The sequence below is a fragment of the Streptomyces sp. NPDC058685 genome (genome assembly GCF_042714725.1).
Taxonomy (GTDB): Bacteria; Actinomycetota; Actinomycetes; order Streptomycetales; family Streptomycetaceae; genus Streptomyces.
Map to the genome: position 1 here is coordinate 11,137 of NZ_JBHXSL010000014.1, position 110,897 is coordinate 122,033.

Here is a 110,897-nt window from a genome sequence, read left to right on the forward strand (position 1 = left end):
ATTGGTCCTTAAAGCGCTCCCCACAACACCCCAGAGCCCCCCCCAGGCGACGGAGCGGGCCAACCATGCGTAGGGGCGTTTTCTGGTCGGGGACCTGACCGCGCCCGTGGGGCGGACGTGCCGGATGCGGCGGAACGCAGTACTACAGGGCCACGCCCAGCAGGGCGTCGACCGTGCGGGAGACGAGCCCGGGCGCGCCCTCGTCGGTACCGCCCTCGGAGCGCTGACGCTCGGCCCAGCGGTCGACGGCCCTCAGCGCGGTGGGTGCGTCCAGGTCGTCGGCGAGCGCCTCGCGGATCTCCTCGACGAGCGCGTCCGCGGACGGCCCGTCGGGCCGGGAGACGGCGGCACGCCAGCGGTCGAGCCGCTCCACGGCGTCGCGCAGGACCTGGTCGGTCCACTCCCAGTCGGCGCGGTAGTGGTGGGCGAGCAGGGCGAGGCGTATGGCGGCCGGGTCGACCCCGTCGCGGCGCAGCTTGGAGACGAAGACCAGGTTGCCCTTGGACTTCGACATCTTCTCGCCGTCGAGCGCCACCATGCCCGCGTGCACATAGGCCTGGGCGAAGGGGTGTTCGCCGGTGAGGGCCTGGGCGTGGGAGGCGCCCATCTCGTGGTGCGGGAAGGCGAGATCGGAACCGCCGCCCTGCACGTCGAAGCCCATGCCGAGGTGGTCCAGGGCGATCGCGACGCACTCGATGTGCCAGCCGGGCCGGCCACGGCCGAGGCTGCCGCCGTCCCAACTCGGCTCGCCCTCACGGGCGGCCATCCACAGCATCGGGTCGAGGGGGTTCTTCTTGCCCGGGCGGTCCGGGTCGCCGCCGCGCTCCGCGGAGAGCCGCCGCATGGCTTCGGCGTCGAGGTGCGACACCTCCCCGAAGTGCGGGTCGGCCTCGACCGAGAAGTAGGTGTCGCCCTCGAGCTCGTAGGCGGCGCCGGCGTCACGCAGACGCTCGACGAGCGGGACGATGCCCGGTATCGCCTCGACGGCTCCGACGTAGTGGCGCGGCGGAAGCATCCGCAGGGCGGTCATGTCCTCACGGAACAGGGCGGTCTCGCGCTCGGCGAGCTCGGTCCAGTCCTGCCCGTCGCGGACGGCGCGCTCCAGGAGAGGGTCGTCCACGTCGGTGACGTTCTGGACGTAGTGAACCTGCCGCTTGGTGTCGAGCCACACGCGCTGAACGAGGTCGAACGCGTTGTAGGTCGCCGCGTGCCCCATGTGGGTCGCGTCGTACGGCGTGATGCCGCAGACGTAGATACGGGCGACGGGACCGGGGGTGAGAGTCACCAAACCGCTGGTCGTGGAGTCGTGGATCCGGAGGTCGCGGCCCTTGCCGGGCAGGGCGGGGACCTCAGAAGCGGGCCAGGCATGCATGTCATGAGCCTAACCGGACGGGAGTTCCACATACGAACCGGATCACGCAGGTCGGCCGGTTCCGACGCCCTTCGCGCCCGGCGGGCGACGGCCCCGGACGGCCGGCAGCGGTGGACGGCCTCAGACCGGCGGCCACGGGATGGCGGGCCACTCCCCCGACGGCACCGGGTGTCTGCCCGACGCGATCAGAGCCGCCACCCTCGCCCGTACGGAATCGACCTCCGCCGCCGTGATCAGTTGCGCCAGCCGGGTGACCAGCGGCTCCCCGTCGGCCAGCGCGGGCACCAGGGCGGTGAGGGCCTCCAGGGCCTCGGGCGCCAGCGGCTCGCCCGCCCAACCCCACAGCAGGGTGCGCAGCTTGTCGTCCACGTTGAACGTGACGCCGTGGTCGATCGCGTACAGCACGCCGTCGGCCGTGGGCAGCAGATGTCCGCCCTTGCGGTCGCCATTGTTGATCACCGCGTCCAGCACGGCGAGGCGGCGCAGCCGCTCGTCGTCGGCGTGGACCAGCAGCGCGGTCCGCCCCTCGCCGACGTCGGCGAAGCCGACGGCCTTCCACCCCTCGCCCGGCTCCTCCTCCTCGACGAGCGCGAGCAGTGCGGCGGAGGGGTCCGCCTCGATCCAGAGCTGGACCATGCCCTGTCCGTACGGGCCGTCCCGCAGGACGGTGGGCGGTACGAGGTTCCATCCCAGCGCCTGGGAGATCTCGTAGGCGGCCACCTCGCGCTGCGCCAGCGTGCCGTCGGGGAAGTCCCACAGCGGCCGCTCGCCGGCGACCGGCTTGTAGACGCAGGACGCCGTATCGCCCTCGTAGGAGACGGAGCAGAACAGCACCGCGTTGGACGCCTCGCGGACCCGGCCGCGCACGGTCAGCTCACCCTTGGTGAGCAGGTCGAGTGCGGTCACGCTCCGCGGCGGTATCCGTTCTGGCGCGGACATACGTGTCCTTCCGGGTCGAGCGGCAGACTGCACAGCGGGCACGGCGGCCGGCCGGCGTTCACCACGTCCAGCGCGCGCTTGGCGAAGGCCCTGGCCTGCGCCCCGGTCAGCCGGACGCGCAGCATCGGCGGACCGTTCTCCTCGTCCTGGAGCAGCCGCTCCTCGGCCTCCGCGAGGTCCTCCTCGGAGTCCGCGTCCAGTTCGACCAGCGCCTGGGCCTCGACGATCATGCGCTGTTCCTCGCCGTCCCAGGCGAGCGCCATCGTGCCGACCCGGAACTCCTCCTCGACAGGGGCGTCCAGCGGCGCGGTGTCCGAGACGGCCGCGGGCGCCATGGCCGGCACCGGGGCATTGCCCCCGGTACGGCGTACGACCTCGTCGAGCAGCTCATCGATCCGTTCTGCGAGCGCGGCGACCTGGGTCTTCTCCAGGGCCACGCTCGTGGTGCGCCCTGCGGCCGAGGCCTGCAGGAAGAACGTACGGCGTCCAGGCAGCCCGACCGTACCGGCCACGAACCGGTCCGGCGGGTCGTAGAGGAACACCTGACGGGACACGTTCTGTCTCCCTCGAGATTTCGGGAACGATCGGGGTGGGCGGACGGTGCGCGGGCACACGGGTTTTCAGCCCGTCCACCCTACTGCTCCGGGCGATCACGCCGCGCCCGCGTCGCCTCCTACAACCGCGGTCCCGTCTCCGGCGTTCCCGCGCGGTGCCAGCGAGCCGAAATCACCTGTGTCACCGAGACGCAGAAGAAACGGCCTTGTACGGGTGTAACGGATCGCTGTCACGGAACACGGTTCCACATGGATCCGCTGGAAAAGATCGAGATGCATGCCGAGCGCGTCCGCGACCAGCGCCTTGATGATGTCTCCGTGAGAGCACATCACATAGGTGGCGTCCTCGCCGTGCGCCTCGGCGACACGCGCGTTCCAGTCGCGCACGGCGTCGACGGCCCGCGCCTGCATGGCCCGCATCGACTCACCGCCCGGAAACGCCGCCGCCGAGGGGTGCTGCTGCACGACCTCCATCAGCGGCTCGTCGGCGAGCTCCTTGAGTTTGCGGCCCGACCAGTCGCCGTAGTGGCACTCGCCGATCCGCTCGTCGGTCTGGAGCTCGAGACCGGGGCGTGCGTCCAGCAGCGGCCGGAGCGTCTGCTCACAGCGTTCCAGGGGGCTGCTGACGGCCGCGGCGAGCGGTACGTCGGCGATGCGGGCGGGCAGCGCGGCCGCCTGCGCGGAGCCGCGTTCGTCGAGATGCACGCCGGGGGTCCAGCCGGCGAGCACCCCAGCGGTGTTGGCGGTGGAGCGGCCGTGGCGTACGAGGATCAGCGTGACCATGAGCGCCAGCCTAGGCGGACTGCGGCCAGAGGGTGCGCCGGGGCGGCTCGCACGGAAGAATACGCGCCGTGATCGTGGACTGTGCCATCTACCGGGAAGGGCGCCGCACCGAGGGCCCCAAGGACTTCTCCGACGCACTGGACGAGGCACGGGCCATCGGGGACGCCTTTGTGTGGATCGGCGTGCACGAGCCCACGGAGGAGGAGTTCGACCTCGTCAGCAGCGAGTTCGGGCTGCATCCGCTGGCGGTGGAGGACGCGCTGAAGGCCCATCAGCGGCCCAAGCTCGAGGTGTACGACGACTCGCTCTTCATGGTCCTCAAGCCGGTGGTCTACGAGCCGGAGAGCGACTCCGTCGACACCAGCGAGCTCATGATCTTCATCGGCGACTCGTTCGTGGTGACGGTCCGGCACGGCGAGGGCGCCCCGCTGCACGACGTGCGGGAGCGGCTGGAGGCCGATCCCGACGTGCTGAAGCACGGCCCCACCGCGGTGCTGTACGCGATCAGCGACGCCGTGGTCGACCACTACATCGATGTGGCCGCCGAGCTCCAGGTCGACCTGGAGGAGATGGAGACCGAGGTCTTCGCGCCGACCGGCAAACCGTCCGGCAGGGACGCGGGGTCCTCGGCCGTCTCTCCCCCGACCGCGGCCCGGATCTACACCTTCAAGCGGCAGGTGCTGGAGTTCCGGCGGGCGGCCGCACCCCTGTCGGCCCCGATGACTCGTCTGGCGAGCGCGGGGGTGCCCTTCGTGGAGAAGCGCTCGCAGCCCTTCTTCCGGGACGTCAGCGACCATCTGACGCGCGCCAACGAGCAGGTGGAGGGGCTCGACCGGCTGCTGTCGGACGTCCTGGCGGCCCATCTCGCGCAGACGAGCGTGCGGCAGAACGACGACATGCGGAAGATCTCGGCCTGGGCGGCGATGGCGGCGGTGCCCACCATGGTCGCGGGCATCTACGGCATGAACTTCGAGCACATGCCGGAGCTGGGCTGGACCTGGGGCTATCCAGCCGTCATCGCCCTGATGGCGGGCGCGGTCGTCGGGCTGTTCCGGCTGTTCAAGCGCCGCGGCTGGCTGTAGCGGCGCTCGACAGACGGGGCGGGTGCCCCTGGGGCGTTCGCTCCCGGCGGACCGGATGCTCTCGGTGGGCCGGGTGCCGTCAGTAGGCCGGCGCGACGGTGGGCGGTCCGTCGAGAGCGCCCCGTCGCGTCGGCATCGACAGGCTGACCATCTTGTGCCAGCCGCCGAGCCGCTCGTAGGCGTACATGCCGTGGATGCCCGCGGCGAGGGAGGCGGACTTGGCCCGCGGCCAGTGCAGCAGCCGCCCCATGTGTCCCATGACGGCGAGGCTGACGTCGCGGTACACCGCGATCTCGGCGAGGGCGCTCTCGCGCAGGACGCCGTGGATGGTACGGCCGTGGCCCCCGGCGGCGAGGCGGAGCAGTTCCTCATGGCAGTACGACAGGTGGTTGTCCTCGTCGTCGCAGATCATCCGGATCGCCTTGCCGAGCTCCGGATGGTCCCCGAAGTACTTGACCAGCATGTCCATCTGATCGGCCGCGCGCTGCTCGGTGACCCTGCTGTGCGAGAGGTAGACGACGATGTCCTCCTCCGTGAGGGCCTCGTCGCGGCGCAGCTTCTCGTGGGTGAGACCGATGCCCCGCTGTTCGAGCAGCATCGTGTAGTCGGTCTCGGGCGGGACGGGGACGGCTTCGAGCCCGCGCTTCTTCAGCAGGGCCTGGAAGATCCTGCCGTGCTTGTCCTCGTCGGCGCCGTGCCGGGTGATCTTCGGCGCGAGGGTGCGCATGCTGTCGGGTACGAGGGCGGCGATACGGGCGTTCTCCCAGCCTCCCTGGGCCTCGCCGCTGGCGGCGATGGAGCAGAAGAGCTGGAAGGAGTCGTCGTTGTCGATGATTTCCTGGAACAGGCTCCGAGCCGAGAGCATCACTGCCACCTCCTGAAGGTGTCCGCAAAGAACGAGTCAAATGCGGTACGGGAGGCGAGGCAACAGCTGGGTCGCGCAACTGCGCCGAACGGTGGACACGAGGGCCCGCAAGAAGAGGGAGTAACCACTGCGGCCTGTTGGGCGTTGTGTGTACGACGGCCGTGGCGGGGAAGACCCCCGAGCCCCCACCACGGCCGCAGAACTTCTCTCCCGGGCCTCTCGGCCGGTCCCTGGGCCCGGTCCCGGAAAGCGACTACGCGAGGCCCGCGCGCTCCAGCGCCTCGGTGCCCGCCCGGAGCGCGGTGATCCGCTCGTCGAGCGTGAAGCCGGCCGGGGCAAGGGTCAGGGTGGTGACGCCGGCCTCGTTGTACGCCTGCATCCGTTCGGCGATCCGCTCCACCGACCCGAGCAGCGTGGTGGAGTCGATCAGCTGGTGCGGCACGGCGGCGGCCGCGCCCTGCTTGTCGCCGGACAGGTACTTGTCCTGGATCTCCGCGGCTTCCTTCTCGTAACCCATGCGCTGCGCCAGCTGGTTGTAGAAGTTCTGCTTGCGGCTGCCCATGCCGCCGACGTACAGCGCGGTGTAGGGACGGAACATGTCGGCGAGGCCGTTGATGTCGTCGCCGATCGCCAGCGGGAGGGTCGGGCAGACGTCGAAGCCCTCCATGGTCTTGCCGGCCTTCTCACGTCCCGCACGCAGATGGCGGATCGCCGTCTCCTCGAGGTGGTCCGCGGAGGGGAAGATCAGCAGCGCGCCGTCCGCGATCTCACCTGTCTGCTCCAGGTTCTTGGGACCGATCGCGGCGATGTAGAGCGGGATGTGCTCGCGCTTGGGGTGGACCGTGAGCTTGATCGGCTTGCCGGGTCCGTCGGGCAGCGGCAGGGTCCAGTGCTCGCCCTCGAAGGACAGACGCTCGCGGGACATGGCCCGGCGGACGATCTCGACGTACTCCCGGGTGCGGGCCAGCGGCTTGTCGAACTTCACGCCGTACCAGCCCTCGGAGACCTGGGGGCCGGAGACGCCGAGTCCGAGCCGGAAGCGGCCGTCGGAGAGGGAGTCGAGGGTGGCCGCGGTCATGGCCGTCATGGCGGGCTGGCGGGCCGGGATCTGCATGATCGCGGAGCCGACGTCGATGCGCTCGGTCTGGGCGGCGACCCAGGTGAGGACCGTGGGCGCGTCGGAGCCGTACGCCTCGGCGGCCCAGCAGACGTCGTAGCCGAGCCTGTCGGCCTCCTTGGCGACGGCGAGGTTGTCGCCGTCCATCCCCGCGCCCCAGTAGCCGAGGTTGATGCCGAGCCGCATAACCGCTCCCTCTCTTACTGATCAGTAACGTCCCTGTTCCGGGGGACTCTAGCGCGGGTCCCCGCGATCCGTCAGGGGGAGGTTGTCCACAGGCTCTCTCAGGGTGGGCCCATGGCCAGTAATCTCAGCGCCCATGGAACAGAGGCATCTCGGCCGGACCGGCCTGCGTGTGTCCCGGATAGGGCTGGGCACCCTCACCTGGGGCCGGGACACCGACGAGCACGACGCCGCCGACCAGTTGAAGGCGTTCTGGGAGGCGGGCGGGACGCTGGTCGACACCGCCGATGTGTACGGCGGCGGGGATGCCGAATACCTGCTGGGGCAGTTGGTCGAGCGGCTCGTGCCCCGGCGCGATCTCGTGATCGCGACGAAGGCGGGGAGCGTCCCCGACCCGGACCGCCGCTTCGACGGCTCGCGCGGACATCTGCTCGCCGCTCTGGACGACTCGCTCCAGCGGCTCGGCACGGACTATGTCGACCTGTGGCAGGTCCACGCCTTCGACTCCCGGACACCGCTCGAAGAGACGCTTCAGGCGCTGGACATCGCGGTGAGCAGCGGCCGGGCACGGTATGCGGGCGTGTCGAACTTCTGCGGCTGGCAGCTGGCGAAGGCGGCGACCTGGCAGTTGGCGGCCCCGGGCGTGCGGACCCGCCTGGCGAGCACGCAGATGGAGTACTCACTGCTGCAACGAGGAGTCGAGCGGGAGGTGCTTCCGGCGGCGCTCGACCTGGGTGTGGGGCTGCTGCCGTCGTCGCCGCTCGGCCGAGGGGTGCTGACCGGGAAGTACCGGCATGCGACCCCGGCGGACTCCCGTGGCGCGTCGGAGCAGTTGGCGCCGTTCGTCGAGCCGTATCTCGACGAGGCGGCCGACAGCATCGTGGACGCGGTCGTGACAGCGGCCGACGGTCTGGCGGTGACGGCGCTCCAGGTGGCGCTCGCGTGGGTGAGGGACCGGCCGGGAGTGGTCGCCCCGATCATCGGCGCGCGCAACGCGCAGCAGCTCACGGCCGCATTGTCAGTGGAGACGCTTACGCTTCCTGACGAGATCTGCCAGGCGCTCGACGATGTGTCGGCGCCCGTGCACCGCTATCCCGACCAGGACTGGAGCACGCTGTGACCGCGCCTTCCGAGGGGCCGCAGCCCCCCACAGCCGCTGAGGAGCAGGCCGGACCCCCGGCCGAGGACCGCGCCGCCGAGACAGCCGCGGACGGCACCGCCGCGGACGGCGCGACCGCGGACGGTGGGGTGGAGTCCGGGAGCACGCCGGCTGACGGCGACGCCGAGGCCGGGAGCACGTCCGCGGACGGGCAGCCCGCATCGGATTCCGCCGAGACCGGCACAGCGGACGCCGAGGAGGCCGCCAAGCTGTCCGAGGCCGAGGCCGAGCTCGCCGCGCAGCGGGAGTTGCGGGCCCGCATCGAGCAGCGGAAGGCCGAGAAGGAGGGGCCCATCAAGAGCGGCACCAAGCTGAGCGGTCAGACGGCCGATCTGCTGGCGGCGGTCCGTGCCGTGGAGAGCGGCGAGAAGCCGAGCGGCGCGTTCTTCGACTCCCCTGGGCCCAGCGAGAGGTCCGCGTCCGCCACGGCTCCGCGGCGTCCGGCCCCCGGTCCGACCGAGCCCGTCCGGCCGCGGATCCCGGGACCGCAGACCGGCCGCCGGGCCGCCGCACCCGAGACGGTGGAGGCGGTCAGGGCCGTGCTCGTCGAGGGCGGTGCGCCCGAGACCCTCACGGCTCAGGTCGCGGAGTCGCTCGGGGAGCAGGCCGCCGCGATGCTGCGGGAGAACCCCTGGCAGTTGCTGTCGGTGTCCGGCGTACGGCCCGAGCAGGCCGACGGGTTCGCGCGGGCGCTGCTCGGCGACGGGTGCGGCCCGGGCGACGAGCGGCGCACGGCCGCCCTCGTCACCTGGCAGCTGGAGCGTGCCGCACTGCTGGGGCACACCGCACTGGAGTCCTCGGCGGTGCGCGGCGCCCTGGCCGAGCGGTCCGTGCCCGACCCCGACGAGGCCCTCCAGCAGGTCATCGCCGAGGGCGCGGTCCTGGTGTTCCAGGACGGCGTGCCGCAGGAGAGCACGGACGGCGACGCGGAGACCGAGTCCACGCCGGGTGAGGAGTCCGCGGAGCAGGCCGTGCCGGTACTGCTGGGCCTCGACCGGTACGCACTGGCGGAGGAGAGCCTCGCGGACAGCCTGGCCCGGTTGGCCAAGACCGGCGCCGACGCCCGGTGGGAGGCCGCCGAGCCGACGGATCTGGTCCGGGCCGTGGCGGCGAGCGGTCTGGTGACCCACACCGGCGGTGAGGCGTCCCGGGCCGAGCCGGCCAGGCTCGCCGAGGCCGCGACGGCGCTCGGGCTGCGGGCCGTGGTCGCGGTGCACAGCGAGGACGGCAGCCGACGGCTCGGCGGAGCGGTCACCGTCTCGGGGCTGCTCGCGGGTACGGAGGGCCCTGGCCGCGACCAGGACGGCGCGTTCGCCCTGGATCTGCTGGTCGTGCTGGACGCTCCGCAGCTGGACGTCGAGACCGCGGCGATGCTGGTCGAGTCGATGCCGGACGGCGGGCGGCTGCTCCTCAGCGGAGACCCCGCACTGCTCGCCTCGGCGGGCGCCGGGCGGGTGTTCGGTGATCTTCTGGCCGCTCGCGTCTGCCCGCAGATCGCCTCGCGGACGCCTGACCCCGGCCCGATCGGCGAGCTGGTCTCGGGCATCGGGATCGGCGAGCTGAGCCAGGTGGAGGCGCCCGGCAAGGAGGTCGTCATCGTGCCGGTGCGCGACGCCGGCGAGGCGGTCCACCGCACCGTGCAGCTCGTCGCCGACTCCGTGCCGCGCGCCATCGGGGTGCCGCCCTCCGACACCCAGGTGATCACGGTGGGCCACGGCGGCTCGGCGGGCACCCGGGCGCTCAACGCGGCGCTGAAGCAGCGGCTGAACCCGGGCCCGGGCCGGTTCGGCGGCTTCGACCCCGGCGACCGCGTCGCGTACGTCCCCTCCCCCGGCCGTACCCGCCCGGGCACGGTGGTCTCGGCGGACACCGAGGGCCTCCACCTCGACTGTGCGGGCACGCCGGTGGTCGTTCCGAAGGAGCAGGTCGAGTCGGCGGTGCGCCACGGCTGGGCGCTGACCGCGCACCAGGCGACCGGGATGCGCTGGCCCGCGGCCGTCGTGGTGCTGCCCGGGGATGCCGCCCAGGGCCTGAGCAGGCCATGGGTCTACACCGCCTTCAGCCGCGGCGAGCGCCATCTGTCCGTGGTGCACGGCGTGGACCAGGCGCTGCCGCGTGCGGTGGCGGAGATCCCGACGCAGGAGCGGACGACACGGCTGCGGCCGCTGCTGGAAGGGCTGCTCGCCCCCACTCCCTGAGCGCACGTGCCGAGGCCCCCTGCCGAGGACCTGTTCGTCCGCGGCAGGGGGCCTCGTCCGCGCCCGGGCCCGTGGCCTCAGCGCTCCACCTCGTCGAGATCCTCCAGCTCTTCGCCCAGATCGTCCTCGTCGAAGACCGAGCTGACGTCGAACCGGCACACGATCCGCTCGGGAAGCGCCTGCTCGAAGGGGGCGGTGAGCCATTCGCCGGGTTCGGGGACCTCGTCGGAGGCGGACACCCACAGCGTGGAGTCGCCCTCCTCCAGGCCGAACTCCTTGTGCCGGGAGGCGATTTCGTCCGGCTCGTACTCACCGAAGAGCACTCCGAGTGCCGCGTGCACGCTGGTGCCGACGACCGGCACGTTCGCCGGGCGGTCCTCGTCGGTGTCGACGTCGGCGATGCGCTGTGCCTGGGAGAGCAGCCGCTGCGGCTCCACCACCGCGTAGTCGCGGCGGATGAGCACGCTGAGGGCGTTCGGCTCCTCGGGACCGGCGTACGGCGGCAGGGACTCGTCAGCCGCCGGGATCTCGAAGGGGGTGACCTCGTCGTAGCGGTCGTAGAGGCGCTCGTCGTACGCCTCCGCTGCGGCGGCCAGCTCGTTGAACGCGGTGTAGACGGCAGGATCGTCCTCGCCCGTGCGGTTCTCGACCGCCGCGAGGTGACGGTCCAGTGCGGCCTTGACCGCCTCGGCGGCGGCTCGTACCTCGTCAGCGGTGGGCTGCGCAGCATCAGACATAGTGCAGACGCTATCCGTACCGGGGCTCTGCCCGCACAATAGATGCGATGCCGGAATACGAATTTGTCGACGTGTACGTGCCGCGCGGGGTCTCCCGCAAGGAGGCGACCCGTCTGCTCACCGACCATGCCGAGTACGGACACTGGGAGTTGGACCGACTGAGTCTGCACCGGGACGGCAGTCGCAGAGTGCGGCTGCGCCGGCGCATCATCCGTCAGGTGCGCGCCACCTGGTGACAGCACGGAGCGGGTCTCGTCATGACGAGACCCGCTCCGTTCTGCCGTTCCTGCCGTTCCTGCCGTGCTGTGACCGCGTTGCTGCGCCTACGCGGCGGAGCGGGCGCGGCGGTAGAGCACCGCTCCCGCCAGCAGCATGCCCGCGCCCGCCGGGATGAGCAGGTCCATGGCGTCGGTGCCGGTCTGCGCGAGCTCTTCCGCACCTGCCGGGGTGAGGGTCTGCGCGTCGGGACCGTTCCGCACGGTGGGCGCCGGCGCGTCGGGCTCGACCGGCGGCAGGGTGCGGGGCTGACCGGGCGGGTCGACGGTGCCCGGCTTCTCGGGCTTGTCGGGCCCGGGCTTCCCCGGAGTGCTGACCTCGCTGTCATTGGCGCAGTCGTTGCCCAGTGCCGGGTTCAGAAGCCCGCCGATGGTGACGGTGTTCCCGCAGGCGTTCACGGGAATGTGGACCGGGGCGGAGATGTGGTTGCCGGAGGCGACACCGGGAGAGTTGTCGGCTCCGCCGGTGCTGTGGGCACCACCCTTTCCGTGCCCCGATCCCTTGCCGTGCTTGGCCGGCCCGGACTTGTTGGCGCATTCGTTGCCGAACACCGGGTTCAGCAGACCGACGGCATTGACGGAATTGCCGCAGGCGTTCACGGGAACGTCGACCGGTACCTGGACCGCGTTTCCGGACCCGACGCCCGGAGAATTCGACGCGCCTCCGTGGGCCCCTGCGTCCGCGTTCGCGTAACCGCCGCCGAGGGCGAGCACTCCGCCCGCCGCCGCCATGGTGATCAGGCCTTTGCGCGTGACCTGGCGCATAGGTTGAATCCTGCCTTCTTCAGGAATCCCCCGAGCCCTGTGCCCGGGGGCGGAAATACCCGGGCGGTCCCGGAGCGCATGGCGCGCACTCCGGGACCGCCCAGGTTCGAACCTCGACCCCGAGGGGGCGGGTCACAACATCAAGCGTTGACGCAGGTGTTGCCAAAGGCAGGGTTCAGGAGCCCGATCACGGAGACCGTGTTGCCGCACACGTTCACCGGCACGTGGACGGGCACCTGGATGACGTTGCCGGACAGCACGCCGGGAGAGTGCACAGCGGCACCCTGCGCGCCCGAGTCGGCCATGGCCATACCCGCACCAGCGAGCACCAGACCACCAGTGGCAGCCGCAGCAGCGACGACCTTCTTGATCATTATTCCTCCTTGTTGGCAATGCGATCCCAGCCGCGGACCGCACCACCTGTAACGAGGAGAAACCGGCGGGGCTACGAGCCGGATGTTCCTTTCACTCTTTCCAGTCTCGTGCGTACGCACTGACGATTATTGGAGTTTCGTTTCAGCGGACCTCACCCGATCCGGTTCAGCACCGGTCGATGAAACGGTCAAGCACACGCACACCGAACTGCAGACCGTCCACCGGGACGCGCTCGTCCACCCCGTGGAACATGCCCGCGAAGTCCAGCTCCGGCGGCAGCTTGAGCGGGGCGAAGCCGAAGCAGCGGATGCCGAGGTCGTCGAAGGACTTGGCGTCCGTGCCGCCGGAGAGCATGTACGGAACGGCCCGCGCGATCGGATCCTCCGCCTTCAGCGCGACCTGCATCGCGTCCACGAGGTCGCCGTCGAAGCTGGTCTCCAGCGCCTTGTCCCCGTGCACGTCCTCGCGGCGGACGCGGGGGCCGAGCAGCCGGTCGAGATCGGCCAGGAACTCGTCCTCGTATCCCGGCAGGAAGCGCCCGTCGACATGGGCGGTCGCCTGCCCGGGGATGACGTTCACCTTGTAGCCGGCGCCGAGCATGGTGGGGGCCGCGGAGTTGCGCAGGGTCGCGCCGATCATCTTGGCGATACCGCCGAGCTTGGCGAGCGTCGCGTCCATGTCCTCCGGGTCCAGCGGGGTGCCCAGCGCGTCGGAGAGCTCGTCGAGGAAGCCCCGGACCGTCTTGGTCATCCGCACCGGCCAGGTGTGGCGGCCGAGGCGGCCGACGGCCTCGCACAGCTCGGTGATGGCGTTGTCCTTGTTGGTCATCGAGCCGTGGCCGGCGGTGCCGTCCACGGTCAGGCGCATCCAGTGCATGCCCTTCTGGGCCGTCTCGACGAGGTAGAGCCGCAGGTTCTCGTTGACGGTGAAGGAGAAGCCGCCGACCTCACCGATGGCCTCGGTGACGCCCTCGAAGAGTCCGGGGTGCTTGTCGACGAGGTGCCGCGCGCCCCAGGTGCCGCCCGCCTCCTCGTCGGCGAGGAACGCCAGCACGATGTCACGCGGGGGCTTGCGGCCGCTGCGCATCCGGTCCCGGATGACGGCGAGCGTCATCGCGTCCATGTCCTTCATGTCGACCGCGCCGCGGCCCCAGACGCAGCCGTCCGCGATCTCGCCCGAGAACGGATGGTGGGTCCAGTCGTCGGCGTTCGCCGGTACGACGTCGAGATGGCCGTGGATGAGCAGCGCGGGCCTCGACGGGTCCTCCCCCTCGATCCGGGCCACCGTGGAGGCGCGTCCTTGGTGGGACTCGAAGATCTGCGGTTCGACACCGACCTCGGCCAGCTTCTCCGCGACGTACTCCGCCGCGGCCCGCTCCCCCGGACCCGAGTGGTCCCCGTAGTTGCTGGTGTCGATCCGGATCAGCTCACGGCAGAGGTCGACGACCTCGTCCTCGCCCGAGACGGTACGGGCCGCATTCGACTCGCTCACGCTGATTCCTCCCACTGTCGCTGCTGGTGGTTCCCCCTCATCCTCCCGCGCGCGGCCCCGGACCCCAAGGGCGGCTGTCCGCCGTCACGCGGCTTTCGCACGGCCGGGCGGGTGATCGGGCACAGCTGAATGTTTGCTATGGTTTTCCACGTCGGAACGGCCCAGCGCCGGACGGCAGACACCTTGTCCGGGTGGCGGAATGGCAGACGCGCTAGCTTGAGGTGCTAGTGCCCTTTATCGGGCGTGGGGGTTCAAGTCCCCCCTCGGACACCAGCAAGGATCCCCGCGGTTCTCCGCGGGGATCTTTTCTTTGCCCCCCGGTCGCGGGACGCGGCGCCGCGCTTACAGTCACCGGGTGAGACGCAGACACAAGGCCCCGCCGTCGCCGCTGCCCCAGCGGAACGGGATCGACCCGGTGCGCCTGCGGCTGCCCGCCGACCCGGACGGCGTCTGGAAGACGGTCCGCGATCATGTCGTGGCGCGGTACGCGGGCGCCGTCGGGACCGGGAGGATCGACGCGCTGTTCCGGGAGGGCCGCATCGTCGGCACGGACGGGCCGGTCGCCGCCGACGAGCCGTACGCCCCGGGGCGGTATCTCTGGTTCCACCGGGACTTCGCGCCCGAGGAGCGCGTTCCGTTCGAGGTCGGGATCGTGCACCGCGACGAGCGTCTGGTCGTCGCCGACAAGCCGCACTTCCTCGCCACCACACCGCGCGGCCGGCACATCACCGAGACCGCTCTCGCCCGGCTGCGGAGTGATCTCGGGCTGCCGCAGCTCCAGCCCGCCCATCGGCTCGACCGGCTGACCGCGGGCCTCGCGCTGTTCGTCGTGCGGCCCGGGGACCGCGGGGCGTACCAGACGATGTTCCGCGACCGGCGGGTCCGTAAGGAGTACGAGGGCGTGGCGGCCCACGATCCGGCCGTCACGCTGCCGGTCACCGTGCGCAGCCGGATCGTGAAGGAGCACGGGGTGATGGCCGCCCGCGAGGTGGCGGGCGAGCCGAACAGCGAGAGCCGGATCGAGCTGCTGGAGCACCGCGAGGGGCTCGGCCGGTACCGGCTGCTGCCGGCCACCGGCCGCACCCATCAGCTACGGGTCCATATGAACCGGCTCGGGCTTCCGCTGCTGAACGATCCGCTCTTCCCGGTGGTCCGGGAGCCGGGGCCGGACGACTGGGACCGGCCCCTCCAGCTCCTCGCCCGGGTGCTGGAGTTCACCGACCCCGTCACCGGGGAGCCGCTCCGCTTCGAGAGCGGGCTGCGGCTGACTCAGTGGCCCCGCTGAATCCACTCCTCCAGATGCGGCGACTCCTCGCCGACGGTCGTCGGGTCGCCGTGGCCGGTGCGGACCACGGTGTCCGGCGGCAGGGTCAGCAGCCGCTGCCTGATCGACTCGATGATCGTCGGGAAGTGCGAGAAGGACCGGCCGGTGGCGCCGGGGCCGCCCTGGAAGAGGGTGTCCCCGGTGAAGACCGTGGACAGCTCGGGGGCGTGGAGACAGACCGCGCCGGGGGCGTGGCCCGGGGTGTGCAGCACGGTCAGTTCGACTCCCGCGACGGTGAGCGTCTGGCCGTCGGACAGTTCGCCGTCGGGGGCGCGGTCGGGATGCGTCTGCTTCCACAGCGGGAGGTCGTCGGGGTGCAGCAGGATCGGCGCGCCCGTGGCCGCGGCGAGTGCGGGCGCGGCGTCGATGTGGTCGTTGTGGGCGTGCGTGCAGACGACGGCGACGAGCGTGCGTCCGCCGAGGGCCGCCTCGATCGCCGCGGCGTCGTGCGCGGCGTCGATGACGACGGCCTCGGAGTCGTCGCCCACGATCCACACGTTGTTGTCGACGTCCCAGGTGCCGCCGTCGAGGGAGAAGGTGCCGGAGGTGACGAGGTGGTCGATCCTCACGTTCGAAGAGGTCATCAGAGCCGCACCACCGAACGCAGCACGTCGCCCTCGTGCATCCGGGCGAAGGCCTTCTCGATGTCACCGAGCCCAATGGTCTCGGTGACGAACGCCCCGAGGTCGATGCGGCCCTGCTGGTGCAGATCGATCAGCATCGGGAAGTCCCGGGACGGCAGACAGTCGCCGTACCAGGAGGACTTGAGGGCGCCGCCGCGGCCGAAGACGTCGAGGAGCGGCAGTTCCAGCTTCATGTCCGGGGTGGGGACGCCGACGAGGACGACCGTGCCCGCCAGATCGCGGGCGTAGAACGCCTGCTGGTAGGTCTCCGGACGGCCGACCGCCTCGATGACGACATCGGCGCCGAAGCCGCCGGTGAGTTCGCGGATCGCCTCGACGGCGTCGGCGGAGCCGGAGTTGACCGTGTGCGTGGCGCCCATCCTCTTCGCCGTCTCGAGCTTGCGGTCGTCGATGTCGACGGCGATGATCCTCGCCGCGCCCGCGAGCCGTGCACCGACGATCGCCGCGTCACCCACACCGCCGCAGCCGATGACGGCGACGGTGTCACCGCGGCCCACGTTGCCGGTGTTGACGGCCGCGCCGATACCGGCCATCACGCCGCAGCCGAGGAGACCCGCGACGGACGCGGAGACCGCCGGGTCGACCTTGGTGCACTGCCCGGCGGCGACGAGGGTCTTCTCGGCGAACGCGCCGATGCCCAGGGCCGGGGAGAGTTCCGTGCCGTCCGTCAGGGTCATCTTCTGGCGGGCGTTGTGGGTGTCGAAGCAGTACCAGGGGCGGCCACGCCGACAGGCACGACAGCGGCCGCACACGGCACGCCAGTTGAGGATGACGAAGTCACCGGGCGACACCTCGGTGACGTCCGGGCCGACGGCCTCCACGACACCCGCGGCCTCGTGGCCGAGGAGGAAGGGGAAGTCGTCGTTGATCCCTCCCTGCTTGTAGTGCAGATCGGTGTGGCAGACCCCGCACGCCTGCACCTGCACCACGGCCTCGCCCGGACCGGGGTCCGGGACGACGATCGTCTCCACCCGCACCGGTTCGTTCTTTCCGGGTGCGATCACACCTTGCACCTGCTGCGACATCGAGAACCTGCCCTTCTTCGCACGTCGGTCGACCCCCACTATGGACCGTCACGGCGGCGCTCGGCGACGAGCAGGAGGGGCCCCGCGAAAATCTTCCGCGGGGCCCCTCGTGTGCGTGTTCGGCTCAGGCGTCCTGGCGCTCGGCCGCGAGGTCCCTGACCCGGCCGCGTACGACGTACCAGCCGCCGACCAGTGCCGCGGCGATCAGCGGCAGGAACATCACGGTCGTCCGGCCGACGCCGCCGCCCCACCACATCAGGACGGCCACACCGGCGAGGAAGAGCAGGGTGACGATCTGGGTGTAGGGGGCCCAGGGCAGCCGGTACGACGGCCGGGTCACCCGTCCGTCCTGCGAGCGGTGCCAGAACAGCAGCGAGCACAGCATGATCATGCCCCAGGTGCCCAGGATGCCGATCGAGGCGAAGTTCAGGACGATCTCGAAGGCCTGCCCGGGCATGAGGTAGTTGAGGCCGACGCCGAGCACGCCGAAGCCGGCGGTCAGCAGGATGCCGCCGTAGGGGACCTGGCCCTTGTTCATCCGGCCGGTGAAGCGGGGCGCGGAGCCCGAGAGCGCCATGGAGCGCAGGATGCGGCCGGTGGAGTACAGGCCGGAGTTGAGGCTGGAGAGGGCGGCGGTGAGGACGACGAGGTTCATCACACCGGCCGCGCCCGGGACGCCGAGCTTGTCCATGACGGTGACGAAGGGGCTCTCGTCGCCGGAGTACGCGGTGTACGGCAGGAGCAGCGCGAGGAGCACGACGGAGCCGACGTAGAACAGGCCCACGCGCCACATGATCGAGTTGATCGCCTTGGGCATGATCTTCTCGGGGTTCTCGGTCTCGCCGGCGGCGACGCCGCAGAGCTCGACGGAGGCGTAGGCGAAGACCACGCCCTGGATGACCAGCAGCATCGGCAGCATGCCCACGGGGAAGACGCCGCCGCCGTCGGAGATGGTGGAGAAGCCGGGGGTGTGGCCGTCGACCGGGTGCTGGGTGACCACGAGGTAGATGCCCACCAGCATGAAGGCGACGAGCGCGGCGACCTTGATGATCGCGAACCAGAACTCCATCTCGCCGAAGTACTTCACCGAGATGAGGTTCGCGGTGAGGACGACGGCGAGGGCTATCAGCGCGAGCACCCACTGCGGGACGTCGCTGAACATGGCCCAGAAGTGGGCGTAGGTCGCGGCCGCGGTGATGTCGGCGATGGCGGTGGTGGACCAGTTGAGGAAGTACAGCCAGCCGGCCGCGAAGGCGCCCTTCTCGCCCATGAACTCACGGGCGTAGGAGACGAAGGCGCCGGACGAGGGGCGGTAGAGCACGAGTTCGCCGAGTGCGCGGACGACGAAGAAGGCGAAGACGCCGCAGACCGCGTAGGCGATGGCCAGGGAGGGGCCCGCTCCGGCCATTCTGCCGCCCGCTCCGAGGAACAGACCGGTGCCTATCGCTCCGCCGATGGCGATCATGTTGATGTGGCGGGACTTCAGGTCCTTGCTGTAGCCGGCGTCGCCGGCGTCCACGTGGGGGGTGCTCGTCGCCGGTACCCCGGCGGCGGGCTTTTCGGCCGCGGTGATGCGGTCACTCATGGAGGGGATTCGCCTTCGTGAGGGGGAAGGTGTGCGGTCCCGGCCGGAGCCGGTGGGGGGTCGTCACCTGGGCGTGGGCCCGACGGCACATCATCAGGGCAACCCTGGGATTTTGGCAGTGGCCTATCTCACGAAGCGATATATCTGAGGTGTTTCTGAGGTTGCAGCACGGTAAACCAAGGTCATCGTCACCCGATGTATGACCTGGGATCACAGAGGGGCCTCAGGGCGCGAGCACGTCCAGCTCGGCCAGGGCGCCCACGGCGATCTCCCGGGTGATCTCCTCGGCGCGCGCCGCGTCGCCTTCGCGAACGGCCTCGGCGACCTGTACATGCAGGGTCACGGCCGCCGGATCCGGGTCGTCGAACATGACGTGGTGATGCGTGCGCCCCGCGAGCACCTCGGCGACGACGTCACCGAGGCGCGCGAACATCTCGTTGCCGGACGCCTCGAGGACGATCCGGTGGAAGGCGATGTCGTGCCGCAGATAGCCCTCGAGCTGATGACCCCGGGAGGTGGCGACCATGCCGAGCGCGCATTCGGTGAGCGCGGCGCACTGCGCGGGCGTGGCATGGCGGGCGGCAAGACCCGCGGCGACCGGCTCGACGGCGGAGCGGAGCACGGTCAGTGAGCGGAGTTGGCGCGGCCGGTCGGCGCCGGCCAGCCGCCAGCGGATGACCTGCGGGTCGTAGACGTTCCACTCCTCGGTGGGGCGGACGGTCACACCGACCCGGCGCCGGGACTCCACCAGGTGCATGGATTCGAGGACGCGGACCACCTCGCGGACCACCGTGCGGGAGACGTCGAAGCGCTGAGCGACCTCGTCGGTGCGCAAAACGCCGCCCTGCGGGTACTCCCCTGCTGTGATCGCGAGGCCGAGGGTGTCCAGAACATGTGTGTGGAGGCCCCGGCCCGCTGTGGTCATGGGTTCAGCCTACGGGGCAGGGATCGGGAAGAAAAAGTATGACGTTTATGTCTCACACCCTTGAATACGTCATACCTAATGGGTTTCAGTAGCGCGACGGACCGATGTCGACGAAGACAGCGAGGCAGGCAATGAGCACCCCCCACGTCGTGGTGATCATGGGAGTGACCGGGACCGGCAAGACCACCATCGGTCCGCTGGTCGCCGAGGCGCTGGGCGTTCCGTACGCCGAGGGCGACGACTTCCATCCCCCGGCCAACATCGCCAAGATGTCGGCCGCTACACCGCTGGACGACGACGACCGGTGGCCCTGGCTCGATGCCATCGGGCAGTGGGCGCTCGGCCGAGCGGGCAAGGGCGGAGTGGTGTCCAGCTCCGCGCTCAAGCGCGCCTATCGCGACCGTCTGCGCGCGGTCGCGCCGGACGTCGTCTTCCTGCATCTCACCGGCGACCGCGAGCTGATCGAACGGCGGATGACCGAGCGCAAGGGGCACTTCATGCCCACGAAGCTGCTCGATTCGCAGTTCGCCACGCTCCAGCCGCTGGAGGACGACGAGGCGGGCGTCGCCGTCGATGTGTCCGGCAGCCCCGGGGAGATCACCGCACGGGCGGTCGCCGCGCTGCACCGGCTCGACGTGTGAGCGCCTCCCCTCCTGTCTCCTCGACCCCGTCCCCCGACGTTCACTTCAGTAAGGACCCACCGTGACCAGTCTCAGTGTCGAGACGCTGGCAGCGGACGCCGTCGAACCGATCACCTCGGCAGGCAATGCCCAGCTCGGGATAGCCGTACTCGCGGGCATCGCCGTCATCGTCCTGCTCATCACCAAGTACAAACTGCACGCTTTCCTGGCCCTGACCATCGGATCGCTGGCGCTCGGATCGTTCGCCGGAGCACCGCTGGAAAAGACGATCCTGTCGTTCACCGCGGGCCTCGGCACCACGGTCGCCGGGGTCGGCGTGCTCATCGCGCTCGGCGCGATCCTCGGCAAGCTGCTCGCCGACTCGGGCGGTGCGGACCAGATCGTCGACACGATCCTCGCCAAGGCCAAGGGACGCGCGATGCCCTGGGCCATGGTGCTGATCGCCTCGGTGATCGGACTGCCGCTGTTCTTCGAGGTCGGCATCGTGCTGCTGATCCCGGTCGTTCTGCTCGTCGCCAAGCGCGGCAACTACTCCCTGATGCGGATCGGCATTCCCGCGCTCGCCGGTCTGTCGGTGATGCACGGACTGATTCCGCCGCACCCCGGCCCCCTGGTGGCCATCGACGCGATCGGCGCCAATCTGGGCGTCACCCTCGCGCTCGGCGTGCTCGTCGCCATCCCGACGGTGATCATCGCGGGTCCGGTCTTCTCGCGGTACGCGGCCCGTTGGGTCGACATCCCCGCGCCCGAGAAGATGATCCCGACCCGTCCCTCCGAGGACCTGGAGCGGCGTCCCGGCTTCACCGCGACGGTGGCGACCATGCTGCTACCCGTGGTCCTGATGCTCGTCAAGGCGCTGGTGGAGATCGTCGTCGACGATCCCGACAACGCTGTCCAGCGGGTCACCGACGTCATCGGCTCGCCGCTGATCGCCCTGCTCGCCGCGGTGATCGTCGGCATCTTCACGCTGGGCCGCGCGGCCGGCTTCACCAAGGAGCGGATCTCGACGACGGTCGAGAAGTCGCTCGCCCCCATCGCGGGCATCCTGCTGATCGTCGGCGCCGGTGGCGGTTTCAAGCAGACGCTGATCGACGTCGGAGTGGGCCAGATGATCCTGGACTACTCCAAGGACTGGGCGATCCCGACCCTGCTGCTCGCCTGGCTGATCGCGGTGGCGATCCGGCTGGCGACCGGCTCGGCCACGGTCGCGACGATCTCCGCCGCCGGACTGGTGGCACCGCTCGCCGCCGACATGTCGACGACCGAGTCGGCCCTGCTGGTCCTGGCGATCGGCGCCGGCTCGCTCTTCTTCAGCCATGTCAACGATGCCGGATTCTGGCTGGTGAAGGAGTACTTCGGGATGACCGTGGGACAGACCATCAAGACCTGGTCGGTGATGGAGACCATCATCTCGGTGGTCGGCATCGGCTTCGTCCTGCTGCTGTCACTGATTCTCTAGCGGGGATTCGGCAGCGAGGCGCCCGAGGAACCGGCGGTCAGTCGTCGTCCGGATCCCACAGCGGGTGTTCCCGGCGGGCCCACGGGCGTTCGACCGACCCGGTGCGCATGCCACGGCGTGCCTCCGGGTCGGCGAACGCCATCCCGATGTGCCCGATCAGCACGAACCCGATGGCGAGCGCCAGCCAGTCGTGCACAAAGGTGGCGCTCGTACGCCACACAAGCGGGGTGAGATGCGTGAACCACATCATCAGGCCGGTCCCGGCCATGATCAGCACCGCGCCCGCGATCCAGGCGGCGTAGATCTTCTGCCCGGCGTTGAACTTGGCCGCCGGCCGCGACTCGGGACGCGCGTCGCGGCGGCGCACCGCCCGCAGCCACGTGCGGTCGTGCGGCCCGAAGCGGTTGAGCCGGCCGAGGTCCTTGCGGAGCGCCTTCGAGGCGAGGCCCAGCAGGAGCGGCACCGGGATGAGGATGCCCGACCACTCGTGGACCGTCACCACCAAATGGCGGCGGCCGACGAGTTCGGCCAGCTGCGGTACGTAGAGACACGCCGCCGTCGCCACACACAGCAGCATCAGTGCGGCGGTGGTGCGGTGCACCCAGCGCTCGGCGCGGCTGAACCGCCGTACGACCACGGGCCGTTCAGACGGTGGGTGTGTCGGTGCGGCCGTTGGACCGGCCGACCCAGGCGTCGACGTCATAGCCCCGCTCCTCCCAGTAGCCGGGCCGGACGTCGGAGGTGACCGAGATCCCGGAAAGCCATTTCGCCGACTTGTAGAAGTACATCGGCGCCACATAGAGCCGGACCGGGCCGCCATGGGAGTGGCTGACCGGCTTGTCCTGCATCCGCAGAGCGACGAGGACATCGTCCCGGCGGGCCTGCGGAAGCGTGAGGCTCTCGCTGTACGTGCCGTCGAAGCAGGTGAAGCGGATCGCCTTGCCCTCCGGCCGTACGCCCGCCGCGTCCAGCAGCAGGGAGAGCTTGACACCGGAGAAGGCGGTGTCGGGCACCCGCCACCCGGTGACGCACTGGACGTCACGCACCACACGGGTCTGCGGCAGACCGCGCAGTGCGTCGAGGGTGTACGTCGCCGGACGGTCGACCAGCCCGTCGACCGTCAGCCGGTAGTTCCGCTCGTCCTTGTGCGGTACGGAGGAGGCGACCGAGTAGTAGCGGAAGCCCCCGCCGTTGGGGAGCAGGCCCGTGAGCCCGGTGGGGTCGTTGTCGGAGGCCGCGCCCAGGAAGGATTCGAGCCCGCGCTGGAGATACGGCGCGGTGGCGACCCCGACGGCACCGAGCCCGAGCATGCCGAGCACCAGACGGCGCCCGACGGGGCTGCCCTCGGTGTCGGAGTGGTTTTCGGTCACCCTTCGATTCGAGCACTTGGGGAGCGCGGAAGCCAGGGAAACCGAGATCCGTCAGGGTTTCGTCATACGCGGGTGACCGGCGGAGGGCACAGGCCCGCCCTCGACGAGGAAGCCGTGTTCGGTCGTACGCGGCGGTTCAGCCGACCGCCTTCGCCGCCGCGCGCCCGGCCGCACGGCCCGAGAAGATGCAGCCGCCGAGGAAGGTGCCCTCCAGGGAGCGGTAGCCGTGCACACCGCCGCCGCCGAAGCCTGCCGCCTCGCCCGCCGCGTACAGCCCGGCCAGCGGTTCGCCGCCGGGGGCCAGGACCCGCGAGGACAGATCCGTCTCCAGGCCGCCGAGCGACTTGCGGGTGAGGATGTTCAGCCGGACGGCGATCAACGGGCCGGCCTTCGGGTCGAGGATGCGGTGCGGGGTCGCGGTACGGATGAGCTTGTCTCCGAGGTACTTGCGGGCGCCGCGGATCGCCGTGACCTGGAGGTCCTTGGTGAAGGGGTTCCTGATCTCGCGGTCTCTCGCGGTGATCTCGCGGCGCAGCTCGGCCTCGTCGATCAGCGGCTCCTTGGTGAGGGCGTTCATGCCGCGGACGAGGGAGGCGAGGTCGTTCTCGACGACGAAGTCGACGCCGTTGTCCATGAACGCCTTCACCGGGCCCGGGACGTCGGCGCGGGCACGGCCGATCACGTCACGGACCGACTTCCCGGTCAGATCGGGGTTCTGCTCGGACCCCGAGAGCGCGAACTCCTTGCCGATGATCTTCTGGTCGAGCACGAACCAGGTGTAGTCGTACCCCGAGTGCATGATGTGTTCGAGCGTGCCGAGGGTGTCGAAGCCGGGGAAGAGCGGGACGGGCAGCCGCTTGCCTCGCGCGTCGAGCCAGAGGGACGAGGGACCCGGCAGGATGCGGATGCCGTGCCTGGCCCAGATGGGGTTCCAGTTCTCGATGCCTTCGGTGTAGTGCCACATGCGGTCGCGGTTGATGTGGCTCGCGCCCGCGCGCTCCGCGATGCCGAGCATCAGCCCGTCGACGTGCGCGGGCACACCGGAGAGCATCTTCTCGGGCGGGGTGCCGAGACGGTCCGGCCACTGGGCGCGCACGAGGTCGTGGTTGCCGCCGATGCCGCCCGAGGTGACGATCACCGCCTGCGCGCGGAACTCGAAGGCGCCGGCGACCTCGCGGCTGCTCGCGGTGCCGCGTTCGGCACCGGACGGCTCCAGCACCTCGCCGCTCACCGTGTCGAGGGTGCCGTCACTGCCGGTCAGGCCGGTGACACGGTGGCGGAACCGCAGCTGCACGAGGCCGCGCGCGACGCCTTCCCTGACCCGCCGTTCGAAGGGGGCGACGACGCCCGGGCCGGTCCCCCAGGTGATGTGGAAACGGGGCACCGAGTTGCCGTGCCCGGTGGCGTCGTAGCCGCCGCGTTCCGCCCAGCCGACCACCGGGAAGAAGCGCATGCCCTGCGCGTGCAGCCAGGACCGCTTCTCGCCGGCCGCGAAGTCGACGTACGCCTCGGCCCACCGGCGCGGCCACCGGTCGTCGTCGTCGCGGTCGAAGCCGGCGGTGCCCAGCCAGTCCTGGAGGGCCAGTTCCCGGCTGTCCCTGATCCGCATCCGGCGCTGCTCGGGCGAGTCGACGAAGAACAGTCCGCCGAAGGACCAGTGCGCCTGACCGCCGATGGACTGCTCCGGCTCCTGGTCGAGAAGGATCACCTTGCGTCCGGCGTCGACGAGTTCGGCGGTGGCCACCAGACCGGCGAGCCCCGCCCCGATCACGATCACATCAGCGTCGTACGCCATGGGTTCCATCCTTGTCCGGCCGGGTCGGGGCGAGTTCGGTGGTCCGATCTTCGGTACGGGTCAGTAACTAGTCAACAGCTGGGGCGTTCCGGCCTCGGTGGTTGGATGGCCGGATGAGTTCCGCGGACGAAATCCTGGACATCGTCGACGCCTCGGACCGGGTGGTCGGGCAGGCCCGGCGGGGCGACGTCTATGCGCGAGGCCTGCGCCACCGCTGTGTGTTCATCCAGGCGAGAGACGCACAGGGCCGGGTCTTCGTGCACCGAAGGACGCCGACGAAGCTGGTCTTCCCCTCGATGTACGACATGTTCGTGGGCGGTGTGGTCGGCGCCGGCGAGGAGTACGACGACGCTGCGCTGCGGGAGGCGGAGGAGGAACTGGGCGTCTCCGGCCTCCCCCGCCCGACACCGCTGTTCCGCTTCCTGTACGAGGACGGGCCCCGTACCTGGTGGTCGGCGGTGTACGAGGTGCGCTGCGAACTGCCGGTGGATCCCCAGCAGGAGGAGGTCGCGTGGCACGCCTTCCTGCCGGAGGCGGAGCTGGAGCGGCGGCTGGACGAGTGGCCGTGGGTGCCGGACGGTCTGGCGGCGTACGAGCGACTGCGGGCGCACCGCGGGGCGTGACGGCGCCGGTCGCGGTGACCACGCCCGACGCGGCCCGGCCGCGGGCAGCCGGGACCGCGGGCTGCGCGAACCCGTGGGTAAGGTGCCGGGCGTGGACGATTTCGTGCGGAGTGTGCGGCTGTGGTTTGCGCCTCAGCGGGCGCGTGAGGAGGGCGAGACCCCGGACTACCGGTTCTCGCTCGCCAATGAGCGGACCTTCCTCGCCTGGCTGCGTACGGCTCTCGCGCTCATCGGCGGCGGATTCGCGGTCGATCAGTTCCTGCCCGATCTGCGGTGGGGCGTACGGGCGGGCATGGCGATCGGGCTGCTGGTCGCCGGGGTGCTGTGCGCGCTGCGCGCCGTCAACCACTGGGTCCGCTGCGAACGCGCCATGCGGCGGGGTGAGGACCTGCCCGTGTCCCGCTTCCCGGCTCTGCTGAGTCTGGTGATCGCGGTCGTCGCCGTTGCCATGATCGTCGTGGTGCTTCTCGGCTGGGAGGGCGGCAGTTGACCGCCGTGCCCGAGCGCGATCCGGGGTTGCAGCCCGAGCGGACGCGGCTGGCGTGGCGCCGGACCACGCTGTCGTTCACCGTGGCGGCGGTCCTCGCGGCACGGCAGGCGGCCGGTGGCGATCCGGGCCCGGCAGGTCTGATCGCGGTGGCGCTCAGTGTGCTGGTGTGGCTGGTGTTTCTGCGGCTGGCCCATGTACGGCTGCGCGTACTGGGGGCCGCGCACCGGCCGGCGGTGCTGTCGCCGCGCGGGGCGCTGGGCGCCGTGGCGTGCACGGTCGCCCTGGCCGCGTTCGCTGTCGCCGTCGTGATCTGAGCGGGGTCTCGCGTCGAGTCCGGCCGGTGGCGTGCGCGGGCCGCGGGCCGCCGGCGCGCGATGCTCCCAGCCGGGCCGCGCGTGGTCCGGCCGTGGTGTGCGCCGGCCGCCACGCAATGAGTAGCCGCCTGTCAGCGCGCGGTGCTCCGAACCGGGCCGCGCGTCGAGTCCTGCCCCGCCTCCGCGACCGTGCTCCGAGCGTCAGGCGTCCCGGTCGACGGTCACCACGATCTTGCCGCGGGTGTGGCCCTCCGCGCTGAGGATGTGGGCCTGCGCCGTCTGTTCCAGGGGGAAGGTCCGGTCCACATGGACGCTCACCACCCCCTGTTGGGCGAGTTCTCCGAGCGCCGCCAGGTCCGCCGCGTCCGGCCGCACCCAGCAGTAGCGGCCGCCGAGTGCGAGGACCTCGGCGTCGGCGATGGAGGCGAGACGTCCTTCGGGGGCGAGGACCTGGACCGAGGACGTGAGCGCTTCCCCGCCGATGGTGTCGAAGACGGCCTCGACGCCGTCCGGCGCGAGCGCCCGCACCCGCCCGGCCAGGCCCTCGCCGTACGTCACCGGTTCCGCGCCGAGGTCCCTGAGGTGGTCGTGGTTGCGCTCGCTCGCCGTGCCGATGACACGCGCGCCCGCGTGCTTCGCGAGTTGGACCGCCATGGAGCCCACCCCGCCCGCCGCCGCGTGGATCAGGACGGTGTCCGAGCTGCCGATCTTCAGCGCTTTGTGGAGCACCTGGTAGGCCGTGAGACCGGCGAGCGGCAGCCCTGCGGCCTCCTCGAAGGTCAGCCGCAGCGGCTTGCGGGCCAGGGTGCGGACGGGAGCGGCGACGTACTCGGCGAAGGTGCCGCGGGAGAGGAAGTCCTCGCGTACGTACCCCATGACCTCGTCGCCGACGGCGAACTCGGTGACGGCGAAGCCGGGTTGGACCACCACCCCCGAGACGTCCCAGCCGGGGACCACCGGGAAGACGGTGTCGAGGAGGCCGTCGAGATGTCCCTCGCGGGCATGCCGGTCGACGGGGTTGACCGCGGCGGCGCGCACCTTCACGAGGACCGAGTCCGGTCCCACCTTCGGCTCGGGGCGCTCCGTGTACTCCAGGACATCGGGGCCGCCGAAGCTGCTGTAACTGATCGCCTTCATGATCCGACCCTCGGCGCTCCCCGGCACCGGCGCAAGCGTGGGCCCGGCGTGGCGCAGCGCGTCCACCCCGCCCGGGCAGGGCTTCGACGACTAGCCTGGGTATGACAGAACGCCATGAAATCCACCAAAAAGGATGGGTCATGACCGTCCACACGGAACACTCCGCACACGAGCACATGCACGGCCCGGCCTGCGGCCACACCGAGGTGCCGCACGGCGATCACGTCGACTACGCCCACGACGGCCACCTCCACCGCGAGCACTCCGGCCACTGGGACGAGTGCGAGCCGGGCGAGCACACCGCGCACAGCGGTCACGCACACGACCACGGTCCCGCCTGCGGACATCCGGCAGTCGAGCACGGCGACCATGTCGACTACGTCCACGACGGACACCGGCACGCGGCACACGACGGGCACTGGGACGACCACTAGGGTCTGCCGTTCGCACGACTTCAGGAACCACCACAGCAGGACGCAATCCCCGGGGCCCGGCCGGCACACCCGCCGGGCCCCGGGGATTTCGCACGCCCAAGGGCCCCCGGGCCCCGCGATTCCTCGGGTCGCGGCCGTCGCCACGCTCCCCCAGGGGTGTGATCTCGGCCCCTGTACGCCCTCGCACTGGACGACATACCGACTGGTCGGTCATCATAAGAGCGAGCCGTTTCCACGCCCGTTCCGCGCCCCCGGAGGTGCCCCCGATGAGCTCAGTCCCCCCAGGTCTCGATCCCGAGAAGTTGCGCGGTCGTCTGGACCGTGAGCGGCCGGGCCTGGTGAACGGACCGCTCAGCGCACGGCTGATCCAGGGCGGCCGCTCCAACCTCACGTACTCCGTCACCGACGGCACCGGCCAGTGGGTGGTGCGCCGGCCTCCGCTCGGGCACGTGCTGGCCACGGCGCACGACATGAAGCGCGAGCACCGGGTGATCAGCGCTCTGCACCCGACCGCGGTGCCGGTGCCCGAGCCGGTGCTGCTGTGCGAGGACGACTCGGTGCTCGGGGCGCCGTTCTACGTCATGGAGTTCGTGGAGGGCACGCCGTATCGCACCGCGGAGCAGCTCGCCCCCATCGGGCCGGAGCGCACCCGGAACGCGGTGCTCGGACTGCTCGACACCCTCGTCGAACTGCACGCCGTGGACCCGGAGTCGGTGGGCCTCGGCGACTTCGGCCGGCCCGAAGGCTTCCTCGACCGGCAGCTGCGGCGCTGGGGCAAGCAGCTCGACGCCTCGCGCAACCGTGACCTCGCCGGGATCGACGAGCTGCACGCCTCCCTCGGCCGCTCCCTGCCGAACTCCCCCACCCCCACCGTGATCCACGGCGACTACCGCCTCGACAACGTCCTCGTCGGCGCGGACGACAGGATCAAGGCAGTGCTCGACTGGGAGATGTCCACCCTCGGCGACCCGCTGACCGACCTCGGACTGCTGGCCATGTACAGCGCCGAGCTCGAGGTGCCGAACGCCCCCATCAGCACCACCGCGGCCGCGGCCGGCCACCCGTCGACGTCCGAGCTGATCGAGCGGTACGCCACCCGGTCCGGGCGCGACACCTCCGCCATCTCCTGGTACACGGCGTTCGCCTGGTTCAAGCTCGCCGTGATCCTCGAGGGCATCCACTACCGCTACACCCTCGGGCAGACCGTCGGCGACGGCTTCGACCGGATCGGCGATCTCGTTCCCGTCTTCATCGAGCACGGCCTCACCACCCTCCAGGAAGGCTGAGTACATCCATGGATTTCGCATTCGACGCGCGCACCGAGGAGTTGCGGGCCCAGTTGCTCGCCTTCATGGACGAGCACGTGTACCCGGCCGAGGCGGTCGCGCACGAGCAGCGCGCCCAGCTGGCGTCGCCGTGGGACACCCCGGCGATCGTGGAGGAGCTGAAAGCCGAGGCCCGCAGGCAGGGGCTGTGGAATCTGTTCCTGCCGGACGCCGAGCACGGCGCCGGGCTGACGAACCTCCAGTACGCTCCGCTCGCCGAGATCACCGGCCGCAGTCCGCATCTGGGTCCGACGGCGCTGAACTGTGCCGCGCCCGACACCGGGAACATGGAAGTGCTCGCGCAGTTCGGCAACGAGCAGCAGAAGAAGCAGTGGCTCGACCCGCTGCTCGCCGGTGAGATCCGCTCGGCGTTCGCGATGACGGAGCCCGAGGTCGCCTCGTCGGACGCGACGAACATCCAGACGCGGATAGACCGGGACGGCGACGACTACGTCGTCAACGGCCGCAAGTGGTACATCTCCGGGGCGATGAACCCCGACTGCAAGATCTTCATCGTGATGGGCAAGACCGACCCGGACGGCGACGACATCCGGCGCCAGCAGTCGATGATCCTCGTGCCGCGTGACACCCCGGGCCTGGAGATCCGCCGGGCCATGCAGGTGTACGGCTACGAGGACCACTCGCACGGCGGCCATGCCGAGGTCGTCTTCGACGACGTCCGCGTCCCCGCCACGAACCTCATCGGCGAGGAGGGCGGCGGCTTCGCGATCGCCCAGGCGCGGCTCGGCCCGGGCCGTATCCACCACTGCATGCGGCTCATCGGCATGGCCGAGCGGGCGATCGAGCTGATGTGCCGGCGTGCGGTGTCCCGGACGGCCTTCGGCAAGGCGATCGCGCAGCAGGGCGTGGTGCAGAACTGGATCGCCGACGCGCGGGTGACGGTCGAGCAGCTGAGGCTGCTCGTCCTGAAGACCGCGTGGCTGATGGACACGGTCGGCAACCGCGGAGCGCACACCGAGATCCAGGCGATCAAGATCGCGACGCCCCGGGCGGTGGTGGACATCCTCGACAAGGCGGTGCAGGTGCACGGCGCGGGCGGCGTGAGCCAGGACTTCCCGCTGGCCGAACTGTGGGCGGGCGCACGGACGCTGAAGCTCGCGGACGGTCCGGACGAGGTGCACCAGCGGTCGCTGGCACGGCGGGAGCTGAAGAAGTACCTGTAGGCGGCTCGCGGGTTCCGGGGCTTCGGCCCCGGGACCCGCGTTCGCCGTCGCCGGTCGCTCCGGTCCGGGTACGACGCCGTGCTGACGCAGGGGCGGCGCGGCGGACTGCCCGCAGGGACTGCTACGGGCGCAGGCGCGGCGCGGCGGACTGCCCGCAGGGACTGCTACGGGCGCAGGGCCCGCAGCAGCAGGTCCGCGAGGTGGTCCGCCAGTTCGTGCGGGGTCAGGGGGCCGTCGGGGCGGTACCACGTCGACAGATGGTGGACCGAGCCGAAGTGGTAGTCCACGACCAGGTCCGCCGGGGTCGCCGAGGAGAAGACACCGCTCTGCTGCCCCTCCTCCACCAGCGCCCGGAACCGCTCGTGGTAGCGGCGGCGCTCCGCGCGCACCTGCTTGTGCTTCTCCGGGCTCAGATGGTGCATCGAGCGGAAGAAGATGTCCGCGTCGTCGAGGTTGTCGATGGTCGTGACCACCACGTCCGCCGCCGCGCCCCGCAGCCGCTTCTCCACCGGCTCGTCCGCGTCCGCGTAGGCGTCGAGGCGCTCCTGCTGGATGCGCAGCATGCGGGCGTAGATCTCCTGGAGGAGGTCCTCCTTGGAGCCGAAGTAGTGGTACAGCGCGCCCTTGGTGACACCGGCCGCCTCGACGATCTCCTGCACCGAGGTGCGGTCGTACCCCCGCTCGGCGAAGAGACGGGTGGCGGCAGCCAGAAGCCGCTGCGGTACGGGGGTGTCGTCCCCGTCCGTCGTCCTGGCCATGTGGTGCCACCCGCCTCTCGATCAAGTACCAAGCAGTAACTTACCCGGGGAAACGCAGCTCCCGCCGGAGGATCTTCCCACTTGTCGTCTTCGGGAGCTCCGGCAGGATCTCCACTTCGCGTGGATATTTGTACGCGGCGAGCCGCTCGGCGCAGTAGGCGGATATCTCCGCCCCCTCCACGGTGACCCCCGGACGCAGGCTGACGTAGGCCTTCACCGTTTCTCCCCGGTACTCGTCGGGGATGCCGACGACCGCGGCCTCGCGCACCGCCGGGTGGGTGTACAGCACGTCCTCGACCTCGCGCGGCCAGACCTTGAATCCGGACGCGTTGATCATGTCCTTCTTGCGGTCGACGACATACAGCCAGCCGTCCTCGTCCATGAAGCCGATGTCCCCGGTGCGCAGTTCGCCGCCGGGGAACGCCTCGGCGGTCGCCTCGGACAGCCGCCAGTAGCCCGGGACCACCTGGGGGCCGCTGACCGCGATCTCGCCCTGCTCGCCGAAGGGCACCTCCTCACCCGTGTCGTCGAGGATGCGGACGACGGTGTCCGGCCCCGGCACACCGACGGACAGGGTGCCGGACGCCGGGTCGACGGGGGCCTCCAGCTCCGGCGGCACCGAGGCGCAGGGCGCGGTGCACTCGGTGAGGCCGTAGCCGTTGCGGATGTAGGGGCCGAAGCCGGCGCGGAACTTCTCCACCAGCGCGGGCGGCACCGGCGCGCCGCCGGACGAGATCACCTGGAAGGACGCGAAGTGCTCGCGGGTCGCCGAAGGGTGTGCGCCGAGCGCCATGAAGGCCGTGGAGGGTCCGACCGTGTACGCGGGCCGGTGCTCGGCGAAGGCGTCGAGCACGACACCGGCCTCGAAGCGGTAGGCGAGGACCAGAGTGCCCGCGTTGGCGATGCAGGCGGCCAGTTCGCAGACCATGCCGGTGATGTGGAACAGCGGCGCGAGGGCGAAGTAGCACGAGCCCTCGGGCACGGGGTGGCCGGTGCGCTGGCGCTCGGCGTTGTAGGTGATGCCCCGGTGCAGGTTCATGGCGCCCTTGGGGGTGCCGCTGGTGCCGGAGGTGTAGCTGATCAACGCGGTGTCGCCGGCCGTGAGTTCACGGTCCGCGGGCGCCGCGAGGCCCTGCCGGGCCACGTCCAGGAGGTCGTCGGTGTCCGACGGCCGCTCCAGCCGCGCGAAGCCGAGCACCCGCTCGTCGTCGCGGGTCTGGAGATCCAGTTCCGAGGTGGTGAGCACAACGTCCACGGACGCGGCGGCGGCGCTCTCGCGCAGATACGACTCCCAGCCGCGGTCCGCGCAGATCAGGGCGCCGACCTCGGCGTCCTTCAGGACGTGACCGACCTCGGCCGCCTTGTACATCGGGTTGAGCGGGACGACCGTGGCGCCCGCCTTCCAGGCGCCGAGGAGTCCGATCACGAACTGCGGGCTGTTCTGGAGCATGATCGCCACACGGTCGCCCCGGCGGACTCCGCGCGCGGCGAGATGACCGGCCACCGAGTCCGAGAGCTCGTCGGTCTCGCGGTAACTGATCCGCCCGTCGAAGTAGGCGAGGGCGGTGTGTCCGGGGGCCCGCTCGACGGCGGCGCGGAAGGAGTGCACCACGGTCGCCGGCGGGGTGACGGTCGCGCGCTGGGCCTCGGTGAGCCTGCCCAGCCAGGGCTTGGCGGCGTAGAGAGAGGTCACCGGCCCGCCTCTTCCCACTTCCGCTGGATGTGGTTCATCCCGCCGAGCCAGCGCTCGGGCGTCGCGGCGCGTGCCTGGTAGAACTCCGCGACCTCCGGGTGCGGCAGGATCAGGAAACGGTCGTCCTCGATGCCGTCGAAGAGCGCGTCGGCGACGTCCTCGGGTTCGATGGCGCTGGGGGCCAGCACCAGTTCGCCCGCCGATCCGGCCGCCGTGAGCATGTCCGTCCGTACGCCCTGCGGGCAGATGGCGTGCACCTTCAGTCCGCGGTGGCGGTAGGTGAGCGAAAGCCACTCGGCGAAGGCGTACGCCCCGTGCTTGGAGACGCTGTAGGGGGCCGCGCCCACCATGGTGAGCAGCCCCGCCGCGGAGACGGTGGAGACGAAGCGGCCGGTGCCGCGCTCCAGCCAGTCGGGCAGCAGGGTGCGGACCGCGCGGACGTGCGCCATGACGTTCACGTCCCACGCGGCGGCCCAGACCGCCTCGTCGGCGAACGCGTCACCGGGCGAGGCGAGTCCGGCGTTGGCGCAGTAGACGTCCACCGTGCCGTCGAGCGCGTCGCGGGCCGCTTCCACGATCGTGGAGGCGTCGCCCGGCACGGCGGTGGCACCGATCTCCTCGGCGACGGCCTTGGCCTTGACCGCGTCGAGGTCGTTGACGACGACGCGAGCGCCCTCGGCCGCGAACCTGCGGGCCAGCGCGGCACCGATACCGCCGCCCGCGCCCGTGACCACCACTCCTGCGCCCTGCACCGAACTCATCGAAATCCGCCTCTCCACGCTCCGGTCCGTCACGGCAGACTAACCGGTCGGTATGTCACACGAAAGAGGCAGGGCGCAGGGGAAGGAAGCACGAAGCGCGTGTGCGCGGGTCGTTCCACGCGCCCCCGGCGCGCGCTAGCGTGCGTGGCCATGACAGACAGCGATCACGGAGGTGGCCCGATGAGCCTGTCCAGACGGGGACTGCTGGCCGCGACAGGAGCGGCCGGCGCGCTGGCCGCGACCGGGCCGGCGGCGAGTGCGTCTCCCGCCGCCGCCCGCTCGACCCGGCGCCGGGTCCGCACCGGCTTCGACCGGCTCGCCGCCGACGGTTACGCGATGCTCTCCGGGCAGCGGGTCGGCGTGGTCACCAATCCGACCGGCATCACCCCGGACGTACGGCACATCGTCGATGTGATGCACGCGGACGACCGGGTGGACCTGACCGCCGTCTTCGGCCCCGAGCACGGCTTCCGCGGCACGGCCCAGGCGGGCGGCTCCGAGGGGCGCTACGACGACCCGGCGACCGGGCTGCCCGTCTACGACACCTACCTCAAGAGCGGGCAGCCGCTGGCCGACATCTTCACCACCTCGGGCGTGGAGACGATCGTCTTCGACATCCAGGACGCGGGAGCGCGCTTCTACACCTACATCTGGACGCTGTTCGACTGCATGCAGTCGGCCGCGCTCGCCGGCAAGCGCTTCGTCGTCCTGGACCGGCCCAACCCGGTGACGGGACGGGCCGCGCTCGGTCCCGTACTGGACAAGGCGTTCGCGACCTTCGTCGGCCGCGAGCCGATCTCCCAGGCGCACGGCATGACGGTGGCCGAGCTCGCGCTGCTGTTCAACGGCGAGTTCCTCCAGACGCCGGTTGATCTGCGGATCGTCCGGATGTCCGGCTGGGACCGCGCCGACTTCTTCGACGAGACGGGGCTGCCGTGGGTGCCGCCGAGCCCCAACATGCCCACTCCCGAGACCGCGCTGGTCTACTCGGGCACCTGCCTCTTCGAGGGCACGAACCTGTCGGAGGGGCGCGGCACGACCCGTCCGTTCGAGCTGCTGGGCGCCGAGGGGATCGGCCGCGGCTGGGCCGAGGCGGCGAACGGCCTGAACCTGCCCGGTGTGCGGTTCCGTGAGGCGTACTTCGCGCCGACGTTCTCCAAGTTCCAGGGGAAGACGATCGGCGGGGTCCAACTGCACGTCCACGACCGGGAGTCGTTCGACCCGGTGCGCACCGGCATCGGTCTGCTGGTGACGGCGAAGCGGAGCTGGAGCGGCTTCGCCTGGCGTCCCGACAACTGGATCGACAAGCTCACGGGCTCGACCAAGGTCCGCACACTGATCGACGCGGGGGCCGGGACGGACGAGGTGGTGGGCGCCTGGCGCGGTGAGCTGGCGGCGTTCCGGGCGATTCGCAAGAGGTATCTGCGGTACTGAGCGGGGCAGTCGGGACGCGGCCCTGCCACGACGGCAGCCGGGACGCGCGACCCGGACGACGAGAACCCGACACGGAACCGCACGCGCGGTGGAGGGCCGGTCCGCCCGCACGGGGGCCGGCCCCACCATCGACACGGGTGCCCGCAGGTTGGTCCGGGCGCGCGGTGCGCCGACAGGCTTGATCCATGAACACCACCACTCGACACCGGTTACAGCAGGTGCTGGTGCTCGTGCTCGCTCTCGGCGCGCTCGTCGTCGGCGGCCCCGCACGCGCACAGCCCTCCCCCTCTCCCGCCTCCTCCCGCGCCGCCCACGACCCCGTGCCCGCGCTGGCCCGGGCGGCCCATCCGCTGTCCGATCTGCGGCCGCTGGAGCGCATGATCGGCACAGCGAAGATCGTGGGGATCGGCGAGGCCACCCACAACTCCGCGGAGTTCTTCACGACCAAGCACCGCGTCTTCCGGAACCTCGTGGAGCGCAGGGGCTTCACGACCTTCGCCCTGGAGGCTCCCTGGAGCACGGGGCTGCGGCTCAACGCGTATGTACTGCACGGCAGGGGCGACCCGCGGCGCATCATGCGGGAGGAGTTCCAGAACTCCTACGCCCTGTGGAACACCCGCGAGTACCTGGACCTGATCCGGTGGATGCGCCAGTACAACGTGCGGCATCCCCAGCGGCCCGTGCAGTTCATGGGCGACGACACCGCCTACTCGGGGCCGGAACTCTTCGACACCGTCACGGGCTGGGTCGCGAAGCGGTACCCGGCGCTGCTGCCGGAGATCAGCCGCCTGTACCGGGCATCGCGGCCGACCGCCTCGGTGGACGAGACGATGACGGCGTATCTGCACCGGCCCATCGCCGAGCGGCGGGCGATGGCCGCGGACGTGGGGCGGGCGCTGGCCCTCCTGGAACGGCAGAAGCCGGGGCCGGACCGTGAGGAGCACGCCTGGATGCTTCAGCACGCCCGCGCGATCGCGCGGACCGGGACCCAGTACACGTTCGACTTCTTCGACGAGAAGGAGATCGCGGACGCCATGCTCTACCGCGACCGGACCATGGCCGAGAACACTGTGTGGTGGCAGCGGCGGACCGGACACCGGATGGTGCTCTCCGCGCACAACGGCCACGTCGGCTACGAGACGAGCAACCCGGCGCAGTATCCGAAGCTTCAGGGCGCGTTCCTGCGGGACATGGTGGGGGCGGACTACGTCAGCGCCGGATTCACCTTCGGACAGGGATCGTTCAACGCGCTGGACGTCACGGATCCCGCCGAGCCGATGCGGACGTTCTCGGTGGGACCGCCGGCTCAGGGCAGCAACGAGGCCGTCCTGGAACGGGTGTCGGGCAGGGACTACTACCTCGACCAGCGCAGCGCACCGGCCGCGGCGCGGAACTGGCTGGGTGTCGCCCGCCCGACCCGGAACATCGGCAACGCCTGGCCGGCGGATCCGGAGCAGGTGCGGCTCGTCAGCTCGTACGATGTGCTGATCCATCTCCACCGGGTGACCGCGGCCGGCCTGCTCTGACGGGCACGGCAGCGGAAGACTCCAGGCGATCGACCGCTTTCAGGTGCGGTCGGCCGCGTCCCGGGTATGGCCGGCCCTCCCCGTGCGCAGGATGCTTCTGGCAGAAGCGGATTTAACGGGGAGGGGCAGTCATGCCGGACATGAGCGTGGGGCCGTATCAGGACATCACCTTCGACCGGGACGGCGATGTCGACGCCGCACAGCGCGACCGGCTGAGAGCCATGAACGTCACCGATCTGGTGATGTTCGCGCACGGCTGGAACAACACACCGTCCGTGGCGCGCCGGCTCTGTTCGGCCTTCTTCGCGCCCTTTCCGGGACTGGCGGCTCCTTCCGCACGGCTGGGGTACGCGGGGGTCGTCTGGCCCTCGATGAGGTTCACCGACGAGCCGGTGCCGGACTTCGGCCCGTCGGCCGTCGCGGGAACGGTGGACAGCGCCCCCGGACCGGTGGAGGCCGTCCCGGGATGGGCCGGCCCGGGTGCGGTGGCGCTCGACGCGGCGACGCAGCAGGCCCTGACGGGTCTCTTCCCCGGCCACGAGGCGACAGTGGCACGGCTGGCACAACTGCTCGACGAGCAGCCGGAGTCGGAGGCCGCGTTCGCCGAGTTCGGCAGGCTGGCACGGCAGTTGGCCGAGGTGCCCGCGGGCGGACTGGAGGCCGGCTTCACGGAGGACCTGCCGAAGGACGAGCGGGGGCCCGCCGCCGTGCTGTACGAGGACACGCTGTCGCTGTGCCGGCAGTTCACCCTGGCACTGGAGGAGACGGAGCTGGTGGCGGACAAGGAGGCCGCCGACGCCACCTTCGCCCTCGGAGGCGGGCTGACGAAGGTGTGGAAGGGCGCGAAGGAACTGTTGCGCCAGACCACGTACTACGCCATGAAACGGCGCGCGGGGACCGTGGGCGAACTGGGCCTCGGGCCTCTGCTCGGACAGCTCGCCCGCACCTCCCCCGATGTGCGCGTCCATCTCGTCGGTCACAGCCAGGGCGCCCGGCTGGTCGCGTTCGCGCTGCGCGGTCTGCCCGACGGCGCCGACAACGTGAAGTCGGTGACGCTTCTCCAAGGCGCCTTCTCCCACTACGCGTTCGCCCCGAGCCTTCCGCACGCGCCGCAGAACGCGGGTGCGCTGCGCACCATGGAGCAGCGCGTCGACGGTCCGGTGGTGGCATGCCACTCCCGGCACGACAGCGCCCTGGGGGTGATCTATCCGCTGGCCTCGCGTCTCGCCGGGGACGACGCGACCGCGGCCGGTCTGGACAAGCGCTGGTGGGCGCTCGGGCACGACGGCATACAGGGCGTGCGGTCCTCGGCCCGGCTCACCCTGGACGAGGCGCTGGCACGGGGCGTGCCCGCCTCCGGCTGCGTGAGTGTGGACACGGCGGCCGTCGTGCGCCGCGGCGGACCGCCGTCGGGCGCACACAGCGACATCTGTCATCCGGAACTGGCACGGGTGGTCCTGGCGGCGGGCCGTCTCGAACGCTGAGACGAGGGACGCCGTGTTCTCGAACACACAAGGGGGAGAAAACAAGCCGGGATTCCGATCGCCCCGACCCGCGCCGATCGCCTCGATCCCGGCTTCGACAGCGGCAACGAAGGGGCCGGGCGGAGGCCGGAGCCGCTCGGGGACCCTGGCCGGAACCGTCGGGAAAGACCCACTGATGGACGACATTCGATTTTCGATGGAGCCGGATCGGGCACTCGTACGTCCATTCCTCAACGCCGATGTACCAGCGACGGAGGTGGCAGTGCGATGGCCGGTTTCCGGAGTCTTGCGAGACAGGTGCGCGACACGCGGTGTGATCTGGCGCTACGGCGCTACTCACTGCGGAAGTGCCTTGAACGTTTTGCCCCTTATGGGCACCGGGCGACCTGGGATCACCTGTGCGCACGGCACAGTATCGAGCCCGAGGACCGGGCGCCCGATCCGGCGCGGCTGGTGGCCGCGCTCGACGAACTGGAACAGGCGCGGGCCGTCTGGCTCGCGTACGAGGAAGGTTTCGCGGACCGCAGGAAGCGTGAGAAGCACGACGGGCTGCGACGGCCGGCCGCCATCGACGACTGGCACCGGCGGACCTGGGGCGGGAACGGGGTGGCGCGCTGCGACCGGCCGGGAGCCCATCCCTCGGCGCCCCTGGACGAGGTGCTCCGCCGGCTGATCTCGGCGCTGGAGGACGGCCCCCGTTCCGCCTGCCCGGTGTGCGAGGAAACCCATATCGTCTGGCGGCAGGATCTGGCGAACGAGCCGTGGTTCGGGCCGGTGTGTGCGGGCTGCGGCATCGTGGTGCCGCAGCCCGTTCTGACGTCCGAGGCCGTCGCGGCGGCCAAGCGGGCGGGACGGCAGGAACTGGCATCCGTGGCCTGACGGGCGTGGGGGCGGGCTTCGGCGTCGTACCGCCCCCGCCTGTCGTTGTCAGTGGTGCCCAAGCCTGTCGTTGTCAGTGGTGCCCGGCACCATGGACCGCATGATCCAGGTCTGTCTGAACGGGAACCGGTCGGCAGCCGACGGCACCGCCGTGCCGTTGACCCCGGCCGCCCTGGCCGAGTCCGCGGCCCTTGCCGTCGCCGCGGGCGCGGCCGATGTGCATGTGCACCCGAAGACGCCCTGCGGCGCGGACACCCTGTCGCCCCGGGGGGTGGCCGAGGTGCTCACCGCGATCCGGTCCGTGGTCGGTGTGCCGGTCGGGGTGACGACGGGCGCCTGGGCGGAGCCGGACCCGGAGCGCCGGGTGCGGCGGATCCGTGACTGGACCGTGCTGCCCGACCATGCCTCGGTGAACTGGCACGAGGAAGGCGCCGAGGAGGTCGCGGCCGCGTTGATGGAGCGCGGCGTGGGCGTGGAGGCGGGCATCTGGTCCGGTACGCGCGGAGCGTCGCGCTTCCGCTCGTCCGCTCTGGCCCCGCGGGTGCTGCGCGTCCTCGCGGAGGTGACGGACACGGACGCGTCGACGGCGTCCGCGACGGCCGGCGCCCTCCTGGACGAACTGGACGGCGCCCACGGCCTGCCGGTGCTGCTGCACGGCGAGGACGGCGGCGCCTGGCCGGTGCTGCGGCTGGCGGGCCGGCTGGGCCTGGACACCCGCGTGGGCCTGGAGGACGTCCTGGTGCTCCCCGACGGCAGCGCGGCCGCCACCAACGCCCAACTGGTCACCTGCGCACGGGCCTTCGGCCCGGACGCCGCCTGCCGGCCGCGGTGAACCGGCGACCGTAGCAGACACAAAATCGCTGGCCCCACCGCAATTGCTCCCCGGAGAGTGGAGGCGATGAAACACGACCGAGGAGCCTGACATGTCGACGCTGCGCGTCACCGCCGAACTGCTGACGATCCATGAGCATCCCAACGCCGACGCCCTCGAACTGGCCCAGGTGGGCCTGTACCGTGCCGTCGTCGCCAAGGGCGCGTACCGCAGTGGTGACATCGCCGTCTACATCCCGGAACAGGCCGTGCTTCCCGCTCCCCTGATCGAGGAGCTGGGGCTGACCGGCAGGCTCGCCGGAAAGGCGTCCGACCGCGTCAAGGCGGTGCGTCTGCGCGGTGAGCTGTCGCAGGGCATCGTGTGTCTGCCGCGGGCGCTCGCCGATGTCGATCTGCGCCGGGCCGCCGCGGAGGAGACCGATTTCGCCGAGCGGCTCTCGATCACCAAGTGGTCGCCGCCGATACCGCCGACCATGGACGGCGAGGTGGAACGGGCTCCCGATCTGCTGCCCTGGGTCGACATCGAGAACATCCAGCGGTATCCGGAGATCTTCGAGCCCGGCGAGCCGGTCGTCCTGACCGAGAAGCTGCACGGCACGGCCTGTCTGGTCACCTACGCGGCCACGGACGGCAGGGTCCAGGTCTCCTCCAAGGGCTTCGGGTCCAAGGGCCTCGCGCTGAAGGAGGATCCGCGCAATCTGTACTGGCGCGCGGTGATCGGCCATGACGTTCCCGCGGTCGCCGCACGCATCGCCGAGAAGCTGGGCGCGACCCGCGTCGGCATCTTCGGCGAGGTGTACGGCGCGGGGGTGCAGGACCTCGCCTACGGCGCCGACGGCCGTTCGGAGGCGCTCGGTTACGCGGTCTTCGACCTGTCGGCGGAGATCGACGGCCAGGTCCGCTGGCTGGACCCGGCCGCACTGCTCGACGGTGAACTGCCCCTGGTGCCACGGCTGTACGAGGGTCCGTACGACGTCGAGACGGTCCTGCGGCTGGCGAGCGGCCGGGAAACCGTCTCCGGCCGCGAACTGCACCTGCGGGAGGGCGTGGTCATCCGTCCGGCGACCGAACGCCACAGCCCCGTGGTGGGCGGCCGGGCGATCGCCAAGGCGGTGAGCCCGGCGTATCTGACCCGCAAGGGCGGCACGGAGTACGAGTAGCAGGTACCGGCCGCTCTTGGGGGGGTGGCGGAGTGGGGGCGGGCCCGACACGGGGGTGCGGGCCCGCCCTCATCCGTTGTCCGGCCGGGAACGGCGCCAGGTCAGGGCACGGGCAGGCCGGGAACGCGGCCGGGTCAGCCGCCGTCCTTCGCGCGGCTGCGCTCGGGGAGCAGCCGTGAACCCGTCAGCCGCTCGCCGAAGATGTCGTCCGGGTTGGACAGGACGCAGTTCTCCAGCGAGAGACAGCCGCAGCCGATGCAGTCGGTGAGATGGTCGCGCAGCCGTCCCAACTGCTGGATGCGTTCGTCCAGTTCGCTGCGCCAGGCCCGGGAGAGCCGTGCCCAGTCCTCACGGTCGGGGGTGCGCTCCTCGGGCAGTTCGGCGAGGGCGTCCCTGATCGTGGCGAGCGGGATGCCGACGCGCTGCGCCGCCCGCACGAACGCGACCCTGCGCAACGCGTCCCTGCTGTAGCGGCGCTGGTTGCCGGTGGTCCTACGGCTGCTGATGAGGCCCTTGGACTCGTAGAAGTGCAGGGCGGACACGGCAGCGCCGCTGCGCGCGGACAACTGGCCGACCGTGAGCTCATGAATCTTCTCGGGAATCTGTGGCACTCCCCGAAGGCTACTCGTCGATCGTTGACAGGAGCGCGCCCGCCCGACCATGCTGAGCAAGCGCTTAGACAATCGTTTCCGTGCGTGAGAGGCAGGGACCAGGGACATGGCCGAGCCGAGGATCTTCACCTCCCCCGACGAGCTGCGCGCCGGCGTCGGCGAGCAGCTGGGGCACAGCGACTGGCTGGAGGTCGACCAGAAGCGGATCGATCTCTTCGCCGACGCGACCGGTGACCACCAGTGGATCCATGTGGACCCCGAGCGCGCGGCGGGCGGCCCCTTCGGCACGACGATCGCGCACGGCTACCTCACCCTGTCGCTGCTGCCGGCGCTTGTACCGCAGGTGCTGCGCGTCGAGGGCATGAAGATGGGCATCAACTACGGGACCAACAAGGTCCGCTTCCCCGCTCCCGTGCCGGTGGGCTCGCGTCTGCGCGCGACGGCGGTGCTGCAGAGCGTCGAGGAGGCGGGTGGCGGCGTCCAGGTGACGGCCCTGGTGACGGTCGAGCGGGAGGACGGCGACAAGCCGGTGTGCGTGGCCGAGTCGGTGTCCCGCTACTTCTTCTGAGTCTTCGGATTCCTCAAGGTCACAGCATCCCGCGCGTCGCGCGGTTCGAGGCCCCGTGGCGCTCCGGCCCCACGGGGCTTCCGGGCGCCGGGGCCTCCGGGCCTACTTGCGCGCGGAGACCATGCGCAGGACGAGGTCGGCGTAGAGCGAGCCGACCTCCTCGGGCGTCCGGGTCCCCCCGGTGTTGAACCACCGTGCGACATCGATGCACAGGGAGAGGACCGCGAGGGTGGTGCCGGGCACGTCCGGGACGTCGAACTCCCCCGTCGCCACCCCGTCGCGCAGGATCTCGCGCACGACCGCGTCGCTGCGGCGGCGCAGCTCCACGATCTCGGTGCGGTGCTCCTCGGAGAGGGCGTCGAGCTCGTACTGCACCACCCGGGCGGTGTTGTGGCGGCCGGCGTGCCAGCGCACGAAGGAGCTCACGGCCTCGGCGAGCCGTTCACCGGGGGTGGTGCCGCGCGCGGACGCCGCGGACAGCACCTCCAGCGCCCGGTCGTGGCCGATTCGGCTGATCCGGTGAAGGAGTTCTTCCTTGGTCTTGTAGTGGATGTAGAGCGCGGCGGGGCTCATGCCCGCGCGGCCCGCGATGTCGCGCGTCGTCGTCGCGTGATAGCCACGCTCGGCGAAAGCCTCGACGGCGGCGACCAGCAACTTCCTCGCCGCTTCGGGCGCGACCTCGCCCCACGGCATGTCCTCGCCGGTCGTGTCCTCCGCCGTACTCATTCACTCGCCCCTTCCGCTCAGCAGCGGGAACACCATACCCCGAGGGTGAGCAAGCGCTTAGGGTCTGCCGTTCGGATCTTGCCACGCCGGCCCGGCCGACGGACGCCAGATCTTCGCCGGCCCTGGTGCTTCACAGCTTCTGGAACGGGTCGTGCTCGGCGAGCAGCTTCTCCAGCCGGGCCTGGTCCACACGACTGACGATCTGCCCGGCCTCCTGGCGGTCCCTGACGACCTTGGCCAGCGTGAAGGCGGAGGTCGTCAGGTAGAGGACGGCGATGGCGAGGAACGCCCGCACCCAGCGGTCGGCGTCCATGGTCCAGATGCCGATCGCGACGGCGCCGAGCGCGATGGCGAAGGAGGCGACGGCCTGCCCGTAGTACGCGGCGGTGTTCTGCTGCTTGACCTGTGTCTCACTCATGGGCCACAGCATCGCGGCCGGCGACCGGGCCCACATGGGCGCTGCTACTCAGCCGCGTACTCATCCCGCCCCCGGCCCGGGGCGGGTCAGAACGCGGAGACTCCGGTCAGCGCCCGGCCGATGATCAGCTTCTGGATCTGGCTGGTGCCCTCGTAGAGCGTCATCACTCGGGCGTCGCGGACCAGCTTTCCGACGGGGTACTCGTCGATGTAGCCGTAACCGCCGTACACCTGGAGGGCGTTGTTGGCCGCGCGGACGGCCGCCTCGGAGGCGAAGAGCTTGGCCTGGGACGCGGCGGTGGCGAAGTCCCGGCCTCGGTCGACGAGGTCGGCGACGCGCCAGGTCAGCATCCGGGCCGCCGACACGTCGACGGCGATGTCGCTGATCAGCTCCTGGACCAACTGGTACGAGGCGATGGGCCTGCCGAACTGCTCCCGCTCGCCCGCGTAGCCGACGGCCGCGTCCAGTGCGGCCTGGCCGATGCCGACGCAGCCGGCCGCGACCGACATCCGGCCCTTGGCGAGGGCGGACATGGCGATCGAGAATCCCTTGCCCTCGGGGCCGAGCAGCGCGTCCGCCGGTACCCGGACAGCGTCGAGGACGAGCTCGGCGGTGGCCTGTCCGCGGAGTCCCAGCTTGCCGTGGACGGTGTGCCGGGTCAGGCCGGGACTGTCCGTCGGCACGAGGAAGGCGGAGACACCGCGATGCCCGGGGGCGTCGTTGGTCCGGGCGAAGAGCAGCACCACATCGGCCCAGGTGCCGTTGGTGATGAACATCTTGGAGCCGCTGATGACCCAGTCGTCGCCGTCGCGCGCCGCGCGGGTGGTGAGGTTTCCGGCGTCGGAGCCGGTGCCGGGTTCGGTGAGGCCGAAGCAGCCGAGCATGTCGCCGCTGGTCAGCCCGGGCAGCCAGCGGCGCTTCTGCTCCTCGTCACCCCAGGACGCGATGGTCTTGGCCACCAGCCCCAGGGAGACGGAGACGATGCCGCGCACCGAGGAGTCCCCGCGGCCGAGCTCCTCCGTGACCAGGCAGTACGCGAAGTGGTCGCCGCCCGAGCCGCCGTACTCCTCGTCGACGGTCAGCCCGAGGAAGCCCAGTGAGCCGAGCTTCTTCACGATCGACCGGTCGACGCTCTCGGCCCGGTCCCACTCGGCCGCGTAGGGGGTGACATCGCGGGCCACGAAGTCCTCGGCCAGCTGCCGTACCGCCGCCTGCTCCTCGCTCAGCTCCAGGTCCATGCGCCACACCCCACTTTTAACTATCACTGCTAGTTTCTTGTCGGCAGGCCCTACTATGTGCCGCATGGCCCGACCGCGCAAGCCCCTCCTCAGCAGAGAACGCATCGTCGAGACGGCGAGCGCGCTCGTGGACGCGGAGGGCCTGGAGGCGGTCTCCACCCGGCGCCTCGCCGCCGAACTCGGTGTCAGCGGCCCGTCCCTCTACAACCACTTCCGCAACAAGGACGAGATCCTCGACGCCGTCGCCGACGCGGTCAGCGCCCAGGTCGATCTGTCGATGTTCGACGAGGGCGACGGCCGCGACTGGAGCACGGCGCTGCACGACTGGGCCGTCTCCTACCGCGCCGCCCTCACCGAGCACCCGAACATCGTCCCGGTGCTCGCCCGGGGGCCCGGGCGCCGTCCGGCCGGTCTGCGGGTGGCGGACGCCGTGTTCGGCGCGATGGTCCGCTCGGGCTGGCCACCCGCCCAGGCGACCTACATCGGGGCGCTGATGCGGTACTTCATCACCGGCTCCGCCCTCGGCTCGTTCGCCCGCGGCTTCGTGGACGACGAGACGGCGTACGACCCGGCCGACTATCCGCATCTGGGCCAGGCCCACCTGCTGGCCGACCGGCAGCAGAAGGTGGACGAGGGCGCGTTCGAGACGGGGCTGCGGGCGCTCGTCGACGGCCTGGCGGTGCAGTACGCGGCCATGGTGCGGGCCTGACCGGAGACCGGAACCGGCGGGTCGAGCAGGTCCACGAGGGACATACAACCCCGGCGCCCAGAACCCTTCGGCCGTCACCGAACCGTCGTCGGCGCATCCTGGGGACATGACCTCCTCCCGCGAACTCGCCGCCCTCGCCGCGCTGCTGGCCGACGAGACCCGCGCCTCCTTCCTCCTCGCCCTGCTCGACGGGCGCGCCCGGACCGCCGGCGAACTCGCCCGCCACGCGCGCGTCGCACCGTCGACCACCAGCGAGCATCTCGGCAAACTCGTCGCGGGCGGGCTGCTGGCCGAGGAACGTCAGGGGCGGCACCGGTACGTCCGGCTCGCCGACGACCGGGTGGCGCACCTGGTCGAGGAGCTCGCCGGGTACACCGATCCGGGCAGCGGGCCGGCGCCGCGGACCCTGCGTGCCGCCGGCGCCGCGAGCGCGATGGCCCGCGGGCGCACCTGCTACGACCATCTCGCCGGGCGGCTGGGCATCGCGGTCACCGAGGCCATGACCGCGCGCGGCCTGCTGCGTCAGGACACCGGCTTCGCGCTCACCCCCCAGGGGGTCGGCTGGTTCGGCACGTTGGGCCTCGAACCGCAGACGCGGGGCAGACGGCCGCTCGTACGCTCGTGCCTGGACTGGACCGAGCGGAAGCCGCATCTCGCGGGCGCCGCCGGGGCCGCGCTGTGCCGGCACGTGCTGGATTCCGGCTGGTGCGTACGCATCGGGTCGGAGCGCGCGGTGAAGGTGACCGCGGACGGCGAGCGTGCGTTCGCCGAGCTGCTCGGCATCGAGCCGGAGATATTGCGGTGAACGCCGAAGCGTCGGAGTCGTACGGTCGGACCATGAGCCCCCAGGACACCTCCCCGACCTCCTCTCACCGCGCGCACTGGCCCGCCCTCGCCGCTGCGGGTGTCACCGTCGTGCTGTGGGCCTCCGCGTTCGTGTCGATCCGCAGCGCCGGTGAGGCGTACTCCCCCGGCGCACTGGCGCTCGGACGGCTCCTCGCCGGTTCGCTCGCCCTCGTCTGTGTGCTGCTCGTACGGCGGGAGGGACTGCCGCCGCGGGCCGCCTGGCCGGGTATCGCCGTGTCCGGGCTGCTCTGGTTCGGCGTCTACATGGTGGTGCTCAACTGGGGTGAGCAGGAGGTCGACGCGGGCACGGCGGCGATGGTGGTGAACATCGGGCCCGTGCTCATCGCGCTCCTCGGCGCCAGGCTGCTGGGCGAGGCACTGCCGCCGCGGCTGCTCGCGGGGATGGCCGTCTCCTTCGCGGGAGCGGTGACGGTGGGGCTGTCGATGTCCGGCGAGGGCAGCGCCTCCACGCTGGGCGTCCTGCTGTGTCTGCTGGCGGCGGTCGGCTACGCGGGCGGGGTCGTCGCCCAGAAGCCGGCGCTGGCGCATGCGAGCGCCCTTCAGGTGACGACCTTCGGCTGCCTGGTCGGGGCGGTGGCGTGTCTGCCGTTCATCGGGCAGCTGGTCGACCAGGCGGCCCACGCGCCGGCCTCGGCCACGCTGAACATGGTCTACCTGGGCGTCTTCCCGACGGCCCTGGCCTTCACGACCTGGGCGTACGCCCTGGCCCGGACGACCGCGGGACGCATGGGCGCGACGACCTACGCCGTACCGGCCCTGGTGGTGCTGATGTCGTGGCTGGCGCTGGACGAGATCCCGGGGTGGCTGACGATGGCGGGCGGTGCGCTGTGCCTGGCGGGCGTCGCGGTCTCGCGCTCCCGGGCTCGCGTGGTGACGGCCGCTCCCTCCGGAGAAGTGGTGTGCGGCCGCCCGGACGCGATCGGAACGAAGGGCCCTACTCGCGAGCAGCCGCCCTCGAAGCCAGGATCCTGATGGAGACGAGGGCGATGACGGCGAGTCCGATGATGTAGGCGGACACCGCCATGGACGTCCCCGTCGCCTCCAGCAGCAGCACCATCATGAACGGCGCGAGCCCGCCGCCGAACACCGCCGCGATCTGGTAGCCGAGCGAGGCGCCGGTGTAGCGCATCTCGGCGGTGAACAGCTCGGCGAACAGGGCCGCCTGCGGCCCGTACATGATGCTGAGGAAGCAGCTGGTGACGAAGGTGCCCACGGCGAGCCAGAGCAGTGACTCCGTGTCGATCAGCAGGAACATCGGGACCGCCCAGACCAGCAGGCCGACCGCCCCGGCGGCGTAGATCCGCAGTCGCCCGATGCGGTCGGACAGGGCGGCCGCCGCGGGGATCAGCACCAGTTGGGTGAGGCTCACGCAGAGGGAGACCGCCAGCACGGCGCTGCGCTTCATGTCGAGCTCGCGGGTCGCGTAGTCGAGGACACCGGTGATGATGATGTAGAAGGTCGCGGTGTTCACGGCGAACGAGCCGCCGGCCAGGAACACCGTGCCGAGGTGCTCGCGCAGAATGGTGCGCAGCGGTGAACGGGTCTCGCCCTTCTCCTTCTCGGCGAGTGCCCTTTCCGCCTCGCGGAACTCGGGCGTCTCCTCGACCTGCGTGTGGATGTACCAGGCGAGGCCGAGGACGAGGAAGCCGACGAAGAAGGGGACGCGCCACCCCCAGGCGGCGAAGGTGGAGTCACTGGTGACGGCGCCGGCGACGAGGAACACGGTGTTGGCGCTCACCACGCCGATGGGGACACCGAGTTGGACGAGGCTGCCGTAGAGCCCGCGCTTGCCCTCGGGGGCGTACTCGGTGGCCATCAGCATCGCGCCGCCCCACTGGGCGCCGACGGCGATGCCCTGGACGATCCGCAGCAGGACGAGGAGTACGGGGGCGGCGATGCCGATCGTCTCGTACGTCGGCAGCAGACCGATGCCCGCGGTGGCGGTGCCCATCAGCGTCAGGGCCAGGACGAGCATCGGCTTGCGGCCGCGCCTGTCGCCGAGCTGGCCCGCGATGATGCCGCCGACCGGCCGGGCGAGGAAGCCGACCGCGAAGGTGGCGAACGCGGCGAGCACGCCCGCCGACGAGCTTCCGGAGGGGAAGTACAGATCGCCGAGCACGAGGGCGGCGGCGATGCCGAAGACGAAGTAGTCGTACCACTCGACGGCCGAGGCGAGGGCGGCCGCGGTCGCGACACGGCGGCGGTTGGGGGCCGCCGGGGTGTCCGCCGGTGCGGTTCCGGACCGGGGGGAAGGGGGTGCGGTGTCCATGTGTGCTCACTCCGTGGTGCGGGGACGGGGAGTGCGGGGAACGTACCGACCGGTGGGTATGGCGTCAACGGGGTGCGCGGCAGTTGTTTTTCGGCCACGCGGGGAGCCGGGACAGGCCGGAGCGCCCGGCGGGCACAGAACCGCCGAGCTGCGCTTTTCCCGCCCCGGTCACGAAGACAGGACGGGCGTCCTCACTGCTGACCGAACAGAATCAGCGCCCGGCCTCCGCGCCCCGTCCGCATGTTGTCGAACGCCGACGCGATGTCCTCGAGACCGATGCGGTCCGTCACCAGACCCGCGAGGTCGAGGCGGCCCGCCCGCGCGTGCCCGGCCAGAACGGGCAGGTCCCGCGCGGGATCGCTGTTGCCGTAGACGCACCCCGACAGGGTCCGTCCCCAGTGGAAGATCTCCAGGGCGTTGAAGGTGACCTGCTGGTCCTTGCCGCCGATGCCGACGACGGTGGTGCGGCCGCCGCGCCGGGTGGACTCCCAGGCCGTACGGATGGTCGTGGCCCGGCCGACGCACTCGATCGCGACATCCGCGCCCTGACCGCCCGTGAGTCTGCGGATCTCCTTCGCGGTGGTGTCGGACGCGAGGACGAACTCCGTCGCACCGGCGTCCCGGGCCAGTTGCTCCTTCTCGGGCGAGACGTCGACGGCGACGATGGTGGAGGCCCCGGCGATCCGCGCCGACTGGAGCGTGGCGAGCCCCACCCCGCCCGCGCCGAAGACGGCCACCGACTCGCCCTCGCGCACCCGCGCGGAGTGGTGCACGGCGCCCCAGCCCGTGAGGACCGCGCAGCCCAGCAGGGCGGCCTCGGTCAGCGGGATGCCCTCCGGGGCGGGGATGACACAGCCGGCGGCGACCACCGTCTCCTCGGCGAAGGCGGCGACGTTGAGGCCCGGGTGCAGCTCCCGGCCGTCGGCCGTGCGGGCGTGGATGTCCGCCGCTCCGGCGAGCGCGTTGGCGCACAGCCACACCTCACCGATGCCGCAGTGGTGACAGGTGCCGCAGGAGGGCGCCCAGTTGAGGACGACGCCGTCCCCGGGCGCGACATGGGTGACGCCCTCGCCGACCGAGACGACCGTCCCGGCGCCTTCGTGGCCGAGGACGGCCGGCACCGGCACGCGCATCGTGCCGTCGGACAGGGACAGATCGGAGTGGCAGACCCCGGCGGCGGTGAGGCGGACCCTGACCCGGCCGGGGCCGGGCTCGGGCAGTTCGATGTCGGTGATCTCCAGAGGAGAGCCGACGGCAGGCAGTACGGCGGCGCGGACCACGGTGGGAATCTCCGTCTCAGAACTGGAGGGACTTGGTCTGGAGGTACTCCGACAGACCGTGCGGACCGAGCTCGCGCCCGACGCCCGACTGCTTGTACCCGCCGAAGGGCGCGAGGGGATTGAAGCGTCCGCCGTTGATGTCCACCTGGCCGGTGTCCATCCGGCGGGCGAAGGCGACGGCCGTGGCGTCGTCCGCGGCCCATACCGCTCCCCCGAGGCCGTAGACGGTGCCGTTGGCGATCCGCAGGGCGTCGTCCTCGTCCTCGTACCTGAGCAGCGCGACGACCGGGCCGAAGATCTCCTCCTGCGCGATCGTCATCTCCGGGGCGACGTCGGCGAAGACGGTGGGGCTGACGTAGTAGCCGGTCTCCTCCGGGGCGTCGGGACCGCCGGCGACCAGCCGGGCTCCCTCGGCGACACCCTTCTCGATGTAACCACGCACGCGCTGCTGCTGCTTGGCGCTGACGAGGGGGCCGACGCGCTCCCCGGGGACGTACTTGGCGACCGCGGTGGCCGCGAGGGCGACGGCCTCGTCGTACTGGTCGGTGTGGACCAGCATCCGGGTCCAGGCGCTGCACGTCTGGCCGGAGTTGGACATGACGTTGGCGATGCCGACGTTGACGGCCTTCGCGAGGTCGGCGCCCGGCAGGATCACATTGGCTGACTTGCCGCCGAGCTCCAGGGCGACGCGCTTGACGGCCGCCCCGGCGGTCGCGCCGATCTGCCGGCCGACCGCGGTGGAGCCGGTGAAGGAGACGAGGTCGACGCCCTCGTGGGCGGCGAGGGCCTGTCCGGCCACCGGGCCGAGGCCGGTCACCAGGTTGAAGACCCCGGCGGGCAGCCCTGCCTCGTGCACGGCGTCGGCGAAGAGCTGGGCGGTCAGCGGGGTGTCCTCGGCGGGCTTGAGAACGACGGTGCAGCCCGCGGCGAGGGCCGGGGCGACCTTGGCGACGATCTGGTGCAGCGGATAGTTCCAGGGCGTGATGGCACCGACCACACCCACGGGCTCCAGGAGGACGGTGGAGGTGCCGATCTTCTCCTCGAAGGCGTACGAGGCGGCCAGTTCGGCGTACGAACCGGCGACCATCACCGGCAGGCCGGCATGGACGGCCTGCGAGAGCGCGAGCGGTGAGCCGAGCTCGGCCGTCACGGTCTCCGCGATCTCTCCCTGGCGGGCCACCAGGGCGTCGCGCAGAGCGCCGATCGCGGCCGCGCGCTCTGCGGGCGGTGTCGCGGCCCAGCCGGGGAACGCCTCACGGGCGGCCCGTACGGCGGCGTCCACGTCCTCGGGGCCACCGGCCGGGACGTGGGCGATGACCTGCTCGTCCGCCGGGTTCACCACCGGGATGGTGTCCTGTCCGGCGGCGGGCCGCCACCGGCCGCCGATGTACATCCCGTCGTGGGCCTTCATCGCACTCCTCCAGAACCTGCCGGCAGTCGTGCGACCCAAACTAGCGGTGTTAGTTTTTTGACGCCAGGGGCGACCGTGCCGATCGGGCCGCGGCCACCCGGCCGGACCGCGCACCGGCGCCGCGTACCGCGTCAGGCGTCCAGGCCGAGCAGGTCCGGCGGGGCGGGGCAGATCCGCTGACCCTGGTGGTCGAAGACGTACAGATGCGCGAGGTCCACCAGAAGCGGCACCTGGGCGCCGGTCCGCAGCCGCACATCGGGCCCTGTCCGGACGACGAGGTCGCTCGGCGCGGTGGCCGGGCGCTCCGTCGCGAACGGCACCGGCTCCGGGTCGTCGAGCGCGACGACGGGGCCGGTGACCTGCGCGACCGCACGCTCCCTGATCCGGGTGAGCACGCCCGGACCGCCGCTCCTGCGCCGGCGCGCCGGCGGCCGCGGCCGGGGCGACTCCAGGTCGGCGACCACGGCGGGCCGCGACCCCGTGTTGAAGTGCACCAGCGCCTCGTGCCCCTGGTACTCCATGTGCTCGACGATGCCGGTCAGGGCGACCTCGCCGGGGCGGGCCTGGCTGGGCGGCGCGATACGGGTGGACTCGGAGCGCAGTCCGACGATGATGTCGCGGCCCTGCTGGATCCGGAGCAACTGGTGGTCCACGCTGAGCGGTTCGGGCAGCGGGAGCCGCTGCTTGCCGAGGTTGATCGACATCCGTCCGGCGAGGGGCGCGTAGACGACGGCCTGGAGGAGGTTGATACGGGGCGTGCCGATGAACGCCGCGACGAAGACATTGGCGGGCATGGCATAGGTCTCGCGCGGGGTGCTCACCTGCTGGAGCACACCGCCGCGCATCACGGCGACCCGGTCGCCCAGCGACATCGCCTCGGCCTGGTCGTGTGTGACATAGACCGTGGTGACCCCCAACTCCCGGGTGAGCTGGGCTATTTCGGCCCGCAGATGATTGCGCAGCTTCGCATCGAGGTTGGACAGCGGCTCATCCATCAGGAAGACGGACGGTCTGCGCGAGATGGCCCGGCCCATGGCGACCCGCTGCCGTTCACCGCCGGAGAGCTGACTCGGATAGCGGTCCAGGACGTCCTCGATGCCGAGCATCCGGGCGGTGGCCTCGACCCGCGGCGCACGGTCCATACGCGGGTTCTCCAGCCGCAGCGGGAAGCCGATGTTCTCGCGGTTGGTCATGCTCGGATAGAGGGCGAAGTTCTGGAAGACCATCGCCATCGCCCGGTCACGGGGCGGCACATGGTTGGACAGCTCGCCGTCGAGCAGCAGTTCGCCCTCGGTGATCTCCTCCAGACCCGCGATCATGCGGAGCACGGTCGACTTGCCGCAGCCCGACGGACCGAGCAGGACCACGAACTCGCCGGGCTCGATGTCCAGGCTGAAACGGTCGACGGCTCGTGAGCCCCGTCCGTACCGCTTGCTGACACTGTGCAGGGAAATGGCGCGCGTCATGGGGTTCCGCCCAGGGATGGAGGAGGCGACAGCGACGCCTGAAACTAGCCGACTACTCCCGGTCAGGGAATGATTCCGGCGAATGTTGGGGCTGGGGTCTTCGTACGGCGCCGGGGTGGCTGCGGCTCCCTCCTCCGCTCGGCCGAACGCCCGTACCGCCGGGGGGAGTCGACGTCCGCATCCCCAACCCCGCCGCGACCAGCAGCAGAAGGCCCAGCATCGCGAACGGCGCGGCGGGTCCCGCGACACCGGCGATCACTCCGGCGGAGGCCGGGGCCGCGACCTGGCCCAGGCGGTTTCCGGTCAGCCGCAGGGCGAGCGCGGTTGACCGCGCACCGGCCGGGGCAGCCTGAACGACCGTCGTCATGGACAGCGGCTGTCCCACGCCCAGGCAGAAGCCGAGGGCGGCCAGCATCACCGCGAGCCCCCAGACGGGGACCGGCAGGGCGATGCCGCCGCACAGCAGCGCGCCGAGCAGACAGGTCACCGCCATCAGCGCCGTGCGGCCCAGCAGCCGGATCATGGGGGTCATCACCAGCCGGCAGGCGATGGTCGCGGCGGCGCGCAGGCTCAGCAACAGGCCGACGGTCGCGGGTGCGATGCCGCGATGCTCGCCGATCACCGGGAGATACGCGGTGAGGATGTCGGTGGCGGAGAGCACCGCGAGACTGATGAAGATCCCGGCGGGCACACCGCGGGCGCCGAGTATCCGGCGGACGGGCACCTTCCGGGGACGCTCCCGAGCCGGGGCGCCGCTCGTGCGGTGCTCGATGCGCCACAGCGAGGTGAGGGACACGGCGCCGACGGCCGCCGAGACGACCAGGGCGAGCGCACTCGTACGGCCCATGGCGCCGTCCTCGCCGGAGACGAGGAACCCGGCCGCCACGGGCCCCACCAGCTGTCCGAACGAGGCGCCGATGGTGAAGTGACCGAAGTTGCGGTCCTGTTCGTCCGGTGCGGACTGGCGGGCGACGATCGACTGCGCGCCGATGACGAAGCAGAGATGACCGAGGCCCATCACCCCGCTCCATGCCGCCATTGCCGTGAGCGAGCCCGCCGTACCGCTGAAGGCACACCCGCCGGAGATCAGGACGACACCGACGGGCAGCAGGGGTGCACACCGCCCGTGGTCCGTCCTGCGCCCCAGCGGTACGGCGGCGAACAGGGGAAGAAGCGCGTACACGCCGGCGATCACACCGACCGCGCGCTCGTCCGCACCGAGCGACAGTGCCCGGTAGGAGACGGCGGGCCGCGCCATCGACACCGCCGCCTGCGCGAAGCCGAAGGCGATGACGAGACGCAGCAGCCAACTCCGGGATCCGGTCACTGTCAGATGATCCCGAACAGGATTCCGGCGCCGAGCACCACCAGGCAGGTGAGCGCCGCCCACTTGACCGTGAACTTGGTGTGGTCGCCGAACTCGACCTTGGCCATGCCGACGAGGACGTAGACGGCGGGGACGAGCGGGCTCGACATGTGCAGCGGCTGGCCGACGAGGGAGGCGCGGGCGATCTCCAGCGAGGAGACGCCGTGGGCGGAGCCCGCTTCGGCGAGGACCGGCAGGACGCCGAAGTAGAAGCCGTCGTTCGACATGAAGTAGGTGAGCGGCAGGCTCAGGACTCCGGTGACGAGGCCCATGTGCGGGCCCATGCCCTCGGGGATGGCGCCGACGAGCCAGTCCGCCATGTGCTCGACCATGCCGGTCCCGGTGAGGACGCCAGTGAAGACGGCGGCGGCGAAGACCATGCCGGAGACGTTGAGGACGTTGTCGGCGTGGGCGGCTATCCGGGCCTTCTGCTCGCTCATCTTCGGGAAGTTGACCGTCAGCGCGAGCGCCGCGCCGATGAGGAACAGCACCGGGATGGGCAGCAGCTCCATGATCATCGCGGCGAGAAGGGCCACGGTGAGACCGGCGTTGAACCAGTAGAGCCCGGGGCGCAGGGTCTCCCGGTGGGGGTCGAGGCCCTGGAAGGTCTCGTCATCGGTGTCCCCGTCGTCCCTGCCCACCTCTTCGACCGTTGCGTCGTGGGCGGCCTTGCCCGTGCCCTGCTCCCCGTCGCCGGCGCCGAAGCCTGCGGCCGTACCGGCGCCCCCGCCGCGCGACGTACGGGTCACGTCAGCGCCACCCGCGCCGACCAGGACCGTGTCGGTCTCCGTCACCAGCACCTCGTCCAGGGAGAGGTAGCCGAGTCGGGTGCGCTCACGGCGGCCGAGGACGTAGGCGAGGACGAAGACGAAGAGGAGTCCGACGGCGAGCGCCGGGATCATCGGGACGAAGATGTCGGCCGCGTCGAGCTTCAGGGCGGACGCCGCACGGGCGGTGGGGCCGCCCCAGGGAAGGGTGTTCATCACGCCGTTCGCGGTGGCGGCGACACCCGTCAGCACGACCAGGCTCATCTTGAGGCGCTTGTAGAGCGGGTACATCGCCGAGACCGTGATCATGAAGGTGGTGGAGCCGTCGCCGTCCAGCGAGACGATCGCGGCCAGCACGGCCGTGCCGACCACGATCCGCATCGGGTCCGCCTTGCAGAACCGCAGGATGGCGCGGACGATCGGGTCGAAGAGCCCGACGTCGATCATCACGCCGAAGTAGACGATCGCGAACATCAGCATCGCCGCGGTCGGCGCGAGCTGGCCGACGCCCTCGAGGACGTAGTCCCCGAGGTGCGCGCCCTTCCCGACGATCACGCAGAAGAGCGCGGGGATGAGGACCAGAGCCGCGATCGGCGACATCTTCTTCATCATGATCAGGACCAGGAAGGTCGCGATCATGGCGAAGCCGAGGATTGTCAGCATGGGGGACACCTAACGTTCATCCTTGAACTCCCACCGGTGCGGCGGTCCGGACGACGTTAGGTGGCGTCAAATGCCGTTAACAAGATGTTGACGCGTGAGCAATACGAGCAAAACCCCAGGTCATCGAGTTGCGGATAGTTCCACCGGGAATCCGTTGAGCACGGCGGTGCCGGACAGCGGGTCCAGCCGCGAGCCGTCGAGCAGCTGGTTCACATTGACGCCGGGGCGGGACGCGGCCACCGACATCCGCACGCCCGGGCGGCTGTGCCCCCAGCCGTGCGGCAGGCTCACCACGCCGGTACGCACCGTGTCGGTGATCTCCACGGGCGCCTCGATCTGACCGCCGTCCGCGGCGATGCGCACCTGCTCGCCGTCCTGGAGTCCGAGCCGGTCCGCGTCCTCGGGGTGGATCTGGAGGGTGCAGCGGTTGGAGCCGCCGTTGAGCGCGGGCACGTTGTGCAACCAGCTGTTGTTGGAGCGCAGATGACGGCGGCCGACCAGCACCAGAGCCTCGGGCCGCTCGTCCAGGGCCCTGCGCAGCCTCGGCAGATCGGCCGCGATCGGCCCGGGCAGCAGCTCGATCCGGCCGCTGCGGGTCCTGAGCACCTCGGGGACGCGCGGTTGGAGGGGGCCGAGGTCGACGCCGTGCGGGTTCTCCAGGAGCTTGTCGAGGGTGAGGTCGTACGGGCCGGTGCGCAGCATCATGTCGAGGCGGCGCTCGGGTCCCGTACGGCCGGACAGCTGAGCGGTCAGTTCCTTGACGTCCTGGCCGTGGACGGGTGAGTGCGCCTCGGCGACGGCCTTGGTGAGGGCCTTCTCGATGACCATGTCGTCGACGGCCTCCGGCGGCGCGCCGTGCATGCCGCCGACCGCCAGGACCAGACGGGCGTGGATCTCGCACTCGTCCATGCGGCCGTCCTCCAGAGGCACGGCGGCCGGGGTGTAGCGGGCCTGGTTGTGCACCGCGAAAGCGTTGAAGGCGAAGTCGAAGTGGGAGCTCTGGGAAGGCGGGGGCGGGGGCAGCACCACGTCGGCGTGCCGGGAGGTCTCGTTGAGATACGGGTCGACGCTGACCATGAAGTCGAGTTGTTCCAGGGCGCGGTCGAGGCGGTCGCCGTCCGGCGCGGAGAGCACGGGATTGGCGGCGATGGAGATCAGCGCGCGGATCCGGCCCTCGCCGGGGGTGTCGATCTCCTCGGCGAGCACGGCCATGGGCAGTTCGCTCTTGGCCTCGGGCTGCTCACTGACCCGGCTGGTCCAGCGGCCGAGCGCGAAGCCCTTTCCGGGGCCTGCGGGGCGGGGCGCGGGCGCCGTGGCCGAGAGGGGGAAGAGCGCGCCGCCGGGACGGTCGAGATTGCCGGTGAGCACATTGAGCACGTCCACCAGCCAGTTGGCGAGGGTGCCGTACTCCACGGTGCAGCTGCCGATGCGGCCGTAGACGGCGGCGGTGGGGGCTGCCGCCAGTTCGCGGGCGATCGTGCGGATCTCGCCGGCGTCCATGTCGCACGCGTCGGCGACGGCCTCGGGGGTGAACTCGGCGACGGCCGCCTCGACTTCGCGCAGCTGCTCGACATGGCCTTCGAGCCGGCCGAGGTCGGTCAGCCGCTCCTCGAAGAGGACGTGGGTGAGCGCGGCGAGCAGCAGGGCGTCGGTGCCGGGGCGGATGGGCACATGACGGTCGGCGAGCTGCGCGGTGCGCGTACGGCGGGGGTCGACGACGGTCAGCGTGCCGCCGCGCCTGCGCAGCGCCTTGAGCTTGCCGGGGAAGTCGGCGGCGGTGCAGAGGCTGCCGTTGGACTCCAGCGGGTTGGCGCCGAGCAGCAGCAGATGGTCGGTGCGGTCCAGGTCGGGGACGGGGATGGCGACGGCATCCCCGAACAGCAGTCCGCTGGAGACGTGCTTGGGCATCTGGTCCAGGGTGCTGGCGGTGAAGAGGTTGCGGCTGCGCAGTACGGAGAGCAGCACCGGCGGGTAGAGCGCGCCGGCCATGGTGTGGACGTTCGGATTGCCGAGGACCACGCCGACGGCGTTCGCCCCGTGCTCCTCGATCAGCGGCCTGATCCGGGCGGCGATCGCGTCGAAAGCCTCGGCCCAGGTGGCGGCGCGCAGTTCGCCGTCCTTGCGCACGAGCGGTGTGCGGAGCCGGTCGGGGTCGGCGTCGAGTTCTCCGAAGGAGGCGCCCTTGGGGCAGATGAACCCGCGACTGAAGACGTCGTCGCGGTCGCCGCGCGCGGAGACGACACGGGTGCCCTCGATGGTGAGGGTGAGACCGCAGGTCGCTTCGCAGAGCGGACAGATCCGCAGGGCGGTGCGTGTCTCTCCGGCCGGTTCGGCTCCGTCGCCGCCCGTCGGTGCGGTACGGGCGGCAGCTGTGCGGGACATGGGCCCTCCCCGGGGCGGCGTCGGTGTCGCTCGGTTCAGGCCGAGCATACCGACCGGTATGCATGGGCGGGAGTCCCTGCGGGGGTCCGATTGCCGGGCAGGCGGTTACCGGGCCGGTCCGTGGCCGGGCCGGTCCGTGGCCGGGCCCTGGTTGCCGTGCGAGGGCTGGTCGCCGGGCGGGAGTGCGGCTGCCGGGCAGGCGTGGGGGCGGGGGCGCCTGGTCGCCGGGAGGCGGCCGGGGCCCTGCCGGGGTCGGGGTACCGCAGTGCCGGGGCCCGGTGCCGGGCACGGGTCCGTGCGGGTCGGCTGCCGAGAGACGGCCAGGACCCGGTGGCCGCGCCGCAGTCCCTGCGGGGGTCCGGTTGCCGGGCGGGGCCCGCGGCCGGGCCCTGTTGCCAGGCGAGGGTCCGGTTACCGGGAGGCGGTTACCGGGCGGGGCCCTGTTGCCGGGCACGCGTCCGGGCGGGGGCGCCTGGTCGCCGGGAGGCGGCCGGGGCCCTGCCGGGGTCGGGGTGCCGCAGTGCCGGGGCCCGGTGCCGGGCACGGGTCCGTGCGGGTCGGCTGCCGAGAGACGACCAGGACCCTTTGGCCGCGCCGCAGTCCCTGCGGGGGTCCGGTTGCCGGGCGGGATTTCTTCACGCGCCGCCCGCTGCCAACAGGTGGCCCAAGCCTTTGTCGGTGCCCTGTTGCCGGGCGGCAGTTCCGTGCGCGGCCCGGTTGCCCAGAGGCGGCCGGCGGCCCGTGCGGGGACCCTCCTGCCGGGGCCAGGCCCGGATCAGGTCACCGGAAGATTTCGGGCCACCCCCGGCCGCCTCAGTCCAGCACCCGCGCCAGATACGACCGCAGCAGCTCCCGCGTCTCCCCCACGATCGCCTCGTCGCCCGACGGGTCCACCCGGAACGCCAGTTGGAGCAGGGCGTCCGCGGCCTCCACCGCGACCAGCGCCGCTCGTCGCAGCACATCGTCCGGCTCGCGGCCCACCTGCGCCGCCAGCAGCCCGACCAGGCGATCGGACACCTGATGGTTCGCGCCGGTCGCCCGGGAGCCCACCGGGATCTGGTTGCCGAAGTCGATCAGCGAGAAGCCGGGGACCGTGCGTTTCATGGTCACGTACTCGCCGAGCACCACATCGAGCAGTCCCCGCCAGTCGCCCCCGGCCAGCCCGTCGAGCCGGCCCGCGATGCGGTCGGTGTAGCCGTCCAGATTGCGCTCGGCCAACGCGTACACGAGGGCACGCTTGTTGCCGAAGAACCGGTACACCGAACCGATCGGCACCCCGGCCCGCACGGCCACCGCACGCGTGGACAGTTCCTCGTATCCGGTCTCGTCGAGCAGTGCGGCGCAGGCGTCCAGAATCCGGGCGAGCCGCTCGGCACTCCGCCGCTGCACGGGCTCACGTCGTAGATGGGCGTGGGACACGCGCTCCATCATGCCGTCCGGATGCCGTTGACGGGGGCGCTCCGCAATCCTACGGTAGTCCATAGGATTCCAGGATTCCTTCAGCACCGGGAGCGGGCGATGAGCGGCATCGAGCAGGCGCGGAAGACGGCCGAGTCCCTGGGGTACTCCCCCGGGTTCGGCAATGAGCACAGCTCGGAGGCCGTGCCGGGCGCACTTCCGCTCGGGCGCAACTCACCGCAGCGGGCACCGCTCGGGCTGTACGCGGAGCAGCTGAGCGGTTCGGCGTTCACCGAGCCGCGTGTCCACAACCGCCGCTCGTGGCTCTACCGCATCCGTCCGTCGGCGGCCCACCCGCCGTTCGTCCGCGTCGGCAACGGCGGACTGCGCAGCGCGCCGTTCACCGAGACCGTCCCCGACCCCAACCGGCTGCGCTGGAACCCGCTGCCGGAGCCGGCGCCGGGGACCGACTGGCTGACTGGTCTGTGGACGCTCGGCGGGAACGGCGACACGACCCAGCGGACCGGCATGGCCGTGCACCTCTACCACGCCAACGCGTCCATGACGGACCGGGTGTTCAGCGACGCCGACGGCGAACTGCTGATCGTCCCCGAGCGCGGTGGCCTGCTGCTGGTCACGGAGTTCGGCATGCTCGCGGCCCGCCCCGGCGAGGTGGCCCTGATCCCGCGCGGCATCCGTTTCCGCGTGGAACTGCTCGACGACAGCGCCCGCGGTTATGTGTGCGAGAACTACGGTCAGCCCTTCCAGCTCCCGGACCTCGGCCCGATCGGCGCCAACGGCCTCGCGAACGCCCGTGACTTCATGGCCCCGGTGGCGTCCTTCGAGGACGTGGAGCGCCCGGTCGAGGTGGTCAACAAGTTCTGCGGCAACCTCTGGGCGGCGACGTACGACCACTCCCCGCTCGACGTGGTCGCCTGGCACGGCAACCACCTGCCGTACGTCTACGACCTGCGGCGGTTCAACGTCATCGGCACCATCAGCTACGACCACCCGGACCCGTCCATCTTCACCGTGCTGACCTCGCCGTCCGACACCCCGGGCCTGGCGGGCGTCGACTTCGTGGTCTTCGCGCCGCGCTGGCTGGTCGGCGAGGACACGTTCCGTCCGCCGTACTTCCACCGCAACGTGATGAGCGAGTACATGGGCCTGATCGAGGGCGCGTACGACGCGAAGGCGGAGGGCTTCGTGCCCGGCGGCGGCTCGCTGCACAACATGATGTCGGCACACGGGCCGGACCGGGACACGTTCGACCGGGCGAGCGCGGCCGAGCTCAAGCCGCAGAAGATCGACGACGGGCTGGCGTTCATGTTCGAGACGCGCTGGCCGGTGACCGCGACGGAGCAGGCGGCGGGCGCGGACCATCTGCAGAAGGGCTACGACAACGTGTGGCAGGGTCTTGAGCGCCACTTCAGGTCGTAGTACGGAGATGCCGTGACCTCCTTCGCCCCCGACTCGCTGGTCCTGAACCGCAAGCTGCCGCTGTGGTACCAGGTCTCGCAGTCGCTGCGCGCCTCGATACTCGGCCGGGCGCCCGAGGCGTCGCTGCGGCTGCCCACCGAGGAGCAGCTCGCCGCGCACTACGGCGTGAGCGTGCTGACCATGCGGCAGGCTCTCAAGGAGCTGGAGGCGGAGGGGCTGATCAGCCGGCACCGCCGGCGCGGCACCTTCATCGAACCGGGGGCCCGCCGGGGGGCGCCGCGCCGGCTGCTGGGCTCGATCGACGCGATCGTGGCCCAGCAGTCGGGCGAGCGGACGACGATCCTCGGGCACGGACCCGGTCCGGTGCCCGCCGAACTGGCCGAGTACTTCCCCGACATCGCCGAGGTCGTGACGTACCGCAGGCTGCGCTGCGACGGGGAGAGCGGCGAGCCGACCAACTGGGCGGAGAACGCGGTCCGTCCGGACATCGCGGCCGGGCTGGATCTCGCGGATCTGGAGCGCTGGCCGATGACCAAGGTGCTGCGGGACGCGGTGGGTGTGCGGATCAGCCGGATCACGGACACCGTGGAGGCCCGGCTCGCGGACCCGCGTACGGCGGAGCTGCTGGACGTGCCGCTGCTGAGTCCGATCCTGCACTACACGGGTGTGACGTACGACGGCGACGGCCGGGTGGTGGACGTCGCACGCATCCACTACCGGGGCGACCGGTTCTCCTTCTCGGTCACCGTCGATGCGGACTGACGTCGGCGCGCTGAGCGTGGATGACTACCATTCCGGCGGTACGCGCCCGTGGCGAGGGGGAGGATGTCCGCATGCCGATGCTCGATGCGCTCATGCCGTGGGGCGTGCGGCCCCTGCGGCCGGGACGCTCCTGGGTGATCGCGCCGGACGCCGGATCGCTGACCGCCCGCTGGGACGCGGTGGTGCGGGCGGAGGGGCCGGCGCAGGACGCGCTGTTCGGGTGCACCCGCGCCCGCACCCCCCGGACCGCGGTGGGCCAGCTGCCCGGGCAGGCCGCGGGGACGGGCCGCTTCGTCCGTGAGAACGGCCGCTGTCCCGAGCCGGTGCGGATCGCGCACGGCGCCTTCGACGAACAGTGGCTGATCCCCGACCACCGTCTCCTCGACGTCGCCCGCCCCGAGCTGTGGCGGGTCGCGGACGACCGGCAGATCTTCGCCGTCGAACAGGGCTGGACCGGGGACGCCTCGGGCCCGGCCGTCCTGATGTCCGCGCCGCTTCCCGACGGCTACTCCCCCGCCGGACGGCCCGGCCGCATCCGGCCGCTGTACCGCCGCCCCGGCGGCGACGAGCCCAATCTCGCGCCCGGTCTGCTGCCCCTTCTGGAACGCCACTACGGGCGGACGGTCGCCCCCGAGGACGTGCTCGCCTGGATCGCCGCGGCGGCCGAGCCGTCACCCGCCGGCTGCCTCGTCCCTCTGCCCGCCGATCCCGAGGTCTGGCTCGCGGGCGTGGAGCTGGGGCGGACCCTGCTCGACGTCCAGCTCCGCGGCGCGCGCGGTGGTGCGAGGCCCCGGCTGCCCGGCGGGCGGCGCCCCTATGTGCGCGCAGCCGTGCCCGCCCGCCCCGACGCGATCGCGTACGACGCCGAGGAGGAGGTGCTGAGCGTCGGCGAGGGACGTATCTCCCCGGTGCCGTCCGCCGCCTGGCACGTCGAGGTGGCCGGCACCCGGGTGCTGGAAGCCTGGTTCGCGCGCCGGACCACCCAGCCCGAGCCCGGCACCCTGGAGGCGTTCCGGCCCGGGGTCTGGCCGCAGGAGTGGACCTCGGAGCTGCTGGAGCTGATCACCGTCCTCGCCCTTTTCGGTGAACTGACCGACCGGAGGGCCGAGTTGAAGACGGGCACCGAGATCGCCGACTTCGGGGGCGTGCTGCCGCCGCCGGACACGACCCGTCGGCCCGCGTCCGTACTCGACCACCACGAGGAAGGCCCGGAGGGCCAGTTCGCCCTGCTCTGACCGCGGCCACCGGTGCGCTCCACACCGGCCGGGCAGTCGCGCACCCGCCCGCCGAGATGACAGATGCCCTGCGTACGCGATAGGTACGGCTGTCATGAGCACTCAGCCACTGCCGCTCGACGGGGTCACCGTCGTCGCCGTCGAGCAGGCCGTATCGGCCCCGTTCGCCACCCGCCAGCTCGCCGACCTCGGCGCCCGTGTGATCAAGATCGAGCGTCCGGACGGCGGCGACTTCGCCCGCGAGTACGACACGGCCGCCCACGGACTCGCCTCCCACTTCGTGTGGTGCAACTACGGCAAGGAGTCCATCGCCGTCGACCTCAAGGACCCGCGCGGGCGGGAGATCGCGCGGCGGCTCGTCGCGGACGCCGACGTGTTCGTGCAGAACCTCGCCCAGGGCGCGGCCGCCCGGCTCGGCCTGGACGCGGCCACCCTGTGCGCAGCCCACCCCCGGCTGGTCGCCGTGGACATCTCGGGCTACGGCGCGGAGGGCCCGTACGCCCACAAACGGGCCTACGACATGCTCGTGCAGTGCGAGGCCGGCCTGGTCTCCGTCACCGGGACCGCCGAACGGCCGGTGAAGGCCGGCATTCCGGCGGCCGACATCGCCGCCGCCATGTACGCCTTCTCCGGGGTGCTGGCCGCGCTGCTGCGCCGGGGCGTCTCGGGCCGCGGCGGACCGGTGGAGATCTCGATGCTGGAGTCCCTCGCCGAGTGGATGGGACATCCGCTGCACTACGGGATGCACGGCGGTCAGCCACCGGCGCGCACCGGCCTCGCGCATGCCGTCATCGCACCGTACGACGCCTACACCACCGCGGACGGCGGGCAGGTGCTGCTGTCGGTGCAGAACGACCGGGAATGGCGGCGGCTGGCCGAACAGGTGCTGGAACTGCCCGACCTCGGCACCGATCCGCATTTCGCCACCAACACGGCCCGTACGGCGAATCGCGTGCGGACGGACGCGGCGGTGGGCCTGGCACTCGGGAAACTGGGCACCCAGGAGGCCGTCGACCGGCTGGAGGCCGCGGGCATCGCCTGCGCGCGGCTCAACGATGTGACGGATGTGGCCGGACATCCGCAGCTCGCGGCGCGTGACCGGTGGCGGGAGGTCGGTTCACCGGTCGGTCCGCTGAAGGCACTGCTGCCGCCGATCACCCTGCCGGGCGGACCGGAGGTACCGATGGGTGCGGTCCCCGCGCTCGGCGAGCACACCGACGCGCTGCTGAGGTCCCTGGGAATGACGGACGAGGGGACAGCAGCGCTGCGCCGGGACGGTGTGGTCGCCTGAGCGCGCGGTCGCGGGGTCGCGATGCGAAGGCGGCCGGATCAGCTCCGGCTGCCGAACAGCGAGCGGCGCAGCCTGCGCAGGGGCGCGAAGAGCGAGACGCGCGCGCTCTTGCTCCTGCGGCTGTGCGCCACATCACGCGTGGTGAGCTCGCGCATCAGCGACGTCGCCTCGACCGTCTCGCGCTGCGGGACGGCAGGGCCGCCCAGCACCGAAAGGTGCCGGTCAAGACGCGAACTGGTCGCGCTGCTCCCACATGTGATGGCAGGCACTCGTGCCCTGCTCCGCACTGCTATCTGATCCATGTCACTCCCCACCCGTACGACGCACCCGGCCCGGGCAGGTTAACCCTATCGCCCCGGCATCACACTCGTGTATCCCGGGCGCAGGATTCACCACACCTGTACGCGAGTTGACGACCACTCACCGAATCCATGAGTTTCCAGGGCGAGTTGGACACTTTCGAATCTCCACCAATCCATCCGTCGCGCGGCCCCGAATGGCACGCGCAAGGCAACCGAACCTCGTTGCTCAGAACGGACGGACGCGATGACCGCAATCAACAGGAGCGGGTGGGGGCCCGGAACTTTCCGGGGGCGCAGGAGTCTCGCCGCGCTCACCTGTGGTGCTCTGGCTGCCGGGGCGCTCGCCGCCGGCGGCGTGGCCGCACTGACGCCGGAGGCGGCCAGCGCCTCCAGTCACCGGGAGGCCCCGCTGATCTCGGGCCAGCCCCAGTTCGACAACACCGACGTGTACGCCTTCGTCAGCCCGGACAAGCCGGACACGACGACGCTGGTGGCCAACTGGCTGCCGTTCGAGGACCCGGCGGGAGGCCCGAACTTCTACAAGTTCGCCACCGACGCCCAGTACGACATCCACATCGACAGCAACGGCGACGCGCAGGGCGATCTGCTCTACCGCTGGACGTTCAAGGAACACCTCAAGAACGACAAGACGTTCCTCTACAACACGGGTCCCGTCACCAGCCTCGACGACCCCGACCTCAACTTCACGCAGACGTACGACATCGACCTGCTGCGCCTGAAGGACCAGAAGGTCGCCTCCACCCACAAGATCGCGGACGACGTCCCGGTGGCGCCGTCCAACGTGGGCAAGGCGTCCATGCCGGACTACAGCGTGCTGCGCAAGCAGGCGGTGCACCAGCTGCCGAGCGGTCTCACCACCTTCGCCGGCCAGGCCGACGACCCGTTCTTCCTGGACCTGCGGGTCTTCGACCTGCTGTACGGCGGAGACCTCTCCGAGGTCGGCAACGACACGCTCAAGGGCTACAACGTCAACACCCTCGCGCTCCAGGTGCCGACGCACTACATACAGCAGTCGGCCGAACAGCCGGTCGTCGGCATCTGGTCGACGACGCAGCGCAAGAGCGCGAGCGGCCACTGGACCCAGGTCTCACGACTCGGCATGCCGCTGGTCAACGAGGTCGTCCTGCCCCTGAAGGACAAGGACAAGTTCAACGCGTCCTCGCCCTGGAACGACGCCGACTTCCTGCCGTCGGTGACCAACCCGGAGCTGCCCAAGCTGATCGAGGGCATCTACAAGATCAAGGCTCCGGCCGAGCCGCGCAACGACCTCGTGTCGGTCTTCCTGACCGGTGTGAAGGACCTCAACCAGCCGCCCGGGGTGAAGCCCGCGGAGGCCCTGCGGCTGAACACGTCCATCAAGCCCACGGCCGAGCCGAAGAGGCTGGGTGTGCTCGACGGTGACAACGCCGGCTTCCCCAACGGCCGCAGGCTGACCGACGACGTCCTGGACATCGCGCTCCAGGTCGTCGAGGGCGAACTCGTCGGCTCGAAGAACGACCTGGGCGACGCGGTCGACGCCAACGACCTGAAGTTCGAGGCGAGTTTCCCCTACGTCGCGCTGCCGACAGCGGGCTCGCGCGGCCCCACGGCCGAGGGCGCCACGGCGCGCAACGCGCTGAACGGCGGAGCGGGCCTGTCGTCCTCCTCCGACGACAACAGGACCCTGCTGATCGCCTCCGCGGGCGGCGCCGTTGCGGGTGTACTGCTGATCGCCACGGCCCTGACCTGGTGGCGCAGGCGCAGGCGGACGACGAGCTACATCTAGGCGCGCCGCGCCCTTCCGGACGGGGGCCGGGCACGCCGTGCCCGCCCCCGTCCGCTCCACCGATCAGATCAGGGCCCCGTTCACCGGGCCCGGCCCCGAGAGGACCGAAGATGTCTCAGCAGACCAGCGAAGCCCCCCAGGCACCCCGGGGCGGCCTCCGGCGGCGGTTGGCCGTCGGGCTGGGAGCCGTCGGGGTGGCGCTGGCGATCAGCGCGGGCGCCGTCGTGCTGGGCGGCGACGGGCAGGAGCCGGCGGCACCCCTCGGCGGCGCCGCCGTCGCCGGGGCGGACGTACGGGCCCTCGAAACGCATCTGAAGAGCCGGCCCAAGGACGACCGGGGGTGGGCGACACTCGGTTCGGCCCGTGTCGAGGAGGCACGGACCTCCGGCGACCCGGCCGGTTACCCGCGTGCCGCCGACGCCTTCGAACGGTCGCTGAAGCTGCGGCGCGAGGGCAATGACGCGGCCCTCGCCGGACGGGCCGCACTGGCGGCAGCCCGGCACGACTTCACCGGCGCACTGCGGGACGCCGGGCAGGCGCTGGCGGTCAATCCGTACAGCGAACAGGCGCTGGCGGTGCGCATCGACGCGCTCGTCGAACTCGGTCGCTACGACCAGGCGTTGAAGGCCGCCGAGGAGGCGGACCTCAAGCGTCCCGGCATACCCGCCTTCACACGTCTCGCCTACGTCCTCGAACTGCGCGGCGACACCAAGGGCGCGAGCCGCGTCCTCACCCTGGCCATGACGTCCGCCACTGCCCCCGGCGACATCGCCTACGTCGCCACCGCGCTCGGCCAGCTCGCCTGGTCCCAGGGGCAGTACGACACCGCGCTGAAGCACTGCGCCACCGCGCTGCGCGCCCAGCCGAGGAACATCGCGGCCCTGGAGTGCCGGGCCCGGACGCACGCGGCGCAGGGGAAGACGGCCGAGGCGATCCGCGAGTACGAGGCGATCGTCGCCCGCTACCCGCTCCCCGGCCAACTCGTCGCGCTCGGCGAGCTGTACGAGGCAGCGGGGAAGGACGCCGAGGCCCGCCGGCAGTACGCGCTGATCGGCACCTGGACGTCGCTCGCCCGCGCGGGCGGGGTGAATCCGGATCTGGACACGGCGCTCGCCGCCGCCGACCACGGTGACAAGGCGGTCGCCCTCAAGTCCGCGCAGGCCGAATGGCAGCGGCGCAGGACCGTGCACACGGCCGACGCACTCGGCTGGGCGCTGTACCGCAACGGCCGTGCGAAGGACGCGCTGCCCTACGCCCGGAAGGCCACGGCGACCGGCTACCGCAACGCCGCGTTCCTGTACCACCTGGGGATGGTCGAGCAGGCGGCCGGCGCGAAGGCGCCCGCCCGCCGCTCCCTCACCCGGGCTCTCTCGCTCAACCCCGGTTTCTCGCCGCTCGCTCCGGCCGAGATCCGGCGCACCCTGAAGAACAGCGCCAAGGAGACGTCATGAGCACGGTGAGCAGCGCACGGACCCTGAGGAAGCGCATCGCCCTCGTCGGCACGCTGGTCGCCGGACTGTTCCTCGTCTTCGCGGGGACGGCGGCCGCCCACCCGCTCGGCAACTTCACCGTCAACCACTACGACGGACTGGTGGTCGCCCGGGGCGAGTTGCGGGTCGACCACGTCGAGGACCTGGCGGAGATCCCGACCGCCCAGATCGATCCGGCCGTGCGGACACCGGAGAAGCTCCCCGCCTGGGCGGCTGCGCGCTGTGCGACCGCGGCGCGTGAGGCGCGCGCGGAGGTGAACGGCCGCGTGGTGGCGCTCAGCGCCGGCGCGAGCCGTGCCGACATACGCCCCGGGCAGGCCGGTCTGGCGACGCTGCGGCTGGAGTGCGAACTGACGGCCGCCCTGCCGGACGGCGAAGCGGCCGTCACCTTCCGGGCTCCGGGCGGCGACGGGGGGCCGGGCTGGCGGGAGGTCACGGCGCGCGGCGACCGGATGACCCTCGCGGAGTCCGACGTGCCGCGGGAGTCGCTGTCCCGACGGTTGTCCGAGTACCCCGAGGACCGGCTGGCCTCTCCCCCGGACCGTACGAAGGCCGCGCTCGAGGTCGTGCCCGGTGGCCCCGCCCTGGCCGCCGACGGTGACGATCAGGGCGCGGGCCCCGCCTCCGTACTGCCGCGTGGCGCGGACCGGTGGACGCAGGCCCTGACCGGGCTGGTCGAGCGGCGCGATCTGACCCTGCCGTTCGCCGCCCTCGCTCTGGCGACGGCGATCGCGCTGGGCGCCATGCACGCGCTTGCTCCCGGCCACGGCAAGACCCTGATGGCCGCCGCGGCGGCGGCCGGCGGACGCAACTCGGTACGTGAGGTGCTCACGCTCGGCATCTCGGTGACGGTCACCCACACGCTCGGGGTGTTCGCGCTGGGGGCGCTGGTGGCGGCCGGTTCGGCGGCCGCGCCGTCGGTCGTCGCCTGGCTGGGTGTGGCGAGCGGCGCGCTGGTGGCGCTGGCCGGTGCCGCGCTCGTCCTGCGGGCATGGCGCCGGCGGGGCCGGCCGCACCACCACCATCACCACGGCCACAGCCACGGACATGTGCACGGGCACGACCACGACCACGACCACGACGGTCCGGATGCGCACGGGCAGGACCACCACGGCCACGCGCACCACAGCCACTCCCATGACCACCACGGCCACACCCACGGACTGCCGGACGAGAAGCGCCGCGGGCTGCGCGGCACCCTGCTCCTCGGGTTCGCCGGGGGTATGGTCCCGAGCCCCTCCGCCGTCGTCGTCCTCGTCGGCGCGGCCGCCCTCGGCCATGCCTGGTTCGGCTTCCTGCTCGTCCTCGCCTACGGCGCGGGGCTCGCCCTGACACTGGCCGCCGCAGGATTCCTCGTCGTGCGCGTCGGCGCGGGAGCGGCGAAGCGCCTGGCGGAACGCCGGCGCCGTGGTGGCAGGCTTCTCGCCCTGGCCCATCGGGCCGCTCCCCTCGGTACCGCCTTCGTGGTGTTCGTCCTGGGATGCGGATTGGTGTTCAGGGGGGCCGCAGCGGCCTGGAGTTGAGCTAGCTTTGAGTGGTTTCCACCGAGATGCCGTGCTGCAACGGATGGGGGCTCGCGTGCCCGAGAACCAACTGATCGCCGGGCGTTACCGACTGCTGAGCCCTCTGGGCGAAGGCGGTATGGGTGTGGTGTGGCGCGCCCGCGACGAGGTGCTGGCCCGCGAGGTCGCGGTCAAGGAGGTACGCGCGCCGGCCGGTCTCGGGACCGCGGACGAACGCCGGCTCTACCAGCGCCTGGAGCGGGAGGCGTGGGCTGCGGGCCGGATCTCGCACCGCAATGTCGTCACCGTCTACGACGTGGCCACCGAGGACGGCCGCCCGTGGATCGTGATGGAACTGGTCCGCGGGCTCGCCCTGTCCGACGTCCTGGAGGCGGAGGGCCCGCTCACCCCGCAGCGTGCGGCCCACGTCGGCGCCGAGGTGCTCGCCGCGCTGCGCGCCGCGCACGAGGCGGGCGTGCTGCATCGCGATGTGAAGCCGGGAAACGTCCTCGTCGCCAATGACGGACGGGTGGTGCTCACAGACTTCGGCATCGCCACGGTCGAGGGCACCTCCAACCTCACGATGACGGGCGAGCTCATCGGCTCGCCCGAATTCCTCGCGCCCGAGCGGGCACTCGGCCGCAACCCGGGCCCCGAGTCCGACCTCTGGTCCCTCGGCGTCCTGCTGTACGCGGCGGTGGAGGGCATCACCCCGTTCCGCCAGAACACTCCGCTGAGCACGCTGCGGGCCGTGGTGGACGAGGAGTTGCCGCCTCCGCGCCGGGCCGGTGAGCTGACGCCGGTGATCGCCGGGCTGCTGCGCAAGGACCCGGCGGACCGGCTCCCGGCCGCCGAGGCCGAGCGGATGCTGCGGTTGGTGGGCGCGGGCGGGACGGCGCGTACGTCCGTACCGCCCGTGTCGGGTCCGTACAGCCCCACGATGACGTCCACGTCACCGGGCGCTCCCCCGCCCACCGGGCCGGGACGGCCCGTGCCGACGACGGCGGGCATGGCGACCACGGCGCCGACTCCCGCCCCGCGGCAGGGACATCCCCGTCGGGCGAAGGTGGTGCTGGCCGCGGGCATCGCGGTTCTGCTGCTCGCGGCCGGCGGCCTGGCCTGGGCTCTGGCCGGGAACGGCAAGGGCAACGGCACGAACGCGGGCGACGACGGGGGCGGCACCGGAACTCCCGGCGCCGCGACCGCGGGTACGGCGGGCACCGGCAGTTCGCCGGACGACACCGGCGGCGACACCGGCACGGAGACGGACGACGGCGGTGACGGCGGCGCGACCGGCGGCAACGGCGCGTCGACGCACGACCGTCCCCAGACCGTCTCGGTCCACATCAGCACCGTGCACGACAGCTATTCGGGCACCTGCCCGCCACCGGAGGCCGAGGCTCCGGCCTTCCGGGCGACCATCACGGTCGGCCGGGTGCCCGCCGCCGTCGAGTACCGCTGGGCCACCGAGAGCGGCAAGGGCTCCGACACGGGCTGGAAGACCCTGCGGTTCGGCTCGGGGGGCGGAAAGCAGCGGGAGGTCAACCACGTCGAACGGAACCACCGGAACTACGCGGAGGGCGACACGTACCACGACCGGATCCGGGTGGAGATCCGGAAACCGGTCGAGGCACGGTCCGGTTGGGTCGACTTCTCGGTCAGCTGCGACGAGGAGTCCCCGTCGGGCGGGGACTCCTCGCCGGACGGGGACTCCTACTCGCCCGGCACCGGAGGCGGCGCGGACGTGGCGGACCCGGCTGACCCGGTGGACAGCGTGGCTGCCGCGGTCGGACGGACCGGGCTCACACGCGAGAGGTGAAGCTGGGCAGATAGCCGCCGGACTGCCCGGCGGCGGTGGGGTGGTACGACTCGCCGATGTTGAGCCAGTTCACGCTGTGCAGCCACGCCGAGCCGGAGCAGATCTCGTGTCCGGTGAAGGCGGGGACGACGTCGGCGAAGTCGTAGCCGTGGTTCGCTGCGCGCTTCGCGATGGCGGCGTTGAGGTAGTCGGCGGCCGAGTTGATCGCGGACCGTTCGTTCTCGCTGAGTCCGGCGAGGCAGCTGCCGCCCAGCTTGTAGAAGCGCGGGTAGCCGAGGACGACGACCTGGGCCGAGGGGGCCCGGGAGCTGATGGCCGTGTACACGGAGTCGAGTTGTCCGGGCAGGGTCGTGTTGACGTACGAGCGGGCCTGGTTGATGCGGTTGATGCAGGTGGCCTCCGACTGGAGGACGCAGGTGGTCATCACGTCCGAGAAGCCGGCGTCGTTGCCGCCGATGGTGATGGAGACCAGGTCGGTGGCGGAGTTGAGGGGGGCGAGCTGGCCGGAGAGAACATCACCCGTACGAGCGCCCGAGCAAGCGGTGAACGCGAACGACGAGGGTGAATGGGCGGCGGCCCAGAGCCTGGGGTAGGCGCGGGTGCTGCGCTTGCAGTTGCCGCTGGCGCTGTCGTAGCTGCCGGCTCCGACTCCGGATGAGTAGGAGTCGCCCAGCGCCACGTAGTCAAGGGCGAGGGCTCGGTCGTCGGCCTGCGCCGGGCCCGCTCCGGTGAGAGCGAGAACGGCGCCGAGGAGGAGTGAGGATGAGAATGCCGCGATTCGGGACAGTTTCATGGAACCTCCCTTTAGCAGGATCTCTGCCTCAACTTTCGTAGCAGGGCCCATACTTCACCGGAAGTGTCCATGCCAAAGATTCATCTGGTCGGCTTGACGCCACCAGGCGTGCTGGCCAGCATGAGGGCCTCGCATCCGGCGCCTGGGGGGGTCCAGTCGGCCATGCAGACCATCAAGAACAAGCCACCACGGACCGGGTCGGATCTCCTGCCGGTCCTCGCCGGCGCGGCGTTCGCCGTGTCGGGTGTCGGCGTCGCGCTGGCGCTCGCGGACGTCCGGTCGCCGCTGCGCGCGCCGTTCGTGCTCTTCTTCCTCTTCGCGGGGCCCGCTTGCGGACTGTTCGCCGCACTGTCCGGGTTCGAGCCCGCCGTCCGCGCGGCCATTGCCGCCGCCGGAGCCGTGGGCATCGGCCTGCTCGCCGCCCTGCCTGCCTCGTCCCCGCACATCCTCGACGCCGGCGGAGGGGTCGTCGCCGTCGCGGCGATCACCGCCCTGCTCTTCCTGTGGGCGCCCGCGCGCCGAATGCGGAATCCGGGGCCCGGCAGACCGAGTGATCAATTCCTGAAAGCGATCAAGAAAATTCGATCAGGAAGCGCTGCGTTCTCCATCCGATTCAGTGCCAAAAAGTAAAAAAGCGAGACCGGGGTCCAGGTCTTGCCATACAGTCCTAATCATCAATACCGTCGTACATCCACCCGCAACGGTCCATCACGCAAGCGGCACTAGGGGAGGGCTCAAGCGTCGCGATGGTTTCGGAGCGGGAGGCGCGGTAGGGGGGTGCCGTGCTCGGTTTTCGTGCTCTTAACCGAGTCGTATGCCGCGCGGCCATGTTCTGCAACTCACCCAAAGGTACGGAGGTTTATTCGGCATTGGCGGGTGAGAAGTAAACCCCCCTTTCAAACCGGACACTCATCCGGATCGCCCGTGGGGCGGGCGGTCCACCGGTGGAGAGGGAAAACTGCATCATGAGCTCAGTCCTGCACCCGGCCGCTCCGGGGCAAGATCCGTCGGTGAACGAAGTGAGCCGCAGATCCGCCGTCTACCGGCCGATCTCGTCCCATCTCGCCATCACACCGCCGGTCAGCGTCGTGATTCCCGCAATGAATGAAGCGGAGAATCTGCCGTACGTCTTCAAGACACTTCCGCACTGGATTCACGAAGTCGTGCTGGTCGACGGCAATTCCAGTGACAACACCGTCGAGGTCGCCCGCGAACTGTGGCCGGACGTCAAGGTCGTGAAACAGGCCGGCAAGGGCAAAGGGGATGCCCTGATCAGCGGATTCGCCGCCTGCACCGGCGACATCATCGTCATGGTCGACGCGGACGGATCGGCCGACGGAAACGAGATCGTCTCCTATGTCTCGGCACTCGTCTCGGGAGCCGACTTCGCCAAGGGCTCGCGTTTCGCCAACGGCGGCGGCACCGACGACATGACCCCCATCCGCAAGCTCGGCAACCGCATCCTGTGCGCCGTCGTCAACGCCAAGTTCGGGGCGAGATACACCGACCTCTGCTACGGCTACAACGCCTTCTGGAAACACTGCCTCGGCGACATCGACCTCGACTGCACCGGGTTCGAGATCGAGACCCTGATGAACATCCGCGTCGTCAAGGCCGGTCTGCGGGTGCAGGAGGTTCCCAGCCACGAGTACCTGCGCATCCACGGCGTCAGCAATCTGCGCGCCGTCCGGGACGGCCTCCGTGTGCTCAAGGTGATCCTCAAGGAGAAAGGTGCGCGACGCGCGCAGCGCACCCGCCACACGGCCGCGCCCGACGTGACGGTCCCCCGGGGAGAGACGTCTTGAGCGACCGTCGGTTCTCGGTGGTGATCTGCGTCTACACCGAAGACCGCTGGGAGGACATCCTCGCGGCCGTCGACTCGGTACGGAAGCAGTCACTGCCGGCTCTCGAGACGCTGCTCGTGGTGGACCACAATCCCGTCCTGCTCGACCGGCTCTTTGAGGAGTACAAGGAGTCCGGCGCGCAGGGCGGGTCCGCCGCGGAAGGTGAGGAGGTGCGGGTGCTCGCCAACGCGGGCCCCCGCGGCCTCTCCGCGGGCCGCAACACCGGCATCGCCGTGGCCCGCGGTGAGTTCGTCGCCTTCCTCGACGACGACGCCGTGGCCGAGCGTGACTGGCTGCGGTACTTCGCCGAGGGGTACGACGACCCGCGGGTGATGGCGGTCGGCGGCCGGACCACGGCCGCCTGGGCGTCGGGACGCAGGCCGCGGTGGTTCCCGGAGGAGTTCGACTGGGTCGTCGGCTGCACCTACCGCGGGCTGCCGCCGGGCAAGGTGCGGGTACGCAACGTGCTGGGCGGCAACGCCTCGTTCCGGCGCAGCGCGTTCGACGCCTGCGGCGGCTTCGCCACCGGCATCGGCCGCGACGGCGACAAACGGCCGCTGGGCTGCGAGGAGACCGAACTGTGCATCCGGCTCGCCGCGGCGCTGCCGGAAGCGGTCCTCCTCATCGACGACCGCGCGGTGATCCACCACAAGGTCCCCGCCGTCCGCGAACGGTTCGCCTACTTCCGCACCCGCTCCTACGCCGAGGGGCTCTCCAAGGCGCTGGTGGCCCGGAGTGTGGGCGCGGGCAAGGGGCTCGAGTCCGAACGCCGCTACACCACACGGGTTCTGCCCGCCGGAGTGGTGCGTGGACTGCGGGACGCCGTGCTCGGCAGGCCGGGTGGCGCGGGGCGGGCCGGCGCGATCGTCGCCGGAGTCGCGGCGGCGGCCGGGGGCTATGCGGTGGGCAGCGCACGGGCCCGCCGCGGCGGAGCCACCTTCTCGTCGGGCCCGATCGCACCCGTGCCGAGCGGGCCGCGGCCGGTGCCGGACAGGTCGCCGGTGCAGGACAGGTCGCCGTCGGGGTCGGGGGCAGCGGGGTCAGCGGTGCCGGACACGTCACCCGTAGCGCCCGTGCCGTCCGAGTCACCCACGTCGTCCGTGGCCACGGTCTCCACCGTCTCCACGGGCTCCACGGGCTCCACGGGCTCCACGGCAGGAGGTCACAGCGATTGAACCGGCCCGTCCCCATCCTGATGTACCACGCCGTCGCGCACCGGCCGGCCGACAAGACGCTCGGTCTCTCGGTCACCCCCGACGCCTTCGCCGAGCAGCTCGACCTGCTCGACAAGCGCGGGTTCACCCCGGTGACGACGTCCGAGCTGGCCGGTGCCTGGCGGTCGGGCGGCAGCCGTCCGCTGCCGCACCGGCCGGTGCTGATCACCTTCGACGACGGTTACGAGGGCGTGCACCGGCACGCCCTTCCGGTCCTCGCCGCACACGGATTCACCTCGACGCTGTTCGTCTCGACCGGGTGGCTGCGCGGTGAGCACGACGAGGGCGGCGCACTCGACACCATGCTCGACTGGGACCAGGTGCGTGAACTGGCCGCGGCGGGCACGGAGATCGGTGGCCACACCCACACCCACCCCCAGATGGACCAGCTCGACGACGAGCGGCTGCGGTACGAGACCGTCCGCTGCCGCGACATCATCGCCGGTGAACTGGGCGAACCTCCCGTCTCCTTCGCCTACCCGTACGGCTACTCCAGCCGCCGGGTACGGCGGACGGTCCGGGAGGCGGGCTTCGCGCAGTCGCTCGCGGTGGGCAACGCCCTCGCCCGCCGCGCCCAGGGGCCGTACGCCCTGGAACGCGTGACCGTACGGCGCAGCACGGACATCGCGGAGTTCGAGCAGGTGATCGAAGGGCGGGCCGTCGTCAGGAACTTCGCCAGGGACCGTGCCCTCACCAAGGGGTACGCGATCGTGCGCAGGACACGCCGGGCCGTGACACTGCTCCGGGAGGCCCGCACCTGATGCCACCACCGGGCGCGGCCCCACCGGAACGCGCCACCGGTCAAAACACCGTGCGCGGACAGGTTCGGTGACGGATCATGGGCCCATGTCCGCACAGCCTCAAGACGCACTGCCGATCCGGCTCAACGTCGACGACAGCGATTCGCCGTCGGATGTCGTCGACGCGCTGTTCCTCGGCCGTTTCGCGACGGGCGAGCAGCCGCACTCCCACAGCTCCTCCATCGACCGCGTCAAGTCCGGGGCCACCCTGCTGCCACCGTCGGCCACCGTGCTGCGCTCCGCCCGCGACGACGACCGCAGTGCCGTGCTCGCCGAGGGCGAGGGCTGGACCCTGCTGGTGTCCCGCTGGAACCGCGGCGCCGATGTCACGGTGACGGCGGTCAGCGAGGAACTGGCGGAGAAGATCCTCAAGGCGACGACGGACGGCGCGGAGGACGAACCGGAACCGCAGCCGGAGAACGTGACCATGGGGTTCTGGTACGTCTCCCCGCGGCGCGGCCCGCACCGCACGACCCGCCAGATCGCGGCCGGCACCTGGGAAGAGGTGCGGTCCAACTACACGGCGCCGGTGGCCGACGCGATGGACCGGCTGATGAAGGTGACGCCCGACGACATCGCGGGCCGGCTGCTTCTGCTGCACGGCCCGCCGGGCACGGGCAAGACGTCCGCGCTGCGCACGCTGGCCCGGTCCTGGCGGGACTGGTGCCAGGTCGACTGCGTACTGGACCCGGAGCGGCTGTTCAACGACGTCGGCTATCTGATGGACATCGCGATCGGCGAGGACGACGGCACCGCCAAGGGACGCTGGCGGCTGCTGCTCCTGGAGGACTGCGACGAGCTGATCCGCGGCGAGGCCAAGCACACGGCGGGCCAGGCATTGTCCCGGCTGCTCAACCTCACGGACGGGCTGCTCGGACAGGGCCGGAACGTCCTGGTGGGCGTGACGACCAACGAGGACCTGGAGCGCCTGCACCCGGCGGTGGTCCGCCCGGGCCGCTGTCTGGCCCGTATCGAGGTGGGCTCGCTGACCCGCAGGGAGGCGGTGAACTGGCTGGGCACGGAAGAGGGTGTGAGCCGCGAGGGCGCCACCCTGGCGGAGCTGTACGCCCTGCGCCGCGGCCACAGCCCGGCGTCGGTCCCGACCCAGCAGGGCGTGGACGCGGGGCTGTACCTCTAGGGGCGGCGTCCCGGACCGGCCTCTCGGCCCCGCCTCCCGACCGACATCGCGGACCCGGCATCGCGAACACGGCGTCGCCGACCGGCCTCGCGGAGGCTTCCGGACCCGCCGCCGCGGACCTCAGGTGCCGTACGCCGCGCGCAGCGCGTCCGAGACGGCGGCCTCCGCCGCGGCCCGTGTGAGTCCGAGGCGCCGCGCCTCCGCCGCGTACTCCCCCGCCGCCACGGCGGCCCGCCGCTCGGCCGCGTCCCCCGCCGCCGCCACGAACGTCCCGTTCCGCCCGCGCGTCTCGATCACCCCGTCCCCCTCCAGCGCGCGGTACGCCTTGGCGACCGTGTTCGCCGCCAGCCCCAGCTCCTCCGCCAGCCCGCGCACGGTGGGCAGCTTGTACCCGACGGGCAGCCGCCCGGACCGGGCCCGGGCGGAGATCTGTGCGCGCAGTTGTTCGTACGGGGCGGTCGCGGAGTCCGCGTCGATGGCGATCTTCAAGGTCACCCTTCCGATTCTCCCCCACCGGCGGAAATTGGGAGGCGACACGTCCGGGCCCGCGCGTAGCGTCGGCGACCATGACTGTGATCGTCCGTGATTTCCGCCGCGAGGACGCCTCCGCGGTGTGCCGGGTGGCGCGTGCCGTGCTGCCGTACGAGGTGACGACACCCGAGGCCGTCCTGTTCGACGTGGAGAGGGCCAACCCCGCGAAGCACCACCGGCTGTTGGTCGCCGAGAGGGACGGCGAGATCGTCGGCACCGCTTCCGCGGGTGTGGCGTACGACGCGACGGAGCCGGGGGTGTCGTCCGTCGCACCGCTGGTCCTGCCCGCGCACCGCGGTCAGGGCGTCGGCGGACTGCTGCTGCGCACCGCCGAGGAGCATCTGACCGGCGTCGGCGCGGTCACCGCGTACGCCTGGGTGTCGGACGAGCCTGCCTCGCGCGCATTCGCCGAGCACCGCGGCTACCGGCCGTCCCGCTCGGCGCACTTTCAGCGGCTGGACCTGGCGAACGGCACACTGCCGCCCCCGCCCCCGCTGCCGGCGGGCGTCGAGCTGCGTACGGTCGAGGACTTCGCGGCCGACCCGCGGCCGATGTTCCGGGCCGACGCGGAGGCCACCTCCGACGAGCCGGGTGACGTCTCCGTCGACTTCGACGACTACGACGACTGGCTCAACCACACCTGGCACCATCCACTGCTCGACCGCGAACTCAGCACGGTCGTGATGGTGGACGGCGAGGTCGCCGCCTTCACCGCCGCCCAGTCGGACGGCGGTACGCGCTATCTGTCGGGCATGACCGGCACGCTGCGCGCCCACCGGGGGCGCGGTTTCGCCAAGCTCGCCAAGTCCGACTCGCTGCGCAGGGCCCGGGCCGCGGGCTACACGGAGGCGTTCACCAGCAACGACGCCGACAACGGACCGATGCTGGCGGTCAACACCTGGTTCGGCTACGAGATCTGTGCGACGGAGGTACGTCATGCCCGCACCCTCGGTTGAGGTACGGCTCGTCAAGGCGGGCGCGACCAAGATCCGCTACCCGGCCGACCTGATCGCCGACGACGGCACGCACCTCGTGGTCCGCGCGGCCTGGGCGTCCGGCGGAGTGCGTGACTTCGGCTTCGTCCGCTTCGAGCCGGGCGACGTGTTCACCGAGCACTACTGGCGCGACCGGTGGTACGCCGTGAAGGAGGTCCGCACCGGTGACGGCGTGCTCAAGGGCTGGTACTGCGATGTGACCAGGCCCGCGCGGCTGGTGGGCGGAGAGTTGAGCGTGGAGGACCTGGATCTCGACCTGTGGGTGTCGGCCGACGGGTCGGCCGTTCTCCGGCTGGACGAGGACGAGTTCGCGGAGAGCGGGCTCGCCGAGAGCGACCCGGAAGCAGCCGGGCAGGCGTTGAGCGCGCTCGACGAGCTCGAACTCCTCGCGCGACAGGGCGCCTTGGCCGAACTGTCGGCCGCGCACGACACGGCGTAACCCTGGTCGTCTGAAGACCGCCGGGCGCGAACATGTCCACGTATCGGGTCGCACATGTCCGCGTATCGGGTCCCGTGCGATGCGCCCCGCCCCCCGCCGTGTCGACGACGGGGGGCGGGGCGCATCCGTTGCGTCATTCCGCTGTGCGACCGCGGCCGGGGATCACCTTCTTGATCAGCGGCCATGCCAGCAGGATCACGATCACGGCGTACACCGTCACCGAGAACGGCGTGTCGACCAGGCCGGTGACGCTGCCGTCGCTGATCTGGAGCGCGCGTCGCAGCTGCTGTTCGGCGGCGGGGCCGAGGATCACACCGATCACCGCCGGGAGCACGGGGAGTCCGTAGCGCCGCATCCCGAAGCCGATCAGACCGATGATCAGCAGGATGACCAGGTCGAGCGCCTCGCCGCCGACCGCGTAGGCGCCGACGCCGGCGAAGAACAGGATGCCGGCGTACAGGTACGGGCGCGGGATGCGCAGCAGCTTCGCCCACAGGGGCGCCAGCGGCAGGTTCAGCGCGAGCAGCAGCACCATGCCGACGAAGAGCGAGGCGATCAGACCCCACACCAGGTCGGGCTCACGCTCGAAGAGCAGCGGGCCCGGCTGAATCCCGTACTGCTGGAACGCAGCCAGCATCACGGCCGCGACCGCGGTGGTCGGCAGGCCGAGCGTGAGCATCGAGACCAGGGTGCCGGCGGCCGACGCCGAGGCGGCCGACTCCGGCCCCGCGACCCCTTCGATGGCGCCCTTGCCGAACTCCTCCTTGTGCTTGGACAGCCGCTTCTCGGTGACGTACGACAGGAAGGTCGGGATCTCCGCTCCACCGGCCGGGATCGCACCGAACGGGAAGCCGATGACGGGTCCGCGCAGCCATGACTTCCAGGTGCGCCGGACGTCCGACCTGCCGAGCCAGGGCCGGCCGACCGGGATGGGTTCGCCGCTGCTGCGGCGCAGATGGGCGGCGACCCACAGGGCCTCACCGATGGCGAAGAGTCCGACGGCGACGATGACGACGTCGATGCCGTCGGCGAGTTGGAGCGATCCGAAGGTGAGCCGCTGCTGTCCCGTCATCTGGTCCAGGCCGACGAGTCCGATCGTGAGGCCGATGAGCAGCGAGGCCAGACCGCGGATGCGGGAGGAGCCGAGTACGGACGTGACCGCGATGAACGCCAGCACCATGATGGCGAAGTAGTCGGGTGCGCCGATGTCCACGGCGAGTTCGGCGACGGTCGGCGCGAGCACGACCAGCAGGATGGTGCCGATCATGCCGCCGGCGAAGTGACCGACGGCCGCGGCCGCCAGGGCCTGCGCGCCGCGGCCCGCCTTGGCCATCGGGTTGCCTTCGATGGCGGCGACGACGGCGGCGCTCTCGCCGGGGGTGTTCAGCAGGATCGAGGTGGTGGAGCCGCCGAACATCGCGCCGTAGTAGATGCCCGCGAACATGATGAACGCGCCGGTGGGCTCCAGCCCGTACGTCACGGGCAGCAGCAGGGCCACCGCCATGGCCGGTCCGATGCCGGGCAGCACCCCGATCGCGGTGCCGAGCAGCACGCCTATCGCGGCCCAGAGCAGATTGATCGGGGTCAACGCCGTACCGAAGCCGTCGAGGAGGGAGTTGAGGGAGTCCATCTACAGCACCTCCATCAGCGGACCGCCCGGCAGCGGGACACCGAGCATGTTGTTGAACACGAAGTACGTGAGGAGGGAGAGGACCGCGGCGATCAGTGGGTCGCGGTCGAGGTGCCTGCTGCCGAGGGCGAAGGCTGCGCCCCAGAACAGCAGTGCGCCGGCGACGGGGAAGCCGACCGGCCCGATGAGCACGGCGAAGGCGAGGAAGACACCGGCGAGGAGCAGTACCGTGCGCCAGTCGCTCGGTTCGCTCAGATCGATGTCCTCGCCGCCCTCCGCCTCCCCGCGTCCGCCGCGCAGGATGTCGACGGTGAGCAGTACGGCGACGAGGACCAGGCCGATGCCGACGACGAGCGGCACGGTCCTGGGTCCGACGGGCCCGCGCTGGGCGATGTCGACGTCCATGGTCAGCGCGTCGGTGAGGACGAGCACACCGATGGCCAACAGCAGGACCCCGACGCCCAGTTCGGAGTGATCCCGCAGCCAGGAGCGACGGGGCTCCGGTGCCTGTGTGGTGTCCGTGGTGGTCACAGTCCCAGCTCCTTCAGCACCGAGTCGACGCTCTTGTCCTGCGCGTCGAGGAAGTCGCCGAACCTGTCTCCGGCGAGGAACGCGTCGTCCCAGCCGTTCTTCTTCATCGACTCCTTCCACTCCTCGGAGTCGTGGAGTTCGCTGATCAGGGTGACGAGCTTGTCGCGTTCGGCGTCGGACAGGCCGGGCGGGGCGACGATGCCGCGCCAGTTGGTGAACTCCGTGTCCAGGCCGGCCTCGCGCAGCGTGGGCGCGTCCAGTCCGGGGACCCGCTTCGGGCCGGTGACGGCGAGCAGCCGCAGCTCACCGGCCTTGATCTGGTCGAGGTACTCCCCGACGCCCGAGACGCCGAAGGCGACCTTGTTCCCGAGGATCGAGGCGAGCAGTTCGCCGCCGCCGTCGAAGGGGACGTAGTTGACGGTCCTGGGCGCGATCCCGGCCGCCTGCGCCATCAGCATCGGCGCGAGATGGTCGGGCCCGCCGGGTGACGAGCCGCCGCCGACCGGCAGTTTGCCCGGGTTCTTCTTCCAGGCGGTGAGCAGGTCCTGGATCGTTTTGTACGGGGAGTCCTTGGAGACCACGACGATGTCCGGCTCCTCGGTGAGCCGGGCGATCGGGGTGGTGTCGGCCAGTGTCCTGGGCGACTTGTTGGTGTGGACGGCGCCGACGACGCCCAGGCCCATGGACATGGCGAGCCTGCCGTTGCCGCGCTCGCCGACGAGCCGGGTCAGCCCGACCGTGCCGCCGGCGCCGGGCAGGTTGAACACCTCGACGTTGTTGGTGAGCTCGGCGTCCTCTGCGTTCTTGGCCGCCGTACGGGCCGTGATGTCGTAGCCGCCGCCGGGTGTGTTCGGGACCATGAAGCGAAGGCCCGGGATGTGGGTGCCGGTGTCGGAACCCTTCCCGGCGGAGAGCAGCGGCGGCCCCACGAGCACCAGCAACGCTGCCCCGAGCAGGGCGAGGGGAGTGCGCAATTGCACGGGAGCCGCCTCTCGGTGGTGGGAGTGTGAAGTGGCCCACATGTTGCCTGCGCGTTGAGAAGCTGTCTCCCTTCCGCAATCAACGGACGTTGTGGTCCTTGTGGTCACGTCCTACCGTGACGGCGTGATGAACGTGCTGGTGGTGGACGACGACTTCATGGTCGCCAAGCTGCACAGCCGCTATGTGTCCGCGACGGAAGGTTTCACGGTCGTCGGTGTGGCCCACAGCGGCGCCGAAGCGCTGCGCGCGGCCGAGCGTCTGCGGCCCGAACTTGTGCTCCTCGACATCTATCTGCCCGACATGGACGGGATCAGCGTGCTGCGCGAGCTGCGGGCGGCCGAGGAGCAGGACGAGACGCGGGCGAGTGTGGACGCGCTGTTCATCACGGCCGCCCGGGACGCCGGCCTGGTACGGGCGGCGCTGCGCGCGGGGGCGCTGCACTATCTGATCAAGCCGTTCAACCAGGCGGCGCTTCAGGAGCAGCTGCGGCACGTGGCATCGCTGCGGTCCCGCTTCGACCGGCTGGGCGAGGCGCGCCAGGAGGACGTCGACCAGATCTTCGGCACCCGGCCGCCGGGTTCGCGCGAACTGCCCAAAGGACTGGCCCCGCACACGGCCGAACTGGTGGAGCGGATCCTGCGGGAGCACGCGGGCGATCTGTCGGCGTCCGAGTGCGCGGAGGCGGGCTCGCTGTCGCGGGTGAGCGCGCGCCGGTATCTGGAGTACTTCGCCGCCGTCGGCCGGGCGGAGGTCACGCTGCGCTACGGCGGCACGGGCCGGCCGGAGCGGCGCTACCGCTTGACGGGCGGCTGAGGCGGGAGCGACGGTGCGGCCTGACCGGCGGGAGCGACGGTGCGGCCTGACCGGCGGCTGAGGCGGGAGCGACGGTGCGGCCTGACCGGCGGCTGAGGCGGGAACGACGGTGCGGCCTGACCGACGGCTGAGGCGGGAACGACGGTGCGGCCTGACCGGCGGCTGAGGCGGGAGCGGCTCGGGCCGCGCTACCGCCTGACCCACGGCTGAGGCGGCACTGGCCTGGGCTCTTGCCCGCCCGGACGACGCGCGCCCGGGCAGGCGGTCCCGCCGCCGGGGACCCGAGGGTCCTCAGCCCGACCCGTCAGAGTGTGCCGAGGTCCGAACTGACCCAGCGCTGCGGCTGCATGTGGATGACCACCTGCTCGCCGTGGCTCTTCCAGGCCATGTCGACGTAGGCGTCGACCTTGTCGGCCGGCAGATAGCGTGCCGAGATCTCCTGAAGGAGCTCCCGGGTTGCGGGGATCGTCTCGGTGACGGGCCCTTCGACGGAGACGTACCGGATGGTGGGCTCCAAGCGGTCGATCATCAGGCAGAACCGCCCCGCCTGCGCGATGGCGCGCCCCTTCCGGGAGTCGCGCCCCGTCATGATCCAGATGTCACCACCGGGCGCGTACTGATACCAGATCGGCACGGTGAGGGGCGCCCGCCCCTTCTCCCCCTCGTCCACGGCCAGCGCCGCGACATGGGGCTCGGCGAGGAACTGCTCACGCTCTTCACGGCTCAAGGCCACGGACGGCTCCTTTGCTCGGCGTCTACTCCTGCGGCCCGAGCCTAAAACGCCGGGACGGCCGGAGGGGCGGCACGCGCGGGGGTGTCGTGCGCGGGGAGCGGGTTGTCCGGATCACCACGTCCGCGGCGGGGCGGGCGGCCGGAATCCTTCGCGGCGACGGGAGGGAGACGGTCGCGGAGTGGCTTCCTCAGCCCCTCCTTACCCCCTCCGTAAGCGGCCCAACTGTAGTTGCGGGTGTGCTCCGCAGGTCAACGGGGTGACGACCGAACGGAGAGTCTTCCGGGGAGCCAAACAGGGAGCCAACTGCGATGAACTTGTGGTGTGGGTGTCCGTTGAGCCGGTCGCGGCACTGGCCTGCCAAGCTCCCATTCGCCCGCTATTGAGAGCGGGGGATCATCGTCAGGCCCCTGCCATCCGGCCGTTCGACAGGCTGAGAAGAGGATGGCAGCCGGCGTTCGCGACCGCGTCAACACGAACTTCAGCCGCGGAAGAACCTTCCCTGCCTCGCCTTCCACACTCGCTGCCCGACCCAGGTCCTAACGCCCAACAGCCGTACCGACCGTCCATGTACTCAGCTCGTCATGCAACTGAGTCGCCCTCGCCGACGAAACACCCAAGGGTGAGGGACGTGGGAAGAAGCGGCCGTTCGTGAGAACACCTTCATCAACAGCGACAGCAGTCTGGCGAGATGCCGCGAGCAGCGCAGCGTCCGCTGGAGGGCTCCACGGCTTCTCTCACCTCCCCGACCCGGGACGGCCTCGAGCAGGGCCAGCGGGCCGCTGAACCATTGCGGGCAGGACAAGCCTGTCCGAGCAGCGACAATCTACGGTCCTCTTCTCGTGCACGAACCCAACCAGACAGGACACCGGACAACCCCGCTCCACTGACTTCGCTAGACGTACCCCCAGTAGCGGGGTAGTGCCCAACTTCTCAACCCGTTCGGTGCACAACACCAACAAGATCAAAAAGGCAGATGTCATCGTCAATCGATTCGGGGGAATCCCATAGCCAGGCGGCTAGGAAGGAGTAGCATCCGGGCTAAGTTCGGCGCAACCTTGACCGCGGCACGCTGCGGCGCGTTCGAGTATGGAGGGTCCATGCGAATCACCCGGATCTACGTGAGGTTCTACAAGTCGTTCAATTACGACTACGAACGAAAGTTTGCACCGAACTCAAACCCTGATCCGTGGGAGATGCTCGGGGACGCATGGTACCCGTATGTTCGTCTGGAACTAGAGGCGTCGATCACCACGATCGTGGGGGCAAACGAGTCCGGCAAGAGCCACCTCCTTGATTCCGTCGAGAAACTCATCACGGGGCGCAATATCGATCGCAGTGACTTCTGCAGATACTCGCAGTTCTTCTCCGTAGAGATTGGCCAGCGCAGATTCCCTGACTTTGGGGGTGAGTTTGAGGCAGTTACCGAGGACGATGTCGACCTAGCGAAGGAGCAACTCGGCATCGATCTCGAAATTGGCTCCAAGTTTCATCTATTTCGCGCCAATGATTCAGCCCCAGCAATCTACATGTCGGGCGTTGAAGTACCTGGGACCAAGCCCACGAAACATACAGATCTCAGCCAGGCCCTCTCGGGCGTATTTAGGCTCGACGCCAAAGTTCCGCTACCCGCCAGCATCCCGCTGTATGAGCTAACGTCAGAAGCTAGGAGACCTTCGGGATCTCGACGTACGCGCGGAGACGTTCTAAACCATCTCTACGGGCGCTCGTGGTCAAGCCCTGATGAGTTTACTCAATCAGCTGCAGACTTTTTCGGACTGGCCTTCCAGAAAATCCAGAACAGCACCCCACACGATCAGACCGAGAAGCAATATGCGCTGGGTCGGGATCTTCTGTTCAAGGTCGCACGGATTGATCCGACAGTCTTCGAAGACCTTTCCGACGCGATAGCCGATGAGCGGGAAGGGTATGTCAACGGAATCATCCAGAAGATTAATCAGGCGCTTGCCGCCCAGCTCAACTTTCCGCGCTGGTGGGCTCAAGACCGAGAATTCAAGCTCATGGTGTCACCGCGCGAATACGACCTCGTATTCACCATTCGCGACCGGACCGGAACGGACTACTCATTTGCAGAACGCAGTAACGGGCTGAGGTACTTCCTCAGTTACCATGTGCAACTGCTTGCCCACCAGCGGCCCTCGACCGTCCAACAAGAAATCTTGCTGATGGATGAGCCAGATGCCTACCTCTCCAGCCAGGGCCAACAGGATCTTCTGCGAATACTGGAGGAGTTCGCAGTCCCGGAAGATGGCTCTCGTCGTGATCAAGTAGCCTACGTGACACACTCGCCGTTTCTCATCAACCGCAATGCCGGCGAACGAATTAGAGTCTTGGACAAGGGACTAACGGACGAAGGCACGCGCGTGGTAAAGGACGTGGCTCGGAATCACTATGAGCCATTGCGCTCATCTCTCGGCGCATTCGTCGCCGAGACGTCCTTTATCAGCGGATCAAATCTGTTCGTTGAGGGTCTGGCTGACCAAGTTCTCATCGCCGGAGCGAGTTCTCATCTGCAAGCCAAGGGCGTGGCAAAGATTGACACGCTTGACCTAAACAATGTCACCATCGTTCCCGCTGGTTCTGCTTCGAGCATTCCATACCTGATATACCTTGCTCGTGGTCGCGACGTTGTTCGCCCCCCATGCGTGGCCCTCCTTGACGGCGACCAGGCAGGTCGCGACGCAGCGAAAGCCCTCGCTAGAGGAGGGGCACGGCAAAAGCAAGTCCTACCCGCGAACTTTATCGTTGAGATCGGCACTTGGGCGAAGGACCGTCATCTTTCCCTGAGCGACGGCGTGTCCGCGACAGAGATTGAGGACTTGCTAAGCCTGCCGCTTGCTGTCAAGGCTGCACAGAACTACGCAGTGAGGGTACTCCAAATCTCGCGCAAGGACGCTGCTTCCTTTACAGCGGAAGATGTGAGCGAAAAGCTCCCGGAACACGAGGGCTCCCTCTTCGATGCCCTGAAGAATGCGTTTACGCAACGCTTGGGTTCTGAATTTCATATCGAAAAGGTCGGATTCGCCAAGGAAGTCATCGCAGTTCTGGCGGATTCCCGATCCAACTCAGACAGCGCCCGCGTATGCACGGATTTCGAGGGCAACATTGCAGCCTTGCTGTCAGAAATCGCAAAATTGCTTCGCCAAGCCGCCCGAGATGAGCAGGACAGGCGCCTCAATAACCGGCTGGACCGGACTATTGCAGGCTTCCTTGCTGACCATTCCTCCCCGACAACTCGCGAGCGGGGAAGGCTACTCATTGAGGAAATCCAGGCCTCCGTGCATGATTCGGAGGAGGGGGACCGCATCAGGTTGCAAACAGAAAGAATTAGGCGCGACTTTGACCTCGACGAGAATCTCGGTGATCCCATCGAACGGTTCGATGATTTTCGCGAGAAGGTTGCGGCTCTCAGATACGAGGAACGTTTCGCTAAGCAGAATGCGCAGGTGGTTGAAGTGAATCCACCGATTGAGTCACGAAGTACGGCCGATCCCTTGTCCGGAAAGGGAAGTCAGGAAAGCCAAGGCGAAGATATCTCAACACCTCAAGCGAACGCCTAGACGTCCTGAGTCAGCAACGTAACATCGAACCCTTAGAACGGGGTGCCTGTCGATTCAGTCCACACCGAAGCCGCAGTCTGCCGTCGTGCCAGGCAATCGTTGAGGAGTTTCGTGCGGTGAGCCGCCGACGTGCAGTGGCCGGCGGCTCCCACTTTGCGGTTAGTTCTCGGTTGTATCGCTTTCCCCGAAGATCGCATCCATGGCCTCGGCGCCCTCCGTGATAACCGGGCGGATCTGTTTGCGGTAGACAGCCTCAGTCGTCTGGGTGCCGCTGTGCCCGACCACCCGGGCAATCACCTCCAGGGGGATGCCGTGGTCTGAGAGGAGTGAGACGAAGCTGTGCCGTAGCTCCCTAGGCGTCCACTCCTCCGGATGCGAAAACCCTGCTGCTTCCAGCAACGCTCTGAAGCTACGTCGCACAGTGAACGCGCTTCGCTCCTTGCCACTGTCCGTTCCGAACACGTAGCCGTCCTCATACCAGGTGAGTCCGAGCGTCTCTCGTCGCCGTTGCTGGGTTTCTCGGTGGGCTAGGAGCACAGCGACAAGCTGCCGTGGCACGGCCAGCGTTCGCCTACTCGCTCTCGTCTTGGTCTCGCCACGACGACGGACCGAGCGCCATACCTCAACGTGTGGAGCTGTACCGGCCGGCGGAGCAAGGTGAACCCGATCCCACGTGAGCGGGCGCACCTCTTCAGTCCGGATTCCGACCAACAGAGACACGACTACGTAGGCGTGTACCCAGGTGCCCTTCTGCGCGGAGAGCACAGCTTTTGCCTGCTCTAGCGTCAGTGACTTGCTTGGGCGGCCTGGGCGGCCCTCTGGCGCTTCCACCAGTTCCGCTACGTTCCGCAGCACCTTGTCCCTGCGCTGCGCGTGGGTGATGGACCGACGCAGGATGGACAGCACCATTTGCAGGGAGCTGGTTGCGAGAACTGTCGCCTTGTCTTCCAGCCAGTAGTCCAAGGCGTCTGCGGAGAGGTCCCTGAGCTTGGCCTTCCCCAGGTCGGGGATGACGTGGTTCTCGGCGAGGCTACGGTAGGTCGCAACGCTGCTGTCGTCCTTGCCCTTGAGTCCCTGAGCAAGCCAGTCGAGGACGGCGTTCTCGACGGTGTACGTAGCAGATGCCTTCAGTCCGGCCTCCAACTCCCTCTTCCTGTCGCGCAGCTTGCTGCGAACCTCTGTCTTCGTCTTCCCGGTTACCTTGGCCCGCTTGCGCTGACCGGTCGGTGTGTAGCCGACCGATACGGCACCGACGTAGCGGCCCTTCGTCTTGTCCCAGTAGATCGAGTCTTCGCCGTGGCCCGCTTTGCGGGGGTGCTTAGGGGGCTCCGTCATCCGTTCTTGTCTCTCCAAAAGGGCGGGGCCGCACCTTGTGGCGCGGCCCCGCTGTGACAGGCGGTGGGATCAGGCGGTGGCCTCTGCCTCGTGCTTGAGGAGTTCGACGTACCGCGCGATGTACTCAGGCGGCACGAGCCGCCGACGCCCGATGCGAACGGTCTGAAGACGTCCGAGACGGATCTCCTCGTAGACCATCGAGCGGCCAATCCTGAGAGCCTTGGCCGCCTCTTCGGGCCTGTAGAGGAGTTGTTCGGCAAGTGCAGTGGCGGTGCTCATGCGGCGGTGCCTCCTCGGCAGGGAGCAAGGGGCGGTGGCCCCCTTCCTGTCAGGTCCGCTACTTCCGCTACCTCCGCTACCTGCCTGGTCAGCGGCATGATCGAGGTAGCGGATAGGTGCTGCAGTAGCGGATAAATGCGCTACCGGCCCCGGTTGGTGTCCCTGGGCCGGTAGCGGATGGAGCGGTCGGGTAGCGGATAGATTCCGGCTATCCGCTACCTTCTTCAGGCCTCTGACCTGCGCGGTAGCGGAGGTAGCGGAAGTAGCGGACTCTCAGGGGTAGGGGGGCAGTACCGCGCCCACGCGTCGTTCAGATCGGACGCGTAGTAGCCCTTCATCACGCTGCCGCCGGTCTTGATGTTCCGGGCCGCGATGGGCTTGTTGTCCGCGGTCATGTACTCGCGCAGCATCCGCGACAGTCCGCGGGCATCGAGCGGCCGGCCGCTCATGTCGGCCCACGGCGCCTCGTCGAGGCTGTGGAGGCGGTCGAGGACTGCGACGGTGGGCAGGCGGTCGATGCCGTTGAAGACGTAGTCCCGCAGATCGGTGAGCAGCCGAATACCGATGCTGCCCTTGTCCCCGTCCTTCGCCGCGTTGACCAGCTCGACACACGCCGCACGCGCCCTGGACGGCCAGGCACCTCCTGCCGCGTCGGCGATGGCGATGAGCGGTTCCCACACGTCGGCCGGCCGGTCGGTGACTTCCGGCGGGAGCTCCGGGAAGACTCCGTCCACCAGATGGCTCACGGTCTGGGCCCAGTTGGCGAGGCGGTCACGCAGTGCGTTGCCTTCCTTCTCGTGGATGCGCTGCCGGTAGGGCTCCACGTGTTCGTTCCTCGCGCGGCGGCGCATGCGGATGATGACCGAGCGGGTCAGGATCGTGTCGGGGAGGGAGCCGAGGCCAGCCATGGCCACGGCGCAGTAGGAGGGGAACTCCTGCACCTGCTGATTCGCGCCGTCGCCGACGCACCGCCACATCCCCACCCCGCGCCGGTGCCCGGCGTTCAGGAATCCGCGAAGCGGTTCGTTGTCGCCAGCCTTGGGGCCGAAGACGGTGTCGATCTCGTCGAACAGCACCGTGGGCCGGGTCTCCAGCGTGGACACGGCCCGGAAGAGCACCGATGCGGATGCGTTCGCCGCCACCAGGGGCTTGGGCACGAGGGTTTCGACGATTTCCAGTGCGCGGGACTTTCCCGAGCCCGGTTCCGGGGAGAGGAAGGCGATGCGCGGGGTGGCGTCGAAGCAGTCGAGCAGGTGCGCGTGCGCGTCCCACAGCGTCACCGCGACGTAGGCGGCGTCGAGGGGGAAGACGTTGAACCGGCGGTGAAATCCCTCCACCTCGTCGAGCAGCGCGGCCCCGTTGATACCCGGGGCGGTGTTGTCGGGCGTGGTCATGCGGCGGCCCTCCCTTCCTGAGACGTGCGGAGCGGGCACACGAGTCGGTGCTCCATGTGGTCGGAGGTGAGTTGCTGGACTTTCGGGCGCCCGACGGCGCTGCGGTCCCGACCGCACGCGCACCGGGAAGTGCCAGTGGGCACCGCGCCGCGGGGTGCGCTGATGTGCAGCCACGCGACGACGAACCGTCCGTCGCCCGGGTGCGGGTCAGGGCGAACGGCAGAGGGGACGCCTTCGGCGACGCCTGCCGGCTCGCCCACGGCCGCCGGGACCACATCGAGCGCGGCGACATCCGGCCCGGACTCGGTGCGGGGATGGCTCTTCAGGGGGGAGCGGGGAGGGGTGCTCATGCCGTCCTCCGCTGCGAGTTGTGTGCGATGGACCAGTTCAGGCCGCTGCGCACGGTCGAGCGGCACTGGCGCTCCGAGAGGCCGGCGCACTCCCCCGCCGACTGAAGAGCCTCCTCCACCACATCGCGCGGAAGGTCGCCCCACGCGACGAACCGCCCCAGGGCTCGCGCCCCTGCCAGCAATGTGGCGTCACGCTCGCCGTGCGGTGCGTCCCGCACGGTCGCCGTTTCCGCCCGCAGGGCCGCTGTGGCGTAGCGAGAGGCCCGAGATGATGCGGGCACAGCCATCAGACCCCGCCGTGCCTGACGGGGCGTCAGGGAGGCGTACAGCCAGTCCGGCAGAGGTGTGGGTGCCGTGTCGTGGACGACGGCGTACGGGCCTGCGGGCGTGGTGGAGCCGGGGGCGACGACGTAGCCGCCCCAGGCCCGGGTGTCGATGAGCCTGCCGAGCCGTCCCGCCGTGTTGCCGAGCCGCGTCCCGGCCGGCGCGGTGAAGTACAGATGCACTCCCCCGCTCGCAGTCCGCACCGTGCGGGTCACGGGAATGGGCTGCCCGGCGCGCTCGCAGAGCGCTCGGAAGGTCGTCACGCCGCAAGGCGTGTCCGCACTGCTCTTGTTCTTGCGCTTGGGCATGTCGAGGTCGACGACCAGCAGCCCGGACGGACCGGTGGCAATGCCGATGTTGAACGGCAGATCACCCCAGGCCCGGCGGATGCGGTCCGGGTCGATGGTGGCCCGTTCCTCCCACTTACGGTGACCGCCCGCGCAGTCCCCGATGCCGGGGCAGACCGCTTCACCGTGCAGCGCCGGCCGCTTGTCACCGGGCCGGAGCGGGAAGACGTGCCAGCCGCGCTCTGCCGCGTCCAGGGCGGCGTAGAGGAGGTGCCGATTCATGCCGCCACCTCCAGCGCCGCGACGGTGGTGAGGTAGCGGGTGGCGAGCCACTGCCCGTAAGCGGGCGGAATGGCCTCGGCGATCTCTTTGCGGACATCGGTCCAGCCAATGCCCATGGCCCTTTGCCACTGCGGCACACTGCCCTTGCCGCCGCCTTCGCCGTAGACAGCGAAGTACGGGCCCTCGTACCAGACCCCGTGCCGCATCCCGGCAACCCTGCCCCGATGCTCGAGGTGTGCGGGCCGCGGAGTGCTCCAGCCGCCCAACTCGAAGTTGCGGTGCCGGATGACCCCGAGCCCGAACATCTCGCCGCACAGGGTCACGTCGATGCGCATCCGTCGCGAGGCACGGCCAGGCGGCTGCTCGATCACGTACGGACGGCCCGTGGATTCGAGGGCGGCCCGGGTGGGGGCGAGCAGGTTCGGATAGCTGCCGCGCTTGGCGGCGTTCGTACCCGCAGTGAGGGTGCAGTCGTACTGGCACGGCGGTCCGGCGTGGATCAGGTCGTATTCATGGCCGTAGCGACGGATGAACTCGATCGCGTCGCCCCAATAGAACTCGTCACCGATGTAGCGGGGCTGAGGACGGCAGTCGACGCCGGTCACGTGGCATCCGGCCGCCTGGTAGCCGGCCGTGTCGCCGCCGACACCGCAGAACGCGGCAAGCACCCGTAAGCGGGATCGCCGAAGAGGGATGGGGTGCGTCATGCTGGAGACCTCCAACGGGTCTGTAGTGGGCTGGTTGGCCGGGGTGACCGCGCTTCTTTGGCGAGATGGGGCGGTCACCCCGGGTGTAGCTACTGGCAGGTGCAGTCCGGGACGGCGGAGCTGCCGTTCGCGCCGCATCCGCAGCAGTGCGCGTACGGGTAGGGCTCGGAGTCGTCCGTGGGCGCGCACAGCTCGCAGTCGATGAGGTCGTCTTCTTCCATGGGTCAGTGCTCCTTCGTGATCTCGGTGGCGGGGAGTTCGGGCAGTCCGGCCCGCGTGAGCTGTGCAGGGTCGAAGCCGGGCAGTGCAGCGCGGGCGGTGAGGGCCTGGGCGAGGGCTTCGGCGTAGGCGGCGCCGGAGCGGGCTACTTCGATCTGTGCTCCGGCGCGGAGTGCTTCGACGCGTTCGACGTGGCCGTGTTCCTCCCGCTGCGTGGCGGTCTGCCGCTGATGGGCGAGGGTGGCGAGGCGTTCGGCGCGCCACAGGCGGGCGGCGAAGCAGTAGGCGATGACGGTGGCGAGCGCCCACAGCAGGAGGGGCAGGGAGAGGCCGTCGGCGTATCCGGCGACTCCGGTCAGGGCGAGCCCGCCGGAGATGGCGAACGCGGCGGCAGCGAGCGGTCCGTCTCCAGCGCGGGCCAGATAGGCGCCGGCCGCGCCGGATCCGGCAGCCAGCACGGTCATGAGGGCGGCGTTGCCGATGCTGTGTTCGGCCCCGTTCGCGTTCCAGATCCGGGCCAGGATCAGCACCGTGGATGTGGTGATGGCGGGCAGGGCGAGGGCGAGCGTGCTGCGGGCGAGGATCGGTTCGTTCACGGCTGCCTCCTAGAGATTCCCGATGGCGTCGATGACAGCCGCGGACAGCTCGTTCACGGGGCCGGACGCGCCCGTGGAGGCCAGGTAGAACCCGAACATCGCAGCGATGAATGCCGAGCCGTAGCCGAGGGTCTTGGAGCGCAGCAGGAAGAACAGGACCAGCCCGAACAGGGCGACGAGCGACACGGTCACGGCCATGGCCGGACCTCCTTTCGGGTCAGGGGCGGGTGCCGGCGCGGTAGGTCGTGGCCCACAGGTTGTAGAGGTGCCGGCCGACGCGTATGCGCTTGCCGGTGGCCTTGCAGCGGCGGCAGTCGTGGCCGCGCTTGAGGCGGCCCTTGCGGTCGGTCTTCATCTCGAAGCCCCAGCCTCGGCACTTGCGGCAGGGCCCGAACGGCGACGCGGCACACAAGCCGCTGTAACCGAGAGTGATGACGAGTAGGCAGGCGATAGCGAACAGGGCAGGGGTCATGACGGGCCCTCCCAGGCGGGTTTCAGGGGTTTTCGCAGGTGGGCCGCTATGCGCTAGCAGCCTGATCAGACAGCGTTTCGGGTGCTATCGGGGCTGCTATCGATAGCAGGTGCCGGCGCTATCGATAGCGGCCCCGGATGGTCAGCCCGCGTCCCGCTTGCTGTCACGCTCCGCAACCATGGTGGTGATGTCGGCGCGCTTGATGCCGCGCTTGTTGACGAACTTCCCGTCGATGCGGCGGCCCACCTGCCCGGCGGCGATGCCGTACGGCTTGAGCATCGCGGTCAGGTGCGCGGTCTGCTCCTCGCCGCTCATGTCGGCCCACTCCCCGTACAGTTCGGGCCGCAGCTCCGCCAGGCGCTCCACCACGGTCTCGTTCCAGACCTTCGCTTCCTTCTCGGGGATCACCGCGAGGATGTCCGCGAGCAGGGTGGTCGAGGTTGCGGCGGCGGGTTCGAAGGCTTCCCCGAGCGCATGCCCGGACAGCGTCCCGGCCGCCTCGCGCAGCGCGCGGGCCCGCAGGCCGATGGCTTCGGCGGCGGGGGCGTCGATGTTGGACGCGGCGACGATCCGCGCGTCGGCGCCTTCCCCCATGAAGTAGTGAATGCCCTTGTCCGCCCAACTGAACATCGTGGCCCGCACCCCTCGCCGGTAGGAGGAGGTGCCAAGCACCATGTCGTTCTCCAACTGGCCCATGACCTTCAGGCAGAACCGGGCCGACGCGTTCGCGCTGATGCCGGTGGGCAGGGACTTGGCGTCCGGACGCTGGGTGGCGAGCAGGAGCACGATGCCGGTGGCCGGCCCGCGCTTGACCAGGTCGGTGCAGATCTGTTCCAGCTCCTTGCCGTACTCGGGGTGCTCGAACCACTTCTGGCACTCGTCGACCCCGACCACGATCGGGCGCAGCCCCAGCGACTTCTTGTCCGCCAGCGCACTTGTCACCTTGGACTCCGGGCAGATGTCCCGCGGCAGAAAGCGGATCATCTTCGCCCGCCGACGCAGCTCCTCTTGCAGCTCCCGCATGTCCGCGAGCGCGTACTCGATGTCCTCGTCGTCCTCACCGGCACGGTGCCGGTGGGACACCGCCTCGCCGACGGGGTCGAGGTCGCCGGTGCCCTTGAGGTCGTAGGTGTGCAGCTCAGCCCGCACATCCAACGCCGCGCTGAGCAGCAGCAGACGCAGGAGGAAGGTCTTGCCCATGCGGGGAATCGCGCCGATCACGGCCGCGATGTACATGAGCGTGATCTCCACCCACCGGCCGCGCTGGTCGGTGCCGAACGCGACCGGCTTGAACAGGTCCACCGTCCCGGACTTGGCCAGCGGCCAAGCAGGCTTTACCGCGGTGGACATGTCCTGATCGCCGACCCACAGCACCAGCCGCCCGGTGTGCTCATGGCTCACCGCCTCCGGCCACACGCACCCCAGCGGCCGGCGCAAGCCCGAAGCGAGGCGTTCACGCCGCTCGATGATGTCCGTGACCGTGACGCCGTAGGGCAGGTTGCCTTCCGCGCGCCAGCCGGGGCCGTCGCGCGTGATCGGGGCGGTGAACTCGAACCCGTCCTTCCCCTTGCCCTGCGCCTGGTTGATCGCCGGAATCCCCAGCGCGCCCAGCGCCCGCAGCACGATGTCACTGGTGAGCTTGACCGCCTTCGGCATCTCCACCGCGCGGTGAATGACCGGGGCATCGGCCTGCCGACCGTTGAACCCCATCGCCATCACCAGCGCGGACACCGACACCAGTTGCAGCCACCCCGGGGCCAGCACGTAGATGGCCAGCGCAGCACCCATCCCGACGAACATCGCCAGCACGCTGATCAGCGTCCGGAGCCTTACCCGTCCGTCGCGCTGCCGGGACAGCTTCAGGTACTCGGCCGCGTCCTCGCGACGTACGGCGGCGAGACGGACCGGCTCGCCCTCACGGTCGGCCACCCACCGCAGCGTGCCGCCGATGAACTTGGCGGCACCTGCCGGGGACTGGAGCGTGAGGCGGGCGGCGTAGACCGGCGAACGAAGCGCGTGATACCCGGCCGCATGCGCATAGTGCCGGGCCACCCACTCCGCAGCAGTCTTCAGCTCCGCCGTGGATCGCAGCCACATCGGCACGACCGCGCGGCGCCTGGCACCCATCAACCGACCGAGATACCCGGGACCGGCTGCGGTCGCCTTCGGCTGGTCGACCATCACGGTCGCGCTCGGGTCGCCCGACGGCTCGTTCTCGAAGTCGGACGACCTGAGGTCGGTCGAGTCGGCCGACTCGGCACGGGCCGATCGAGCCTTGCCCAAGTCGACTACCTCTGCGCCCGAGTCGGGTGCCATGTCGGCTTCGAGTCGGGTGAAGAGTTCGTTCTCATCGTCGTGATTCACTGAACGTTCCTCCCTGGGAACGGGGTTGGAAGAGGGCCCGGACGGCGCTTTGGACGGCATGCGTCCGGGCCCACTTGGCGATGTGTCGCAGGTCAGAAGAGGCCGTCTTGGCCTTCTGGCTGCGCGGCCTGGGTGCGGTGGGCTGCGCGGTGTGCGGCGGTGTGGCAGTCCGGGCACCAGGCCCACAGGTCGCTCATGGGCAGGCGGCAAGCTGCGACCGGCGGGGTGAGCGGGTTAGTGGGGGCGGCGAGCAGACGGACCGGGCCGCGGTGCTTGCTGGCGGGCTGGTCGTGCTCTCGCGGGCACCGGCCCTGCGATTTGGCGTGCTTGCCGCCGCACTGGCCGACGCACTGGCAACGAAACCCGGCAGCCTCCATGACCGGCCGCCACAAGTCGGCGTAGACGAGCGGTTCACTCATGCCGCCACCACCGCCCCGACTGCCGCGTCGGGGTCCTCGGCGCGGCAGGTCCAAGGCGAGCACCCAGAAGGTTCGTCGTCGGCCTCGTCTGCGAGCAGCTCCAGCAGCGAGCCTTGCCGCTGCTTCCACTCGTGCGCGGTCACATGGTCGATGGGTGCTTGATCGAGCGGGAGGCAGGAGCGGTGCAGATATGCCTCTCCCAGCAGAGGCACGCTGCCGGCGATGCCGCGGACGTTGCCGTGGCGGATGGTGTGGTCGAAAGCGACGGCGTCAGCCCATTCCTCGGGCTGGTGGTCGCGCATGTCGCGCCACTGGGCGTTGGAGTGGAACGGGCAGCCGATACACGCCGACTTGGGTGTGCACTGCCACCCCTGGCGGGCCAGGAATCGCAGGCAGTCGGTGCGTGCCCAGTCCATCTCCAGCAGCGGATGCCGGTTGACGGCGTAGCGGATGCCGGAGTCCTTGGCCCGAGTGAACTCATCCCGGCTGATGCCGACCCACTGCTCAACGAACAGCCCCTTCGGCACCCGACGCCCCTCAGGGACACCGAGCAAGCATCGGACCTCGCGTTTGATCTTCTTGAGCTTGTACTCGTCCGTGCACTGGCGGCGGATCATGCCCACCGTGCCGTCCGGGTTGCGGACGAACAACGGCATCGACGCAAACCGGTGGACCGGATCGAGCGCATCCGCACGGATGTTGCCCCCACCGGTACGGATGATCGGGATACCAGCCGGCACAGCGACCTCGTGTTCCAACCGGTCCAGATGCCGGTAGACCGCTTTAGGCTCCCAGCCGGTATCAGCGAACACCGCCGCGTCCAACCGCGGCAACCGACCCCCCGCCGCCAACAACAACAGCGACGTCGACTGCACCCCAGCACCCAGCGACAACACCCGCAGCGCGGCCCCAGTCACGCCGCCACCTCCGCAGGCTCTTGGTCGATGGGCTGCTGGAGGCGGCACTCGGCACGCTCGCTCAGCAGCGCGTCCCGAACTGTCCGGGCCGGGCCGGAACCGCAGTGCAGCGCGGTCCGGATGGCTTCCGCGTTGATCGCGTCATCCGCCCAACCGGCCGTGGTCTCGCGAGCCTCCGCCAGTAGATCCGCTGGCGTACGGGAAGGCTTCCCCTTGCCCGTGGGCTTGGCTCGGCGTCCAGGCCGAGCCTTCGCCTGCGGCGCTGCCGCAGGCAGCTGCTCGCTCGTGGGCTCGGGCGCCGAATCGGCCGGCCCACCTACCGAGGCGAGGTCGCCCAGGCGCAGGAGTACGCGAGTGCGGTGCGGGGTGTGCTTGCGCCAGCGGCGACCGTAGATCTCGCGCAGCTCCGCGCGGGCCAACTGCCGCTCCCTCTCCCGCTCCAGCGCCACCGTGTAGGAGGTGACCTCCCACAGCGTCATGCGGCGCCACAGGGCGAAGGTGGAGGGGAACGCGAGCAGCCACCGTCCGAACCGGATCTTGTCCATCCGGCGGCCAGTCGCCGCCCCGATACGGACGGCGTAGATGTGGGCGCCGATCTCTGAGAACACCACCCACAGCAGCGGCATCGTCCCGTGAGCCACCTTCGCCCACAGGCCGTGCCCGGCCGCGACGTTCAGCCCGCACGTGATCAGCGTCAGTGCCCACGGCACGAACCGCACCCACGCGAGCGCCATGTCCATGCGGATCAGCAGCAGGTTGGCCACCGTGAAGACCGGGATAGCCACATCGATGCCGACCGGCAGCATCCACGGCGAGGCGAACCCCCACTCCGCGGCGGCGGCCGACACGGCATCGAACGAGGCCACCAGGCCCAGCGCGCCGACGCCGGCCGCCGCAAGCGCACCGGTCCCGGCGAGACCCAGTTCCGGGCGGGTCAGCGGAGGCACCGCCGGCCGCTCCGTGCTCTGCATGTCGCTCATGCCGCCACTCCCCCGCGGCGCGACTTGTGACGGGCGACCAGACGCGTCAACGGGGTGACCTTGAACAGGTCCGGAGCGAACGTCTCGATCGCCTCCGCGGCGACCCGGCTCACCGTGTCCGGGAGCTCCGGATAGGCGGCGAGGATGTCCCGCGCCGCGTCCTCGCGGGCGGCTCGCTCCGTCTCGCTCTCGCCCTCGACACCAAGCCAGAGATCCAATGGGGTGCCGAGTGCGAGTTCAACGAATTCTGTGGCCGTAACAGCCACATGACCAGCAACGATGTTCTTCATGGGTCGTGCTCCTCTCGAGGTGGAACGGCCCGAACAGCGGCCCCGGTGTTCGAGCACCGGGGCCGCACCGTTTGGAGACCAGGAATGTCCGGCTCCCCTCAGCCCCGCCCGTGCGAGACGGACAGGGGAGGCAACCGGCCGCGGCAGAACCGCGAGGTTGGGTAGCGCTGTTCATCACGCGGAAGACGCGTGACCGCCTACTTGGCCGAGGAGAGGCGGCGTGATCCCCATTCAGTTGTCAAGGAACAGACGCTTCCTTTGGGCCGTGTCACGGGCCCTCCGGGCGCGGGTCTGAGTTCGCTCGGCTCCACCCGTGCAGGCATGGGACGGCTACTGCGATCAACCCTCAGGCGATGCAGTACCTCTATTACAGGTACTGCATCGAGTCTCGTCAAGCTTGCCGACGAGCTCTGCGGGTCTTGCGCCAGTGCTTCCTGGCGCACCATCAGAATCACTGCAGGTGAGGGGCGTTGTGTACCGCACGTGTGGACACCCTTGGGCGATCTCGTTACCGTCAGGAAGTCCCTAGACGTCCCATCGGGGGTTGAGATGTCCAACGAGCGCTTACGGTCTGCTCTCTTGGCGCAGGGCATGACCGTGCAGGACCTGGCCGAGGCCATTGAGGTCAACCCGAAAACGGTCGAACGCTGGATAACTCAGGGCAAGGTTCCGTATCGCCGTCACCAGTACGCAACAGCCGCCCTACTCAAGGTCGACGTGACGACGCTGTGGGACGACTCCCGTTCGGTCGAAAGCGCATCAGACCTGAGCAAGGCTGAGATCGTCACGGTCTACCCGCATCGGCATATGGTTCCCCCCAACCTGTGGCGAGAGATCTACGGGCGGGCCCAATCGCACATAGACGTGCTCGTCTACTCCGGGCTATGGCTGTCGGAGGACCCGCTCTTTCTCGACTTGCTCAAGGCGAAAGTGAGCGGGAACGCTCAGGTACGCATCCTGCTCGGGGACCCTGGCTGCGCTGCGGTCAAGCAGCGCGGCATTGACGAGGGGCACCAGATCATGGACGGCAAGATTCGCAATGCGCTGATGAACTACCGACCGCTGTTCATCACTCACCCAGACATCGGATTCCGTCTGCACGACGCGACGCTGTACAACTCCTTGTTCCGCGCCGACGACGAGATGCTGGTGAACACCCATGTCTACGGCATCGGCGCCTACATGGCCCCCGTCCTCCACCTTCGACGGCTGCCAGGCGGAGGGCTCTTCGACACCTACGCGAATAGCATCGAGCAAACCTGGGGAGGCGCCCGCCAGGTGACGGACCACGACCTCACGGGAGCATGACCATGGGACGCATTGACTATCTCAACGATTCTGACGCTCCGCCGGCCAACTCAGTCGTGCCGTCCGTCGTCGCGTTCGTCCAGAACGATGCGGGTGACGTGCTCGTCATCCAGCGATCCGACAACGGCCGATGGGCACTGCCCGGTGGCGGTCACGATGTCGGCGAGTCCATCAGCGACACCGTGGTGCGCGAGGTGTGGGAAGAGACCGGCATCAAGGCCGAAGTCGTCGACATGTCGGGGATCTACACCGATCCCGGACACGTGATGCTCTACGACGACGGCGAGGCGCGACAGCAGTTCAGCATCTGCTTCCGGGCGCGGCCGATCGGCGGTGACGTGCGTACGAGCAGCGAGACGACACAGGTCCGCTGGGTTGCCCCAGCGGACCTACAGGAACTCGACATTCACCCGACGATGCAGCTCCGCATCGAGCATGCGATGGACCGGACGCGCACGGCTCCCTACATCGGCTGACGCTTCACTTCGGCGACCCGCTCCAGGACGCGTGCGGTACTCGCCAGGATCTCCGGCTCGGCACGGCGGATGAACGTGCCGATCAGACTGTCAGCTCCATACCGTCCGGCAATCTCGTTGACGCGGTCCACCGGGTTCGTCGGCATGCCGTCCGGAGTGGTGTTCATGTCGCAGTAGCAGAGCGCGTCAGTCAGCAGTGAGTTACCTTCTTCTGGAAACTCTTCTGCCAACTCACCACTGAGCCCGCGAGCCTCTGCCTCCATCCAAGCGCAGGAGTGGTTGGCGACCAGCCGCACGAGCCGCTCGTCGGCATCTGCGACATCTCGCAGGTATCGCGCACCGTCAAGCGGATGGAAGCCGGTCTTAGCTAGATCCGATGCATAGCCAATGTCGTGAAGGATGGCCGAAGCCTCCAGGAGATCTGCATCCCTTCCGAGTATCGGAGCGATGGTCCGCGCCCGTTCTGCCACCCCCTGCGAGTGCTTCCATCGCCGAGGCAACGGTTCCGCCAGCAGCGATGCGGCGAGCGGGTAGGCCCACTCAGTCAGGCTCGTTGCGCTCATCGTCAGTCGCGACCCTCTCTGTCCGGGAGCGCCAACACCATGCGCTGCTTACCTTGACGCGCTTCGGACAGCAGGCCGACAGCTTCAAGTTTGGCCAACGCCTTCGCCACGGTTGGCCGGGATACTCCAAAGCGTTCCGAGAGAGCAGTCGTGCTTGGGAACGGCGAACCGACTGCCAGGTTGTCGCGCGTGATCACGTCAGCGACCTGTTCAGCCAGCGGCCGGCGGTCGAAGTCTTGCCCCGCCCTGACTACACGCCATCGGCCGCCGGGGACGGGCTCTGCTAGCCCCTCATCCCGGAGCACGCCGAACGCGCGGAGCGCGACTCCTCGGGATACCCCGTACCTCGCCATCGTGTCCGTGAGGCTCGGTAGCTCAACCATGCCCGACTTGGCCTCGATCTCCGCCTTGACTGCGTCCGCGACCTTCACGAACGTCCCCCGTGGGTTGGCCTGCTGCGTCACACGCCCTCCCTCCTTAGTCACCGTCTTACCCAAGCCTCGCATGGACAGGCTGGGCAAGGCTGGGCTTCCTGACGGCCCTGCGAGGTGGCACGCAAGGTCGTTCGGCCCCATGCCCGGTATCGACCGTGGCTCCTGGGCTTGGCCAAGAGGCTCGCACAAGCGCCTCCAAGCTGGCACGGAAGCCGTCAGCGCCGATGCCTGGAAGCCAGCATCATCTGCCGGAGCAAGCTGCGCTGGGCACCCTTGGGGATGAGTTACTGGCGAGCAGGCCGGACACCAGTGCTCGACCGCCGCCGACAGCTTGAAGCACGGAGTCACCGACCGATTGCGGGGCACGGTCAGTAAATTCTACGTACCGGCGCTACTGACGCGGCTACCGTTAGCTCATGAGCGAAGCCCTCACATACGACAGCCTATTCCTCGGCGCCCGCAAGTTTGCGCATTCTGCCATGGCCGCGAACGCCGAGAGCGACCTAGAGATCTTTCTACTCCACGCTGGCGTGAGCATTGAACGTCTAGCGAAGGCCGCCCTGTCCAATCAGAGCCCTTTCCTACTCATGGAGATGAAGGGCAAGGAAGACACACTGTTCCATCTTGCAGGAGTTCGGGAAACGCAGAAGATTCGGACCATTGGAGCCGCTCATGCGCTGAGCAGGCTGCGGGCGATGAAGATCCTTCCAGAGCGGGACCCAGACCTCGATGAGCTCATTGAATTGCGGAACGGTGTAGCGCATCTCAACGCCGACACCGATAGCACAGTTGAAGGGATCGCGACATTCGCCAGAACGACCAATACCCTTCTGGCCCATCTCCAAGTGGAACATGAGGACTACTGGGCAACGTGGCATGGAACCGTCGATATAGCATTGAGTGAGCACTTGGAGCGCCTAGAGCGAGAGATGGCCGGCAGGATCGAGAGCGCTCGATATCGCCTGAGCAAGCGCCTTGAAGGTCTACCGGAGGCGGCCGTCGATATAATCTACGGCAACGCTCACAAAGATGAAGACGGCTCTCTGTACGGCGTGCGCGTAATGTGCGGGGATTTCATTATCCGCGTGCCCTACATTTGCCCCGCCTGCCGCTGCGATGGCCCAATCTACCTTAGTCTCCCACAAAAACAAAATGAACCACAGACTGCCCCAGCGCTGGGCTTCTTCTGCCCCCTTTGTGATTTTTCCGCCAATGGAACGGAGGAACTGCGCGCAATCGGGGTTGAAGATGAGGTTCCCATCGTTGACGCCGATGGCGAGCCGCTCTTCTCGCTCAACACTGGAGACTACGAGAGGTTCATAAACGCTGGCTACAGCCTATCTAGGATCGAAAGGCTAGTTCTACAATCCTTGATCGCGGAACCCGACCCCACCCTTGAACTCCGGGAAAACCTGTAGCGCAGAGCCACATAAACGTGCCCCGGCAGCAGGCTGGCATGACCGGCGCTCTCCCTCCAGCAGGCGGCGATAGACGCCGGGACGCTCACTGCGGCCTGGCGTGCTGCGATCATCCACAGGCGTCGAGGTCGATCGATTCCGCTCCCAGTTTCCATTCACCTACATAATCAAGCTCAGATCCTCGCGCTATTCTAACTTTGCCAAGGTTCGAGAGCACGCCAGCGTACCCCATGCGCCACGCATAGCCCTTGGAGTCTCGAAAGAATAGCTCCACATACTGGTCACCCCTCACCAGCTTACCTTTGTCGCCAAACTTGAAGACAGTGCGACTACAGGGGCCGAGCTCCCCAATTTCAAATCTCTGCATGTTTACATTCTTCTCATCTTCGATATTCAGGAAGGTGTCGTAGGCAGGCAAGAGACCCCTGTTTTCGACAGTAAGACTGTCGACTATTCCGTCCGATTCGAGGAAGTACCAGCTAATCTTCGAAGCCTCCTTTTGATCATTATCTTCCGAGGAGGTGCGTGTATCCAGAAACGTAATGATCGAGAGAGCGAGTGCAGCTGCAGCCATGACGGCTGCAGCTGCCGTAGAGATTGTGTTGATTAGCTGATGGCGGCGTTCCCGAATGCCAGCGCTGCCATTTTGGCCTGTCGGTGCCGTTATCGCCGTAGGAGTAGCCGGCACCGAAGCCCCCGTTGCGGCGGCAGGAGTAGCCGGCACCGAAGCCCCCGTTGTCGTCCCCGGCTGGCCAGAGGGCGGGGTAGGAATCGTCATGGATCGGTTCTAAGAGTCCCGCGCCAATTACACTCTGCTGTTCGCCCGTAGCGCAAAGCCCCCACCGTGTCGAAGGCTTGTCCAGGCCTCCGCGCCCGCCCCTCTCCACTCATCGGTGATGGACGGCAGCTCTAAATCCTGCGAGGCCAACGCCCTTCCGGCCTCGGTCCGCTGCTCAATCGACTACCAAGTTCAGCTGGCGTGAGCAACAGGGCGCTGCAGGAGGCGTCACGCGAGGGGCTCTCGACACATGCCCGACAGGTCTCCTAGCCCGAGTGGGATCAGGAGGCGTCCGCACAGGTCAGACCCTGCACAAGGCATGACCGGCAATCCTTTTGGAGCCGTACGTATTTGGCCGGCCGTCTGACGTCGCCCGAAGCGACCTACAGCGACACCGGCTACGCCACCCGGAGCGCCGCCTTAGGGCCTCGACTCCTGCCGTTGGCTCGCGGGGAGCCAAAGAGGGAGCCAAAGGGGGAGCCAAACGCAGCGGCACAAGGTGGATCGCCCTGGACGACCACGGACGGCCAAGCCCCAAACCTCGTGGTCAGACGTGCGCGCTCCGCAGCCTTCCTCAGCCCCTCCTTACCCCCTCCTTAAAGCGACCATAAGGATCCCCTCCATCCCCTCCCAGCAGGCGATTTCAGCTCCTCGAAGGGCTAGCTTGCTGATCGCCGGGGCTGGTTCGGACTGTCGGTGCCGCTGAACCACGGGGGGTTGTGCCGCCCGTTCGGGCCCGCCCTGGGATCCCCCCCCATGTGTCCGTCTTGAGGAGAACGTCACCATGACCGCTCGCCGTAAGGTCACCACGGTCGCCGCACTCGGCGTCGCGCCGATCGTGATCGCCGGGCTTTCCGCCGCTCCGGCCTTCGCCCACGGCTCGATGACGGACCCGGTCAGCCGGGTGTCCGCCTGCTTCGCCGAGGGGCCGGAGAGTCCGGTCTCCGCGGCGTGCAAGGCTGCGGTCGCGGCCGGCGGTACGCAGCCCCTGTACGACTGGAACGAGGTCAACATCGCCAACGCCGCGGGCAATCACCAGCAGGTGATCCCGGACGGCAAGCTGTGCAGCGCGGGCCGCGACAAGTACAAGGGGCTCGATCTGCCCCGCGGCGACTGGCCCTCCAGCAAACTGTCGGCCGGCAATCGCACCTTCCACTACAAGGCGACCGCGCCCCACAAGGGTTCCTTCGAGCTGTACCTGACCAAGGACGGGTACGACCCGACGAAGCCGCTGAAGTGGTCGGACCTGGAGGCCAAGCCGTTCGCGAAGGTCACCGACCCGAAGCTGGTCAACGGTGAGTACGTCTTCGACGGTGTCGTCCCGAACAAGTCCGGCCGCCACCTCGTCTACTCCATCTGGCAGCGTTCGGACTCCCCCGAGGCCTTCTACACCTGTTCCGACGTGGTGTTCGGGCAGGACAACGGCGGCGCCGGCAGCGCCCCGACCGCCGCTGCGCCCTCCGAGGAGGAGATAGCCGACGGTGCCGACAAGTCGACGGTGGACCACAACGGTCACGGCGGCGACGGGCACGACGAGACGGGCAAGGGCACCGAGCAGACCGGCACGGAAGCGGCCGGCGAGGAGGCCGGCGAAAAGCCCGCGGAGCAGGCCGCAGGCGAGGAGGCCGAGCCGGCCGGGGACAACGCCCCCGAGCCGAACAGCGCCGCTGCCCCGGGCACCTCGGGCAGCGAGAACCTCGCCGAGACCGGTGGTGACAGCAGCACCCCGTACATCGCCATCGGGGGTGCCGCCGCCCTCGCTCTCGGTGCGGCCGCACTGTTCGGCACGGCCCGGCGCAGGGCGACAGCCGGCGGCCGTCACGGCCGCTGAGCATCCCTGTCGCCGGGTGGTGAAACCGCGCATCCGTTCTTCGGTGTCAGCTGAAGACGGACGCGCAGGTCGTGCGTCGGGCGTTCGCCGGGTCAAGGGCGTTGGCCACCTCGTGGTACGCGATCCGGTCGAACAGCCCGATGGCGATGTGTTCCGACAGGTTCACCGGACACAGGTCCTGGACCAGGACGTTCTTGACGCCCGGTCCGTCCAGGTACTGCGAGCGGTAGGGCGTGACCACCTGGTCGTAGCGGGTGGAGATGACGGTGTAGCGCACGCCGGGCACGGTGTCGCCGCCCGCGTTGAGTTTGGTCAGGAAGGCGGAGCCGACGATCTGGTCGGCGAGCCCCGGAGTGGCGGCACTGAGCAGGTCCTCGGCTCCGGGGAAGTACGGCAGAAGCGCCGTGAGGCCGGACAGCGTGGTGCCGTGGTTGTCGGGCGCCAGGCCGACGAGGGCGTTCACCTTGTCGGCGCCCCCGAGGAACTTGAGGTAGTAGCGCGGCATCATGCCGCCCTGGGAGTGGCCGACGAGGTCCGCTTCGGACGCGCCGGTAGCGGCGAGCACCTTGTCGACATAGGTGTCGAGTTGCTCAGCGGACTTGTCGATGGGGCCGAGGCCGTGGAAGAAGGGCACGCCGGGGAGCTGCCCGTAGTCGAGTGAGAAGACGCAGTAGCCGCGCTTGACCAGGTACGGAGCGAGGCTGAGCCAGTTGTCGACCGAGTTCCCGAAGGTTCCGTGGACGAGGACGACGGGGCGGGGATGGGTGGCGGAGGGCTTGCAGCTGTAGTTGTTCCAACCGCTGCGGGGCGCCGATGCGGTGGCGGTGTCGGCGGTGGCCGAATCGGCGTGGGCGGCGGCTGCGGGAGTCAGGCTGACGGCGGCGGCCAACAGCAGGGCGGCAAGGGGTCTCAGTGCACGTTTCCAGGGCAGCATCGGGCAATCTCCTTGCGGCTCAAGGGAGTAGCGATGGCTGGATTTGTGGTGCCCACGACAAAACTACGCACGAGTAACCGCGACTGGGAAGTTACGCGTCGGTAAAAACTGAACTTGTGTCAATAAGCGATCTCCGCCGGTCAGCGGCCGCGTGCGGCACGGCGGGCGGGCGCGGCGGTGGTACACCATCCGCTCCGGCGGCAGGTTTGAGCCCGGGCCGGGACCGGGGCCAGGGGGTTCGGTGCCAGGGGGTCAGAGTGAAGGGGGTTCGGGCGCCAGGAGGCCAGGGGCCCGGGGCCGGCGGGTCCGGGCAGCGGCATGGGCCGCGCAGGGATGTCCGCGGCGCGAGAGGCGAAGTCCGGCATCGGCGCCGGAGGTTGGCTCGCCCCCGCACCCGCCCCGCACCCGCCCCGCGCTCCCGCCCCCTATGACGCCCTTCGGAACGTGGCCGCCGGCCGCACCGTGCCCGCACCGAACCGCGCGTTCGCCCGGTCCACAGCCACCTCCGCCGTGAGACGGGATTCCCGCACCGGGTCGAGCGAGATCTGCCGGGCCACCCTCTCGGCCGCGGTGAGGTCCTCGGCGCGCAGCACCATGCCCGTCAGCCGGGCCCGCTGGAGTCCGGCGGCGTCCATCATCCGGTACGCCGCGGTCCGCAGATCCTCGTCGTGTCCGGACGGCTCGGGGAGCCGCCGGGTCTTCTCCCAGTGCGCACCACCGGCGAACTGGAGCTTCAAGGACAGGGCCCGGGCCGCCTGACGGCGGTCGCGCAGGGTCGCGCCCAGGCGTACCACCAGGTCGAGAAGCGCGGCCCTGACCAGGGCGCCGTCCAGCTCGTGCCCGGTGAACCGGTGCCGGACGGCGGCCGCGGGCGGCAGGTCCTTGGGCATGACGGGACGCGGGTCGACACCGCGGGCGCGCTCCGCCGCCTGCCGTCCCGCCCGCCGGCCCAGGATCCGTTCGACGACGCCCTGCGGGACGGCGGCCAGTGCGCCGACGGTGTGCAGGCCGTACGCGTGCAGCGCCTCGGCCTGCCGGGAGCCGATGCCGTGCAGCGCCTCCACCGGCAGCGGCGCGAGGAAGTCGTCCACTCCGCCCTCGGGCACGGCCATGATGCCGCCGGGTTCCGGTACCCGGGCGGAGGCCATGGCCGCCACCGCCCAGGTGCCGGCCACCCCGATCCGTACGTCCGTGCCCAGCCGGGCCACCGCACGCAACCGCACCATCTCCGCGATCCGCACGGCGTCCGCGCCGAAGTACCGCTGCGCTCCCCGGGCCTGCACCAGCGCGGCCGAGGGCGGGATGGCCTGGACGACGGGAGAGAACTCCCGCAGCAGTTCCAGCACCGCCCGGTACTCGGCCTCTGGGAGCGCCGGGGCGCAGCGCACATGCAGGACGCTCGCCGCACGGCCGTACGGCCCGCCGGCTTCCTGTCCTGCGCCCGTCCCGTCCGGGCTCGGGGGATTCTGGTTCATCCAGCGCTCCCGGGACTCTGGTGCCACAACTTCCTCCCCGTTGCCGCCTGTTGCTCACCCGGCGGCTGAAGGTCCGCCCAGGGGTTGAGTTCGTAGCCGGTCGACAGCCGGATCCGGCGCCCGTTGTCGGCGGGGGCCCGCCCGTCACCCTCCACGGGAGCGGTGAGCCGTGCCGCGACCGCGTCGAGCCCTCCCGTCCGCCGCAGTTCCGCCAGTTCGGCGAGGTTCCAGGCGGCCGAGCCGACCACGCTGAGGCTGCGCGGACCGCGCCGCTGCACCACCCCGCGCACCAGCAGCAGCCAGGAGTGGAAGACGGTGTGGGCGCATGCGGCATGGCTGTCGTCGAAGAAGGCGAGATCGACCAGTCCGGTGCCGTCGTCGAGCGTGCTGAAGATGACCCGGCGCCCGGACCGGATCGGTGGTGTCTGGGTGGCCGCCTTCGCGCCCGCGACCAGCACGGTCTGCCCGTGCTTCGCCGAGCGCAGCTGTTGGGCCGAGAGGACTCCCAGCTCTTCCAGGAAGGAGTGGTGATCACCCATCAGGTGCCGGGAGGCGTCCATGCCGAGGACGCCGAGCTCGGCGCTGAGGCGTTCCGCGTCACCGAGGTCGGGCAGTCCGACGGGTGCTGTCTTCTCCCCCTGCCCGAGCGGGAGCTGACTGCCGTAGGACCCGCCGGCCCTCTTGCCGCGCTGTCCGCGGTGGAGTTCGGCGAGATGCAGCAGCAGGTCACGCCGGTTCGCGCCGAAGGCGTCCAGCGCGCCGACCTGGGCGAGCCGTTCGGCGACCGGGCGGCCGGGGCGGGCGCGCTGCCAGAACTCCAGCAGCGAGGAGTAGGGCCGGCCGGCCGCGATGCGCTCCGCCTCGGCCTCACTGATGCCGTGAACGTCCGAGAGGGCGAGCCTCAACCCCCAGGCATTTCGCCCCTCTTCAGACACCAGTTCGATTTGATGAGCGACCGCCGACCGGTTCACGTCCAACGGCAGTACGGGGACTCCGCGCCGCCGAGCGTCCGCCAGCAGCAGCCGCTTCGGGTACATCCCCGGGTCATGGGTGAGCAGACCGGCGAAGAAGGCCGCCGGGTGGTGCGCCTTGAGCCATGCCGACTGATAGGTCGGCACGGCGAAGGCCACTGCGTGCGCCTTGCAGAAGCCGTACGAGCCGAACGCCTCGATGATCTCCCAGGTGCGGGCGATCACGTCAGGGGTGTAGTCGCGGGCCGCCGCCTGCCGGGCGAACCAGACCTTGATCGCCCCCTGCGACTCGGGGTGCGACAGCCCGCGCCGCACCCGGTCGGCCTCGTCCCGTCCGCAGCCGGTCATGATGTCCAGCATCTCGATGATCTGCTCGTGGAAGACGACGACTCCGTAGGTCTCCTTCAGCGGCCTCTCCAGGTCCTTGTGCGGATAGCGGACGGGCGCCCGGCCGTGCCGGGCCTCGATGAACGGCCGCACCATGTCGGCCGCGACCGGGCCCGGCCGGAAGAGCGAGATGTCGACCACCAGGTCGTCGAAGGTCGACGGCTGGAGCCGGCCGATCAGATCCCGCTGGCCCGGCGACTCGATCTGGAAACAGCCCAGCGTCTCGGTGGACTTGATCAGCCGGTAGGTGTCCGGGTCGCCCGGCGGCACGGCATCGATGTCGACCTCCTCCCCCGTCGCCCGCCGCACCTCGGCGACCGCGTGCGCCATCGCCGACTGCATCCGCACGCCGAGGACGTCGAGTTTGAGCAGCCCGAGCTCCTCCACGTCGTCCTTGTCGAACTGCGCCATGGGCAGGCTCTCCCCGCTGGTGGGCACCACCGGGGTACGGGTCAGGAGCGAGGCGTCCGAGAGCAGCACCCCGCACGGGTGCATGGCGATCCCCCGCGGCAGCGCGTCCAGCGCCTCGACCAGCTCCCACATCCGTCCGTGCTTCCCCTTCTCGGCGGCGAGGGCGCGCAGTTCGGGCAGTTCCTCCATGGCGGCGCGGGCGTCACGGGCGCGGATGTGCGGAAAGGACTTGGCGATGCGGTCGATCTCGGCCGGGTCCATGGAGAGCGCGGCGCCCACGTCGCGAACCGCATGGCGTACCCGGTAGGTCTCGGGCATGGCGACGGTGGCGACCCGCTCCTCGCCGAAGCGGTCGATGATCGCGCGATAGACCTCGATCCGGCGGGCGGACTCCACGTCGATGTCGATGTCGGGCAGCACCCGCCGCCGGGTGGAGAGGAAGCGCTCCATCAGCAGGCCGTGTTCGACGGGGTCGGCGTGCGCGATGCCGAGGAGATGGTTGACGAGGGAGCCCGCCCCGGAGCCGCGTGCCGCTACCCGGATGCCCATCTTCTTGACGTCGTCGACGACCTGAGCGACCGTCAGAAAATACGTGGCGTTGCCGTGGTACGCGATGATGTCGAGCTCGTGGTGCATGCGCTCCCAGTAGTCGCGGCGGTTGTCGTAGCCGCGCAGCACCATGCCGGCGGCGGCGCGGGAAGCCAGCACCCGTTGCGGGGAGCGCCGTGCGGCGCCGACCAGATGCGGTTCGGGGAAGTGGACGGCGCCGATCCCCAGGTCGTCCTCGGGGTCGACCCGGCACGCGGCCGCCGTCTCCTCGGTCATGGCGAGCAGCCGGTGCGCGGTGTCCCGGCGGAAGCCCGCGGCCTCGGCGACCCGCTCGGCATGCGCGGTCATCGCGTCCGGGCCCTTGAGCCAGCGCTCCCCGCTGTCGAGACCCTTGCGCGGGTCGATGGGCACCAGGCGGCGGGCCGCGTCGAGGACGTCGGCGACCGGGCCCTGGCCGGGGTCGGCATAGCGGACGGCGTTGGTCAGTACGGCTCGTACGCCGTGTTCGGCGGCGAAGCCGAGGGTGCGTGCCGCGTGCCGCAGGGAGCCGGGGCCGGTGCCCGGGAGTCCGTGGTGGACGACCTCGAGGCGCAGCCCATTGCCGAAACGTTCCTGCCAGGGCGTGAGCAGCGTGGCCGCCCGGTCGGGACGGCCGGCGGCGAGCGCCCGGCCGATCTCGGACGCGGGCCCGAGCAGGACGGTCAGATCGTCGCCGTGGCTGTCGTTCCAGGGCAGCAGCGGAAGACCGTCGTCCGCCGCATGCGCGGCGGTCACCAGTCGGCACAGCTCGGCCCAGCCCCGGCGGGACCGCGCCAGAAAGACGGCCCGCGGAGCGGACTCGTCGAGAAAGGCACCGCCGCGCACGGGAGCACGCCGGCGCTCGGTCGGTCCCTCCTGCCGGGCCCGCTCCCCCACCGCGAGATCCACACCGAACAGCGGCCGGACCCCCTCCTTCTCGCAGGCCTTGATGAAGCGGACCGCGCCCGCGACGGTGTCGCGGTCGGTCAGCGCAAGGGCGTCCATACCCCGCTCGGCGGCACCCGCGGCCAGCCGTTCCGGATGCGATGCCCCGTACCGCAGGGAGAACCCGGAAACGGTGTGCAGATGCGTGAACCCGGGCACCCACACCTCCTGGATCAGTCCGTCTCACCTCCCCCGCCTCCACCATAGACCAAGTTTCGAACGTACGTACGACAACCGCACCGCCCCGCTCGACCCTGTACGGCAAGGGCGCCGACGCGGGCGCATCAGCCATTCGGACCCGCCCCACCTGCGGGAACACCGGACGAGACCCAGCGTGGAGGCCATGACGCGCACATCGGACGACCCTCGCGGAGGATTCCTCGGCGAGCTCAAGGACGCGGTGAGCGTGCGCGCCGCTCTCCTGGTCACCGGAGTGCTGGCGCTCCAGCTCACGTTCATCACGTCGTACATCGGCGCCTTCCACTCACCCGAGCCGCACAGGATCCCGCTGGCCGTCACCGCGCCCTCGAGCCAGGTCTCCGACGAGGCCCTGTACCGGCTCTCCACCCTGCCGGGCGAGCCGCTCGACCCCCGGCCGGTCCCGAACGAGGCGGCGGCGATCGAGCAGATCAAAAACCGCGACATCGACGGCGCACTCGTCCTCGGCCCCGGTGGCACCGGCCGACTACTGGTGGCCGGCGG

The 110,897-nt window shown here is 70.2% G+C and carries 105 protein-coding genes and 1 tRNA gene (1 of these 106 running past the window's edge); 46 read left to right on the forward strand and 60 right to left on the reverse strand.

Translation table 11 applies throughout. The annotated features are described in order from the left end of the window. Nucleotides 1–142: 142 nt before the first annotated feature. The 4 genes from mshC to ACFWU3_RS14645 form a co-directional block, all read right to left on the reverse strand. The gene (mshC, locus tag ACFWU3_RS14630; protein WP_384436215.1) at nt 143–1,372 is read right to left on the reverse strand and encodes a cysteine--1-D-myo-inosityl 2-amino-2-deoxy-alpha-D-glucopyranoside ligase; all 1,230 of its coding nucleotides are present in this window, start codon (nt 1,370–1,372) and stop codon (nt 143–145) included. 120 nt (nt 1,373–1,492) lie between these two features. Then, nucleotides 1,493–2,311 carry an SCO1664 family protein gene (locus ACFWU3_RS14635; protein ID WP_384436218.1) on the reverse strand — a complete coding sequence of 273 codons (819 nt, stop codon included), beginning with the start codon at nt 2,309–2,311 and terminating at the stop codon, nt 1,493–1,495. Then, nucleotides 2,275–2,865, reverse strand: a complete 591-nt coding sequence (locus ACFWU3_RS14640; RefSeq protein WP_384436221.1) for a DUF3090 domain-containing protein — start codon at nt 2,863–2,865, stop codon at nt 2,275–2,277. The genes ACFWU3_RS14635 and ACFWU3_RS14640 overlap by 37 nt, the downstream gene beginning before the upstream one ends. A gap of 96 nt (nt 2,866–2,961) precedes the next feature. Continuing rightward, nucleotides 2,962–3,648, reverse strand: coding sequence for a histidine phosphatase family protein (locus ACFWU3_RS14645; RefSeq protein WP_384436224.1), 687 nt, complete (start codon nt 3,646–3,648; stop codon nt 2,962–2,964). 59 nt (nt 3,649–3,707) lie between these two features. Here ACFWU3_RS14645 and corA point away from each other — a divergent pair, with 59 nt between their 5' ends. Continuing rightward, nucleotides 3,708–4,730, forward strand: a complete 1,023-nt coding sequence (gene corA, locus ACFWU3_RS14650) for a magnesium/cobalt transporter CorA (protein ID WP_384436532.1) — start codon at nt 3,708–3,710, stop codon at nt 4,728–4,730. Between the two features lie 79 nt (nt 4,731–4,809). On the opposite strand, the gene ACFWU3_RS14655 is transcribed toward corA, so the two are convergent. Next, a complete protein-coding gene (locus tag ACFWU3_RS14655) occupies nt 4,810–5,595 on the reverse strand; it encodes a ferritin-like domain-containing protein (protein WP_384436227.1) in 786 nt (261 codons plus the stop codon). Nucleotides 5,596–5,848: 253 nt separating this feature from the next. Next, entirely contained in the window at nt 5,849–6,898 is a 1,050-nt protein-coding gene (locus ACFWU3_RS14660) for an LLM class F420-dependent oxidoreductase (protein WP_384436230.1), read from the reverse strand. 133 nt (nt 6,899–7,031) lie between these two features. Here ACFWU3_RS14660 and ACFWU3_RS14665 point away from each other — a divergent pair, with 133 nt between their 5' ends. Next, entirely contained in the window at nt 7,032–8,015 is a 984-nt protein-coding gene (locus ACFWU3_RS14665) for an aldo/keto reductase (protein WP_384436233.1), read from the forward strand. After that, nucleotides 8,012–10,252 carry a helix-hairpin-helix domain-containing protein gene (locus tag ACFWU3_RS14670; protein ID WP_384436236.1) on the forward strand — a complete coding sequence of 747 codons (2,241 nt, stop codon included), beginning with the start codon at nt 8,012–8,014 and terminating at the stop codon, nt 10,250–10,252. Before ACFWU3_RS14665 ends, ACFWU3_RS14670 begins: the two co-directional genes overlap by 4 nt. 77 nt (nt 10,253–10,329) lie before the next feature. Here ACFWU3_RS14670 and ACFWU3_RS14675 read toward each other — a convergent pair whose 3' ends face one another. Continuing rightward, on the reverse strand, nt 10,330–10,989 hold the full coding sequence (locus ACFWU3_RS14675; protein WP_340472238.1) for a hypothetical protein: 660 nt from the start codon (nt 10,987–10,989) through the stop codon (nt 10,330–10,332). Nucleotides 10,990–11,036: 47 nt separating this feature from the next. Between ACFWU3_RS14675 and ACFWU3_RS14680 the strand changes: the two genes are divergently transcribed. Next, a complete protein-coding gene (locus ACFWU3_RS14680) occupies nt 11,037–11,225 on the forward strand; it encodes a DUF5703 family protein (protein ID WP_005319466.1) in 189 nt (62 codons plus the stop codon). 87 nt (nt 11,226–11,312) lie between these two features. Here ACFWU3_RS14680 and ACFWU3_RS14685 read toward each other — a convergent pair whose 3' ends face one another. The 3 genes from ACFWU3_RS14685 to ACFWU3_RS14695 form a co-directional block, all read right to left on the reverse strand. Beyond that, a complete protein-coding gene (locus ACFWU3_RS14685; protein ID WP_384436239.1) occupies nt 11,313–12,029 on the reverse strand; it encodes a chaplin in 717 nt (238 codons plus the stop codon). A 140-nt stretch (nt 12,030–12,169) separates the two neighbouring features. Next, a complete protein-coding gene (chpH, locus tag ACFWU3_RS14690; protein WP_313947288.1) occupies nt 12,170–12,403 on the reverse strand; it encodes a chaplin ChpH in 234 nt (77 codons plus the stop codon). Nucleotides 12,404–12,569: 166 nt separating this feature from the next. Beyond that, a complete protein-coding gene (locus ACFWU3_RS14695) occupies nt 12,570–13,895 on the reverse strand; it encodes a M20/M25/M40 family metallo-hydrolase (RefSeq protein ID WP_313947287.1) in 1,326 nt (441 codons plus the stop codon). Between the two features lie 185 nt (nt 13,896–14,080). On the opposite strand from ACFWU3_RS14695, the gene ACFWU3_RS14700 reads away from it, so the two are divergent. Both ACFWU3_RS14700 and ACFWU3_RS14705 read left to right on the forward strand, forming a co-directional pair. Continuing rightward, a tRNA-Leu gene (locus ACFWU3_RS14700) sits at nt 14,081–14,168 on the forward strand. 82 nt (nt 14,169–14,250) lie between these two features. Beyond that, nucleotides 14,251–15,180, forward strand: a complete 930-nt coding sequence (locus ACFWU3_RS14705) for a pseudouridine synthase (RefSeq protein ID WP_384436244.1) — start codon at nt 14,251–14,253, stop codon at nt 15,178–15,180. Here the strand turns inward: ACFWU3_RS14705 and ACFWU3_RS14710 are convergent. The 4 genes from ACFWU3_RS14710 to ACFWU3_RS14725 all read right to left on the reverse strand — a co-directional run bounded on the left by ACFWU3_RS14710 (nt 15,165) and on the right by ACFWU3_RS14725 (nt 19,398). Then, the gene (locus tag ACFWU3_RS14710) at nt 15,165–15,803 is read right to left on the reverse strand and encodes an MBL fold metallo-hydrolase (protein WP_384436247.1); all 639 of its coding nucleotides are present in this window, start codon (nt 15,801–15,803) and stop codon (nt 15,165–15,167) included. The two genes, ACFWU3_RS14705 and ACFWU3_RS14710, sit on opposite strands and share 16 nt — an antisense overlap. Next, nucleotides 15,803–16,888, reverse strand: coding sequence for an S-(hydroxymethyl)mycothiol dehydrogenase (locus ACFWU3_RS14715; protein WP_384436249.1), 1,086 nt, complete (start codon nt 16,886–16,888; stop codon nt 15,803–15,805). Before ACFWU3_RS14715 ends, ACFWU3_RS14710 begins: the two co-directional genes overlap by 1 nt. 124 nt (nt 16,889–17,012) lie before the next feature. Further along, complete coding sequence (locus tag ACFWU3_RS14720; protein ID WP_384436252.1) at nt 17,013–18,473, reverse strand: amino acid permease; 1,461 nt, start codon at nt 18,471–18,473, stop codon at nt 17,013–17,015. Between the two features lie 223 nt (nt 18,474–18,696). Continuing rightward, nucleotides 18,697–19,398 carry a FadR/GntR family transcriptional regulator gene (locus ACFWU3_RS14725; RefSeq protein WP_384436255.1) on the reverse strand — a complete coding sequence of 234 codons (702 nt, stop codon included), beginning with the start codon at nt 19,396–19,398 and terminating at the stop codon, nt 18,697–18,699. A gap of 131 nt (nt 19,399–19,529) precedes the next feature. Here ACFWU3_RS14725 and ACFWU3_RS14730 point away from each other — a divergent pair, with 131 nt between their 5' ends. Both ACFWU3_RS14730 and ACFWU3_RS14735 read left to right on the forward strand, forming a co-directional pair. Continuing rightward, entirely contained in the window at nt 19,530–20,039 is a 510-nt protein-coding gene (locus ACFWU3_RS14730; protein WP_384436258.1) for a gluconokinase, read from the forward strand. 61 nt (nt 20,040–20,100) lie between these two features. Beyond that, nucleotides 20,101–21,498, forward strand: a complete 1,398-nt coding sequence (locus tag ACFWU3_RS14735; protein ID WP_384436261.1) for a gluconate:H+ symporter — start codon at nt 20,101–20,103, stop codon at nt 21,496–21,498. Between the two features lie 37 nt (nt 21,499–21,535). Here the strand turns inward: ACFWU3_RS14735 and ACFWU3_RS14740 are convergent, their stop codons facing one another. From ACFWU3_RS14740 to ACFWU3_RS14750, 3 genes are all read right to left on the reverse strand, one after another. After that, nucleotides 21,536–22,201, reverse strand: a complete 666-nt coding sequence (locus ACFWU3_RS14740; protein ID WP_384436264.1) for a cytochrome b/b6 domain-containing protein — start codon at nt 22,199–22,201, stop codon at nt 21,536–21,538. Beyond that, nucleotides 22,143–22,808 (reverse strand): molybdopterin-dependent oxidoreductase, encoded by a 666-nt coding sequence (locus ACFWU3_RS14745; RefSeq protein WP_313949075.1) that lies wholly within the window; start codon nt 22,806–22,808, stop codon nt 22,143–22,145. The genes ACFWU3_RS14740 and ACFWU3_RS14745 overlap by 59 nt, the downstream gene beginning before the upstream one ends. 196 nt (nt 22,809–23,004) lie before the next feature. Continuing rightward, nucleotides 23,005–24,663 carry an FAD-binding dehydrogenase gene (locus ACFWU3_RS14750; RefSeq protein ID WP_384436267.1) on the reverse strand — a complete coding sequence of 553 codons (1,659 nt, stop codon included), beginning with the start codon at nt 24,661–24,663 and terminating at the stop codon, nt 23,005–23,007. Nucleotides 24,664–24,776: 113 nt separating this feature from the next. On the opposite strand from ACFWU3_RS14750, the gene ACFWU3_RS14755 reads away from it, so the two are divergent. From ACFWU3_RS14755 to ACFWU3_RS14765, 3 genes are all read left to right on the forward strand, one after another. Continuing rightward, the gene (locus tag ACFWU3_RS14755; RefSeq protein ID WP_384436270.1) at nt 24,777–25,286 is read left to right on the forward strand and encodes an NUDIX hydrolase; all 510 of its coding nucleotides are present in this window, start codon (nt 24,777–24,779) and stop codon (nt 25,284–25,286) included. Between the two features lie 91 nt (nt 25,287–25,377). Then, the gene (locus ACFWU3_RS14760; protein WP_313947276.1) at nt 25,378–25,776 is read left to right on the forward strand and encodes a DUF202 domain-containing protein; all 399 of its coding nucleotides are present in this window, start codon (nt 25,378–25,380) and stop codon (nt 25,774–25,776) included. Then, nucleotides 25,773–26,090 carry a DUF202 domain-containing protein gene (locus ACFWU3_RS14765; protein ID WP_384436273.1) on the forward strand — a complete coding sequence of 106 codons (318 nt, stop codon included), beginning with the start codon at nt 25,773–25,775 and terminating at the stop codon, nt 26,088–26,090. Before ACFWU3_RS14760 ends, ACFWU3_RS14765 begins: the two co-directional genes overlap by 4 nt. Nucleotides 26,091–26,291: 201 nt before the next feature. On the opposite strand, the gene ACFWU3_RS14770 is transcribed toward ACFWU3_RS14765, so the two are convergent. Beyond that, the gene (locus ACFWU3_RS14770; protein WP_384436275.1) at nt 26,292–27,227 is read right to left on the reverse strand and encodes an NADP-dependent oxidoreductase; all 936 of its coding nucleotides are present in this window, start codon (nt 27,225–27,227) and stop codon (nt 26,292–26,294) included. A gap of 140 nt (nt 27,228–27,367) precedes the next feature. On the opposite strand from ACFWU3_RS14770, the gene ACFWU3_RS14775 reads away from it, so the two are divergent. The 3 genes from ACFWU3_RS14775 to ACFWU3_RS14785 all read left to right on the forward strand — a co-directional run bounded on the left by ACFWU3_RS14775 (nt 27,368) and on the right by ACFWU3_RS14785 (nt 30,170). Beyond that, complete coding sequence (locus tag ACFWU3_RS14775) at nt 27,368–27,661, forward strand: hypothetical protein (RefSeq protein ID WP_313947273.1); 294 nt, start codon at nt 27,368–27,370, stop codon at nt 27,659–27,661. Nucleotides 27,662–27,927: 266 nt separating this feature from the next. Continuing rightward, entirely contained in the window at nt 27,928–28,947 is a 1,020-nt protein-coding gene (locus tag ACFWU3_RS14780; protein ID WP_384436278.1) for a phosphotransferase family protein, read from the forward strand. A gap of 8 nt (nt 28,948–28,955) precedes the next feature. Then, the gene (locus tag ACFWU3_RS14785) at nt 28,956–30,170 is read left to right on the forward strand and encodes an acyl-CoA dehydrogenase family protein (protein ID WP_384436281.1); all 1,215 of its coding nucleotides are present in this window, start codon (nt 28,956–28,958) and stop codon (nt 30,168–30,170) included. Nucleotides 30,171–30,334: 164 nt separating this feature from the next. On the opposite strand, the gene ACFWU3_RS14790 is transcribed toward ACFWU3_RS14785, so the two are convergent. From ACFWU3_RS14790 to ACFWU3_RS14800, 3 genes are read right to left on the reverse strand one after another with little or no spacing between them, the layout of a single operon-like run. Beyond that, nucleotides 30,335–30,928, reverse strand: coding sequence for a TetR/AcrR family transcriptional regulator (locus ACFWU3_RS14790; RefSeq protein ID WP_384436284.1), 594 nt, complete (start codon nt 30,926–30,928; stop codon nt 30,335–30,337). Nucleotides 30,929–30,968: 40 nt separating this feature from the next. Then, a complete protein-coding gene (locus tag ACFWU3_RS14795; protein ID WP_384436287.1) occupies nt 30,969–32,621 on the reverse strand; it encodes a class I adenylate-forming enzyme family protein in 1,653 nt (550 codons plus the stop codon). Then, nucleotides 32,618–33,382, reverse strand: a complete 765-nt coding sequence (locus tag ACFWU3_RS14800; protein WP_384436290.1) for an SDR family oxidoreductase — start codon at nt 33,380–33,382, stop codon at nt 32,618–32,620. The genes ACFWU3_RS14795 and ACFWU3_RS14800 overlap by 4 nt, the downstream gene beginning before the upstream one ends. Before the next feature lie 180 nt (nt 33,383–33,562). On the opposite strand from ACFWU3_RS14800, the gene ACFWU3_RS14805 reads away from it, so the two are divergent. The 6 genes from ACFWU3_RS14805 to ACFWU3_RS14830 all read left to right on the forward strand — a co-directional run bounded on the left by ACFWU3_RS14805 (nt 33,563) and on the right by ACFWU3_RS14830 (nt 40,696). Then, nucleotides 33,563–34,816 carry an exo-beta-N-acetylmuramidase NamZ domain-containing protein gene (locus ACFWU3_RS14805; protein ID WP_384436293.1) on the forward strand — a complete coding sequence of 418 codons (1,254 nt, stop codon included), beginning with the start codon at nt 33,563–33,565 and terminating at the stop codon, nt 34,814–34,816. A 185-nt stretch (nt 34,817–35,001) separates the two neighbouring features. Beyond that, the gene (locus tag ACFWU3_RS14810; RefSeq protein WP_384436296.1) at nt 35,002–36,342 is read left to right on the forward strand and encodes an erythromycin esterase family protein; all 1,341 of its coding nucleotides are present in this window, start codon (nt 35,002–35,004) and stop codon (nt 36,340–36,342) included. A 131-nt stretch (nt 36,343–36,473) separates the two neighbouring features. Next, nucleotides 36,474–37,826 carry a serine-threonine protein kinase gene (locus tag ACFWU3_RS14815; protein ID WP_384436300.1) on the forward strand — a complete coding sequence of 451 codons (1,353 nt, stop codon included), beginning with the start codon at nt 36,474–36,476 and terminating at the stop codon, nt 37,824–37,826. A gap of 267 nt (nt 37,827–38,093) precedes the next feature. Beyond that, nucleotides 38,094–38,705, forward strand: coding sequence for a hypothetical protein (locus tag ACFWU3_RS14820; protein ID WP_384436303.1), 612 nt, complete (start codon nt 38,094–38,096; stop codon nt 38,703–38,705). A 100-nt stretch (nt 38,706–38,805) separates the two neighbouring features. Further along, a complete protein-coding gene (locus ACFWU3_RS14825; RefSeq protein WP_384436536.1) occupies nt 38,806–39,537 on the forward strand; it encodes a 3-keto-5-aminohexanoate cleavage protein in 732 nt (243 codons plus the stop codon). A 91-nt stretch (nt 39,538–39,628) separates the two neighbouring features. Then, nucleotides 39,629–40,696: an RNA ligase (ATP) gene (locus ACFWU3_RS14830; RefSeq protein ID WP_384436305.1), complete on the forward strand. Its 1,068-nt coding sequence runs from the start codon at nt 39,629–39,631 to the stop codon at nt 40,694–40,696. A gap of 134 nt (nt 40,697–40,830) precedes the next feature. Here ACFWU3_RS14830 and soxR read toward each other — a convergent pair whose 3' ends face one another. Next, a complete protein-coding gene (soxR, locus tag ACFWU3_RS14835) occupies nt 40,831–41,307 on the reverse strand; it encodes a redox-sensitive transcriptional activator SoxR (protein WP_384436308.1) in 477 nt (158 codons plus the stop codon). A 106-nt stretch (nt 41,308–41,413) separates the two neighbouring features. On the opposite strand from soxR, the gene ACFWU3_RS14840 reads away from it, so the two are divergent. Beyond that, nucleotides 41,414–41,875, forward strand: a complete 462-nt coding sequence (locus tag ACFWU3_RS14840; RefSeq protein ID WP_384436311.1) for a MaoC family dehydratase — start codon at nt 41,414–41,416, stop codon at nt 41,873–41,875. A gap of 102 nt (nt 41,876–41,977) precedes the next feature. On the opposite strand, the gene ACFWU3_RS14845 is transcribed toward ACFWU3_RS14840, so the two are convergent. From ACFWU3_RS14845 to ACFWU3_RS14855, 3 genes are all read right to left on the reverse strand, one after another. Next, nucleotides 41,978–42,601 carry a TetR/AcrR family transcriptional regulator gene (locus tag ACFWU3_RS14845; RefSeq protein ID WP_384436314.1) on the reverse strand — a complete coding sequence of 208 codons (624 nt, stop codon included), beginning with the start codon at nt 42,599–42,601 and terminating at the stop codon, nt 41,978–41,980. A 130-nt stretch (nt 42,602–42,731) separates the two neighbouring features. Further along, a complete protein-coding gene (locus ACFWU3_RS14850; RefSeq protein ID WP_384436316.1) occupies nt 42,732–43,019 on the reverse strand; it encodes a YiaA/YiaB family inner membrane protein in 288 nt (95 codons plus the stop codon). A gap of 86 nt (nt 43,020–43,105) precedes the next feature. Beyond that, complete coding sequence (locus tag ACFWU3_RS14855; protein WP_384436319.1) at nt 43,106–44,257, reverse strand: acyl-CoA dehydrogenase family protein; 1,152 nt, start codon at nt 44,255–44,257, stop codon at nt 43,106–43,108. 64 nt (nt 44,258–44,321) lie between these two features. Between ACFWU3_RS14855 and ACFWU3_RS14860 the strand changes: the two genes are divergently transcribed. The 3 genes from ACFWU3_RS14860 (at nt 44,322) to ACFWU3_RS14870 (ending at nt 46,805) form a co-directional block, all read left to right on the forward strand. Then, a complete protein-coding gene (locus ACFWU3_RS14860; RefSeq protein WP_313947258.1) occupies nt 44,322–44,966 on the forward strand; it encodes a TetR family transcriptional regulator in 645 nt (214 codons plus the stop codon). Nucleotides 44,967–45,072: 106 nt separating this feature from the next. Continuing rightward, nucleotides 45,073–45,771: an ArsR/SmtB family transcription factor gene (locus ACFWU3_RS14865; RefSeq protein WP_384436322.1), complete on the forward strand. Its 699-nt coding sequence runs from the start codon at nt 45,073–45,075 to the stop codon at nt 45,769–45,771. A 32-nt stretch (nt 45,772–45,803) separates the two neighbouring features. Beyond that, nucleotides 45,804–46,805, forward strand: coding sequence for a DMT family transporter (locus tag ACFWU3_RS14870; RefSeq protein ID WP_384436325.1), 1,002 nt, complete (start codon nt 45,804–45,806; stop codon nt 46,803–46,805). Here ACFWU3_RS14870 and ACFWU3_RS14875 read toward each other — a convergent pair. From ACFWU3_RS14875 to ACFWU3_RS14910, 8 genes are all read right to left on the reverse strand, one after another. Beyond that, entirely contained in the window at nt 46,768–48,102 is a 1,335-nt protein-coding gene (locus tag ACFWU3_RS14875) for an MFS transporter (protein ID WP_384436328.1), read from the reverse strand. The two genes, ACFWU3_RS14870 and ACFWU3_RS14875, sit on opposite strands and share 38 nt — an antisense overlap. Before the next feature lie 191 nt (nt 48,103–48,293). Next, nucleotides 48,294–49,382 (reverse strand): Zn-dependent alcohol dehydrogenase, encoded by a 1,089-nt coding sequence (locus tag ACFWU3_RS14880; RefSeq protein WP_384436331.1) that lies wholly within the window; start codon nt 49,380–49,382, stop codon nt 48,294–48,296. 16 nt (nt 49,383–49,398) lie between these two features. Continuing rightward, nucleotides 49,399–50,793 (reverse strand): aldehyde dehydrogenase family protein, encoded by a 1,395-nt coding sequence (locus tag ACFWU3_RS14885; protein WP_384436334.1) that lies wholly within the window; start codon nt 50,791–50,793, stop codon nt 49,399–49,401. A gap of 131 nt (nt 50,794–50,924) precedes the next feature. Continuing rightward, entirely contained in the window at nt 50,925–52,259 is a 1,335-nt protein-coding gene (locus ACFWU3_RS14890) for an ABC transporter ATP-binding protein (RefSeq protein WP_384436337.1), read from the reverse strand. 52 nt (nt 52,260–52,311) lie between these two features. Next, nucleotides 52,312–53,592: an MFS transporter gene (locus ACFWU3_RS14895; protein WP_384436539.1), complete on the reverse strand. Its 1,281-nt coding sequence runs from the start codon at nt 53,590–53,592 to the stop codon at nt 52,312–52,314. Continuing rightward, nucleotides 53,589–55,055 carry a CitMHS family transporter gene (locus ACFWU3_RS14900; protein ID WP_384436340.1) on the reverse strand — a complete coding sequence of 489 codons (1,467 nt, stop codon included), beginning with the start codon at nt 55,053–55,055 and terminating at the stop codon, nt 53,589–53,591. The genes ACFWU3_RS14895 and ACFWU3_RS14900 overlap by 4 nt, the downstream gene beginning before the upstream one ends. Nucleotides 55,056–55,175: 120 nt before the next feature. Then, nucleotides 55,176–57,437, reverse strand: a complete 2,262-nt coding sequence (locus ACFWU3_RS14905; RefSeq protein WP_384436343.1) for a molybdopterin oxidoreductase family protein — start codon at nt 57,435–57,437, stop codon at nt 55,176–55,178. Between the two features lie 813 nt (nt 57,438–58,250). Then, nucleotides 58,251–58,865 carry a TetR family transcriptional regulator gene (locus ACFWU3_RS14910; RefSeq protein WP_384436543.1) on the reverse strand — a complete coding sequence of 205 codons (615 nt, stop codon included), beginning with the start codon at nt 58,863–58,865 and terminating at the stop codon, nt 58,251–58,253. 90 nt (nt 58,866–58,955) lie between these two features. Between ACFWU3_RS14910 and hmgA the strand changes: the two genes are divergently transcribed. From hmgA to ACFWU3_RS14930, 4 genes are all read left to right on the forward strand, one after another. Continuing rightward, the gene (gene hmgA, locus ACFWU3_RS14915) at nt 58,956–60,275 is read left to right on the forward strand and encodes a homogentisate 1,2-dioxygenase (RefSeq protein ID WP_384436346.1); all 1,320 of its coding nucleotides are present in this window, start codon (nt 58,956–58,958) and stop codon (nt 60,273–60,275) included. A 12-nt stretch (nt 60,276–60,287) separates the two neighbouring features. Further along, a complete protein-coding gene (locus ACFWU3_RS14920; RefSeq protein ID WP_384436349.1) occupies nt 60,288–61,037 on the forward strand; it encodes a GntR family transcriptional regulator in 750 nt (249 codons plus the stop codon). A 71-nt stretch (nt 61,038–61,108) separates the two neighbouring features. Continuing rightward, nucleotides 61,109–62,272, forward strand: coding sequence for a type ISP restriction/modification enzyme (locus tag ACFWU3_RS14925; protein ID WP_384436352.1), 1,164 nt, complete (start codon nt 61,109–61,111; stop codon nt 62,270–62,272). A gap of 94 nt (nt 62,273–62,366) precedes the next feature. Next, the gene (locus ACFWU3_RS14930; protein ID WP_384436355.1) at nt 62,367–63,563 is read left to right on the forward strand and encodes a CaiB/BaiF CoA transferase family protein; all 1,197 of its coding nucleotides are present in this window, start codon (nt 62,367–62,369) and stop codon (nt 63,561–63,563) included. 38 nt (nt 63,564–63,601) lie between these two features. On the opposite strand, the gene ACFWU3_RS14935 is transcribed toward ACFWU3_RS14930, so the two are convergent. Then, complete coding sequence (locus ACFWU3_RS14935) at nt 63,602–63,865, reverse strand: hypothetical protein (RefSeq protein WP_313947246.1); 264 nt, start codon at nt 63,863–63,865, stop codon at nt 63,602–63,604. 244 nt (nt 63,866–64,109) lie between these two features. Here ACFWU3_RS14935 and ACFWU3_RS14940 point away from each other — a divergent pair, with 244 nt between their 5' ends. The 4 genes from ACFWU3_RS14940 (at nt 64,110) to ACFWU3_RS14955 (ending at nt 70,462) form a co-directional block, all read left to right on the forward strand. Further along, a complete protein-coding gene (locus ACFWU3_RS14940; protein WP_384436358.1) occupies nt 64,110–65,651 on the forward strand; it encodes a DUF4331 domain-containing protein in 1,542 nt (513 codons plus the stop codon). Between the two features lie 110 nt (nt 65,652–65,761). Then, nucleotides 65,762–67,102: a tetratricopeptide repeat protein gene (locus ACFWU3_RS14945; RefSeq protein ID WP_384436361.1), complete on the forward strand. Its 1,341-nt coding sequence runs from the start codon at nt 65,762–65,764 to the stop codon at nt 67,100–67,102. Beyond that, nucleotides 67,099–68,664, forward strand: a complete 1,566-nt coding sequence (locus ACFWU3_RS14950) for a nickel transporter (protein ID WP_384436364.1) — start codon at nt 67,099–67,101, stop codon at nt 68,662–68,664. Before ACFWU3_RS14945 ends, ACFWU3_RS14950 begins: the two co-directional genes overlap by 4 nt. A 43-nt stretch (nt 68,665–68,707) precedes the next feature. After that, complete coding sequence (locus tag ACFWU3_RS14955; RefSeq protein WP_384436367.1) at nt 68,708–70,462, forward strand: serine/threonine-protein kinase; 1,755 nt, start codon at nt 68,708–68,710, stop codon at nt 70,460–70,462. Here the strand turns inward: ACFWU3_RS14955 and ACFWU3_RS14960 are convergent. Continuing rightward, nucleotides 70,446–71,255 (reverse strand): SGNH/GDSL hydrolase family protein, encoded by an 810-nt coding sequence (locus ACFWU3_RS14960; RefSeq protein WP_384436370.1) that lies wholly within the window; start codon nt 71,253–71,255, stop codon nt 70,446–70,448. The two genes, ACFWU3_RS14955 and ACFWU3_RS14960, sit on opposite strands and share 17 nt — an antisense overlap. Nucleotides 71,256–71,318: 63 nt before the next feature. On the opposite strand from ACFWU3_RS14960, the gene ACFWU3_RS14965 reads away from it, so the two are divergent. The 5 genes from ACFWU3_RS14965 (at nt 71,319) to ACFWU3_RS14985 (ending at nt 76,251) form a co-directional block, all read left to right on the forward strand. Then, nucleotides 71,319–71,885, forward strand: a complete 567-nt coding sequence (locus tag ACFWU3_RS14965) for a hypothetical protein (protein WP_384436373.1) — start codon at nt 71,319–71,321, stop codon at nt 71,883–71,885. Nucleotides 71,886–72,220: 335 nt separating this feature from the next. Beyond that, a complete protein-coding gene (locus ACFWU3_RS14970; RefSeq protein ID WP_384436376.1) occupies nt 72,221–73,060 on the forward strand; it encodes a glycosyltransferase family 2 protein in 840 nt (279 codons plus the stop codon). Further along, the gene (locus ACFWU3_RS14975; protein ID WP_384436379.1) at nt 73,057–74,274 is read left to right on the forward strand and encodes a glycosyltransferase family 2 protein; all 1,218 of its coding nucleotides are present in this window, start codon (nt 73,057–73,059) and stop codon (nt 74,272–74,274) included. Before ACFWU3_RS14970 ends, ACFWU3_RS14975 begins: the two co-directional genes overlap by 4 nt. A gap of 20 nt (nt 74,275–74,294) precedes the next feature. Continuing rightward, nucleotides 74,295–75,074, forward strand: a complete 780-nt coding sequence (locus tag ACFWU3_RS14980) for a polysaccharide deacetylase family protein (protein WP_384436546.1) — start codon at nt 74,295–74,297, stop codon at nt 75,072–75,074. Between the two features lie 85 nt (nt 75,075–75,159). Next, the gene (locus tag ACFWU3_RS14985) at nt 75,160–76,251 is read left to right on the forward strand and encodes a DUF5925 domain-containing protein (protein WP_384436382.1); all 1,092 of its coding nucleotides are present in this window, start codon (nt 75,160–75,162) and stop codon (nt 76,249–76,251) included. A gap of 120 nt (nt 76,252–76,371) precedes the next feature. On the opposite strand, the gene ACFWU3_RS14990 is transcribed toward ACFWU3_RS14985, so the two are convergent. Beyond that, nucleotides 76,372–76,746, reverse strand: coding sequence for a GntR family transcriptional regulator (locus ACFWU3_RS14990; RefSeq protein WP_313947234.1), 375 nt, complete (start codon nt 76,744–76,746; stop codon nt 76,372–76,374). A gap of 71 nt (nt 76,747–76,817) precedes the next feature. Between ACFWU3_RS14990 and ACFWU3_RS14995 the strand changes: the two genes are divergently transcribed. Together ACFWU3_RS14995 and ACFWU3_RS15000 are read left to right on the forward strand one after the other, a co-directional pair. Further along, nucleotides 76,818–77,738, forward strand: a complete 921-nt coding sequence (locus tag ACFWU3_RS14995) for a GNAT family N-acetyltransferase (protein WP_384436386.1) — start codon at nt 76,818–76,820, stop codon at nt 77,736–77,738. Further along, on the forward strand, nt 77,719–78,216 hold the full coding sequence (locus ACFWU3_RS15000; RefSeq protein ID WP_384436389.1) for a DUF402 domain-containing protein: 498 nt from the start codon (nt 77,719–77,721) through the stop codon (nt 78,214–78,216). The genes ACFWU3_RS14995 and ACFWU3_RS15000 overlap by 20 nt, the downstream gene beginning before the upstream one ends. Before the next feature lie 133 nt (nt 78,217–78,349). Here the strand turns inward: ACFWU3_RS15000 and ACFWU3_RS15005 are convergent, their stop codons facing one another. From ACFWU3_RS15005 to ACFWU3_RS15015, 3 genes are read right to left on the reverse strand one after another with little or no spacing between them, the layout of a single operon-like run. Continuing rightward, nucleotides 78,350–79,846, reverse strand: coding sequence for a tripartite tricarboxylate transporter permease (locus ACFWU3_RS15005; RefSeq protein ID WP_384436392.1), 1,497 nt, complete (start codon nt 79,844–79,846; stop codon nt 78,350–78,352). Then, the gene (locus ACFWU3_RS15010; RefSeq protein WP_384436395.1) at nt 79,847–80,377 is read right to left on the reverse strand and encodes a tripartite tricarboxylate transporter TctB family protein; all 531 of its coding nucleotides are present in this window, start codon (nt 80,375–80,377) and stop codon (nt 79,847–79,849) included. Next, nucleotides 80,374–81,357: a Bug family tripartite tricarboxylate transporter substrate binding protein gene (locus tag ACFWU3_RS15015; RefSeq protein WP_384436398.1), complete on the reverse strand. Its 984-nt coding sequence runs from the start codon at nt 81,355–81,357 to the stop codon at nt 80,374–80,376. Before ACFWU3_RS15015 ends, ACFWU3_RS15010 begins: the two co-directional genes overlap by 4 nt. A gap of 127 nt (nt 81,358–81,484) precedes the next feature. Here ACFWU3_RS15015 and ACFWU3_RS15020 point away from each other — a divergent pair, with 127 nt between their 5' ends. Further along, a complete protein-coding gene (locus ACFWU3_RS15020; RefSeq protein ID WP_384436550.1) occupies nt 81,485–82,171 on the forward strand; it encodes a response regulator in 687 nt (228 codons plus the stop codon). 304 nt (nt 82,172–82,475) lie between these two features. Here the strand turns inward: ACFWU3_RS15020 and ACFWU3_RS15025 are convergent, their stop codons facing one another. Then, nucleotides 82,476–82,904 carry a pyridoxamine 5'-phosphate oxidase family protein gene (locus ACFWU3_RS15025; RefSeq protein WP_384436401.1) on the reverse strand — a complete coding sequence of 143 codons (429 nt, stop codon included), beginning with the start codon at nt 82,902–82,904 and terminating at the stop codon, nt 82,476–82,478. 1,097 nt (nt 82,905–84,001) lie between these two features. On the opposite strand from ACFWU3_RS15025, the gene ACFWU3_RS15030 reads away from it, so the two are divergent. Next, on the forward strand, nt 84,002–86,482 hold the full coding sequence (locus ACFWU3_RS15030) for an AAA family ATPase (RefSeq protein ID WP_384436405.1): 2,481 nt from the start codon (nt 84,002–84,004) through the stop codon (nt 86,480–86,482). Nucleotides 86,483–86,641: 159 nt separating this feature from the next. Here ACFWU3_RS15030 and xerC read toward each other — a convergent pair whose 3' ends face one another. The 14 genes from xerC to ACFWU3_RS15100 form a co-directional block, all read right to left on the reverse strand. Then, nucleotides 86,642–87,817, reverse strand: a complete 1,176-nt coding sequence (xerC, locus tag ACFWU3_RS15035; RefSeq protein ID WP_384436408.1) for a tyrosine recombinase XerC — start codon at nt 87,815–87,817, stop codon at nt 86,642–86,644. 69 nt (nt 87,818–87,886) lie between these two features. Beyond that, complete coding sequence (locus tag ACFWU3_RS15040) at nt 87,887–88,096, reverse strand: helix-turn-helix domain-containing protein (RefSeq protein WP_384436411.1); 210 nt, start codon at nt 88,094–88,096, stop codon at nt 87,887–87,889. A 224-nt stretch (nt 88,097–88,320) separates the two neighbouring features. After that, entirely contained in the window at nt 88,321–89,490 is a 1,170-nt protein-coding gene (locus ACFWU3_RS15045; RefSeq protein WP_384436414.1) for a DUF3631 domain-containing protein, read from the reverse strand. 346 nt (nt 89,491–89,836) lie between these two features. Continuing rightward, complete coding sequence (locus tag ACFWU3_RS15050; RefSeq protein ID WP_384436417.1) at nt 89,837–90,733, reverse strand: bifunctional DNA primase/polymerase; 897 nt, start codon at nt 90,731–90,733, stop codon at nt 89,837–89,839. Beyond that, complete coding sequence (locus ACFWU3_RS15055; protein WP_384436420.1) at nt 90,730–91,440, reverse strand: DNA methylase; 711 nt, start codon at nt 91,438–91,440, stop codon at nt 90,730–90,732. The genes ACFWU3_RS15050 and ACFWU3_RS15055 overlap by 4 nt, the downstream gene beginning before the upstream one ends. An 89-nt stretch (nt 91,441–91,529) precedes the next feature. Then, nucleotides 91,530–91,661: a hypothetical protein gene (locus ACFWU3_RS15060; RefSeq protein ID WP_384436423.1), complete on the reverse strand. Its 132-nt coding sequence runs from the start codon at nt 91,659–91,661 to the stop codon at nt 91,530–91,532. 3 nt (nt 91,662–91,664) lie between these two features. After that, nucleotides 91,665–92,255, reverse strand: a complete 591-nt coding sequence (locus ACFWU3_RS15065; protein ID WP_384436426.1) for a hypothetical protein — start codon at nt 92,253–92,255, stop codon at nt 91,665–91,667. A gap of 9 nt (nt 92,256–92,264) precedes the next feature. Beyond that, the gene (locus tag ACFWU3_RS15070; protein ID WP_352207179.1) at nt 92,265–92,453 is read right to left on the reverse strand and encodes a hypothetical protein; all 189 of its coding nucleotides are present in this window, start codon (nt 92,451–92,453) and stop codon (nt 92,265–92,267) included. Between the two features lie 19 nt (nt 92,454–92,472). Beyond that, the gene (locus ACFWU3_RS15075) at nt 92,473–92,727 is read right to left on the reverse strand and encodes a hypothetical protein (RefSeq protein WP_384436431.1); all 255 of its coding nucleotides are present in this window, start codon (nt 92,725–92,727) and stop codon (nt 92,473–92,475) included. A 141-nt stretch (nt 92,728–92,868) separates the two neighbouring features. Further along, nucleotides 92,869–95,091 carry a cell division protein FtsK gene (locus ACFWU3_RS15080; RefSeq protein WP_384436434.1) on the reverse strand — a complete coding sequence of 741 codons (2,223 nt, stop codon included), beginning with the start codon at nt 95,089–95,091 and terminating at the stop codon, nt 92,869–92,871. A 92-nt stretch (nt 95,092–95,183) separates the two neighbouring features. Then, nucleotides 95,184–95,510 (reverse strand): hypothetical protein, encoded by a 327-nt coding sequence (locus ACFWU3_RS15085; protein ID WP_384436437.1) that lies wholly within the window; start codon nt 95,508–95,510, stop codon nt 95,184–95,186. Further along, a complete protein-coding gene (locus ACFWU3_RS15090) occupies nt 95,507–96,427 on the reverse strand; it encodes a hypothetical protein (RefSeq protein WP_384436440.1) in 921 nt (306 codons plus the stop codon). The genes ACFWU3_RS15085 and ACFWU3_RS15090 overlap by 4 nt, the downstream gene beginning before the upstream one ends. Then, nucleotides 96,424–97,407 carry a DUF2637 domain-containing protein gene (locus ACFWU3_RS15095; RefSeq protein WP_384436442.1) on the reverse strand — a complete coding sequence of 328 codons (984 nt, stop codon included), beginning with the start codon at nt 97,405–97,407 and terminating at the stop codon, nt 96,424–96,426. Before ACFWU3_RS15095 ends, ACFWU3_RS15090 begins: the two co-directional genes overlap by 4 nt. Then, a complete protein-coding gene (locus ACFWU3_RS15100) occupies nt 97,404–97,697 on the reverse strand; it encodes a hypothetical protein (protein WP_384436445.1) in 294 nt (97 codons plus the stop codon). Before ACFWU3_RS15100 ends, ACFWU3_RS15095 begins: the two co-directional genes overlap by 4 nt. 591 nt (nt 97,698–98,288) lie before the next feature. Here ACFWU3_RS15100 and ACFWU3_RS15105 point away from each other — a divergent pair. After that, on the forward strand, nt 98,289–99,005 hold the full coding sequence (locus tag ACFWU3_RS15105; RefSeq protein ID WP_384436448.1) for an XRE family transcriptional regulator: 717 nt from the start codon (nt 98,289–98,291) through the stop codon (nt 99,003–99,005). Nucleotides 99,006–99,007: 2 nt separating this feature from the next. Further along, nucleotides 99,008–99,481 carry an NUDIX domain-containing protein gene (locus ACFWU3_RS15110; RefSeq protein ID WP_384436451.1) on the forward strand — a complete coding sequence of 158 codons (474 nt, stop codon included), beginning with the start codon at nt 99,008–99,010 and terminating at the stop codon, nt 99,479–99,481. Here the strand turns inward: ACFWU3_RS15110 and ACFWU3_RS15115 are convergent. Together ACFWU3_RS15115 and ACFWU3_RS15120 are read right to left on the reverse strand one after the other, a co-directional pair. After that, nucleotides 99,469–100,044: an HD domain-containing protein gene (locus ACFWU3_RS15115; protein WP_384436454.1), complete on the reverse strand. Its 576-nt coding sequence runs from the start codon at nt 100,042–100,044 to the stop codon at nt 99,469–99,471. The two genes, ACFWU3_RS15110 and ACFWU3_RS15115, sit on opposite strands and share 13 nt — an antisense overlap. Before the next feature lie 2 nt (nt 100,045–100,046). Next, a complete protein-coding gene (locus ACFWU3_RS15120) occupies nt 100,047–100,508 on the reverse strand; it encodes a GntR family transcriptional regulator (protein WP_384436457.1) in 462 nt (153 codons plus the stop codon). A 386-nt stretch (nt 100,509–100,894) separates the two neighbouring features. Between ACFWU3_RS15120 and ACFWU3_RS15125 the strand changes: the two genes are divergently transcribed. Beyond that, nucleotides 100,895–101,896, forward strand: coding sequence for a hypothetical protein (locus tag ACFWU3_RS15125; protein ID WP_384436460.1), 1,002 nt, complete (start codon nt 100,895–100,897; stop codon nt 101,894–101,896). A gap of 109 nt (nt 101,897–102,005) precedes the next feature. On the opposite strand, the gene ACFWU3_RS15130 is transcribed toward ACFWU3_RS15125, so the two are convergent. Next, complete coding sequence (locus ACFWU3_RS15130; protein ID WP_384436463.1) at nt 102,006–102,470, reverse strand: hypothetical protein; 465 nt, start codon at nt 102,468–102,470, stop codon at nt 102,006–102,008. A gap of 988 nt (nt 102,471–103,458) precedes the next feature. Between ACFWU3_RS15130 and ACFWU3_RS15135 the strand changes: the two genes are divergently transcribed. Next, nucleotides 103,459–104,505 (forward strand): lytic polysaccharide monooxygenase, encoded by a 1,047-nt coding sequence (locus ACFWU3_RS15135; protein WP_384436466.1) that lies wholly within the window; start codon nt 103,459–103,461, stop codon nt 104,503–104,505. Nucleotides 104,506–104,551: 46 nt separating this feature from the next. Here ACFWU3_RS15135 and ACFWU3_RS15140 read toward each other — a convergent pair whose 3' ends face one another. From ACFWU3_RS15140 to ACFWU3_RS15150, 3 genes are all read right to left on the reverse strand, one after another. Further along, complete coding sequence (locus tag ACFWU3_RS15140) at nt 104,552–105,439, reverse strand: lipase family alpha/beta hydrolase (protein ID WP_384436470.1); 888 nt, start codon at nt 105,437–105,439, stop codon at nt 104,552–104,554. A 425-nt stretch (nt 105,440–105,864) separates the two neighbouring features. Further along, nucleotides 105,865–106,914, reverse strand: coding sequence for a hypothetical protein (locus tag ACFWU3_RS15145; RefSeq protein WP_384436473.1), 1,050 nt, complete (start codon nt 106,912–106,914; stop codon nt 105,865–105,867). Next, nucleotides 106,911–110,354, reverse strand: a complete 3,444-nt coding sequence (locus tag ACFWU3_RS15150; RefSeq protein WP_384436476.1) for a DNA polymerase III subunit alpha — start codon at nt 110,352–110,354, stop codon at nt 106,911–106,913. Before ACFWU3_RS15150 ends, ACFWU3_RS15145 begins: the two co-directional genes overlap by 4 nt. A 184-nt stretch (nt 110,355–110,538) precedes the next feature. On the opposite strand from ACFWU3_RS15150, the gene ACFWU3_RS15155 reads away from it, so the two are divergent. Further along, a protein-coding gene (locus tag ACFWU3_RS15155) for a DUF3533 domain-containing protein (RefSeq protein ID WP_384436479.1) crosses the window boundary here: on the forward strand, nt 110,539–110,897 show its beginning. 766 nt of this gene lie beyond the right edge of the window; 359 of the gene's 1,125 nt are visible here — the first part of the coding sequence; it begins with the start codon at nt 110,539–110,541; the stop codon falls past the right edge of the window.

Excerpts from the sequence above, each read along its gene's own strand:
- ACFWU3_RS15145 (WP_384436473.1), bottom strand. The coding sequence starts at position 106,914 with ATGAACCAGAATCCCCCGAGCCCGGACGGGACGGGCGCAGGACAGGAA.
- ACFWU3_RS15050 (WP_384436417.1), bottom strand. The coding sequence starts at position 90,733 with ATGAATCGGCACCTCCTCTACGCCGCCCTGGACGCGGCAGAGCGCGGC.
- ACFWU3_RS14775 (WP_313947273.1), top strand. The coding sequence starts at position 27,368 with ATGACCGTCCACACGGAACACTCCGCACACGAGCACATGCACGGCCCG.
- ACFWU3_RS15130 (WP_384436463.1), bottom strand. The coding sequence starts at position 102,470 with ATGGCTGCAGCTGCACTCGCTCTCTCGATCATTACGTTTCTGGATACA.
- ACFWU3_RS15085 (WP_384436437.1), bottom strand. The coding sequence starts at position 95,510 with ATGAGTGAACCGCTCGTCTACGCCGACTTGTGGCGGCCGGTCATGGAG.
- ACFWU3_RS14770 (WP_384436275.1), bottom strand. The coding sequence starts at position 27,227 with ATGAAGGCGATCAGTTACAGCAGCTTCGGCGGCCCCGATGTCCTGGAG.
- hmgA (WP_384436346.1), top strand. The coding sequence starts at position 58,956 with ATGAGCGGCATCGAGCAGGCGCGGAAGACGGCCGAGTCCCTGGGGTAC.
- ACFWU3_RS14820 (WP_384436303.1), top strand. The coding sequence starts at position 38,094 with ATGGCCGGTTTCCGGAGTCTTGCGAGACAGGTGCGCGACACGCGGTGT.
- ACFWU3_RS15005 (WP_384436392.1), bottom strand. The coding sequence starts at position 79,846 with ATGGACTCCCTCAACTCCCTCCTCGACGGCTTCGGTACGGCGTTGACC.
- ACFWU3_RS14635 (WP_384436218.1), bottom strand. The coding sequence starts at position 2,311 with ATGTCCGCGCCAGAACGGATACCGCCGCGGAGCGTGACCGCACTCGAC.
- ACFWU3_RS14830 (WP_384436305.1), top strand. The coding sequence starts at position 39,629 with ATGTCGACGCTGCGCGTCACCGCCGAACTGCTGACGATCCATGAGCAT.
- ACFWU3_RS14805 (WP_384436293.1), top strand. The coding sequence starts at position 33,563 with ATGAGCCTGTCCAGACGGGGACTGCTGGCCGCGACAGGAGCGGCCGGC.
- ACFWU3_RS14980 (WP_384436546.1), top strand. The coding sequence starts at position 74,295 with ATGTACCACGCCGTCGCGCACCGGCCGGCCGACAAGACGCTCGGTCTC.
- ACFWU3_RS14655 (WP_384436227.1), bottom strand. The coding sequence starts at position 5,595 with ATGCTCTCGGCTCGGAGCCTGTTCCAGGAAATCATCGACAACGACGAC.
- ACFWU3_RS14750 (WP_384436267.1), bottom strand. The coding sequence starts at position 24,663 with ATGGCGTACGACGCTGATGTGATCGTGATCGGGGCGGGGCTCGCCGGT.
- ACFWU3_RS15140 (WP_384436470.1), bottom strand. The coding sequence starts at position 105,439 with ATGCTGCCCTGGAAACGTGCACTGAGACCCCTTGCCGCCCTGCTGTTG.
- ACFWU3_RS14710 (WP_384436247.1), bottom strand. The coding sequence starts at position 15,803 with ATGACCTCTTCGAACGTGAGGATCGACCACCTCGTCACCTCCGGCACC.
- ACFWU3_RS14755 (WP_384436270.1), top strand. The coding sequence starts at position 24,777 with ATGAGTTCCGCGGACGAAATCCTGGACATCGTCGACGCCTCGGACCGG.
- ACFWU3_RS14925 (WP_384436352.1), top strand. The coding sequence starts at position 61,109 with ATGCCGATGCTCGATGCGCTCATGCCGTGGGGCGTGCGGCCCCTGCGG.
- ACFWU3_RS14935 (WP_313947246.1), bottom strand. The coding sequence starts at position 63,865 with ATGGATCAGATAGCAGTGCGGAGCAGGGCACGAGTGCCTGCCATCACA.
- ACFWU3_RS14905 (WP_384436343.1), bottom strand. The coding sequence starts at position 57,437 with ATGTCCCGCACAGCTGCCGCCCGTACCGCACCGACGGGCGGCGACGGA.
- ACFWU3_RS14740 (WP_384436264.1), bottom strand. The coding sequence starts at position 22,201 with ATGACGTCGACGCCTGGGTCGGCCGGTCCAACGGCCGCACCGACACAC.
- ACFWU3_RS14950 (WP_384436364.1), top strand. The coding sequence starts at position 67,099 with ATGAGCACGGTGAGCAGCGCACGGACCCTGAGGAAGCGCATCGCCCTC.
- ACFWU3_RS15115 (WP_384436454.1), bottom strand. The coding sequence starts at position 100,044 with ATGAGCGCAACGAGCCTGACTGAGTGGGCCTACCCGCTCGCCGCATCG.
- ACFWU3_RS14665 (WP_384436233.1), top strand. The coding sequence starts at position 7,032 with ATGGAACAGAGGCATCTCGGCCGGACCGGCCTGCGTGTGTCCCGGATA.
- ACFWU3_RS15100 (WP_384436445.1), bottom strand. The coding sequence starts at position 97,697 with ATGAAGAACATCGTTGCTGGTCATGTGGCTGTTACGGCCACAGAATTC.
- ACFWU3_RS14995 (WP_384436386.1), top strand. The coding sequence starts at position 76,818 with ATGACTGTGATCGTCCGTGATTTCCGCCGCGAGGACGCCTCCGCGGTG.
- ACFWU3_RS14875 (WP_384436328.1), bottom strand. The coding sequence starts at position 48,102 with ATGGACACCGCACCCCCTTCCCCCCGGTCCGGAACCGCACCGGCGGAC.
- ACFWU3_RS14885 (WP_384436334.1), bottom strand. The coding sequence starts at position 50,793 with ATGAAGGCCCACGACGGGATGTACATCGGCGGCCGGTGGCGGCCCGCC.
- ACFWU3_RS14890 (WP_384436337.1), bottom strand. The coding sequence starts at position 52,259 with ATGACGCGCGCCATTTCCCTGCACAGTGTCAGCAAGCGGTACGGACGG.
- ACFWU3_RS14855 (WP_384436319.1), bottom strand. The coding sequence starts at position 44,257 with ATGGACCTGGAGCTGAGCGAGGAGCAGGCGGCGGTACGGCAGCTGGCC.
- ACFWU3_RS14900 (WP_384436340.1), bottom strand. The coding sequence starts at position 55,055 with ATGCTGACAATCCTCGGCTTCGCCATGATCGCGACCTTCCTGGTCCTG.
- ACFWU3_RS15020 (WP_384436550.1), top strand. The coding sequence starts at position 81,485 with ATGAACGTGCTGGTGGTGGACGACGACTTCATGGTCGCCAAGCTGCAC.
- ACFWU3_RS15125 (WP_384436460.1), top strand. The coding sequence starts at position 100,895 with ATGAGCGAAGCCCTCACATACGACAGCCTATTCCTCGGCGCCCGCAAG.
- ACFWU3_RS15060 (WP_384436423.1), bottom strand. The coding sequence starts at position 91,661 with ATGGAAGAAGACGACCTCATCGACTGCGAGCTGTGCGCGCCCACGGAC.
- ACFWU3_RS14845 (WP_384436314.1), bottom strand. The coding sequence starts at position 42,601 with ATGAGTACGGCGGAGGACACGACCGGCGAGGACATGCCGTGGGGCGAG.
- ACFWU3_RS14800 (WP_384436290.1), bottom strand. The coding sequence starts at position 33,382 with ATGAGTTCGGTGCAGGGCGCAGGAGTGGTGGTCACGGGCGCGGGCGGC.
- ACFWU3_RS15070 (WP_352207179.1), bottom strand. The coding sequence starts at position 92,453 with ATGGCCGTGACCGTGTCGCTCGTCGCCCTGTTCGGGCTGGTCCTGTTC.
- ACFWU3_RS14815 (WP_384436300.1), top strand. The coding sequence starts at position 36,474 with ATGCCGGACATGAGCGTGGGGCCGTATCAGGACATCACCTTCGACCGG.
- ACFWU3_RS14865 (WP_384436322.1), top strand. The coding sequence starts at position 45,073 with ATGACCTCCTCCCGCGAACTCGCCGCCCTCGCCGCGCTGCTGGCCGAC.
- ACFWU3_RS14970 (WP_384436376.1), top strand. The coding sequence starts at position 72,221 with ATGAGCTCAGTCCTGCACCCGGCCGCTCCGGGGCAAGATCCGTCGGTG.
- xerC (WP_384436408.1), bottom strand. The coding sequence starts at position 87,817 with ATGACGGAGCCCCCTAAGCACCCCCGCAAAGCGGGCCACGGCGAAGAC.
- ACFWU3_RS14870 (WP_384436325.1), top strand. The coding sequence starts at position 45,804 with ATGAGCCCCCAGGACACCTCCCCGACCTCCTCTCACCGCGCGCACTGG.
- chpH (WP_313947288.1), bottom strand. The coding sequence starts at position 12,403 with ATGATCAAGAAGGTCGTCGCTGCTGCGGCTGCCACTGGTGGTCTGGTG.
- ACFWU3_RS15135 (WP_384436466.1), top strand. The coding sequence starts at position 103,459 with ATGACCGCTCGCCGTAAGGTCACCACGGTCGCCGCACTCGGCGTCGCG.
- ACFWU3_RS15055 (WP_384436420.1), bottom strand. The coding sequence starts at position 91,440 with ATGACGCACCCCATCCCTCTTCGGCGATCCCGCTTACGGGTGCTTGCC.
- ACFWU3_RS15095 (WP_384436442.1), bottom strand. The coding sequence starts at position 97,407 with ATGAGCGACATGCAGAGCACGGAGCGGCCGGCGGTGCCTCCGCTGACC.
- ACFWU3_RS15105 (WP_384436448.1), top strand. The coding sequence starts at position 98,289 with ATGACCGTGCAGGACCTGGCCGAGGCCATTGAGGTCAACCCGAAAACG.
- ACFWU3_RS14840 (WP_384436311.1), top strand. The coding sequence starts at position 41,414 with ATGGCCGAGCCGAGGATCTTCACCTCCCCCGACGAGCTGCGCGCCGGC.
- ACFWU3_RS15110 (WP_384436451.1), top strand. The coding sequence starts at position 99,008 with ATGGGACGCATTGACTATCTCAACGATTCTGACGCTCCGCCGGCCAAC.
- ACFWU3_RS14715 (WP_384436249.1), bottom strand. The coding sequence starts at position 16,888 with ATGTCGCAGCAGGTGCAAGGTGTGATCGCACCCGGAAAGAACGAACCG.
- ACFWU3_RS15045 (WP_384436414.1), bottom strand. The coding sequence starts at position 89,490 with ATGACCACGCCCGACAACACCGCCCCGGGTATCAACGGGGCCGCGCTG.
- ACFWU3_RS14660 (WP_384436230.1), bottom strand. The coding sequence starts at position 6,898 with ATGCGGCTCGGCATCAACCTCGGCTACTGGGGCGCGGGGATGGACGGC.
- ACFWU3_RS14725 (WP_384436255.1), bottom strand. The coding sequence starts at position 19,398 with ATGACCACAGCGGGCCGGGGCCTCCACACACATGTTCTGGACACCCTC.
- ACFWU3_RS14785 (WP_384436281.1), top strand. The coding sequence starts at position 28,956 with ATGGATTTCGCATTCGACGCGCGCACCGAGGAGTTGCGGGCCCAGTTG.
- ACFWU3_RS14825 (WP_384436536.1), top strand. The coding sequence starts at position 38,806 with ATGATCCAGGTCTGTCTGAACGGGAACCGGTCGGCAGCCGACGGCACC.
- ACFWU3_RS14790 (WP_384436284.1), bottom strand. The coding sequence starts at position 30,928 with ATGGCCAGGACGACGGACGGGGACGACACCCCCGTACCGCAGCGGCTT.
- ACFWU3_RS14985 (WP_384436382.1), top strand. The coding sequence starts at position 75,160 with ATGTCCGCACAGCCTCAAGACGCACTGCCGATCCGGCTCAACGTCGAC.
- ACFWU3_RS14685 (WP_384436239.1), bottom strand. The coding sequence starts at position 12,029 with ATGCGCCAGGTCACGCGCAAAGGCCTGATCACCATGGCGGCGGCGGGC.
- ACFWU3_RS15030 (WP_384436405.1), top strand. The coding sequence starts at position 84,002 with ATGCGAATCACCCGGATCTACGTGAGGTTCTACAAGTCGTTCAATTAC.
- ACFWU3_RS14910 (WP_384436543.1), bottom strand. The coding sequence starts at position 58,865 with ATGGAGCGCGTGTCCCACGCCCATCTACGACGTGAGCCCGTGCAGCGG.
- ACFWU3_RS14745 (WP_313949075.1), bottom strand. The coding sequence starts at position 22,808 with ATGCTCGGGCTCGGTGCCGTCGGGGTCGCCACCGCGCCGTATCTCCAG.
- ACFWU3_RS14675 (WP_340472238.1), bottom strand. The coding sequence starts at position 10,989 with ATGTCTGATGCTGCGCAGCCCACCGCTGACGAGGTACGAGCCGCCGCC.
- ACFWU3_RS14860 (WP_313947258.1), top strand. The coding sequence starts at position 44,322 with ATGGCCCGACCGCGCAAGCCCCTCCTCAGCAGAGAACGCATCGTCGAG.
- ACFWU3_RS14930 (WP_384436355.1), top strand. The coding sequence starts at position 62,367 with ATGAGCACTCAGCCACTGCCGCTCGACGGGGTCACCGTCGTCGCCGTC.
- ACFWU3_RS15075 (WP_384436431.1), bottom strand. The coding sequence starts at position 92,727 with ATGACCCCTGCCCTGTTCGCTATCGCCTGCCTACTCGTCATCACTCTC.
- ACFWU3_RS14645 (WP_384436224.1), bottom strand. The coding sequence starts at position 3,648 with ATGGTCACGCTGATCCTCGTACGCCACGGCCGCTCCACCGCCAACACC.
- ACFWU3_RS14940 (WP_384436358.1), top strand. The coding sequence starts at position 64,110 with ATGACCGCAATCAACAGGAGCGGGTGGGGGCCCGGAACTTTCCGGGGG.
- mshC (WP_384436215.1), bottom strand. The coding sequence starts at position 1,372 with ATGCATGCCTGGCCCGCTTCTGAGGTCCCCGCCCTGCCCGGCAAGGGC.
- ACFWU3_RS14955 (WP_384436367.1), top strand. The coding sequence starts at position 68,708 with ATGGGGGCTCGCGTGCCCGAGAACCAACTGATCGCCGGGCGTTACCGA.
- ACFWU3_RS15040 (WP_384436411.1), bottom strand. The coding sequence starts at position 88,096 with ATGAGCACCGCCACTGCACTTGCCGAACAACTCCTCTACAGGCCCGAA.
- ACFWU3_RS14730 (WP_384436258.1), top strand. The coding sequence starts at position 19,530 with ATGAGCACCCCCCACGTCGTGGTGATCATGGGAGTGACCGGGACCGGC.
- ACFWU3_RS14810 (WP_384436296.1), top strand. The coding sequence starts at position 35,002 with ATGAACACCACCACTCGACACCGGTTACAGCAGGTGCTGGTGCTCGTG.
- ACFWU3_RS14720 (WP_384436252.1), bottom strand. The coding sequence starts at position 18,473 with ATGAGTGACCGCATCACCGCGGCCGAAAAGCCCGCCGCCGGGGTACCG.
- ACFWU3_RS14850 (WP_384436316.1), bottom strand. The coding sequence starts at position 43,019 with ATGAGTGAGACACAGGTCAAGCAGCAGAACACCGCCGCGTACTACGGG.
- ACFWU3_RS14960 (WP_384436370.1), bottom strand. The coding sequence starts at position 71,255 with ATGAAACTGTCCCGAATCGCGGCATTCTCATCCTCACTCCTCCTCGGC.
- ACFWU3_RS15000 (WP_384436389.1), top strand. The coding sequence starts at position 77,719 with ATGCCCGCACCCTCGGTTGAGGTACGGCTCGTCAAGGCGGGCGCGACC.
- ACFWU3_RS14780 (WP_384436278.1), top strand. The coding sequence starts at position 27,928 with ATGAGCTCAGTCCCCCCAGGTCTCGATCCCGAGAAGTTGCGCGGTCGT.
- ACFWU3_RS14945 (WP_384436361.1), top strand. The coding sequence starts at position 65,762 with ATGTCTCAGCAGACCAGCGAAGCCCCCCAGGCACCCCGGGGCGGCCTC.
- ACFWU3_RS14680 (WP_005319466.1), top strand. The coding sequence starts at position 11,037 with ATGCCGGAATACGAATTTGTCGACGTGTACGTGCCGCGCGGGGTCTCC.